Source organism: Pseudomonas sp. TH04 (genome assembly GCF_016651355.1).
Taxonomy (GTDB): domain Bacteria; phylum Pseudomonadota; class Gammaproteobacteria; order Pseudomonadales; family Pseudomonadaceae; genus Aquipseudomonas; species Aquipseudomonas fluorescens.
In genome coordinates, this window is sequence record NZ_JAEKEA010000001.1 from 4,688,846 (window position 1) to 4,802,821 (window position 113,976).

At 60.0% G+C, this 113,976-nt stretch carries 107 protein-coding genes and 3 tRNA genes (1 of these 110 running past the window's edge); 72 read left to right on the top strand and 38 right to left on the bottom strand.

The window, feature by feature from the left end; genetic code table 11:
* Both JFT85_RS21065 and JFT85_RS21070 read left to right on the top strand, forming a co-directional pair.
* Positions 1-81, top strand: partial view of a hypothetical protein gene (locus JFT85_RS21065; RefSeq protein WP_201230371.1) — the 3' portion only. It extends 600 nt beyond the left edge of the window; the window shows 81 of its 681 coding nt (coding positions 601-681); its start codon lies off the left edge, out of view; it ends in the stop codon at positions 79-81.
* A gap of 475 nt (positions 82-556) precedes the next feature.
* Entirely contained in the window at positions 557-862 is a 306-nt protein-coding gene (locus JFT85_RS21070; RefSeq protein WP_201230372.1) for a DUF3077 domain-containing protein, read from the top strand.
* Between the two features lie 137 nt (positions 863-999).
* On the opposite strand, the gene JFT85_RS21075 is transcribed toward JFT85_RS21070, so the two are convergent.
* The gene (locus JFT85_RS21075) at positions 1,000-1,371 is read right to left on the bottom strand and encodes a PH domain-containing protein (RefSeq protein WP_053257892.1); all 372 of its coding nucleotides are present in this window, start codon (positions 1,369-1,371) and stop codon (positions 1,000-1,002) included.
* A gap of 133 nt (positions 1,372-1,504) precedes the next feature.
* On the opposite strand from JFT85_RS21075, the gene JFT85_RS21080 reads away from it, so the two are divergent.
* Entirely contained in the window at positions 1,505-2,140 is a 636-nt protein-coding gene (locus JFT85_RS21080; RefSeq protein ID WP_069551709.1) for a LysE family translocator, read from the top strand.
* A gap of 6 nt (positions 2,141-2,146) precedes the next feature.
* Here JFT85_RS21080 and JFT85_RS21085 read toward each other — a convergent pair whose 3' ends face one another.
* On the bottom strand, positions 2,147-2,839 hold the full coding sequence (locus JFT85_RS21085) for an NBR1-Ig-like domain-containing protein (protein ID WP_053257890.1): 693 nt from the start codon (positions 2,837-2,839) through the stop codon (positions 2,147-2,149).
* A gap of 231 nt (positions 2,840-3,070) precedes the next feature.
* Between JFT85_RS21085 and JFT85_RS21090 the strand changes: the two genes are divergently transcribed.
* Entirely contained in the window at positions 3,071-3,877 is an 807-nt protein-coding gene (locus tag JFT85_RS21090; RefSeq protein WP_053257889.1) for a 2OG-Fe(II) oxygenase family protein, read from the top strand.
* Positions 3,878-3,901: 24 nt separating this feature from the next.
* Positions 3,902-4,561 (top strand): LysE/ArgO family amino acid transporter, encoded by a 660-nt coding sequence (locus JFT85_RS21095; protein WP_053257888.1) that lies wholly within the window; start codon positions 3,902-3,904, stop codon positions 4,559-4,561.
* Here the strand turns inward: JFT85_RS21095 and JFT85_RS21100 are convergent.
* Positions 4,511-4,840 carry a hypothetical protein gene (locus JFT85_RS21100; RefSeq protein WP_069551707.1) on the bottom strand — a complete coding sequence of 110 codons (330 nt, stop codon included), beginning with the start codon at positions 4,838-4,840 and terminating at the stop codon, positions 4,511-4,513. The genes JFT85_RS21095 and JFT85_RS21100 overlap by 51 nt on opposite strands.
* A gap of 94 nt (positions 4,841-4,934) precedes the next feature.
* Positions 4,935-5,019, bottom strand: a tRNA-Leu gene (locus JFT85_RS21105).
* A 108-nt stretch (positions 5,020-5,127) separates the two neighbouring features.
* Here JFT85_RS21105 and queA point away from each other — a divergent pair.
* The 6 genes from queA (at position 5,128) to JFT85_RS21135 (ending at position 11,219) form a co-directional block, all read left to right on the top strand.
* Positions 5,128-6,192, top strand: coding sequence for a tRNA preQ1(34) S-adenosylmethionine ribosyltransferase-isomerase QueA (gene queA / locus JFT85_RS21110; protein ID WP_069551706.1), 1,065 nt, complete (start codon positions 5,128-5,130; stop codon positions 6,190-6,192).
* A 5-nt stretch (positions 6,193-6,197) separates the two neighbouring features.
* Positions 6,198-7,313, top strand: a complete 1,116-nt coding sequence (tgt, locus tag JFT85_RS21115; protein ID WP_003175976.1) for a tRNA guanosine(34) transglycosylase Tgt — start codon at positions 6,198-6,200, stop codon at positions 7,311-7,313.
* A gap of 43 nt (positions 7,314-7,356) precedes the next feature.
* Entirely contained in the window at positions 7,357-7,695 is a 339-nt protein-coding gene (yajC, locus tag JFT85_RS21120; protein WP_003175975.1) for a preprotein translocase subunit YajC, read from the top strand.
* A gap of 62 nt (positions 7,696-7,757) precedes the next feature.
* Positions 7,758-9,629, top strand: coding sequence for a protein translocase subunit SecD (gene secD / locus JFT85_RS21125; protein WP_053257885.1), 1,872 nt, complete (start codon positions 7,758-7,760; stop codon positions 9,627-9,629).
* Between the two features lie 9 nt (positions 9,630-9,638).
* Positions 9,639-10,553 carry a protein translocase subunit SecF gene (gene secF / locus JFT85_RS21130; protein WP_053257884.1) on the top strand — a complete coding sequence of 305 codons (915 nt, stop codon included), beginning with the start codon at positions 9,639-9,641 and terminating at the stop codon, positions 10,551-10,553.
* Positions 10,554-10,676: 123 nt separating this feature from the next.
* Positions 10,677-11,219 carry a glycine zipper 2TM domain-containing protein gene (locus tag JFT85_RS21135; protein ID WP_053257883.1) on the top strand — a complete coding sequence of 181 codons (543 nt, stop codon included), beginning with the start codon at positions 10,677-10,679 and terminating at the stop codon, positions 11,217-11,219.
* A gap of 204 nt (positions 11,220-11,423) precedes the next feature.
* Here the strand turns inward: JFT85_RS21135 and suhB are convergent, their stop codons facing one another.
* Complete coding sequence (suhB, locus tag JFT85_RS21140) at positions 11,424-12,239, bottom strand: type III secretion system regulator SuhB (RefSeq protein ID WP_003175971.1); 816 nt, start codon at positions 12,237-12,239, stop codon at positions 11,424-11,426.
* 145 nt (positions 12,240-12,384) lie between these two features.
* Here suhB and trmJ point away from each other — a divergent pair, with 145 nt between their 5' ends.
* The 21 genes from trmJ to JFT85_RS21245 all read left to right on the top strand — a co-directional run bounded on the left by trmJ (position 12,385) and on the right by JFT85_RS21245 (position 31,214).
* Positions 12,385-13,155: a tRNA (cytosine(32)/uridine(32)-2'-O)-methyltransferase TrmJ gene (gene trmJ, locus JFT85_RS21145; protein WP_003210307.1), complete on the top strand. Its 771-nt coding sequence runs from the start codon at positions 12,385-12,387 to the stop codon at positions 13,153-13,155.
* Between the two features lie 2 nt (positions 13,156-13,157).
* A complete protein-coding gene (gene cysE / locus JFT85_RS21150; RefSeq protein ID WP_053257882.1) occupies positions 13,158-13,943 on the top strand; it encodes a serine O-acetyltransferase in 786 nt (261 codons plus the stop codon).
* Positions 13,944-14,242: 299 nt separating this feature from the next.
* Entirely contained in the window at positions 14,243-14,734 is a 492-nt protein-coding gene (iscR, locus tag JFT85_RS21155; protein ID WP_003194020.1) for a Fe-S cluster assembly transcriptional regulator IscR, read from the top strand.
* A gap of 50 nt (positions 14,735-14,784) precedes the next feature.
* Entirely contained in the window at positions 14,785-15,999 is a 1,215-nt protein-coding gene (locus JFT85_RS21160) for an IscS subfamily cysteine desulfurase (protein ID WP_053257881.1), read from the top strand.
* Between the two features lie 99 nt (positions 16,000-16,098).
* Entirely contained in the window at positions 16,099-16,485 is a 387-nt protein-coding gene (gene iscU / locus JFT85_RS21165) for a Fe-S cluster assembly scaffold IscU (protein WP_003175965.1), read from the top strand.
* A 28-nt stretch (positions 16,486-16,513) separates the two neighbouring features.
* Entirely contained in the window at positions 16,514-16,837 is a 324-nt protein-coding gene (iscA, locus tag JFT85_RS21170; RefSeq protein WP_003209680.1) for an iron-sulfur cluster assembly protein IscA, read from the top strand.
* A gap of 8 nt (positions 16,838-16,845) precedes the next feature.
* Positions 16,846-17,367 (top strand): co-chaperone HscB, encoded by a 522-nt coding sequence (gene hscB, locus JFT85_RS21175; protein WP_053257880.1) that lies wholly within the window; start codon positions 16,846-16,848, stop codon positions 17,365-17,367.
* 51 nt (positions 17,368-17,418) lie between these two features.
* Positions 17,419-19,281, top strand: a complete 1,863-nt coding sequence (gene hscA, locus JFT85_RS21180) for a Fe-S protein assembly chaperone HscA (RefSeq protein ID WP_053257879.1) — start codon at positions 17,419-17,421, stop codon at positions 19,279-19,281.
* 3 nt (positions 19,282-19,284) lie between these two features.
* A complete protein-coding gene (fdx, locus tag JFT85_RS21185; RefSeq protein WP_053257878.1) occupies positions 19,285-19,626 on the top strand; it encodes an ISC system 2Fe-2S type ferredoxin in 342 nt (113 codons plus the stop codon).
* A 14-nt stretch (positions 19,627-19,640) separates the two neighbouring features.
* The gene (gene iscX, locus JFT85_RS21190) at positions 19,641-19,841 is read left to right on the top strand and encodes a Fe-S cluster assembly protein IscX (protein ID WP_003238461.1); all 201 of its coding nucleotides are present in this window, start codon (positions 19,641-19,643) and stop codon (positions 19,839-19,841) included.
* Between the two features lie 92 nt (positions 19,842-19,933).
* Positions 19,934-20,359, top strand: a complete 426-nt coding sequence (gene ndk, locus JFT85_RS21195) for a nucleoside-diphosphate kinase (protein ID WP_003175956.1) — start codon at positions 19,934-19,936, stop codon at positions 20,357-20,359.
* A 29-nt stretch (positions 20,360-20,388) separates the two neighbouring features.
* On the top strand, positions 20,389-21,537 hold the full coding sequence (gene rlmN, locus JFT85_RS21200) for a 23S rRNA (adenine(2503)-C(2))-methyltransferase RlmN (RefSeq protein ID WP_201230373.1): 1,149 nt from the start codon (positions 20,389-20,391) through the stop codon (positions 21,535-21,537).
* Positions 21,538-21,549: 12 nt separating this feature from the next.
* The gene (pilW, locus tag JFT85_RS21205) at positions 21,550-22,308 is read left to right on the top strand and encodes a type IV pilus biogenesis/stability protein PilW (RefSeq protein WP_053257876.1); all 759 of its coding nucleotides are present in this window, start codon (positions 21,550-21,552) and stop codon (positions 22,306-22,308) included.
* Complete coding sequence (locus tag JFT85_RS21210) at positions 22,308-23,300, top strand: RodZ domain-containing protein (RefSeq protein WP_053257875.1); 993 nt, start codon at positions 22,308-22,310, stop codon at positions 23,298-23,300. Before pilW ends, JFT85_RS21210 begins: the two co-directional genes overlap by 1 nt.
* 2 nt (positions 23,301-23,302) lie before the next feature.
* The gene (gene ispG, locus JFT85_RS21215) at positions 23,303-24,412 is read left to right on the top strand and encodes a flavodoxin-dependent (E)-4-hydroxy-3-methylbut-2-enyl-diphosphate synthase (protein WP_053257874.1); all 1,110 of its coding nucleotides are present in this window, start codon (positions 23,303-23,305) and stop codon (positions 24,410-24,412) included.
* Positions 24,413-24,433: 21 nt separating this feature from the next.
* Complete coding sequence (gene hisS, locus JFT85_RS21220) at positions 24,434-25,723, top strand: histidine--tRNA ligase (protein WP_053257873.1); 1,290 nt, start codon at positions 24,434-24,436, stop codon at positions 25,721-25,723.
* 65 nt (positions 25,724-25,788) lie between these two features.
* The gene (locus JFT85_RS21225; protein WP_169875669.1) at positions 25,789-26,406 is read left to right on the top strand and encodes a tetratricopeptide repeat protein; all 618 of its coding nucleotides are present in this window, start codon (positions 25,789-25,791) and stop codon (positions 26,404-26,406) included.
* Entirely contained in the window at positions 26,399-27,550 is a 1,152-nt protein-coding gene (gene bamB, locus JFT85_RS21230) for an outer membrane protein assembly factor BamB (protein WP_053257871.1), read from the top strand. Before JFT85_RS21225 ends, bamB begins: the two co-directional genes overlap by 8 nt.
* Before the next feature lie 135 nt (positions 27,551-27,685).
* Positions 27,686-29,152, top strand: coding sequence for a ribosome biogenesis GTPase Der (der, locus tag JFT85_RS21235; protein WP_187601421.1), 1,467 nt, complete (start codon positions 27,686-27,688; stop codon positions 29,150-29,152).
* 134 nt (positions 29,153-29,286) lie between these two features.
* Complete coding sequence (locus tag JFT85_RS21240) at positions 29,287-30,435, top strand: pyridoxal phosphate-dependent aminotransferase (RefSeq protein ID WP_053257869.1); 1,149 nt, start codon at positions 29,287-29,289, stop codon at positions 30,433-30,435.
* A complete protein-coding gene (locus JFT85_RS21245; RefSeq protein ID WP_187601422.1) occupies positions 30,423-31,214 on the top strand; it encodes an amidohydrolase in 792 nt (263 codons plus the stop codon). Before JFT85_RS21240 ends, JFT85_RS21245 begins: the two co-directional genes overlap by 13 nt.
* A 170-nt stretch (positions 31,215-31,384) precedes the next feature.
* Here JFT85_RS21245 and leuA read toward each other — a convergent pair whose 3' ends face one another.
* The 4 genes from leuA to JFT85_RS21265 form a co-directional block, all read right to left on the bottom strand.
* The gene (gene leuA, locus JFT85_RS21250; RefSeq protein WP_053257867.1) at positions 31,385-33,064 is read right to left on the bottom strand and encodes a 2-isopropylmalate synthase; all 1,680 of its coding nucleotides are present in this window, start codon (positions 33,062-33,064) and stop codon (positions 31,385-31,387) included.
* Between the two features lie 427 nt (positions 33,065-33,491).
* A complete protein-coding gene (locus tag JFT85_RS21255) occupies positions 33,492-34,313 on the bottom strand; it encodes a peptidoglycan DD-metalloendopeptidase family protein (RefSeq protein ID WP_201230375.1) in 822 nt (273 codons plus the stop codon).
* A gap of 3 nt (positions 34,314-34,316) precedes the next feature.
* Positions 34,317-35,696, bottom strand: coding sequence for an exodeoxyribonuclease VII large subunit (gene xseA, locus JFT85_RS21260; RefSeq protein WP_069551702.1), 1,380 nt, complete (start codon positions 35,694-35,696; stop codon positions 34,317-34,319).
* A 10-nt stretch (positions 35,697-35,706) separates the two neighbouring features.
* Positions 35,707-36,597 carry a LysR family transcriptional regulator gene (locus tag JFT85_RS21265; RefSeq protein ID WP_069551701.1) on the bottom strand — a complete coding sequence of 297 codons (891 nt, stop codon included), beginning with the start codon at positions 36,595-36,597 and terminating at the stop codon, positions 35,707-35,709.
* Between the two features lie 100 nt (positions 36,598-36,697).
* Here JFT85_RS21265 and JFT85_RS21270 point away from each other — a divergent pair, with 100 nt between their 5' ends.
* From JFT85_RS21270 to guaA, 4 genes are all read left to right on the top strand, one after another.
* On the top strand, positions 36,698-37,465 hold the full coding sequence (locus tag JFT85_RS21270) for a sulfite exporter TauE/SafE family protein (RefSeq protein ID WP_053257862.1): 768 nt from the start codon (positions 36,698-36,700) through the stop codon (positions 37,463-37,465).
* A 145-nt stretch (positions 37,466-37,610) separates the two neighbouring features.
* Complete coding sequence (locus JFT85_RS21275) at positions 37,611-38,159, top strand: hypothetical protein (RefSeq protein WP_015885727.1); 549 nt, start codon at positions 37,611-37,613, stop codon at positions 38,157-38,159.
* A gap of 104 nt (positions 38,160-38,263) precedes the next feature.
* Positions 38,264-39,733 carry an IMP dehydrogenase gene (guaB, locus tag JFT85_RS21280; RefSeq protein ID WP_053257861.1) on the top strand — a complete coding sequence of 490 codons (1,470 nt, stop codon included), beginning with the start codon at positions 38,264-38,266 and terminating at the stop codon, positions 39,731-39,733.
* Between the two features lie 96 nt (positions 39,734-39,829).
* On the top strand, positions 39,830-41,407 hold the full coding sequence (gene guaA, locus JFT85_RS21285) for a glutamine-hydrolyzing GMP synthase (RefSeq protein ID WP_069551700.1): 1,578 nt from the start codon (positions 39,830-39,832) through the stop codon (positions 41,405-41,407).
* 182 nt (positions 41,408-41,589) lie between these two features.
* On the opposite strand, the gene JFT85_RS21290 is transcribed toward guaA, so the two are convergent.
* Genes JFT85_RS21290 through treR form a run of 3 tightly spaced genes read right to left on the bottom strand, consistent with a single transcriptional unit; the run spans position 41,590 to position 43,453 of the window.
* On the bottom strand, positions 41,590-41,901 hold the full coding sequence (locus tag JFT85_RS21290; protein ID WP_053258041.1) for a hypothetical protein: 312 nt from the start codon (positions 41,899-41,901) through the stop codon (positions 41,590-41,592).
* A 56-nt stretch (positions 41,902-41,957) separates the two neighbouring features.
* Positions 41,958-42,728, bottom strand: a complete 771-nt coding sequence (locus JFT85_RS21295; protein ID WP_053257859.1) for an APH(3')-II family aminoglycoside O-phosphotransferase — start codon at positions 42,726-42,728, stop codon at positions 41,958-41,960.
* A gap of 20 nt (positions 42,729-42,748) precedes the next feature.
* The gene (gene treR, locus JFT85_RS21300) at positions 42,749-43,453 is read right to left on the bottom strand and encodes a trehalose operon repressor (RefSeq protein WP_069551698.1); all 705 of its coding nucleotides are present in this window, start codon (positions 43,451-43,453) and stop codon (positions 42,749-42,751) included.
* Between the two features lie 251 nt (positions 43,454-43,704).
* Here treR and treP point away from each other — a divergent pair, with 251 nt between their 5' ends.
* The 5 genes from treP to JFT85_RS21325 all read left to right on the top strand — a co-directional run bounded on the left by treP (position 43,705) and on the right by JFT85_RS21325 (position 51,208).
* Positions 43,705-45,147 (top strand): PTS system trehalose-specific EIIBC component, encoded by a 1,443-nt coding sequence (treP, locus tag JFT85_RS21305; protein WP_069551697.1) that lies wholly within the window; start codon positions 43,705-43,707, stop codon positions 45,145-45,147.
* 124 nt (positions 45,148-45,271) lie between these two features.
* Entirely contained in the window at positions 45,272-46,918 is a 1,647-nt protein-coding gene (treC, locus tag JFT85_RS21310) for an alpha,alpha-phosphotrehalase (RefSeq protein ID WP_201230377.1), read from the top strand.
* A gap of 72 nt (positions 46,919-46,990) precedes the next feature.
* A complete protein-coding gene (locus JFT85_RS21315; protein ID WP_069551695.1) occupies positions 46,991-48,211 on the top strand; it encodes a maltoporin in 1,221 nt (406 codons plus the stop codon).
* Positions 48,212-48,395: 184 nt separating this feature from the next.
* A complete protein-coding gene (ptsP, locus tag JFT85_RS21320) occupies positions 48,396-50,927 on the top strand; it encodes a phosphoenolpyruvate--protein phosphotransferase (RefSeq protein WP_053257854.1) in 2,532 nt (843 codons plus the stop codon).
* 2 nt (positions 50,928-50,929) lie between these two features.
* Complete coding sequence (locus JFT85_RS21325) at positions 50,930-51,208, top strand: PTS transporter subunit EIIB (protein WP_053257853.1); 279 nt, start codon at positions 50,930-50,932, stop codon at positions 51,206-51,208.
* 137 nt (positions 51,209-51,345) lie between these two features.
* Here the strand turns inward: JFT85_RS21325 and mltF are convergent, their stop codons facing one another.
* Positions 51,346-52,806 carry a membrane-bound lytic murein transglycosylase MltF gene (gene mltF / locus JFT85_RS21330; RefSeq protein ID WP_053257852.1) on the bottom strand — a complete coding sequence of 487 codons (1,461 nt, stop codon included), beginning with the start codon at positions 52,804-52,806 and terminating at the stop codon, positions 51,346-51,348.
* A gap of 287 nt (positions 52,807-53,093) precedes the next feature.
* Between mltF and purL the strand changes: the two genes are divergently transcribed.
* The 5 genes from purL (at position 53,094) to JFT85_RS21355 (ending at position 59,179) form a co-directional block, all read left to right on the top strand.
* Positions 53,094-56,990 carry a phosphoribosylformylglycinamidine synthase gene (gene purL, locus JFT85_RS21335; RefSeq protein ID WP_053257851.1) on the top strand — a complete coding sequence of 1,299 codons (3,897 nt, stop codon included), beginning with the start codon at positions 53,094-53,096 and terminating at the stop codon, positions 56,988-56,990.
* A 4-nt stretch (positions 56,991-56,994) separates the two neighbouring features.
* Positions 56,995-57,306: an NGG1p interacting factor NIF3 gene (locus JFT85_RS21340; RefSeq protein ID WP_065908663.1), complete on the top strand. Its 312-nt coding sequence runs from the start codon at positions 56,995-56,997 to the stop codon at positions 57,304-57,306.
* Positions 57,307-57,606: 300 nt separating this feature from the next.
* Positions 57,607-58,245, top strand: coding sequence for a DUF6036 family nucleotidyltransferase (locus JFT85_RS21345; RefSeq protein ID WP_169875622.1), 639 nt, complete (start codon positions 57,607-57,609; stop codon positions 58,243-58,245).
* On the top strand, positions 58,229-58,681 hold the full coding sequence (locus JFT85_RS21350) for a hypothetical protein (protein WP_201230379.1): 453 nt from the start codon (positions 58,229-58,231) through the stop codon (positions 58,679-58,681). The genes JFT85_RS21345 and JFT85_RS21350 overlap by 17 nt, the downstream gene beginning before the upstream one ends.
* Before the next feature lie 237 nt (positions 58,682-58,918).
* On the top strand, positions 58,919-59,179 hold the full coding sequence (locus tag JFT85_RS21355; protein WP_169875668.1) for a DUF6124 family protein: 261 nt from the start codon (positions 58,919-58,921) through the stop codon (positions 59,177-59,179).
* Between the two features lie 127 nt (positions 59,180-59,306).
* Here the strand turns inward: JFT85_RS21355 and nagE are convergent, their stop codons facing one another.
* The 7 genes from nagE to JFT85_RS21390 all read right to left on the bottom strand — a co-directional run bounded on the left by nagE (position 59,307) and on the right by JFT85_RS21390 (position 67,814).
* Positions 59,307-61,013: an N-acetylglucosamine-specific PTS transporter subunit IIBC gene (gene nagE / locus JFT85_RS21360; protein ID WP_053257848.1), complete on the bottom strand. Its 1,707-nt coding sequence runs from the start codon at positions 61,011-61,013 to the stop codon at positions 59,307-59,309.
* 26 nt (positions 61,014-61,039) lie between these two features.
* Positions 61,040-63,550 carry a phosphoenolpyruvate--protein phosphotransferase gene (gene ptsP / locus JFT85_RS21365; RefSeq protein WP_201230381.1) on the bottom strand — a complete coding sequence of 837 codons (2,511 nt, stop codon included), beginning with the start codon at positions 63,548-63,550 and terminating at the stop codon, positions 61,040-61,042.
* A 29-nt stretch (positions 63,551-63,579) separates the two neighbouring features.
* On the bottom strand, positions 63,580-64,590 hold the full coding sequence (locus JFT85_RS21370) for an SIS domain-containing protein (RefSeq protein ID WP_420876050.1): 1,011 nt from the start codon (positions 64,588-64,590) through the stop codon (positions 63,580-63,582).
* Positions 64,583-65,689 (bottom strand): N-acetylglucosamine-6-phosphate deacetylase, encoded by a 1,107-nt coding sequence (gene nagA / locus JFT85_RS21375; protein ID WP_053257845.1) that lies wholly within the window; start codon positions 65,687-65,689, stop codon positions 64,583-64,585. The genes JFT85_RS21370 and nagA overlap by 8 nt, the downstream gene beginning before the upstream one ends.
* Positions 65,690-65,699: 10 nt before the next feature.
* Complete coding sequence (locus tag JFT85_RS21380) at positions 65,700-66,458, bottom strand: GntR family transcriptional regulator (RefSeq protein ID WP_069551687.1); 759 nt, start codon at positions 66,456-66,458, stop codon at positions 65,700-65,702.
* Positions 66,459-66,720: 262 nt separating this feature from the next.
* On the bottom strand, positions 66,721-67,224 hold the full coding sequence (locus tag JFT85_RS21385; protein ID WP_053257843.1) for a L,D-transpeptidase family protein: 504 nt from the start codon (positions 67,222-67,224) through the stop codon (positions 66,721-66,723).
* A 41-nt stretch (positions 67,225-67,265) separates the two neighbouring features.
* Positions 67,266-67,814 carry an NUDIX hydrolase gene (locus JFT85_RS21390; protein WP_053257842.1) on the bottom strand — a complete coding sequence of 183 codons (549 nt, stop codon included), beginning with the start codon at positions 67,812-67,814 and terminating at the stop codon, positions 67,266-67,268.
* 146 nt (positions 67,815-67,960) lie between these two features.
* Here JFT85_RS21390 and JFT85_RS21395 point away from each other — a divergent pair, with 146 nt between their 5' ends.
* From JFT85_RS21395 to purT, 5 genes are all read left to right on the top strand, one after another.
* Entirely contained in the window at positions 67,961-68,563 is a 603-nt protein-coding gene (locus JFT85_RS21395; protein ID WP_017736785.1) for a CoA pyrophosphatase, read from the top strand.
* A 35-nt stretch (positions 68,564-68,598) separates the two neighbouring features.
* Positions 68,599-69,123 (top strand): gamma carbonic anhydrase family protein, encoded by a 525-nt coding sequence (locus tag JFT85_RS21400; protein WP_053257841.1) that lies wholly within the window; start codon positions 68,599-68,601, stop codon positions 69,121-69,123.
* Positions 69,120-69,335 (top strand): DUF1289 domain-containing protein, encoded by a 216-nt coding sequence (locus tag JFT85_RS21405; RefSeq protein WP_201230384.1) that lies wholly within the window; start codon positions 69,120-69,122, stop codon positions 69,333-69,335. Before JFT85_RS21400 ends, JFT85_RS21405 begins: the two co-directional genes overlap by 4 nt.
* 164 nt (positions 69,336-69,499) lie before the next feature.
* A complete protein-coding gene (locus JFT85_RS21410; protein WP_053257839.1) occupies positions 69,500-69,967 on the top strand; it encodes a preQ0 transporter in 468 nt (155 codons plus the stop codon).
* Positions 69,968-70,036: 69 nt separating this feature from the next.
* Complete coding sequence (gene purT, locus JFT85_RS21415) at positions 70,037-71,218, top strand: formate-dependent phosphoribosylglycinamide formyltransferase (RefSeq protein ID WP_014719785.1); 1,182 nt, start codon at positions 70,037-70,039, stop codon at positions 71,216-71,218.
* A 120-nt stretch (positions 71,219-71,338) separates the two neighbouring features.
* Here purT and JFT85_RS21420 read toward each other — a convergent pair whose 3' ends face one another.
* The 3 genes from JFT85_RS21420 to JFT85_RS21430 form a co-directional block, all read right to left on the bottom strand.
* Positions 71,339-72,649 (bottom strand): MFS transporter, encoded by a 1,311-nt coding sequence (locus JFT85_RS21420; RefSeq protein ID WP_078827257.1) that lies wholly within the window; start codon positions 72,647-72,649, stop codon positions 71,339-71,341.
* Between the two features lie 266 nt (positions 72,650-72,915).
* On the bottom strand, positions 72,916-74,154 hold the full coding sequence (locus JFT85_RS21425; RefSeq protein ID WP_073638186.1) for a transporter associated domain-containing protein: 1,239 nt from the start codon (positions 74,152-74,154) through the stop codon (positions 72,916-72,918).
* Positions 74,155-74,166: 12 nt separating this feature from the next.
* Complete coding sequence (locus JFT85_RS21430) at positions 74,167-74,979, bottom strand: cytochrome C assembly family protein (RefSeq protein WP_053257836.1); 813 nt, start codon at positions 74,977-74,979, stop codon at positions 74,167-74,169.
* A gap of 233 nt (positions 74,980-75,212) precedes the next feature.
* Here JFT85_RS21430 and ffh point away from each other — a divergent pair, with 233 nt between their 5' ends.
* The 6 genes from ffh to JFT85_RS21460 all read left to right on the top strand — a co-directional run bounded on the left by ffh (position 75,213) and on the right by JFT85_RS21460 (position 79,280).
* Positions 75,213-76,589, top strand: coding sequence for a signal recognition particle protein (gene ffh / locus JFT85_RS21435; protein WP_010207982.1), 1,377 nt, complete (start codon positions 75,213-75,215; stop codon positions 76,587-76,589).
* A 250-nt stretch (positions 76,590-76,839) separates the two neighbouring features.
* Complete coding sequence (rpsP, locus tag JFT85_RS21440; RefSeq protein WP_003175899.1) at positions 76,840-77,091, top strand: 30S ribosomal protein S16; 252 nt, start codon at positions 76,840-76,842, stop codon at positions 77,089-77,091.
* Positions 77,092-77,096: 5 nt separating this feature from the next.
* Positions 77,097-77,633, top strand: coding sequence for a ribosome maturation factor RimM (gene rimM / locus JFT85_RS21445; protein WP_003175898.1), 537 nt, complete (start codon positions 77,097-77,099; stop codon positions 77,631-77,633).
* Positions 77,615-78,388 carry a tRNA (guanosine(37)-N1)-methyltransferase TrmD gene (gene trmD / locus JFT85_RS21450; RefSeq protein ID WP_201230386.1) on the top strand — a complete coding sequence of 258 codons (774 nt, stop codon included), beginning with the start codon at positions 77,615-77,617 and terminating at the stop codon, positions 78,386-78,388. The genes rimM and trmD overlap by 19 nt, the downstream gene beginning before the upstream one ends.
* Positions 78,389-78,433: 45 nt before the next feature.
* Positions 78,434-78,784, top strand: coding sequence for a 50S ribosomal protein L19 (rplS, locus tag JFT85_RS21455; protein WP_003175895.1), 351 nt, complete (start codon positions 78,434-78,436; stop codon positions 78,782-78,784).
* An 82-nt stretch (positions 78,785-78,866) separates the two neighbouring features.
* On the top strand, positions 78,867-79,280 hold the full coding sequence (locus JFT85_RS21460; protein ID WP_016977715.1) for an acyl-CoA thioesterase: 414 nt from the start codon (positions 78,867-78,869) through the stop codon (positions 79,278-79,280).
* Position 79,281: 1 nt separating this feature from the next.
* Here JFT85_RS21460 and JFT85_RS21465 read toward each other — a convergent pair whose 3' ends face one another.
* Positions 79,282-81,090, bottom strand: a complete 1,809-nt coding sequence (locus tag JFT85_RS21465; RefSeq protein ID WP_201230388.1) for a cation:proton antiporter — start codon at positions 81,088-81,090, stop codon at positions 79,282-79,284.
* A gap of 107 nt (positions 81,091-81,197) precedes the next feature.
* On the opposite strand from JFT85_RS21465, the gene xerD reads away from it, so the two are divergent.
* The 5 genes from xerD to JFT85_RS21490 all read left to right on the top strand — a co-directional run bounded on the left by xerD (position 81,198) and on the right by JFT85_RS21490 (position 86,599).
* Positions 81,198-82,094: a site-specific tyrosine recombinase XerD gene (gene xerD, locus JFT85_RS21470; protein ID WP_053257834.1), complete on the top strand. Its 897-nt coding sequence runs from the start codon at positions 81,198-81,200 to the stop codon at positions 82,092-82,094.
* A gap of 169 nt (positions 82,095-82,263) precedes the next feature.
* On the top strand, positions 82,264-82,995 hold the full coding sequence (locus tag JFT85_RS21475) for a thioredoxin fold domain-containing protein (protein ID WP_053257833.1): 732 nt from the start codon (positions 82,264-82,266) through the stop codon (positions 82,993-82,995).
* Positions 82,996-83,124: 129 nt separating this feature from the next.
* Positions 83,125-84,429, top strand: coding sequence for a homoserine dehydrogenase (locus JFT85_RS21480; protein ID WP_053257832.1), 1,305 nt, complete (start codon positions 83,125-83,127; stop codon positions 84,427-84,429).
* 67 nt (positions 84,430-84,496) lie between these two features.
* Positions 84,497-85,906 carry a threonine synthase gene (thrC, locus tag JFT85_RS21485; RefSeq protein ID WP_053257831.1) on the top strand — a complete coding sequence of 470 codons (1,410 nt, stop codon included), beginning with the start codon at positions 84,497-84,499 and terminating at the stop codon, positions 85,904-85,906.
* Positions 85,907-86,314: 408 nt separating this feature from the next.
* Positions 86,315-86,599: a DUF3509 domain-containing protein gene (locus JFT85_RS21490; protein WP_053257830.1), complete on the top strand. Its 285-nt coding sequence runs from the start codon at positions 86,315-86,317 to the stop codon at positions 86,597-86,599.
* Between the two features lie 169 nt (positions 86,600-86,768).
* On the opposite strand, the gene JFT85_RS21495 is transcribed toward JFT85_RS21490, so the two are convergent.
* Together JFT85_RS21495 and JFT85_RS21500 are read right to left on the bottom strand one after the other, a co-directional pair.
* Positions 86,769-87,653 carry a TIGR02285 family protein gene (locus JFT85_RS21495; protein ID WP_187601429.1) on the bottom strand — a complete coding sequence of 295 codons (885 nt, stop codon included), beginning with the start codon at positions 87,651-87,653 and terminating at the stop codon, positions 86,769-86,771.
* Entirely contained in the window at positions 87,653-88,852 is a 1,200-nt protein-coding gene (locus tag JFT85_RS21500) for a CaiB/BaiF CoA transferase family protein (protein WP_169875613.1), read from the bottom strand. Before JFT85_RS21500 ends, JFT85_RS21495 begins: the two co-directional genes overlap by 1 nt.
* Positions 88,853-89,001: 149 nt before the next feature.
* Here JFT85_RS21500 and JFT85_RS21505 point away from each other — a divergent pair, with 149 nt between their 5' ends.
* Together JFT85_RS21505 and recJ are read left to right on the top strand one after the other, a co-directional pair.
* Entirely contained in the window at positions 89,002-89,544 is a 543-nt protein-coding gene (locus tag JFT85_RS21505; protein ID WP_053257827.1) for a YaeQ family protein, read from the top strand.
* A 158-nt stretch (positions 89,545-89,702) separates the two neighbouring features.
* Entirely contained in the window at positions 89,703-91,412 is a 1,710-nt protein-coding gene (gene recJ, locus JFT85_RS21510; RefSeq protein ID WP_053257826.1) for a single-stranded-DNA-specific exonuclease RecJ, read from the top strand.
* 137 nt (positions 91,413-91,549) lie between these two features.
* On the opposite strand, the gene JFT85_RS21515 is transcribed toward recJ, so the two are convergent.
* The 4 genes from JFT85_RS21515 to JFT85_RS21530 form a co-directional block, all read right to left on the bottom strand.
* Positions 91,550-92,836, bottom strand: a complete 1,287-nt coding sequence (locus JFT85_RS21515; RefSeq protein ID WP_201230390.1) for a virulence factor family protein — start codon at positions 92,834-92,836, stop codon at positions 91,550-91,552.
* Entirely contained in the window at positions 92,836-95,478 is a 2,643-nt protein-coding gene (mprF, locus tag JFT85_RS21520) for a bifunctional lysylphosphatidylglycerol flippase/synthetase MprF (RefSeq protein WP_053257824.1), read from the bottom strand. The genes JFT85_RS21515 and mprF overlap by 1 nt, the downstream gene beginning before the upstream one ends.
* A gap of 280 nt (positions 95,479-95,758) precedes the next feature.
* A tRNA-Met gene (locus tag JFT85_RS21525) sits at positions 95,759-95,835 on the bottom strand.
* A gap of 207 nt (positions 95,836-96,042) precedes the next feature.
* A tRNA-Met gene (locus JFT85_RS21530) sits at positions 96,043-96,119 on the bottom strand.
* 280 nt (positions 96,120-96,399) lie between these two features.
* On the opposite strand from JFT85_RS21530, the gene dinB reads away from it, so the two are divergent.
* Complete coding sequence (gene dinB, locus JFT85_RS21535) at positions 96,400-97,458, top strand: DNA polymerase IV (protein WP_053257823.1); 1,059 nt, start codon at positions 96,400-96,402, stop codon at positions 97,456-97,458.
* A 130-nt stretch (positions 97,459-97,588) separates the two neighbouring features.
* Here the strand turns inward: dinB and JFT85_RS21540 are convergent, their stop codons facing one another.
* From JFT85_RS21540 to JFT85_RS21555, 4 genes are all read right to left on the bottom strand, one after another.
* Positions 97,589-98,542 carry a hypothetical protein gene (locus JFT85_RS21540; protein WP_053257822.1) on the bottom strand — a complete coding sequence of 318 codons (954 nt, stop codon included), beginning with the start codon at positions 98,540-98,542 and terminating at the stop codon, positions 97,589-97,591.
* Between the two features lie 20 nt (positions 98,543-98,562).
* Positions 98,563-100,278 (bottom strand): proline--tRNA ligase, encoded by a 1,716-nt coding sequence (locus JFT85_RS21545; RefSeq protein WP_008433579.1) that lies wholly within the window; start codon positions 100,276-100,278, stop codon positions 98,563-98,565.
* 130 nt (positions 100,279-100,408) lie between these two features.
* Positions 100,409-101,941 (bottom strand): AmpG family muropeptide MFS transporter, encoded by a 1,533-nt coding sequence (locus tag JFT85_RS21550; protein ID WP_053257821.1) that lies wholly within the window; start codon positions 101,939-101,941, stop codon positions 100,409-100,411.
* 43 nt (positions 101,942-101,984) lie between these two features.
* Complete coding sequence (locus JFT85_RS21555) at positions 101,985-102,347, bottom strand: MGMT family protein (RefSeq protein ID WP_053257820.1); 363 nt, start codon at positions 102,345-102,347, stop codon at positions 101,985-101,987.
* Between the two features lie 134 nt (positions 102,348-102,481).
* Here JFT85_RS21555 and JFT85_RS21560 point away from each other — a divergent pair, with 134 nt between their 5' ends.
* The 5 genes from JFT85_RS21560 (at position 102,482) to groL (ending at position 107,116) form a co-directional block, all read left to right on the top strand.
* Positions 102,482-103,489: a DUF481 domain-containing protein gene (locus JFT85_RS21560; protein WP_053257819.1), complete on the top strand. Its 1,008-nt coding sequence runs from the start codon at positions 102,482-102,484 to the stop codon at positions 103,487-103,489.
* Positions 103,490-103,601: 112 nt separating this feature from the next.
* Positions 103,602-104,333, top strand: coding sequence for a HugZ family pyridoxamine 5'-phosphate oxidase (locus tag JFT85_RS21565; RefSeq protein WP_053257818.1), 732 nt, complete (start codon positions 103,602-103,604; stop codon positions 104,331-104,333).
* Between the two features lie 66 nt (positions 104,334-104,399).
* A complete protein-coding gene (locus tag JFT85_RS21570; protein WP_053257817.1) occupies positions 104,400-104,876 on the top strand; it encodes an FxsA family protein in 477 nt (158 codons plus the stop codon).
* A gap of 247 nt (positions 104,877-105,123) precedes the next feature.
* Entirely contained in the window at positions 105,124-105,420 is a 297-nt protein-coding gene (locus JFT85_RS21575; RefSeq protein WP_017139748.1) for a co-chaperone GroES, read from the top strand.
* Positions 105,421-105,469: 49 nt separating this feature from the next.
* Positions 105,470-107,116 carry a chaperonin GroEL gene (groL, locus tag JFT85_RS21580; RefSeq protein ID WP_053257816.1) on the top strand — a complete coding sequence of 549 codons (1,647 nt, stop codon included), beginning with the start codon at positions 105,470-105,472 and terminating at the stop codon, positions 107,114-107,116.
* 77 nt (positions 107,117-107,193) lie between these two features.
* On the opposite strand, the gene JFT85_RS21585 is transcribed toward groL, so the two are convergent.
* From JFT85_RS21585 to JFT85_RS21600, 4 genes are all read right to left on the bottom strand, one after another.
* Positions 107,194-107,571: a hypothetical protein gene (locus JFT85_RS21585; RefSeq protein WP_141718215.1), complete on the bottom strand. Its 378-nt coding sequence runs from the start codon at positions 107,569-107,571 to the stop codon at positions 107,194-107,196.
* Positions 107,572-107,654: 83 nt separating this feature from the next.
* Positions 107,655-108,953, bottom strand: coding sequence for a sensor histidine kinase (locus JFT85_RS21590; protein ID WP_069551678.1), 1,299 nt, complete (start codon positions 108,951-108,953; stop codon positions 107,655-107,657).
* The gene (locus tag JFT85_RS21595; protein ID WP_053257814.1) at positions 108,943-109,641 is read right to left on the bottom strand and encodes a response regulator transcription factor; all 699 of its coding nucleotides are present in this window, start codon (positions 109,639-109,641) and stop codon (positions 108,943-108,945) included. The genes JFT85_RS21590 and JFT85_RS21595 overlap by 11 nt, the downstream gene beginning before the upstream one ends.
* A 75-nt stretch (positions 109,642-109,716) precedes the next feature.
* Complete coding sequence (locus tag JFT85_RS21600) at positions 109,717-111,666, bottom strand: LTA synthase family protein (RefSeq protein ID WP_069551676.1); 1,950 nt, start codon at positions 111,664-111,666, stop codon at positions 109,717-109,719.
* A gap of 201 nt (positions 111,667-111,867) precedes the next feature.
* On the opposite strand from JFT85_RS21600, the gene colR reads away from it, so the two are divergent.
* Positions 111,868-112,551, top strand: a complete 684-nt coding sequence (gene colR, locus JFT85_RS21605; RefSeq protein WP_016975511.1) for a two-component system response regulator ColR — start codon at positions 111,868-111,870, stop codon at positions 112,549-112,551.
* The gene (locus tag JFT85_RS21610) at positions 112,541-113,821 is read left to right on the top strand and encodes a sensor histidine kinase (RefSeq protein ID WP_053257812.1); all 1,281 of its coding nucleotides are present in this window, start codon (positions 112,541-112,543) and stop codon (positions 113,819-113,821) included. The genes colR and JFT85_RS21610 overlap by 11 nt, the downstream gene beginning before the upstream one ends.
* Positions 113,822-113,976: the final 155 nt, after the last annotated feature.

Consider the following 113,976-nt stretch of genomic DNA (forward strand, 5'->3'; position numbering starts at 1 on the left):
TATTCGGACGCATTGCTAGGAACTAATTTAACTCCGCAAAAGTTTACTGGCGGAAGAGTTTTGCCGGTTGTTACAGCTTAAAGCAAGGGTGCTAGTCAGGGCCTGTCTATAGACAGGCTTTTAAATCTCTGATGGGCATGGTTGCAACGTCTTTTCGTGTAACTAGGATGAACTCATCGCTTTTTTGAAGAAATAATCTGGCACATTTCCTTCCTTTTCCAATGTCGAAAGCTTAGCTACCTTCGTTCGGCCACTGCAAATTCAGTGACCGGGCCTGATAACCCGTGGAACAATAGGCGCTGAAGCGTCTCCAGCACCATGCCGGCGCTTTTTTTGCGTCCGCACATCCGTGTTATGGCGGCTGTGCGCGGGAGGCCTTCGGGCCTGCCGGGTTCCTATTGTCCCGGTTTATCAGCCTGCGCACAGCTGCCACCCTTTCGCCTGATAACGAATGTGGCAGCTTCTCGACATTAGGAGCCAAATCCATGAGCGTTTCTGACAGGTCATACCCTCGCAATACCGCAGTCCACACCACCGTCCAACCCGGAGGTGCCCAATGATCAACCCACCCCTCAACAAAACCCTCGGTGTCATCACCTTCTCCACCTGCGGCAAACAGCCCAACCTCCAGCGTCTATTCCGCGTCAATGCCGGCGTGCCGATCCGCGACGCCCTGGAGCATGCCTCCGAGCTGTTGCACTGTTCCAAAATGCTCGCGTTAGATGCCGCCATGGACAAGAGCGCCGACCGTTACGCTTGGGCGGCGCATTATTTGGGGGAGATGGCGAAGGCGGTGGTGGATGATTTGGCCAATGGGATGTTGCCGAATGGGGGGGAGGAGAGGGAGGCTGTTTCGGTGTAAACGGGTGGTTTGATGGTGTGGCGGCGGGCGCCTTCGCGAGCAAGCCCGCTCCCGCATTTGGATCTGTGTACATTCGTTGAATCAGTGTCTGCAGCAGAGAAGACCTTGGGACGCCAAGGTCTTTTTTTGCCTGCTGATCAGCTCAGCAGGTGCTTGGAGATGATCCGCGAGATTTCCACAATCGAAGTCTTCCCCGTGAATTCAAACTTCACTTTCCCCAGCGACGAAAAGTAAATCTCCAACTCCGAATCCAGGTCAAACGTGCCGGAGGTTTCCACCGAGTACGCAACGATATTTTTGTACGGCAGCGAGGTGAAGTCCTTCTTGCTGCCGGTAATTCCCTGCACGTTCACCGCGATGATGCGTTTGGTGGTGAAGACCACGCCGTCGCGCATGGCTTTGTAGGCGTCGATCACTTCTTCGCCGTCGAGCAGCAGGGCGGAGACGCGTTCGGCGTATTCGTTGTTTTGTTTGAGTTTGAAGAAACCTTTGTTGTTGAAGTCGATCATGTGCCTGTCCTGGGTGAGTGGTACGGCAAACGCCTGTGAGTGTGTATGACGTTTTGCTCGCGGATCTGTATCTAACGGCCTGCTATTCAACGCCCTACCATGGCGCCCAACCTCATAATTTTGGAGCGGCACCATGCCCGAACTGTCCAGCTGGCTTGCTTATGGCCTGATCTCACTCGGCATGGTGCTCACCCCCGGGCCGAATATGATTTACCTCATTTCCCGCTCGATTTGCCAGGGGCGTACGGCTGGGTTGATTTCGCTGGGCGGTGTGGCGTTGGGGTTTGTGGTTTACATGCTCTGCGCGGCATTAGGGATTACCGCGCTGGTGATGGCGGTGCCATTTGCCTACGACGCGCTGCGGCTCGGCGGGGCATTGTACCTGGTGTACCTGGCCTGGCAGGCGATCAAGCCGGGTGGCCGTTCGCCGTTTCACGTGCGGGATTTACCCCAGGACAGCCCGCGCAAGCTGTTCATGATGGGCTTTGTGACCAACCTGCTGAACCCTAAAGTCGCGGTGATGTATTTGTCGTTGCTGCCGCAGTTTATCGACCCGAATGGCCATGGCAGTGTGCTGACGCAGTCCCTGGTGCTGGGCTTTACGCAGATTGCCATCAGCGTGAGCGTTAACTCGGTGATTGCCATCATGGCGGGCTCCATCGCGGTGTTCTTTGTCACCCGCCCGGGTTGGCAGGTGGTGCAGCGCTGGGTGATGGGCTCGGTGTTGATGGGGTTGGCGGTGCGCATGGCGGTTGAAGGGCGGCGGTGAGGCCATTCAGCGTGCCATGACGTTGACGATGACATGCAGGATGAAGGCGGGGCCGTAGCAGGGCTGACCGTGTTCATCCTCGATCCGCCAGATGGACGTGACCGTGCAGGTTTCCTTGGGCGCGGCGAACTCTACAGTGATGTGCACCGGTTGGCCGGGCAGTGTTTCTGCAATAGCGATCTCGTTGTTCAGGCTGCGCAGGTGTGTGTCCATCACCACTTCCAGTGGCGCGCCCGTGGCGGTGCGTTGGGCGATAACGTATTCGCCGTCTACCCGTACCAGCCTGCGGCCACGCCAGGGGCGGGTGCCAAGGTTCTGGATTTCCCAGGTCTTCTGAAACGTCTCACCGGGTAACACGACGGTTTGGTCCGGCGTGGTGACGTCTGCGTTGAAGACGGCAACGTCACCAGGGTCTTGCAGGCCGATAGCGCGGTTAGTGGCAGCCATTGAGTGAGCGCCCACCGGAGCGCCTGCCAAATCGGCGAAGTAGCGGAACAGTAGCAGTGGTGAAACTTGAAGTGCCTTGGCCAACTTGATCAGTGTGCGCACCGAGGGATCTTGAGAGGCGCCACCGGCCAACCCGTAAAGGTAGGTTCTGGATATGCCGGCTTCCTTGGCCAGGGTGGTCATGGATTTACCCAGTTCCCGGCTGCGTCTTACGACTAGCGCTCGAAGAGTGTCGCGCGTCTTGATGCTCATAGTTGATTGCTCATCCCCAGTCCTTGGTGAAAGTCGTCACGTTGTTAGCTAAAAAGGACAACCTGCCCGCCGCAACGTGTAGCGGGCCATGCACACTCGCATCCTGCTGGCGACGTTGTGAAGGACATGGATAGTCCGCGTTTTGATTGGCTATATCCAGTGTCGCGGTGTCTCGCATGCTTGCGACCCCATTTTTGTTGCATTCATTTACAACTATCTCTGGATATCTCTATGAAACAGATAAAAGCGTGCTGTGAATCCATTGCTCGATCAGGCTTTGGGACCCTGCAGATCTCAGATGCGATGCAGCAGGACTACAAAAAGATCATTGATGGGTACGCGGCAATTTCCCAAACCACCAAACAATCATTTTCCTTCGCCGAAGACACTGACGGTTTTTTCCCTTTTGGCGCCGAGTATTCGAGCATCGAAGACCACCCGGACCTGTGTGAGCGTTTCTGTTACTGGCCTGCGCATGCGCCTAAGCGAACGGATCTGGAGTTCACCCGAAGCCCGTTCTTCACTGCTGTGGGTAGTTTTGAGCGCCAGATCAGCGAGCTCGCCCAAGCGTTAATGGACGGGATTTGTGCAGAGTTTGGCGTTGCCCCATTAGCGCCCTTGCGTTTGGCGTCTTACATCCAACTCTGTGTCTACGGTGCTCAGGCCACAAACGGCGTGCGTCAATTTGCTCAGGACCCTCATGAAGATGGGCACATGCTGTCGTTTATCAAGCCTACCCGCGAAGGGCTGGTGTTGGTGAAGGGCGCTTCATTAGAGCCGGTCCGGCTTCTGGAGGGCGAGATTGCAGTGCTGGCAGGTTCGTTGCTCACTGAGCTTTCCGACCAGTCCATTCCTGCTGCCTATCATGCTGTGCTGGCGCCGAAGCAGCCAGTCGCCAGAAGCTCGTTGATTTACTTTGCAAATCCGAGCCCGGAACAGCGGCCGACAAGCTTTTTCCGCCGCAAACCCATTGACCTGAACAGTGCTGTCAACGCTCGTCATACCGGTTTCGGCAATCAGCCTATTCAACTTCTTTAATCGCCTCGCGGACTCGAACATTCCATGTTTCCACATTTCAACGCCCTGTACCTTGAAGGCTTGCTCCTGGGCATCGGACTGTTCGCCGCCCCCGGCCCAAAAGACACCTTGGTCATCCGCCAAGGTGTCGGCCGTGGTCCCATCTGGTGGGTGGTCGCTATTTGTGTACTGGCCGATATTCTCCTGATCGCTATCGGCGTGACGGGGTTAGGGGCTGTGCTGAAAAGTTGGCCGGCGGTGATGGCGATATTGCTCGTAACCGGCGCGGCCTATCTGCTGTGGTTCGGTGGTCAGCGCTTGTTGGCCTGCATCCGCAACCTGTCCATGCCGGACACTCAAGGGGGTAACTCGCAAAGGGGGCTAGTACGTACGGCGATAGTGCTTGGCTTCGCCAACCCCTACGCCTGGCTTGATACGGTGGTGCTGATCGGCTCTATCGGTGCGGCCAAGCCCGCTGGCCAGCAAGCACTGTTCGCGACAGGCGCCATGACGGCATCGTTGGTGTGGTTTGTGCTGTTGGCGCTGGGGTGTCAGCGTTTGACATGGCTGTTTCGCGCGCCCGTGGTCTGGCGCTGCTTGGACGCTGGCGTTGCGGTGCTGATGGTTTACCTGGCGGGTATGTTGCTCATTGACTCACTGGATATCTTTCAGATAGTCCTTGAGGGTCATCAGCGGAGCGTTTAGCTCATCAAGGTGGCGGGCCTGTTGCACTTCGGCGGACAGCTTGTGCAGTTCACGCCCGAGTACGGTGTTGGCACCGCCTAACGTATCCAGTGCCTGGGCAATGCACTCATCAAGCTTGCGTTGAATCGTGGCCAAATCCCCCTGACGTACCAACAAGCCGAACACTTCCCGCTCATACCCGTCCATGACCAAATCATCGCGCAGAATCGGGCTCGCGCCTTCGGTCTCATGCACCAGCTTGAGAGCAAAAAGCGCAACAGCTTCCAGCGTCAATTCCATGGTCCCGGCTCCTTAGCGTCTGTGTTCGCCCGTGCATACGCACTTTTCGACAGGCGAAAAAAAAGACCTTGAATTTCAAGGTCTTTCTTTAAGATGGTGCCCCGAGGGAGACTCGAACTCCCACTCCTTTCGAAAACGGATTTTGAATCCGCCGCGTCTACCAATTCCGCCATCAGGGCTCAATGGCGGCGAAGTATAGAGATGAGATTACCGTTGGTCAATCACGTTTCATGGTCTATTTTCACTATTTCCGCTAGACTTCCCGGCCCTGCTAGACGAACCCCATCATGCGCGTTGCTGACTTTACTTTTGAGCTCCCTGATTCGCTGATCGCTCGCCACCCTTTGGCCGAGCGTCGCGCCAGTCGACTGCTGACCCTGGACGGGGTGAGCGGTGCCCTCGCACACCGTCAATTCACTGATTTGCTTGAGCATTTGCGCCCAGGCGATTTGATGGTGTTTAACAATACCCGGGTGATTCCGGCACGGCTGTTTGGCCAGAAAGCGTCCGGCGGCAAGCTGGAAATTCTGGTCGAACGGGTGCTGGACAGCCATCGCGTGCTGGCCCATGTGCGCTCCAGCAAGTCGCCGAAACCGGGGTCGAGCATCCTGATCGATGGCGGTGGCGAGGCCGAGATGGTCGCGCGCCATGACGCGTTGTTCGAACTCAAGTTCGCCGAAGAAGTGTTGCCGCTGCTGGAGCGCGTCGGCCATATGCCGTTGCCTCCTTATATAGACCGCCCCGACGAAGACGCGGATCGCGAGCGCTATCAGACGGTGTACTCCCAGCGTCTGGGTGCGGTGGCCGCGCCAACGGCCGGGCTGCATTTTGACCAGCCGTTGCTGGATGCGATTGCCGCCAAGGGCGTCGAGAGCGCTTATGTGACCCTGCACGTGGGGGCCGGTACGTTTCAGCCGGTGCGTGTGGATAACATCGAAGATCACCATATGCACAGCGAGTGGCTGGAAGTCAGCCAGGATGTCGTGGATGCCGTGGCGGCGTGCAAGGCGCGCGGCGGTCGCGTTGTGGCGGTGGGCACCACCAGCGTGCGTTCGCTGGAGAGTGCGGCGCGTGATGGCGTGCTCAAGCCGTTCAGTGGCGACACCGATATCTTTATTTTCCCGGGCCGGCCGTTCCATGTGGTCGATTGCCTGGTGACCAACTTCCATTTGCCGGAATCCACGCTGTTGATGCTGGTGTCGGCATTTGCCGGTTACCCGGAAACCATGGCCGCGTATCAAGCCGCCATCGCCAACGAGTACCGTTTTTTCAGCTACGGTGATGCGATGTTTATCACCCGTAACCCGGCGCCGACTGCTCCTAAAGAAGCGGGCCCTGAGGAACAACTATGAGTCGTATGTCGTTTGAATTATTGGCTACTGACGGCAAGGCTCGTCGGGGTCGCCTGACCTTTCCACGCGGCACCGTCGAAACCCCGGCTTTCATGCCTGTGGGCACCTATGGCACCGTCAAGGGCATGCTGCCGCGTGACATCGTCGCCACCGGCGCCGAAATCATCCTCGGCAACACGTTCCACCTGTGGCTGCGCCCGGGCACGGAAGTGATCAAGAAGCATGGCGACCTGCATGACTTCATGAAGTGGCAAGGCCCGATCCTCACCGACTCCGGTGGTTTCCAGGTGTTCAGCCTGGGCGCCATGCGCAAGATCAAGGAGGAGGGCGTGACCTTCGCCTCACCGGTCGACGGCTCCAAGGTGTTCATGGGCCCGGAAGAGTCGATGCAGGTGCAGCGCGACCTGGGCTCCGACATCGTGATGATTTTTGACGAGTGCACGCCGTACCCGGCGGATGAAGACGTGGCGCGCATTTCCATGGAGCTGTCGCTGCGTTGGGCTCAGCGTTCGAAGAATGCCCACGGCGATAACACTGCGGCGCTGTTCGGTATCGTCCAGGGCGGCATGCACGAAAGCCTGCGCAAGCGCTCGCTGGAAGGCTTGGACAAGATCGGCTTCGACGGCCTGGCCATCGGCGGTCTGTCGGTGGGCGAGCCCAAGCACGAGATGATCAAGGTGCTGGATTACCTGCCGGGCCTGATGCCGGCTGACAAACCTCGTTACCTTATGGGCGTTGGCAAACCGGAAGATCTCGTAGAGGGTGTGCGCCGCGGTGTGGACATGTTCGATTGCGTGATGCCAACCCGTAATGCCCGCAATGGGCATCTGTTCATCGATACAGGCGTGCTGAAGATCCGTAACGCGTTTCATCGCCATGATGATTCGCCGCTGGATCCCACCTGTGACTGCTACACCTGCCAGAACTTCTCGCGTGCTTATCTGCACCATCTGGACAAGTGCGGGGAAATGCTGGGTAGCATGTTGAATACCATCCACAATTTGCGTCACTACCAAGTCCTGATGGCTGGTTTGCGCGAGGCTATTCAACAGGGTACATTGGCCGCCTTCGTCGATGCCTTCTATGCCAAGCGCGGGCTCCCTGTGCCGCCCTTGGACTGAGTTTTCCGACCCTAAGATTCACTATTTGCAACTGGAGTGCTAAATGAGCTTTTTTATCTCTAATGCCATGGCTGACGCCGCTGCGCCTGCCGCTGCCGGCCCAATGGGCGGTGGTTTCGAGTGGATTTTCCTGGTCGGCTTCCTGGTCATCTTCTACCTGATGATCTGGCGTCCACAGGCCAAGCGCGCCAAAGAGCAGAAAAACCTGCTGGGCAGCCTGCAGAAAGGCGACGAAGTTGTGACCACTGGCGGCATCGCCGGCAAGATCACCAAGGTTTCCGATGCTTTCGTGGTTCTGGAAGTCTCCGACACCGTAGAAATGAAGTTCCAGAAGGGCGCCATCGCCGCCACGCTGCCTAAAGGCACGCTCAAAGCGATCTGAGTAACAACCTTTACCAATCGACGGGGCGCGCAAGGCGCCCCGCGTTATAAGCGGGCGGCGTGATGCTGAACAAATACCCTCTGTGGAAATACGTACTGATCCTGGCGGTGCTGGCGATCGGTTTTATTTATTCCGCTCCCAATCTTTATCCTGATGACCCTGCGATCCAGATCACGGGCGCCAGCACTTCGCTGCAGGTCAATCAGGCAGACCTGGAGCGCGCGAGCAAAGCGCTCACCGATGCGGGCATCCAGGTTAAAGCGGCAACATTGGCGGCTGATGCGAAGGGCGGCTTGTTGCGCCTGACCAAAGCAGAAGACCAACTGCCGGCCAAAGACGTTGTGCGCAAGGCCATGGGTGACGACTACGTTGTCGCGTTGAACCTGGCCCAGACCACGCCAAAATGGCTGCGCAGCATTGGCGCGCACCCGATGAAGCTGGGTCTGGACTTGTCCGGTGGTGTGCACTTCCTGCTGGAAGTCGACATGGACAAAGCCCTCGACGCACGCCTGAAAGTCTACGAAGGCGATGTGAAGAGCCTGCTGCGCAAAGAGAAACTGCGTTATCGCAGCCTGCCGCAGCTCAACGGTGCCATCCAGCTGGGCTTCTCTGACGAAGCTTCCCGCGAACAGGCCCGTGCGCTGATCCGCAAGAACTTCAATGATTTCGACATCGTACCGGCCGACCTGAATGGTCAACCTGTACTGCGTCTGGCGATGACCCCGGCCAAGCTGGCGGAAATCCGCGAATACTCCATCAAGCAGAACTTGACCACGGTACGTAACCGCGTCAACGAGCTGGGTGTGGCCGAGCCGATCGTTCAGCGTCAGGGCGCCAACCGCATCGTGGTTGAATTGCCGGGCGTACAGGACACCGCTGAAGCCAAGCGTATCCTGGGTAAAACGGCCAACCTGGAATTCCGTCTGGCCGCTGAGCCGGGTGCTTCTCGCGCAACTGCCGAAGAGTTCGAGTTCCGTGAAGGTAACCGTCCTCCCGCGTTGATCGAGCGTGGCTTGATCATCACCGGTGACCAGGTGACTGACGCCAAGGCGGGTTTTGACTCGCAGCACGGCACGCCTGAAGTGAATATCCGTCTGGATGGCCATGGCGGCGAGCTGATGAGCCGCGCCACGCGCAGCAACGTCGGTCGCAGCATGGCGGTGATCTTCATCGAGCAGCGCCCAGTCACCACCTACACCAAGCAAATGGTCAACGGCGTCGAGAAAGACGTGCCGGTGCAGACCTTCAAAGAAGAGAAGAAGATCATCAGCCTGGCGACCATCCAGTCGCCGCTGGGTGCTCAATTCCGCATCACTGGCCTGAACGGCCAGGGCGAATCGTCCGAACTGGCGCTGTTGTTGCGTGCCGGTGGCCTGGCGGCGCCGATGTACTTCGCTGAAGAACGCACCATTGGCCCGAGCCTGGGTGCCGACAACATCACCAAGGGTGTCGACGCAGCCTTGTGGGGCATGCTGTTTGTGTCGCTGTTCATCATCGCCATCTACCGCTTCTTCGGCGTCATCGCCACTGTAGCCCTGGCGGGCAACATGGTGATGCTGCTGGCCCTGATGTCGCTGCTGGGCGCTACGCTGACCCTGCCAGGCATCGCCGGTATCGTGCTCACCATGGGCATGGCGGTGGACGCCAACGTACTGATCTTCTCGCGGATTCGTGAAGAGATCGCGGCGGGCATGAGCGTACAACGTGCAATCAACGAAGGCTTCGGCCGGGCATTTACCGCGATTCTCGACTCCAACCTGACCACGTTGCTGGTCGGCGGGATTCTCTTTGCCATGGGCACCGGCCCGGTCAAAGGTTTTGCGGTGACCATGTCCCTCGGTATCTTTACCTCGATGTTCACGGCCATCATGGTGACCCGCGCAATGGTCAACCTGATCTTTGGCGGACGTGACTTCAAGAAGTTGTGGATTTAAGGGGCTGCCATGTTACGTACAATCAACTTCATGGGCGTTCGCAACGTTGCGTTCGGCTTCACCATGGTCCTCACCGTTCTGGCGTTGTTCAGCTGGTTCCATAAGGGGCTGAACTACGGTCTGGATTTCACCGGCGGTACGCTCATCGAGCTGACCTACGAGAAGCCGGCCGACGTGACCCTGGTGCGCAACGAGCTGGTCAAGGCCGGCTATCACGAAGCCATCGTGCAGAGCTTTGGTGCGACCACCGACCTGCTGGTGCGTATGCCCGGCGAAGATCCGCAACTGGGTCATCAGGTCGCCGAGGCCTTGCAGAAGGTCGGCGGCGACAACCCGGCGTCGGTCAAGCGCGTTGAGTTCGTGGGCCCGCAGGTCGGTGAAGAGCTGCGCGACCAGGGCGGCCTCGGCATGCTGATGGCGCTGGCCGGCATCATGATCTACCTGGCTTTCCGCTTTCAGTGGAAGTTCGGCGTCGGCGCCATTGTGTCGCTGATCCACGACGTGATCGTGACCGTGGGTATCCTGGCCTACTTCCAGATTACCTTCGACCTGACGGTATTGGCGGCGGTGCTGGCGATCATCGGTTACTCCCTCAATGACACCATCGTGGTATTCGACCGGGTTCGTGAGAACTTCCGCGTACTGCGCAAGGCGTCGTTGATCGAGAACATCAACGTTTCCACCACTCAGACCCTGCTGCGGACCATGGCGACGTCGATCTCCACCTTGCTGGCGATTGCTGCACTGATGATCTTCGGTGGTGACAACTTGTGGGGCTTCTCGCTGGCGCTGTTCATTGGCGTTCTGGCGGGCACCTACTCGTCGATCTACATCGCCAACGTGGTGCTGATCTGGCTGAACCTCAACAGCGAGGATTTGATCCCGCCTGCCACTACCGGCAAGGAGGTCGACGACCGCCCTTGATGGGCGCTTGTTGACACGCTGTTACAAAGAAGGCGCGAGTATTGAACTCGCGCCTTTTTTTTTGCTCCAAGGCTGGGTATAGCGCGGACGTTTCGGTCCGCTTGTGATGGTCAGGAGGTTCACGTGAACAAGTCGTTGCTGGTTGGTGCGGTATTGGGTGCTGTCGGTGTGACTGCCGGGGGTGCTGTTGCCACCTACAGCCTGGTAAAAAGCGGCCCTGAGTATGCGCAAGTGCTGGCGGTGCAGCCGGTGAAAACCCAGATTAAAACCCCGCGCGAAGTCTGTAAGGACGTCGCCGTGACCCGGCAGAAGCCTGTGCAGGATCAACATCAAATCGTCGGTACCGTGGTGGGTGCGCTGGCAGGTGGCCTATTGGGCAACCAGGTCGGTGGCGGTAATGGCAAGAAGCTGGCGACGGTAGCCGGTGCGGTGGGTGGTGGTTACGCGGGTAACAAGGTTCAGGAAGGTATGCAGAACCGCGATACCTACACCACTACGCAAACTCGCTGTAACACCGTCAACGACATCAGCGACAAGGTTGTCGGCTATGACGTGCGGTACACCCTGGATGGCAAGGAAGGTTCGGTGCGCATGGACCGTGATCCGGGTGGCCAGATTCCAGTCGATAAAGAAGGTCGCCTGATTCTGGGTCAAAACCAGCAGTAATTCCAAGCTGGGTGCGGTTCAACATGTGGGAGCGGGCTTGCTCGCGAAGGCATAGTGTCAATCAGCAGATGTATTGACTGGCCCACCGCTTTCGCGAGCAAGCCCGCTTCCACATCAGGTATCGGTTTAGCTGGAATTGCCGTATCGACCAACACCCAGGCATAAAAAAAGCACCCCTTGGGGTGCTTTTTTGTGCTCGCTCGCTTAGCGCTTCAGCGAAGCCGGCAGGTGCGGCTGGATCGCCGTCAGTACTGCCTTGAAGCATTTGGTGTTGCCGGCAACGACGTGGCCTTTCTCAAGGAAGTCGTGACCACCGGTGAAATCACTCACCAGGCCGCCAGCTTCCTGGATCAGCAGGGCGCCTGCTGCCATGTCCCATTCGGACAGGCCCGACTCCCAGAACGCATCAAAACGACCGGCGGCAACGTAAGCCAGGTCCAGGCTGGCAGCGCCGGCGCGACGGATGCCGGCAGTCTGGCCAACCAGGGCGCGGAACATGCCCAGGTAGTTTTCCAGGTTGTCCATCTGGTCGTCACGGAACGGGAAGCCAGTGCCGAGCAGGGCGCCGTCCAGGCTGGTACGACCGCTTACACGCAGGCGACGACCGTTCAACTGGGCGCCACGGCCACGGCTGGCGGTGAATTCTTCCTGGCGAACCGGGTCGAGCACGACAGCGTGTTCCAGGCGGCCACGGTATTTGCAGGCAATGCTCACCGCAAAGTGTGGGATGCCGCGCAGGAAGTTGGTGGTGCCATCCAGTGGGTCGATGATCCACAGGTAGTCTTCGCCTTCGCCGCTGCCTTTGTGCAAGCCGGTTTCTTCGCCGAGGATGCCGTGGGTAGGGTAGGCCTTGCGCAGCGCGTCGATGATTTTCTGTTCGGCGGCGCGATCCACCTCGGATACATAATCCTTGGCGTCTTTTTCGTCGACCTTGATGGTATCCAGGCGCTCGATGGAGCGGAAGATCAATTCACTGGCGCTGCGGGCGGCGCGCAGCGCGATATTCAGCATGGGCTGCATGGATGTGTCACCTAAGGTTGTTAAAGAAAGCCGGGCATTCTAGCAGAAACTTTCTTCAGGTGAAGGACGACGTTACCTTTCATGGCATAACCTTAGGCTGTTCTGTAAGATTTGCTCCCCTTTCCCGTGTCCGAGAGCGCCTCCCTTGCTGCAAAACATTCGTGTCGTCTTGGTCAATACCAGTCATCCCGGCAATATCGGCGGGGTGGCGCGAGCCATGAAAAACATGGGGCTGACGCGCCTGGTGCTGGTCGAACCGCGCGTGTTCCCGCACCACGAGGCCGATGCCCGTGCGTCCGGCGCCAATGACATTCTGGAAAAAGCCCAGGTTGTCGCCACCCTGGAAGACGCGTTGGTCGGCTGCAACCTGGTGCTCGGCACCAGCGCGCGGGACCGTCGTATCCCTTGGCCGCTGCTGGATCCGCGTGAATGTGGCACCAAAGTGGTGGAAGAGGCCGCCGGCGGCGCAGAAATCGCCTTGGTGTTCGGTCGTGAAGATTCCGGCCTGACCAATGAAGAGCTGCAGCGATGTCATTACCACGTGCACATTCCATCCGACCCTGAGTTCAGCTCGCTGAACCTCGGGGCAGCGGTGCAGGTGTTGAGTTATGAAGTGCGCATGGCCTGGCTGGCCGCTGAAGGTCAGCCGAGCAAGGTAGAGAAGGATGAAGTCGCCTCGACCAAAAGTGGCGAGTTGGCCACGATGGACGAGCTGGAGCGGTTTTATGAGCACCTGGAGCAAACCCTGGTGGCCATCGAGTTCCTCGATCCTGAAAAGCCACGGCACTTGATGGCGCGCCTGCGTCGCCTGTACGGGCGCAGCTCGGTCAGCCGAGCGGAAATGAATATATTGCGTGGCATCCTCACGGAAACCCAGAAAGCGGCCCGTGGCGAGCTTCTTAAGCGGAAGGATTAAAAATGTTCGAGCGTTTGCGAGAAGATATCCAGAGTGTTTTCCACCGTGACCCGGCGGCGCGCAACGCCTTTGAAGTGCTCACCTGCTACCCGGGCATGCACGCGATCTGGATTCACCGCCTGTCCGGCGCCCTGTGGGGTATGGGCTGGAAATGGCTGGCGCGGCTGGTGTCGAACTTCGGTCGCTGGCTGACCGGAATCGAGATTCACCCGGGGGCGAAAGTCGGGCGTCGCTTCTTTATCGACCATGGCATGGGCATCGTGATTGGCGAGACTGCCGAAATCGGTGACGACGTCACCCTTTATCAAGGGGTGACCCTGGGCGGCACTACCTGGAACAAAGGCAAGCGCCACCCGACACTGGGTGACGGTGTGGTGGTGGGGGCGGGCGCCAAGGTGCTTGGCCCGTTTACCGTAGGGGCGGGCGCCAAAGTCGGCTCCAATGCCGTGGTCACCAAGGCCGTGCCGCCTGGCGCAACCGTGGTGGGTATTCCCGGGCGCATCATCGTCAAGCCCGAAGTCGGCGACGAACAGGAAGCCAAGCGTAAGGCCATGGCGCAGAAGATCGGTTTCGATGCCTATGGCGTCAGCGAGGACATGCCTGACCCGGTGGCGCGCGCCATTGGCCAGTTGCTTGACCACTTGCAGGCGGTCGACGGCAAACTGGACGGTATGTGCGGCGCGCTGAAGGAGCTGGGCAGCAGCTACTGCGCCAAGGACCTGCCTGAGCTGCGTGAGGAAGACTTCGCCGAGATCAAGAACGAAGCGGCCACCACCAAGGCTGGCTGAGCGCTCGCAATCACCCAAGCCCCTTGTGGGGGCGGGCTTGCTCGCGAAAGCGGTGTGTCAGTCGCTGAATATACTGGCTGACCCAGCGCCTTCGCGAGCAAGCCCGCTCGCACATGTGGTCTTCGTTGTCTCTGGCAGTGCGGGTTGTCCGTTCGCGCTGTTCCATCCCACCCCACCCTGCTATGATTCGCGCGCCCTTTTTACGGGTAATCCCGACTAAAGCACTAGGTCTTATAGTTGACTTAAATACTCGGGAATCGCATACTTGCTCCCATTCTGAAACACCTTGGTACTTGTCCATGAGACTGACTACAAAAGGCCGATACGCGGTAACCGCCATGCTTGACCTGGCCTTGCACGCGCAAACTGGGCCGGTGTCCCTGGCCGATATCTCCGAGCGCCAAGGCATTTCCCTGTCCTACCTCGAACAGCTGTTCGCCAAATTGCGCCGTAGCAACTTGGTTTCCAGCGTACGTGGGCCAGGTGGCGGCTACCAACTGTCCCGCGACATGCAGGGCATCCAGGTAGCCCAGGTGATCGACGCGGTCAACGAATCCGTCGATGCCACCAAATGCCAGGGTTTGGGTGATTGCCACGCTGGCGACACCTGCCTGACCCACCACTTGTGGTGTGACTTGAGCCTGCAGATCCATGAGTTTTTGAGTGGTATCAGCTTGGCTGATCTTGTGACTCGCCGTGAGGTGCAAGAAGTAGCCCAGCGTCAGGACCAGCGCCGTTGCAATACCAAGGCGCCGCGTCTGGACAAGATCGAAGCGTCCGCCGTCGAGTGACAGCCGCAGAGCTAACGGCACGCCAGCCAGCCTGATTTAGGAGAAAGTCCATGAAATTGCCGATTTACCTTGATTACTCAGCGACCACCCCGGTTGATCCGCGTGTCGCGCAAAAGATGAGCGAATGCCTGCTGGTCGACGGAAACTTCGGCAACCCGGCCTCCCGTTCCCACGTATTCGGCTGGAAAGCCGAGGAAGCGGTCGAGAACGCTCGTCGCCAAGTCGCCGACCTGGTGGGTGCAGACCCGCGCGAAATCGTCTGGACCTCCGGTGCCACTGAATCCGACAACCTGGCAATCAAGGGCGCGGCGCATTTCTACGCGACCAAAGGCAAGCACCTGATCACCACCAAGATTGAGCACAAGGCTGTCCTCGACACCATGCGCCAACTGGAGCGTGAGGGTTTTGAGGTGACCTACCTCGAGCCAACCACCGACGGTATCGTCACCCCGGCCATGATCGAAGCCGCGCTGCGTGAAGACACCATCCTGGTTTCCGTGATCCACGTGAACAACGAAATCGGCACCATCAACGACATCGCAGCCATCGGCGAACTGACCCGCTCCAAGGGCATTCTGCTGCACGTCGACGCTGCTCAGTCCACCGGCAAGGTCGACATTGACCTGTCGAAGCTGAAAGTCGACCTGATGTCGTTCTCCGCCCACAAGACCTACGGCCCTAAAGGCATTGGCGCGCTGTACGTGAGCCGCAAGCCTCGCGTGCGTATCGAAGCCACCATGCACGGCGGCGGTCACGAGCGCGGCATGCGTTCGGGCACCCTGGCGACCCACCAGATCGTCGGCATGGGCGAAGCCTTCCGCGTAGCCAAGGAAGACATGGCTGCTGAAAACGTGCGCATCAAGGCGCTGAGCGATCGCTTCTACAAGCAGGTCGAGAACCTTGAAGAGCTGTACGTCAACGGCAGCATGACTGCCCGCGTACCGCACAACCTGAATTTGAGCTTCAACTACGTCGAAGGCGAGTCGCTGATCATGGCGCTCAAGGACCTGGCGGTTTCGTCCGGTTCGGCCTGCACCTCGGCTTCCCTTGAGCCTTCGTACGTATTGCGCGCCCTGGGCCGCAACGACGAACTGGCACACAGCTCGATCCGCTTTACGTTCGGCCGTTTCACCACCGAAGAGCAAGTCGACTACGCCGCGCAGAAAGTCTGCGAAGCCGTCAACAAGCTGCGCGTTCTGTCGCCGCTGTGGGACATGTACAAAGACGGTGTCGATATTTCCAAGATCGAGTGGGCGGCACACTAACTATAGAAGCCGCCACCCAAGCTCTGTAGGAACGTGGCGGAAAACGCAGACGTTTTTACAGGGTTCCAGAGCGGCCCTGATGAGTGAGGATTCAGTACCATGGCTTACAGCGAAAAGGTCATCGACCACTACGAAAACCCGCGCAACGTCGGCAAGATGAACGCGGAAGACCCTGATGTCGGCACTGGCATGGTCGGCGCTCCGGCGTGCGGCGACGTTATGCGCCTGCAGATCAAGGTCAACGACGCTGGCGTTATCGAAGACGCCAAGTTCAAGACTTACGGCTGCGGTTCCGCCATTGCCTCCAGCTCCCTCGCTACCGAGTGGATGAAAGGCAAGACCCTGGATGAGGCTGTAACCATCAGCAACACCCAGTTGGCCGAAGAACTGGCACTGCCGCCAGTGAAAATTCACTGCTCCGTACTCGCCGAAGACGCTATCAAAGCGGCCGTTCGCGACTACAAGCAGAAGAAAGGCTTGATCTAAGCATTTGGCGACGAGTAAGGAGTCAACGATGGCTATCAGCATGACAGAAGCGGCTGCGCAGCACATTCGCCGCTCCCTGAATGGGCGCGGTAAAGGTGAGGGGATTCGTCTGGGTGTTCGCACCACGGGCTGTTCCGGCCTTGCCTACGTGCTGGAGTTTGTCGACGAGGTAGTTGAAGAGGACCAGGTGTTCGAAAGTCACGGCGAGAAAGTGATCATCGACCCTAAAAGCCTGACCTACCTGGACGGCACCGAACTCGATTTCGTCAAGGAAGGGTTGAACGAGGGCTTCAAGTTCAACAACCCCAACGTACGCGGTGAATGTGGCTGCGGCGAAAGCTTCAACATCTGAGGCTATTTGTGGGTACTCCTTGTCATTTCGCTTTATTCGAGCTGCAGCCGAGCTTTCGGCTGGACCTCGAGCAGCTTGCCACGCGCTACCGAGAATTGGCGCGTGGGGTGCATCCGGACCGCTTCGCTGACGCTTCCGAGCGTGAGCAACGCCTGGCGCTGGAGAAATCCGCCAGCCTCAACGAAGCCTATCAGACGCTTAAAAGCCCCCCGAAGCGCGCGCGTTACCTGCTCGCGATGAACGGTGGCGAGTTGCCGATTGAAGTCACGGTGCACGACCCGGACTTCCTGATGCAGCAGATGCAATGGCGCGAAGAGCTCGAAGACTTGCAGGACGAGGCCGATGTGGCCGGTGTCGCGGTCTTCAAGCGTCGTCTGAAAGTGGCCCAGGATGAACTCAACGAAAGCTTCGCAGCCTGTTGGAATGATGCCGCGCAACGTGAGCAGGCCGAACGCCTGATGCGGCGCATGCAGTTCCTCGACAAGCTCACCTACGAAGTGCGCCAGCTAGAAGAGCGCCTCGACGATTAACCCAGTGCTGCCCGTGTTGCACGCCTGATAGACAGATAAGACCTGATTACCATGGCTCTACTGCAGATCGCCGAACCCGGCCAAAGCCCTCAACCGCACCAGCGTCGTCTGGCGGTCGGGATTGACCTGGGCACCACCAATTCCCTGGTCGCCGCCTTGCGCAGCGGCCTGTCCGAGCCGCTGCCCGACGTTGATGGCCAGGTTATTCTGCCGTCCGCCGTGCGCTATCACGCTGATCGCACCGAAGTCGGTGAGTCGGCGAAGCTGGCGGCGTCTTCCGATCCTTTGAACACCGTGCTGTCGGTCAAGCGCTTGATGGGTCGTGGTCTGTCCGACGTCAAGCAATTGGGCGACCAGCTGCCGTACCGCTTTGTCGGCGGCGAATCCCATATGCCGTTCATCGACACTGTCCAGGGGCCGAAAAGCCCGGTGGAAGTCTCGGCTGATATCCTCAAGGTGCTGCGCCAGCGTGCAGAAACCACCTTGGGCGGTGAATTGGTCGGCGCGGTGATCACCGTTCCTGCGTATTTCGACGACGCCCAGCGCCAAGCCACCAAGGACGCGGCGAAACTCGCCGGTCTGAACGTGCTGCGTTTGCTCAACGAGCCGACGGCGGCCGCTGTGGCCTACGGCCTGGATCAGCACGCCGAAGGCCTGGTCGCGATCTACGACTTGGGCGGCGGCACCTTTGATATTTCGATCCTGCGCCTGACCGGCGGTGTGTTCGAAGTGCTGGCCACCGGCGGCGATACCGCCCTGGGCGGCGATGACTTCGATCACGCGATTGCCGGCTGGATCATCACCAGTGCCGGCTTGTCCGCCGACCTGGACCCGGGCGCGCAGCGTAATTTGCTGCAAACTGCCTGTGCGGCCAAAGAAGCACTGACGGACGCCAACTCTGTAGAGGTTTGCTACGGCTCATGGTCGGCTCAACTGACCCGTGAAGCCTTCGATGCGCTGATCGAGCCGATGGTCGCTCGCAGCCTCAGGGCTTGCCGCCGTGCCGTACGTGACTCCGGTGTTGAGCTGGAAGATGTGGCGGCCGTGGTCATGGTTGGCGGTTCGACCCGTGTGCCGCGCGTGCGCGAAGCCGTCGCCGAAGCCTTTGGTCGCCAGCCGCTGACTGAAATCGACCCGGATCAAGTGGTCGCCATCGGTGCGGCGATCCAGGCCGACACCCTGGCCGGCAACAAGCGCGACGGTGGCGAATTGCTGCTGCTCGACGTGATCCCGCTGTCCCTGGGGCTGGAAACCATGGGCGGCCTGATGGAGAAGGTGATTCCACGCAACACCACCATCCCCGTCGCCCGTGCCCAGGACTTCACCACCTACAAAGACGGCCAGACGGCCATGATGATTCACGTGCTGCAAGGCGAGCGCGAGCTGATCAGCGACTGTCGCTCCCTGGCGCGCTTTGAACTGCGCGGCATCCCGGCGATGGTGGCCGGTGCAGCGAAGATTCGCGTCACCTATCAGGTCGACGCCGATGGCCTGCTCAGCGTGGCTGCGCGTGAGCTGGCCTCGGGCGTTGAAGCCAGCATCCAGGTCAAACCGTCCTACGGTCTGACCGACGGCGAAATCGCCAAGATGCTCAAGGACTCGTTCCAATACGCTGGTGACGACAAGGTCGCCCGCGTACTGCGTGAACAGCAAGTTGATGCCCAGCGCCTGCTTGAAGCGGTGCAGGGTGCCCTTGATGCTGACGGCGAGCGCCTGCTGGATGCCGAAGAGCGCATGGTCATCGACCTGCAGATGCAGGAGTTGACCGAATTGATGAAAGGCAACGATGGTTATGCCATCGAGCAACAGACCAAGCGTTTGTCGCAAGTGACCGATGCTTTTGCCGCCCGTCGTATGGACCAGTCGGTAAAAGCCGCCCTGGCGGGACGCAATCTGAATGAAATCGAGGAATAATTAATGCCGCAGGTCATTTTTCTGCCACACGCCGAGCATTGCCCGGAAGGTATGGTTGTGGAGGCTGAGACCGGCAAGTCCATCCTCGAAGTTGCCCATGACAACCACATCGAGATCGAGAGTGCCTGCGGCGGTGTCTGCGCCTGCACCACCTGCCACTGCGTGATTCGCGAGGGTTTCAACTCTCTGGAAGAAGCGGATGAGCTGGAGGAGGACTTTCTGGATCGCGCCTGGGGCCTGGAGGCGACTTCTCGCCTAAGCTGTCAGGCAAAGGTCGGGACCGAAGACATCACCGTCGAAATTCCGAAATATTCGCTCAACCATGCGGCCGAAGCGCCGCATTGATTCAAGGAAATGTCATGAGCCTGAAATGGGTTGATGTACAAGAAATCGCTATACAACTTGCTGAAGCCCACCCGGAGGTCAATCCTCTGACGGTCAACTTCGTCAAGCTGCGCAATCTGGTGATGGAGCTGCCGGACTTCGACGACATCCCCGACCGGGGTGGCGAAAAGGTTCTGGAGGCGATTCAAGGCCTGTGGATCGAAGAAGCAGACTGAGCCGCCTTTTTACGCAGTTAGGCAATACCCAATAACCCGCGTATAATTCGCGGGTTTAATTTTTCGTAAATTACCGTTTCTGGAGTTACACCATGGCTGTTCAACGTACTTTCTCCATCATCAAGCCTGACGCTGTTGCAAAAAACGTCATCGGCGAGATCACCACTCGTTTCGAAAAAGCCGGCCTGAAGGTTGTAGCTTCGAAACTCAAGCAACTGTCCAAAGCTGAAGCTGAAGGCTTCTACGCTGAGCACAGCGCTCGTGGTTTCTTCGGCGACCTGGTTGCGTTCATGATCTCCGGTCCTGTTGTTGTTCAGGTTCTGGAAGGCGAAAACGCTATCGCTCTGAACCGTGAGCTGATGGGCGCTACCAACCCTAAAGAAGCAGCTGCCGGCACTATCCGTGCTGACTTCGCTGAATCCATCGACGCCAACGCTGTTCACGGTTCGGACTCCGAAGCCGCCGCTGCACGCGAAATCTCGTACTTTTTCGCTGCTACTGAAGTAACCGCTCGCTAAGCATCGGCTTAAAGAGTGAGGGTGAATCCATGACGACATCGACTGTTAAAACCAACCTGCTGGGTCTGACTCAACAGGAAATGGAAAAATTCTTCGACTCAATCGGGGAGAAGCGTTTCCGTGCCGGTCAGGTAATGAAGTGGATTCACCACTTTGGCGTCGACGATTTCGACGCCATGACGAACGTCAGCAAGGCCCTGCGCGACAAGCTCAAGGCCATTGCTGAGGTCCGTGGTCCCGAAGTTGTCAGCGAGGACATCTCCAGCGACGGCACCCGTAAGTGGGTGGTGCGCGTGGCGTCCGGCAGCTGCGTCGAGACCGTGTACATTCCCCAGGGCAAGCGCGGTACTTTGTGCGTTTCGTCCCAGGCAGGCTGTGCCCTGGACTGCAGTTTCTGCTCCACCGGCAAGCAAGGCTTCAATAGCAACCTCACTGCCGCCGAAGTCATCGGCCAGGTGTGGATTGCCAACAAATCCTTTGGCAGCGTCCCGGCGACCGTCGACCGTGCCATCACCAACGTGGTGATGATGGGCATGGGTGAGCCGCTGCTGAACTTCGATAACGTCGTTGCCGCCATGCATTTGATGATGGACGACCTGGGTTACGGCATCTCCAAGCGCCGTGTAACCCTGTCGACCTCCGGCGTGGTGCCGATGATCGATGAGCTGGCCAAGCACATCGACGTCTCCCTGGCGTTGTCGTTGCACGCACCGAATGACGCATTGCGTAACCAATTGGTGCCGATCAACAAGAAGTATCCGCTTAAGATGCTGCTCGAATCTTGCCAGCGTTACATGGCGACCTTGGGCGAAAAGCGTGTGTTGACCATTGAGTACACCCTGCTCAAGGACATCAACGACAAGGTCGAGCACGCGGTCGAGATGATCGAGCTGCTCAAGAACACCCCGTGCAAGATCAACCTGATTCCGTTTAACCCGTTTCCACATTCTGGTTACGAGCGGCCGAGCAACAACGCCATCCGCCGTTTCCAGGATCAACTGCACCAGGCCGGCTACAACGTCACCGTCCGCACCACGCGTGGTGAAGACATTGACGCCGCCTGTGGCCAATTGGTCGGGCAGGTGCTGGATCGCACCCGTCGCAGCGAACGTTATATCGCCGTGCGCGAACTTAACGCCGCCGAAGATTTGCCGCAAATCGCTGTGAATCGAATCTGAGAGAGGATCTCTATGCCCTTGCGCCTTGCGCTGCTTTTACTTTTTACCGGCCTGGTGGCCGGTTGTGTTTCATCGGGCCATGACAGCCCTTTGCAAACCGATAAAGGCCGTGATGAAGCGCGAGTTGCCTATGTGCAATTGGGCTTGGGGTATCTGCGCCAAGGCATGAGCGAGCAGGCCAAGGTGCCGTTGAAAAAGGCTTTGGCGCTGGACAGCGCCGATGCCGACGCGAATGCCGCACTGGCCTTGGTATTCCAGGCTCAGGCCGAGCCCGAACTGGCCGATCAGTATTTCCACAAGGCCTTGGCCGCGCGTCCTGCCGACCCTCGGCTGCTGAACAATTACGGCAGCTTTCTGTTCGAGCAGCAACGTTATGACCAGGCCGCCCGTTATTTCCAACAAGCCAGCGCCGATACTCTCTATCCTGAGCGCTCGCGCGTCTTCGAGAACCTTGGGGTGACCTCGGTGCGTCTTGGCCAGCGCGATAGCGCCCGGCGGCAGCTGGAAAAAGCCCTGCACCTGAACGGTCGTCAGCCACGCGCGTTGCTCGAAATGGCTGAGTTGTCTTACGAAGACAGGCATTATGTGCCGGCACGTGACTATTACGAGCGTTTTAGCCTGCTCAGCGGGCAAAATGCACGTAGTCTATTGCTCGGTGTGCGCCTGGCGACGGTTCATGAAGAACGCGACACGGCCGCACGTTTTGGCCAGCAACTCGAACGACTCTATCCCGGTACGCCGGAATATCAGCAATACCTGTCGGAGCAATGATGAAAGCGGCGCACCCGGAAGTTGTAGCAGCTAATCGCGTAAACCCAGGCGAAACCTTGCGTCAGGCCCGCGAAAGCAATGGTTGGTCGCTGGCAGAAGTGGCCCTCAAGCTCAATTTGACCGCCACGTCCCTGGGCAACCTGGAAGCCGGCGCGTTCGACAAGCTGCCTGGGCATACCTTTGCCCGCGGCTATATCCGCGCCTATGCCAAGTTGCTGGGCATTGACCAAACCGTACTGGTTCAAGCGTTCGATCAATTCACCGGCACCGACTCCCAGGGCAGCAATGTGCATGGCCTCGGTCGCATCGAAGAGCCGGTGCGGGTTTCCCACACGATTTTGCGTATTGTCAGCCTCTTGCTGTTGATCGCGGTGATCGGCGGCGGCTTCGTCTGGTGGCAGGACCAAGCCTCCCAGCGCACCAAGGACCTGACCAGCAACGCCCTGGAGCACGTCGAAGTCGAAAGCGCCGACGGCACCACCCAGATTCATCCGCTGGATGAGCCGGAAGACCAGGCTGTTGCTCAAGGGCAGGCCGCGCCAGAAGCGCCGGCCACCGCCGAGCAACCTGCACCGGAAGCCACCACGGCACCTGCTGCGACTGCCGTCGTGCCCGCTCCGACGGTGCCTGCCACTGCGGCGGCCCCGGTGGCCCAGGCACATGCGCCAGCCGCGCCGGCACAGGCTCCAGCAGCCGTTGCACCGGCAGCGCCGGCAGTCTCGCCACCTACCACGCCGGTCTTGGCGGCCGGCGATGGGCATATCCAGATTACCTTCATCGCTGACTGCTGGACGCAAGTCACCGATGGCAATGGCAAAGTGCTGTTTAGCGGTTTGAAGCGTAAGGGAGATACGCTTGACCAAGGCGGCAAGCCTCCGTTGACGCTGCGTCTGGGTTATGCCCGTGGCGCGCAAGTGGCCTACAACGGCCAGCCTGTGGACGTGGCGCCGTTCACCAGTGGCGAGACCGCTCGCCTCAAGTTGGGACAATAGTCATGCACGGCGAATCTCCAATCAAACGTCGCGTATCGCGCAAGATCTGGGTCGGCTCGGTGCCGGTGGGTGGCGATGCCCCTATCGCGGTGCAGAGCATGACCAACAGCGACACCAATGATGTCGCCGCCACCGTCGCCCAGATCAACCGTCTGGAAGCGGCCGGTGTCGACATCGTGCGGGTTTCCGTACCGGACATGGACGCTGCCGAAGCATTTGGTCGCATCAAGCAACTGGTCAAGGTGCCGCTGGTTGCCGACATTCACTTCGACTACAAGATCGCATTGCGCGTGGCCGAACTGGGCGTCGACTGCCTGCGCATCAACCCGGGCAACATCGGTCGCGAAGACCGTGTGCGCGCGGTGGTGGATGCGGCGCGTGACCGCGGGATTCCGATCCGTATCGGCGTCAACGCCGGTTCCCTGGAAAAAGACCTGCAAAAAAAATACGGCGAGCCGACCCCGGCGGCGCTGGTTGAATCGGCGCTGCGCCACGTTGAACACCTTGAACGCCTGAATTTCCAGGACTTCAAGGTCAGCGTAAAGGCCTCCGACGTGTTCATGGCGGTAGAAGCCTACCGCCTGCTGGCCAAGGAAATCGTGCAGCCGCTGCACCTGGGTATCACTGAAGCGGGTGGTTTGCGCTCAGGCACAGTGAAATCTGCGGTGGGTCTCGGTATGCTGCTCGCCGAAGGGATTGGCGATACTATCCGCATCTCCCTGGCGGCAGACCCCGTAGAGGAAGTGAAAGTCGGCTACGACATTCTCAAATCCCTGCGTTTGCGTTCCCGTGGCATCAACTTCATTGCCTGCCCGAGTTGCTCGCGGCAGAACTTCGACGTGGTGAAAACCATGAACGACCTGGAGATGCGCCTCGAAGACCTGCTGGTTCCGCTCGATGTTGCGGTGATCGGGTGTGTGGTCAACGGCCCGGGTGAAGCCAAAGAGGCGCATGTAGGCCTGACCGGCGGCACCCCGAACCTGATTTACATCGACGGCAAGCCGTCACAGAAGTTAACGAATGACAATCTGGTGGATGAGTTGGAAAAGCTGATCCGCCAGAAAGCGGCCGAGAAGGTCGCGGCTGACGCAGCGCTGATCGCGCGCGGCTAAGAACGAATTTAAGGATTAGATGTGAGCAAGTCTCTGCAAGCCATTCGTGGCATGAACGACATCCTGCCGGAGCAGACGCCACTGTGGCGCTACTTCGAGAACACGGTCGCGCGCCTGCTGGATAACTACGGTTACAAGCAGATCCGCATGCCGATCGTCGAATTCACCGAGCTGTTCAAGCGCTCCATCGGCGAAGTGACCGACATCGTCGAAAAAGAGATGTACACCTTTGAAGACCGTAACGGCGACTCCCTGACCTTGCGTCCGGAAGGTACCGCCGCTTGCGTGCGTGCCGTGCTCGAGCATGGCCTCACCGGTGGTGGCCAGCCCCAGAAGTTGTGGTACATCGGCCCGATGTTCCGCCACGAGCGCCCGCAGAAAGGCCGTTATCGCCAGTTCCACCAGATCGGCCTCGAGGTGTTCAACCTCGATGGTCCGGACATCGACGCCGAGCTGATCGTGCTGACCTGGCGCCTGTGGGGCCTGCTCGGCATCCGCGACGCGGTCAAGCTTGAACTCAACAGCCTGGGCACCAGCGAATCCCGGGGTCGCTATCGCGTCGCCCTGGTCGAATACCTGTCTGCTCACTTGGACAAATTGGATGAAGACAGCCAGCGCCGTCTGAAAACCAACCCGTTGCGCGTCCTTGATACCAAGAACGCCGAGACCCAGGCCGTACTGGTCGACGCGCCGAAAATGGCCGACTACCTGGACGACGAATCCCGCGTGCACTTCGAGGGCCTCAAGGCTCGCCTGGATGCAGCCGGTATTCCCTACGTGATCAACCCTAAACTGGTTCGTGGCCTCGATTACTACAGCAAGACCGTATTCGAGTGGGTCACCGACAAGCTTGGCGCCCAAGGCACCGTATGTGCCGGTGGTCGCTACGACGGCCTGGTCGAGCAAATGGGCGGCAAGCCGACCACCGGCGTGGGTTTTGCGATGGGTATCGAGCGGCTGATCCTGCTGCTGGAAACCCTGGAGCAGGTCCCGGAAGAAATCTCCCGTCAGGTGGACGTGTACCTCTGCGCCTTTGGCGAGGCCGCCGAACTGGCAGCCCTGGCCCTGAGCGAAAAAGTGCGTGACCAGTTGCCGAACCTGCGCCTGCAGATCAATGCCGGCGCCGGCAGCTTCAAGAGCCAGTTCAAGAAGGCCGACAAGAGCGGTGCGCTGTATGCACTGATCCTGGGCGATGACGAACTGGCCCAGCAAGTGATAGGTTTCAAACCCCTGCGTGGTCAGGGCGAGCAACAGAACATTGCCTTTGATGCGCTCGCCGCGCACTTGGCCACCTGCGTCGTGCAGGGTTGAAGCTGTCGAACAGCCGAATTTAGCGATTAAGGAGTATTGGGGTGTCGAGTACTGATGATGAGCAGATGGCCGAGTTCAAGGACTGGTGGCAGCGTAACGGCAAGCCTCTGGTTACTGGCGGCCTGCTGGCTTTAGTGGTGGTGTTCGGCTGGCAAGCCTGGCACAAGTATCAGGCCAACCAGTCCCAAGGCGCCTCGGTCCTCTATCAGCAATTGCTGGAAACCACCCTGACGCCGAACGGCAAGCCCGATCCTGCCCAAGTGGCGGAGCTGGCCGGCAAGCTGAAAAGCGAGTTCGGCGGTAGCACTTACGCCCAGTACGGCAGCCTGTTCGTCGCGAAAGTCGCGGTCGACACCGGCAAGCTGGACGACGCAGCCACTGAGCTGAAGGCCATCGCCGACAAGCCGACGAACCCGACCCTGGGTGAAATCGCACGTCAGCGCCTGGCTCAGGTATTGGCGGCACAGAACAAGGCTGACGAAGCACTCAAACTGCTCGACGGCGATGCTGACAAGGCATTCGTGGCCACTCGCGAAGAGCTCAAGGGCGACCTTTTGGTCCAATTGGGTCGTACCGACGAAGCCCATGCTGCGTACCAAAAAGCCAAAGCGGCGCTGTCTGATGAAGCGGCGGTCGGTGGCTTACAAATCAAGCTGGACGACTTGGCCAAAGGGGATGCGTGACGTGATCCGTTGGAAACATGCAGCATTGCTGGCTCTGGCCGTTCTGGCCGCGGGTTGCAGCAGCAACAGTAAAAAAGAACTGCCTCCTGCCGAGCTGACCAGCTTCAAGGAAGAAGTGGTCCTGCAAAAGCAGTGGAGCCGCTCCGTGGGTGATGGTCAGGGCGACCTGTACAACCTGTTGCAGCCGGCAATCGACGGCGACAACATTGTGGCCACTGACTCCACCGGCGTGATCATTGCCATGGATCGCATGAATGGCGACGTCAAGTGGAAGAAAGACCTCGAGCTGCCGGTTTCCGGTGGTGTGGGCGTCGGCTACGGCATGGTGCTGGTGGGTACGCTCAAGGGCGACGTGGTTGCTCTGGACTCCGCATCGGGTGAAGAGAAATGGCGCGCTCGCGTGACCAGTGAAGTGCTCTCCGCGCCTGCCACCAACGGCGATATCGTCGTGGTGCAAACCCAGGACGACCGTGTGATTGGCCTGGATGCCGCCACCGGCAACCAGCGCTGGTTGTACGACAGCACCCCAGCGGTGTTGACCCTGCGCGGCACCAGTGGTCCGATTGTGACCAACAACCTGGCCATTGCAGGCCTGTCGACCGGTAAAGTGGTCGCCCTGGATACCCAGAACGGCGTGCCGGCCTGGGAAACCCGTGTGGCAATCCCTCAGGGTCGTTCCGAGCTGGATCGCGTGGTGGACATCGACGGCGGCTTGCTGCTGTCGGGCGAAACCATCTACGTCGCCACCTACCAGGGCCGCGTTGCGGCGCTGGACCTGCAAAGCGGCCGCATCAACTGGCAGCGTGATGCTTCCAGCTATGCGGGTGTCGCCCAAGGGTTTGGCAGCGTCTACGTAAGCCTGGCGTCCGGCACCGTTGAAAGTGTTGACGAGCGTTCCACCACTGCATTGTGGAGCAACGACTCCCTGGCCCGCCGTCAATTGTCGGCACCGGAAGTGTTCTCCAGCTACGTAGCGGTAGGTGACTTCGAAGGTTACCTGCATCTGCTGAGCCAGGTGGACGGTCGTTTTGTCGGCCGCGAGCGTATCGACAGCGACGGCTTGCGTGCCCGTCCGCTGGTTGTGGGTAACATGCTTTACGTGTTTGGCAACAGCGGCAAGCTGGAAGCCCTGACCATCAAGTAAAGAACCATGCTTGGGGTAAAACCCAGGCGGCCCCGCTTCGGCGGGGCATGCGGCATTTGAATATGCTGCCCCGAGCACCAGCCGCTGCCTTGCAGCGGCTTTTGTATTTTCTGAAATAACGAAGTGGAGAGCCGCATGGTTCCCGTAATCGCCCTGGTGGGCCGACCTAACGTCGGCAAGTCCACCTTGTTCAACCGCCTGACCAGGACTCGCGACGCCATTGTCGGCGACTTGTCCGGTCTGACCCGTGATCGCCAATACGGTGAGGCAAAGTGGCAAGGGCGCTCCTACATTATTGTCGACACCGGTGGTATCTCCGGTGACGAGCATGGCATGGACGAAAAGATGGCCGAGCAGTCGCTGCTGGCCATTGAAGAAGCCGATGTCGTGTTGTTCCTGGTGGACGCCCGTGCGGGCTACACCGCTGCCGACCAGATGATTGGCGAGCACCTGCGCAAGCGTAACAAGCGGTCCTATTTGGTCGCCAACAAGATCGATAACATCGATCCTGAGGCTGCCCGTGCCGAGTTCAGCCCGATGGGCCTGGGCGACGCGATTCCGGTCGCCGGTGCGCACGGTCGCGGCATCACCCAGATGCTGGAAATCGCCTTGCGCGACTTCCCCAAGGATGACGACGAAGAAGAGGGCGAAGCAGAGATCGTCGCCGAAGGTGAGGAAGCCAAGCGCATTCCTGGCCCGAGCGAAAAAGACGGTATCAAGATCGCCATCATTGGTCGCCCGAACGTCGGCAAGTCGACGCTGGTTAACCGCATGCTCGGTGAAGACCGGGTCATCGTGTATGACCAACCCGGCACCACCCGTGACAGTATCTACATCCCGTTCGAGCGTAACGACGAGAAGTACACGCTGATCGACACCGCCGGTGTGCGCAAGCGCGGCAAGATCCACGAGGAAGTTGAAAAGTTCTCGGTGGTCAAAACCCTGCAGGCGATCAAAGACGCCAACGTGGTGATCTTCGTGATGGACGCCCGCGAAGGCGTGGTGGACCACGACCTCAACTTGCTGGGCTTTGCCCTGGAAGCCGGTCGCGCCCTGGTGATCGCAATCAACAAGTGGGACGGCATGACGCCCAGCGAGCGCGATTTCGTCAAGATCGAGCTGCAGCGTCGCCTGTTCTTCGTTGAGTTCGCCGATATCCACTTTATCTCGGCACTGCACGGCACCGGCGTGGGCAACCTCTACGCTTCCGTACAGAACTCGTTCAAGTCCGCGGTTACCCGCTGGCCGACCAACCGTCTGACCCAGATCCTGGAAGACGCCGTCGGCGAGCACGCACCGCCGATGGTCAACAACCGCCGCATCAAACTGCGTTACGCCCACTTGGGTGGTGCCAACCCGCCGATTATCGTGATTCACGGTAACCAGATCGAGAAGGTGCCAAAGTCCTATGTGCGTTACCTGGAAAACACCTACCGCCGTGTCTTGAAACTGGTCGGTACGCCGATCCGTATCGAGTTCAAGGGTGGCGAGAACCCATACGAGGGCAACAAGAACACCTTGACTGACCGTCAGGTGAACAAGAAGCGTCGTTTGATGACTCACCACAAAAAGGCTGACAAGAAGCGCCGCGACAAGAAATAACCGCCGCTTCACGTTGTAGGCTGCACGCTGCAAGAGAGGGCTCCTATGGAGCCCTTTTTTGTGCCTGGCGGTTTGTGCCTTGACCCCACGCGGCCGGCAGCTTAAAACTTGGGGCTCACCTGCAGGGGCCTCCGATGATCACCAGCAAGCTGCCGAATGTCGGCACGACCATTTTCACCACCATGTCGCAACTCGCTGCCGAAACCGGCGCGCTCAACCTGTCCCAGGGCTTTCCTGATTTCAATGGCCCGAAGGCGTTGCTTGATGCGGTGGGCAAACACGTTGCCAGTGGGCATAACCAATATTCACCGATGACCGGCTTGCCGGCCCTGCGTCAGCAAGTGGCGGCCAAGATCGCCCGCAGCTATGGCGCCGCGGTCAACCCCGACAGTGAAGTGACCATCACGCCAGGCGCCACGGCAGCAATTTTCTGCGCAATTCAGGCGGTGATTCGCAGCGGCGATGAGGTCATTGTGTTCGACCCCAGCTATGACAGCTATGAGCCCTCGGTTGAGTTGGCCGGTGGTCGCTGCGTGCACGTGCAACTGAGCCTGCAAGGCTTCGCCCTGGACTTTGAGAAGCTCAAGGCTGCGCTCTCGCCGCGTACGCGCATGATCATCCTTAATTCCCCGCACAACCCCACCGGTGCGCTGATCAGCCGCGCCGAACTGGATCAATTGGCTGAACTGATCCGCGACCGTGATATCTACCTGGTCAGCGATGAAGTCTATGAACACCTGGTGTTCGACGGCCTGCACCATGTCAGCGTGCTGGCCCACCCAGAGCTTTATCAGCGGGCGTTTGTGGTCAGTTCCTTCGGCAAGACTTACCACGTCACCGGCTGGAAAACCGGTTATGTGGTTGCGCCTCCAGCACTTACCGCTGAACTGCGCAAGGTGCATCAATATGTCAACTTCTGCGGCGTGACGCCTTTGCAGTACGCTTTGGCTGACTTCATGGCCGAACACCCGGAACACGTCGAAGAGCTGCCGGCTTTTTACCAGGCCAAGCGTGATCTGTTCTGCGACTTGCTGGCGCCGTCGCGTTTCAGCTTTACCCGGGTTACCGGCACCTACTTCCAACTGGTGGATTACGCACAGATTCGCCCGGACCTGGATGACGTTGCCATGTCACTGTGGATGACCCGCGAGCACGGCGTGGCGACGATTCCGGTGTCGGTGTTTTATCAGCACCCACCCGAAGGCCAGCGCCTGGTGCGCCTGTGTTTCGCCAAACGCGAGGAGACGCTGCAGCACGCGGCGGAAAAACTATGCGTGATCTGAGTGCATTACCCGACCTGAATATCGCCTTGGTCCAGACCAGTCTGGTATGGCATGACCGTCAGGCCAACCTTGAACATTTTGAGTTGCTACTGGAACAGGCCAAGGGCGCCGATCTGATTGTGTTGCCGGAGATGTTTACCACCGGTTTCTCAATGGAGTCGCACACCCTTGCAGAACGGGAAAACGGCCCGACCCAGCACTGGCTCCAGGCGCAGGCGGCGAAATATAAGGCGGTGATCACGGGTAGCGTGATCATCCAGGCCGCCGACGGCAGCCACCGCAACCGCCTGTTATGGGCGCGGCCGGATGGCGAGGTGCTGCATTACGACAAGCGCCACCTGTTCCGCATGGCGGGCGAACACGACCATTACACGCCGGGCGAGCGTCAGGTGCTGTTTGAGTTGAAGGGCTGGCGTATTCGTCCGCTGATTTGCTACGACCTGCGTTTCCCGGTGTGGAGTCGAGATGCGCAGGACACGGATCTGCTGCTGTATACCGCCAACTGGCCGGGTGCGCGACGCCAGCATTGGAATCGGCTGTTACCGGCGCGAGCCATCGAGAACCTGTGCTACGTAGCGGCCGTGAATCGGGTGGGTACCGATGGCAAAGGTTTTGCCTACACAGGGGACAGTCAGGTGCTGGATTTCCAGGGTGAGACGCTGCTGAGCGCAGGGGAGGCGGACGGGGTGTTTCAGGTGTGCCTGAATGCTGCGGAGTTGGCGGCGTATCGCACCAAGTTTCCGGCGAATCTCGACGCTGATATTTTTGAGTTTGTCTGACAGACCGCTTTCGCGAGCAAGCCCGCTCCCACATTTTGATTTGTGAACACAGTCAAATGTGGGAGCCGGGCTTGCCCGCGATGAGGCCCTCACAGCTAGCGCATTTTCAAGGTTCAACAAAAAGGCCCCTGAGTTCTCACTCAGGGGCCTTTGCAGTTCAGCGGTAAGGCTTACGCCGCTTTCGCTTCCAACTGGCTCAACGAACGGTTCAGGGCGCTGAACACCGCTTTAAAGCTGGCTGTAGTGATGTTTTCATCAATCCCCACGCCGTGCACCGGGCGCTCGCCATTCACACGCAGTTCGATGTAGGCCGCGGCTTTGGCATTGGTGCCGGCGCCGATGGCGTGCTCGTTGTAGTCCATGATCTCGACCTTGATCGGCAGCGCGGCAACCAGCGCTTCGAGGGTGCCGTAGCCCTTGCCGTGCCAGCGCAGGTTGGTTTCGCCCTGGCCTTTGCCCGAGACTTCCACTTCCACCGTGCTGTTGCCGTTCTCTTCCTGCAGGCGATGGCTGACCAGCGCATACGGCGTGTTGGCTTGCAGGTATTCACGCTGCAACAAGGCGTAAATCTGTGGTGCGGTCATTTCCAGGCCGACGCGATCGGTCTCAGCCTGTACCACTTGGCTGAATTCGATCTGCATGCGGCGCGGCAAGCTGATGTCGTATTCCTGCTCCAGCAGGTAGGCGATGCCGCCTTTGCCGGACTGGCTGTTCACACGAATCACTGCTTCGTAGCTGCGACCGATATCGGCCGGGTCGATCGGCAAGTACGGTACTTCCCACAGTGCGTCGGCTTTCTGTTGGGTGAAACCCTTGCGGATCGCGTCCTGGTGGGAGCCGGAGAACGCGGTGTGTACCAGATCGCCCACGTACGGGTGGCGCGGGTGTACCTGGATCTGGTTGCACTCCTCGACGACTTTGCGCACGCCGTCGATGTCGGAGAAGTCCAGTTGCGGGTCGAGGCCCTGGGTGTACATGTTCAAGGCCACGGTGACCAGGTCGACGTTGCCGGTACGCTCGCCGTTGCCAAACAGGCAGCCTTCGACACGGTCGGCGCCGGCCATCAGGCCCAGCTCGGTGGCGGCCACGCCGGTGCCACGGTCGTTGTGGGTGTGCAGGCTGATGATCACGCTGTCACGGCGGTTGATATGGCGGCCGAACCACTCGATCTGGTCGGCATAGATGTTCGGCGTGGCGCATTCAACCGTGGCTGGCAGGTTGAGGATCATCTTGTGCTCTGGCGTCGGGTTCCATACCTCGATCACCGCGTCACACACTTCCTTGGCGAACTCCAGCTCGGTGGCGCTGAAGGTTTCCGGGGAGTATTCGAAGGTCCACTGGGTTTCCGGCTGCTGTGCGGCATATTTGACGAACAGCTTGGCCGCGTTGACCGCGATGGCCTTGATGCCGTCCTTGTCCTGGTTGAACACGATGCGGCGGAACGACGGCGAGGTCGCGTTGTACAAGTGCACGATGGCTTTCTTCGCGCCACGCAGCGATTCGAAGGTGCGTGCGATCAAGTCTTCACGGCCCTGGGTCAGCACCTGGATAGTGGTGTCCTCGGGGATGTGGTTGTCTTCGATCAGGGTGCGCACGAAGTCGAAGTCGGTTTGCGAAGCGGCCGGGAACGAGGCCTCGATTTCCTTCACGCCAACGGCGACCAGCGTCTTCCAGAAGCGCAGCTTTTTCACCGCGTCCATCGGCTCGATCAGCGACTGGTTGCCATCACGCAGGTCGGAACTGCACCAGATCGGCGCTTCGGTGATGGTTTTCGACGGCCAGGTGCGGTCGGGGATATCGATGGTCGGGAACGCACGGTACTTCGAAGACGGGTCTTTGAGCATGCTCATCGGAAAATCCTTTGTGGTAAGGGCCGAGAAAAGGCGGCCTGCCGTAAATCTGTTATTGGGGGCGAAGCTGGGGACGAGGCAGAACGATTCAGCCTGGCAGTCGTGCGCTGACGAGGCACAGGCTGCGGTGCTGGCGGAGCTGAATGAGGGTGTGAGAGGTTTTCATAAGCTCAACCCTAACCGCCGGGGTGAAAGATGGCAAGCAGTCGAGAAAAATTGAGAGAAGTTCTCTAATCTGGCGATAGGGCGAGATTTTATGGCGATTCTAGAGGTGAGTGTTGCTTTTAATTGCGTGGCTTCTATCGGGTGCGCAATTGTGCTGGCAGGCCTGGCGCCATCGCGGGCAAGCCCGGCTCCCACAGGTAAACGCGATTCTCGGTGGGAGCCGGGGTTGCCCGCGATGAGGCCGGTATGCGCACTATTTACATCAGGGCTGGAACGCGCCGATAAAGATCGCCGGGTCGACCCGTGCTTCGTTTAGGCTGATGTTCCAGTGCAGGTGAGGCCCGGTCGCTCGGCCGGTTGAGCCAACCTTGCCGACCACGTCACCCCGTGCCAGCGCTTGGCCGGTCTTCACATCGATCTTCGATAAATGGCAGAACATGCTGATAAAGCCCTGGCCGTGATCAACGAAGACGGTATTGCCATTAAAGAAGTAGTTGCCGGTGAGAATGACTTTGCCCGCAGCCGGTGACTTGATCGGCGTGCCGGTGGGCACTGCGAAGTCAAGCCCGGCGTGGGGATTGCGCTCTTCTCCATTGAAGAAACGGCGTACGCCGAACTTGCTGGAGAGTGGGCCATTGACGGGTTTGTCCAGCAGCAGGTTGCTCGGCGTGTTGGGGCTGAACGTGCGATAGGCGCCCAGCTGTAAAGGGATCTCGCTTTCGATGCGTTTGACGTCCGCAGGGTTCGGGTTGACTTGGCGTTTGTTCTTCAGGGTGATGCGTTGTTCGGGGTACTTCTTGTAGCCGACGACAAACGGCAAGGTTTGGCCGCCACTGCTGATGCGTTCGTTGCCCGGTTTGACGGTCAATGGAATGCCGACAATCGCCAGCCACGTGTCCTGTTCCTTCACCACCAATACCGGTTTGCCCTGATAGGTGGCTTTCGGGACCGCAAGCGAGGCGCCCAGGTCAACCACCGCGACGCCACCGGGCACCGGCTTGTTCAGCAGCCGGGTGATGTAGCTGTCGGCATGGGCGGTGAAGGTGAGGCACAACAGCATCAACAAGCTCAATAAACGTGGCATCAATCAATCCAGTAATGAAAGGGTGACGGGCGTCAGGTGGTTATCTTCCACCCGCACCTGCAGTTGGCCTTCACCGAGGCGTGCGGTCAGGCGCTGGCCGGTATGGGTTTGCGCGGCGTTGCGGATCGCCTGGCCACGCTCGTCGAGCAGGATGCTGTAACCCCGGCCGAGAGTCGCCAGCGGGCTGACCACTTGCAGCGTCTGCACCTGGCTTTGCAGTTGCAGACGGCGCGCCTTGAGGCCTTCGCGCATGGCGCGGGGCAGGCGTTCGGCGAGGCTGTCCAGGCGTTGGCGCAGCAGGGCCAACTGGCGGCCGGGGTGTTGGCCGGCGAGGCGGGTTTCCAGGCGGATCAAGCGTTCGCGACGGGTATTGAGGCTGCGCTCGAAGGCGCGACGCATGCGCATGTCCAGGTCGTCGAGGCGCTGGGCCTGTTGGCGCAGGCGTTCGCCCGGGTGGCGCAGGCGCCGAGCCATGCCCTCAAGGCGCAGGCGGTCGTGGCTCAGGCGATTGCGCATCAGCATCACCAGCCGGCGGTGCAGGTTTTCGACCTGGCGCACCAGGTGGCTGGCGTCGGGTGCGAGCAATTCGGCGGCAGCGGAAGGGGTCGGCGCGCGCACGTCGGCGACGAAGTCGCAGATCGACACATCGGTCTCATGGCCGACGGCACTGACGATCGGCGTCACGCAGGCATCCACGGCACGCGCCACGGCTTCTTCGTTGAAGCACCACAGGTCTTCCAGCGAACCACCGCCACGGGCCAGGATCAGCGCATCGAAGCCTCGCGCATCGGCCAGCTTGAGGGCGCGCACAATCTGCGACACGGCTTCGCGGCCTTGTACCGCCGTAGGGATCAGTGTCAGTTCAACGTTCGGCGCCCTGCGGCCAAACACGCTGATGATGTCGCGGATTACCGCGCCGGTCGGCGAACTGATAATGCCGATGCGCCGCGGGTGCGCCGGCAACGGCACCTTGCGTTCGGCGCTGAACAGGCCTTCGGCACTGAGTTTTTCCTTCAGCGCATCAAAGGCCAGGCGCAGCGCACCATCGCCGGCAGGCTCCACGGTGTCGAGGATCAACTGGTAGTCGCCACGGCCCTCGAACAGCGAGACCTTGCCGCGCACCTTGACCGCCAGGCCGTCCTTCAATGCCTGGCGCACCCTGGCGGCATTGTTGCGAAACAACGCGCAACGCACCTGGGCGCCGCTGTCCTTGAGGGTGAAATACACGTGGCCGGAGGCCGGGCGGGCGAGGTTGGAGATCTCGCCTTCGACCCAGATATTGGTGAACACGTCTTCCAGCAACACCCGCGCGCGGCCGTTGAGCTGGCTGACAGTCAGGACTTCGCGGTCCAGGCCCAGACGGGCAAAAGGATCTTTAATCATGGGCGGCAGTTTATAGGCATTCGTGCAAGGTTTGGCAGAATTGCTCGACCAGCGCGCTCGGCGTTTGCGCGCAGGCCAGCGCCACGGTACTGAGGCAGTCCGGGTCGGCCAGGGGCAAAAAGTGCACGTTGGCGGGGGCGATGGCCTGCATGGATTTTGGTAACAAGGCAATGCCGAAGCCGGCCTGGATCAATTGCAGCTGGGTGGTCTTGCGCGACATCACCCGCGCAGCCTTGGGGAAAAAGCCGGCACGCATACACAATTCGGCTGACAGATAACTCAGGCCGCCGCGTTGGGGGTGAGGGACAGAGATAAACGCTTCGTCCCTGAGCTGCACCAATTCCACCGGCGTGTCGCGGTGCGCCAACGGGTGATCCGGCGGCACCGCGAGCAACAGCTGTTCGCTATATAAAGGCGTCACACGCACACCTTCGCGCTGGCGCAACACCGGCAAGCGCAATAGCCCGACGTCCAGGCGACCGTCGGCAATGTCCTCCAGCTGTGCTTCAGAGGACAGTTTGACGATATCCATCGACACGCCGGGGCAGCGCGCCAGCCAGGTGCTGATGCCTTGCAGCAATGGCCCGCTCATCGGCACGGTACTCGAATGGCTCAGGCGTAACGTGCCAAGTTTACCCTTACCCACCTGCGTCGCCATTTCACCGGCTTTGAGCAACTCGCTCAGCAGGTTGCGCGCCCGAGGGTAGAAGGCTTCACCGGCCGCCGTCAGCCGAGGGTGGCGCGCGGTGCGTTCGAACAAGGGGGTTTGCAGCTGGGCTTCCAGCTCCTTGATCTGTCGGCTCAGGGCTGATTGCGCCACGAACAGGCGCTCGGCCGCAGCGCTGAAGCTGCCGCTGTCGGCGATTTCGACGAAGTAGCGCAGTTGGCGAGTGGAGATCACACGTCATGCCTTTTCGAGATGGGTGGAGGGCTTTGAAGATATTAGTCGCAACACTCGACGATGGCTAAAGTGGTGGCCTTCTCTTTACAAGGACGTGCCCATGAGCCCGGTTGAGCTGATGAGTGAGTGGTCGTTTGGCGGTGTTGATTGGCTGGTGATCGGCCTCGGCGTGGTGGTGGCCTACGTCGTGTTTGGTATCGCCGGGTTTGGCACGGCGCTGGTGGCGGGGCCGATCCTGATCGTGTTTATGCCACTGTCGAAGATCATTCCGCTGCTGGTGCTGCTGGATTTTGTCGCCGCCTTTGGCAACCTGCTGCAATCGCGGCGAGATGTAAACAAGCCCGAGCTGCTGCGGTTGCTGCCGTGCATGGCAATCGGTTGCACGCTAGGCGTGATCTTTTTGCTCAACCTGCATTCGGATCTGTTGCTGCTGCTGATGGGCATGTTTATCAGCGTCTATGCGATCTACAGCTTGTCGGTGAAGGCGCGGCCCACACAACTTTCCAAAGGTTGGTCGATTCCCATGGGCACCGTCGGCGGGCTGTTTGGTGCGTTGTTTGGCAGTGGCGGCTTTTTATATGCGATCTACCTGAACAGCCGTTTACCCAAGGACGCGGCGCGCGCCACGCAAAGTGCGCTGATCAGTTGCAGCACGGTGGTGCGCCTGAGCCTGTTTCTGATTGCCGGGGTGTATGCTGACGTGCCGCTGTTGATATTGGCGCTGTGCCTGTTGCCGGCGATGGCGCTGGGGCTGTGGTGCGGGCGCCGGCTGACGATGCGCATGTCCCGTGAAGCCTTTGTAAGGCTGGTGACGTGGCTGGTGTTGGCCAGTGGCATTGCGTTGATCGGGCGGTACTTGAGCACTTGACCTGTGTGGGGCAGGGATTAAGCTGCCAGCCTTCAGGGCCTCATCGCGGGCAAGCCCGGCGCCCACATTTTTGATTTGTGAACGCAGTCAAATGTGGGAGCGGGCTTGCCCGCGATGAGGCCAGTAGCCACACCGCAGGACTCTCATGAACTCGCAAAGTATCCTTGTCCCGAAAATCTCCACCTTGCCCGTCCACGAACCCCGCGCGCGGGCGATTGTGCGCTGGTTGGTGCGCAAGAACATCATCAAGGAAGAACTGACCACCTGTGGCCGCACCGGTAACCGCATGGCTTACGCCCTGGCCGATGGCGCCCGCGCCGTGGTGCTGCACCCCGAAGCGCTGCCGTTCAACGAGCCGATCAACGGCCTCGAGATCATCTACAAGCGCTGCATCTATACCCCGGCCAAAGGCTTTCTCGAAGAGGCCGGCTGCCCGGAATGCCTCAAGGAAGTCGGCGAGGCGCTGTTCGAAAGCCTGGAAGACTGGATGCCCGGTCACACCGACAATTTCACCTGCCCGCTGTGTGGGCATGAAGATGACATCAACGGGTTTCTGTTCCTGCAGGAATGCGGGTTTTCCAACCTGGGATTCATTTTCAACAACTGGGCGGAGGCGGGGTTCAAGCAGAGCTTTATCGACGAATTTGCCGATTGGTTGGACCAGAAGATGAGTTGGGTCAAAGTCGAGCTTTAATCCATCTATCAGTATTACCAAGTTTGTCAGAGTTTTACATTGAGCCTGACGGGGTGCATGTATATAATGGCGCGCTTCCATTTTCCCGCTCGGGAGCCCCCGCGATGCTGCGTATCAGCCAAGAAGCTCTGACATTCGACGACATTCTCCTAGTGCCCGGTTATTCCGAGGTACTTCCTAACGAAGTCAGTCTCAAGACCCGCCTAACCCGTGGCATCGAGCTGAATATTCCCCTGGTTTCTGCTGCCATGGACACCGTCACCGAAGCCCGTTTGGCAATTGCCATGGCTCAGGAAGGCGGCATCGGCATCATCCACAAGAACATGACCATCGAGCAGCAAGCTGCCGAAGTGCGCAAGGTCAAGCGTTACGAAGCCGGTGTGGTGAAAGATCCGATCACCATCGAAGCCGACGCCACCGTCCGTGACCTGTTCGACCTGACCCGCCTGCACAACATCTCCGGCGTTCCGGTGCTGCACGATGGCGACCTGGTCGGCATCGTCACTTCCCGTGACGTGCGTTTCGAGAACCGCCTTGAAGTCACCGTCCGCGAAGTGATGACGCCTAAAGAGCGTCTCGTCACGGTCAAGGAAGGCGCCGACAAGAACGATGTGCGCGAGCTGCTGCACAAGCACCGTATCGAACGCGTGCTGATCGTCGATGACAAATTTGCCCTCAAAGGCATGATGACCGTCAACGACATCGAAAAAGCCAAGGCCTACCCGCTGGCCAGCAAGGATGACCAAGGTCGTCTGCGTGTTGGCGCGGCAGTCGGCACCGGTAAAGACACCGGTGACCGCGTTGCGGCCCTGGTCGCTGCCGGTGTTGACGTGGTGGTGGTCGACACTGCCCACGGTCACTCCAAAGGCGTGATCGACCGCGTTCGCTGGGTCAAACAGAATTTCCCTGACGTGCAGGTGATCGGCGGCAACATCGCCACCGGCGCAGCCGCCAAGGCCCTGGCCGAAGCCGGCGCCGATGCGGTCAAGGTCGGTATCGGCCCTGGTTCGATCTGCACCACGCGTATCGTCGCCGGTGTGGGCGTGCCGCAAATCAGCGCTATCGCCAACGTCGCCGCTGCCCTTGAAGGCACTGGCGTTCCGTTGATCGCGGACGGCGGCATCCGTTTCTCCGGTGACCTGTCCAAGGCCATCGTTGCCGGTGCCTCCTGCGTGATGATGGGCTCGATGTTCGCCGGTACTGAAGAAGCGCCGGGCGAGATCGAACTGTTCCAGGGCCGTTCGTACAAGGCTTACCGCGGCATGGGTTCGCTGGGCGCCATGTCCCAGGCGCAAGGCTCTTCCGACCGCTATTTCCAGGACTCCTCGGCAGGCGCCGAGAAGCTCGTTCCGGAAGGCATCGAAGGCCGTGTGCCTTACAAGGGCACCCTCAGCGCGATCATCCATCAACTGATGGGCGGCCTGCGTTCCTCGATGGGCTACACCGGCAGCGCCAACATCGAAGAAATGCGCACCAAGCCAGAGTTCGTGCGGATTACCGGCGCCGGCATGGCTGAATCCCATGTCCACGACGTGCAGATCACCAAGGAAGCGCCAAACTACCGTGTAGGTTGATGCTTTCAGCAAAATGTTAAGTAACCGGGGCTGTTTTATTCAGCCCCGAGTTGTTTCTGATTTTCTTCACCGAATTGCATAGACGAGACTGACCCTATGGCCCTCGACATTCACGCCCACCGCATCCTGATCCTCGACTTCGGTTCCCAGTACACCCAGCTGATCGCCCGCCGCGTGCGTGAAATCGGTGTGTACTGCGAACTGCACCCGTTCGACATGGACGACGAAGCGATCCGCGAATTCGCACCTAAAGGCGTCATCCTCGCCGGTGGCCCCGAGTCCGTGCACGAAGCCAACAGCCCGCGCTGCCCGCAAGCCGTATTTGAACTGGGCGTGCCCGTCTTCGGTATCTGCTACGGCATGCAGACCATGGCCGAGCAACTGGGCGGCAAGGTTGAAGGTTCCGAGCTGCGTGAATTCGGTTATGCCCGTGTCGACGTGGTCGGCAAAAGCCGCCTGCTGGACGGCATCGAAGACCACATCGACGCCGACGGCCTGTTTGGCCTCGACGTATGGATGAGCCACGGTGACAAGGTCACCAAGATGCCGGAAGACTTCCACATCCTGGCCAGCACCCCGAGCTGCCCGATCGCCGGCATGTTCAACGACGAGCGCGGCTACTACGGCGTGCAGTTCCACCCGGAAGTGACCCACACCAAGCAAGGCGGTCGCATCCTGTCGCGCTTCATCCTCGACATCTGCGAGTGTGAAGCCCTGTGGACCCCGTCGAAAATCGCTGAAGACGCGATCGCCAACGTGCGTGCCCAGGTCGGCACCGACAACGTGCTGCTCGGCCTGTCCGGCGGCGTTGACTCCTCCGTGGTTGCCGCGCTGCTGCACAAAGCCATCGGCGACCAGCTGACGTGCGTGTTCGTCGACAACGGCCTGCTGCGCCTGCACGAAGGCGAGCAAGTGATGGCCATGTTCGCTGAGAACATGGGCGTCAAAGTGATCCGCGCCAACGCTGAAGAGCAGTTCCTGAATAACCTGGCCGGCGAGTCCGACCCAGAGAAGAAGCGCAAGATCATCGGCCGCACCTTCATCGACGTCTTCGATGCCCAGTCCAACAAACTGGACAACATCAAGTACCTCGCCCAGGGCACCATCTACCCCGACGTGATCGAGTCGGCTGGCGCCAAAAGCGGCAAGGCCCACGTGATCAAGTCCCACCACAACGTGGGTGGCCTGCCTGAGGAAATGAACCTCAAGCTGGTAGAGCCGCTGCGCGAACTGTTCAAGGACGAAGTCCGCCGTCTGGGCCTGGAACTCGGCCTGCCGTACGACATGGTCTACCGTCACCCATTCCCAGGCCCGGGCCTGGGTGTGCGCATCCTGGGTGAAGTGAAGAAGGAATACGCCGACCTGCTGCGTCGCGCCGACCACATCTTCATCGAAGAACTGCGCAAAGCCGACTGGTACCACAAAGTCAGCCAAGCGTTCGTGGTGTTCCAGCCGGTGAAATCGGTTGGGGTTGTAGGCGATGGCCGTCGTTACGCTTGGGTTGTGGCCCTGCGTGCCGTAGAAACCATCGACTTCATGACCGCACGTTGGGCACACCTGCCGTACGAACTGCTGGAAACTGTCAGCGGTCGTATCATCAATGAGATCGAAGGCATTTCGCGCGTGACGTACGACGTGTCGAGCAAGCCGCCGGCGACGATTGAGTGGGAATAATGGTACGCCCGGCATTACCCGGGACCCACTAGCAAAAAATAACCTGAAGCCCGCTTAATTGCGGGCTTTTGGCTTTTTGGGGCCCCCTGGCTCGCTGATGTTGGCGGTCAACAACGCGCCACTGCCCAGCGCTGCTAGCGCCGACATCCCAGCGATGCTGTACAGCCCGCGTAGATCGTGGATTACCGGCGGCCTTCGCACACCGGTGATTCGCCGATGCGGCCTTCCTTGCACAGGTCAATGTTATCGGTGCGCTTGAAACCTGCGTCTTTCATGCAATAAAACTGCGTGAGTACCTGGTCAATCGGCGTCGTGTCCCCCGTCCCTGTGAGGTTGATATAGCCGCAGGCGGTCATCGCGCTCTTGACGTCCTTTTCAGACATCCCGGCCTTCTTCCAATTGGTAAATTCCGGCGGCGGCGGTTGAAAGCCTCTGCCTGTGCAGCCAACCAGTAACACAGCGCAAAAACTCAGCAGCAAGCTTCTCGTGCACATGGCGTTATTCTTCATGTTTTGACTCCGATAAGTATGAGATGCCGTGGGGTGAGTTTTCAGAAAAACTCATCCAACAAGCAGTAGAACCTCACGCGCTGCTCATCAGGCTCAACCCCATAACGCTCAAAAAATGGCTTTACCCATTCCAGCCCAAGGTTACGCTCGATGCTACGTGCCGCCAGCGCCAGGTCTTGATAACGGTCGCTGACGCCCAGGCGCCCGCAGTCGATGAAACCGCTGAAGCGGCCGTCTTGCGCCATGAAGTTCGGCAGGCAGGCGTCACCGTGGGCCACCACTGGATCATAGGTGTTTGGCTGGGTGGACATGAGTTCGGCGAGTACATCCTCGGCGCTGCGCCCGAGTCGTTCGTCGTCGAAGTCGGTCTCATCGACCAGCCCGGCACTGACGTGCTGCTGTGCGCGTGCGATGCGCGACTTGAGGGCGTGATCGAAGGGGCATTGCGCGATGGGGACTTGGTGCAATCTAAGCAGGGCGGTGGCCAGGATGTCGATGGTCTGGGCGGCGGACAGCGTGGTGGCGCTGGCCAGATCCCGCCCCGGTACGGCGGTCATCAATAGCCAGTGGTGGTGGTTGTCTGTCAGCGCATCCAGCACAACGGGTGCAGGCAAATTAACCTGTTGTAACCAGCGAAGGCGTTTGATTTCGTCCGCAAGTTCACCCTGTTCTTCCACGGGCTCGGCCTTCAGGAACAGGTCCGCACTACCGCTCTGGCGCAGGCGAAACACGTCAGCCCGTGATTCACCAATGGCTTGTTGCTCAATCAGTGCTTGCGGGAACTGTTCACGCCATTTGTTTGGAATATTCACGGCACTCACCCTTTCTTGCTTCAACGTCGGGCGATATCCGAAAAGTAAAACTTATCCAACGTATGCCGTGACTCGGTGTACTCGAACTGCCGCCCATCCTGCAAAAACGTCTGGTTGCTCACCACAATCACATGGCTTTGCCCATCCAGATCCAGATGCGCCTGGTCGTCTTTGCTGCGCGGCAGCGCTTCGATGGTGCGCTGGGCGTAGCTGATTTGCAGCTCCAGCGTCTGCTCGATAAACGCGTAGATCGACTGCTCGGCGATGTCACGGTCCAGGCCTGGGATCAGGTCAGCGACGAAATGGTTGATGTCGAGAATCACCCGTTTGCCGCCGATACGCCGTATCCGTTTGATACGCGTGATCAACGTGCCGGGCTCGGCTTCGATGTGTTGCAGCAGTGAGCCTTCCAGCGGGAACTGGCTGAAGTCGACGACTTCGGTGCGTACGTCATCGCCCAGGTCAGCGTGGGTTTCGTGGAAGCTGACGATGCCGCCCAGTTGGAACTCGATGGGGTTGGGCGACAACACAAAGGTGCCCTTGCCGTGGATTTTTTGCGCAAACCCGCGTTCCTGCAACTGCTCGATAGCGCGGCGCACGGTGCCACGGCTGGCTTGATAGGCGTCCATCAGTTCGGTTTCGGAGGGCAGGCGCGTGCCGCGTTGCAGGCGTTCAGTGGTGATGTTGGCAAGCAGATCGGTATAGATCTGGTTGTATTTGCTCATAGCGATGGCTCTGTGCCCGACGTGATGAAGGGTGAACGGTGTTCGAGGCAGGAACCTTAGTGGCAGAGGTGGGCTTTGTCCATTGGACCCACGTGGAATAAGAGAAATGTCTGACTTCAAACTCAGAAAAATAAACATTTCCTAACTCGTACAGACGAGTTATTGCTTTAACTCGTACAGACGAGTATTTTTGCCCTCGGCGTGCTGCCAATGACTGCCCCCAAATAAAAAAATCAAAGTGGATACCAAGCATGAGCCACGATTATTCGAATATCGCCCGCGAGATTCTCGAGAACCTCGGAGGCAGCGACAACCTTGAGCAAGCTGCCCACTGCGTGACGCGCCTGCGCCTCGCGCTCAAGGACCCGAGCCTGGTCAAGAGCAGTGCGTTGAACCAGGTCGATCTGGTCAAAGGCTCGTTCTTCACCGGTGGTTTGTTCCAAGTGGTGATCGGCCCGGGTGAAGTGGAAAAGGTCTACGCCGCCCTGCGCGAACAGACCGGCCTCGCCGCCGCCACCATTGCCGACGTGAAGAAGAAGGGCGCCGACAAGACCAACGCGATGCAGCGTCTGGTGCGCGTATTTTCTGACGTGTTCATGCCGATCCTGCCCGCACTGATCATTGCCGGCCTGCTGATGGGCGTGAACAACCTGATGGGCGCCAAAGGCATGTTCATCGAGGGCAAGACGCTGCTGGAGGCCTATCCAAACCTGGATGGCTTGTGGAGCCTGATCAACCTGATGGCCAACACCTCGTTCGTGTTCCTGCCGGCGCTGGTCGGTTGGTCGGCGGCCAAGCGGTTTGGCGGCAGTGAAATCCTCGGCATCGTGCTCGGCCTGATGCTGGTGCACCCGGATCTGCTCAACGCGTGGAACTACGGCAAGGCAGTCGCCGGGCTCGACGGCCAGAGCCTGCCTTACTTCGATATTTTCGGCTGGTTCAAGATCGAAAAGGTCGGCTACCAGGGGCAGATCCTGCCAATCCTGATGGCGGCCTACGTGATGAGCGTGATTGAAAAATGGCTGCGCGCACGGGTGCCGAATGCGATTCAACTGCTCGTTGTGCCCATCACCACCATCGTCGTCACCGGCGTGTTGGCCCTGGCAGTCATCGGCCCGGTCACCCGCCACCTCGGCATCCTGATCACCGAGGGTGTAGTCACCCTGTTTGACCTGGCGCCGATGGTCGGCGGAGCGATTTTCGGCCTGTTGTATGCGCCGCTGGTGATCACCGGCATGCACCACATGTTCCTTGCCGTGGACCTGCAGCTTATCTCGACCCAGGGCGGCACCTTTATCTGGCCGATGATCGTGATGTCCAACCTGGCCCAGGGCAGCGCTGCGCTCGGCGTGTTCTACATGACCCGCAACGCGCGGGACAAAAGCATGGCTTCCACCTCGGCGATTTCCGCTTACTTCGGTATCACTGAACCGGCGATGTTCGGGGTGAACCTGCGCTTTAAGTTTCCATTCTATGCCGCGCTGCTGGGCTCGGCGCTGGGCAGCATTTTCCTGTCGTTGAACAAGGTGACCGCCTCGGCCATCGGCGTCGGTGGTTTGCCGGCGTTTATCTCGATTCTTCCGCAGTACATCCCGGTTTTTGTCATCGGCATGGTCATCGCGATGGTGGTGCCATTTGTTCTGACCTGTGCGTTGAGCCTGAAGATTGTGCGGCCGGGGTATCGCGTCGCTTGATCGATCGCTATCGCAGGCAAGCCAGCTGCCACATTTGAATGTGTTCACACATCAAAGTGGGAGCCGGGCTGGCCCGCGATGAGGCCCTCAAAGCCAACACACAACTTAATTGAAGGAGTCCACCATGCAAGACTGGCAACACTCGGTGATCTACCAGATCTACCCGAAAAGCTTTCACAGCCACGCGGGTAATCCCACCGGTGACCTGCTGGGCATCGTGGACAAACTCGATTACCTCAAGTGGTTGGGCGTGGATTGCCTGTGGATCACGCCGTTCCTGCGCTCGCCGCAACGCGACAACGGCTACGACATCAGCGACTACTACGCCATCGACCCCAGCTACGGGACCATGGCCGACTGCGACCTGTTGATCAGCGAAGCGGCCAAGCGCGGCATCAAGCTGATGCTCGACATTGTGGTCAACCACACCTCCATCGAGCATGAGTGGTTCCAGCAGGCGCGCAGCAGCCTCGACAACCCGTACCGCGACTTCTATATCTGGCGCGACCAGCCGAATAACTGGGAGTCCAAGTTCGGCGGTTCGGCCTGGGAATACGAGGCTCAAACCGGCCAGTACTTCCTGCACCTGTTCGACCACACCCAGGCTGACCTGAATTGGGACAACCCCAAAGTGCGTGCCGAAGTGTTCAAGCTGATGCGCTTCTGGCGTGACAAAGGCGTGGGCGGTTTTCGCCTGGATGTGATCAACCTGATCTCCAAGCCCGCCGATTTCCCCGAAGACAACACCGACGGCCGGCGCTTCTACACCGATGGCCCGCACGTGCACGAATACCTGCAGGAGATGCACCGCGAAGTCTTCGAAGGCCATGACCTGATCAACGTCGGCGAGATGTCGTCCACCAGCCTGGAACACTGCATCCGCTATTCGAATCCTGCGTCGAAAGAGCTGTCGATGACCTTCAACTTTCATCACCTGAAAGTGGATTACCCGAACCTGCAAAAGTGGGTAAAGGCCGACTTCGATTTCCTGCAACTCAAGCAGATTTTTTCCGACTGGCAGTTGGGCATGCAGGCCGGTGGCGGCTGGAACGCGCTGTTCTGGTGTAACCACGACCAGCCGCGGGTGGTCTCGCGGTTTGGTGACGACGGTGAGTTCCGCGTGGTCTCGGCCAAGATGCTCGCCACTGCGCTGCACTTTCTCCAGGGCACGCCGTATGTGTACCAGGGTGAAGAACTGGGCATGACCAATCCGGGGTTCGACACGATTGATCAGTACCGTGATGTCGAGACGCTGAACATCTTCCGGCTCAAGCGCGATGCCGGTGAGTCCGAAGCGTCGAGCATGGCGGCGATCATGCAGAAATCGCGCGACAACGGCCGCACGCCGATGCAGTGGAGCACCCAGGCCAATGCCGGTTTCAGCCGTGGTGAACCGTGGATCGGGATTCCGGCCAACGCGGCGCAGATCAACGTCGAGCGCCAGCTGGATGACCCTGATTCGGTGTTGCATCACTACCGCGCGCTGATTGCGTTGCGTCGCCACGAGCCGCTGATCCAGAAGGGCGTTTATCGCCAACTGCTGCAAGACCATCTCCAGGTCTGGGCGTACCTGCGCGAAGGCGATAGCGAGCGCTTGCTGGTCCTCAACAACTTCTACGCCAAGCCCTGCGAAATCCAACTGCCGGAAGGCGTTATCAGCGCGGCGAACGAGCAACGCCTGCTGATCAGCAATTACCCCGACCGCGCGTTGCGTTCAAGCACGGTGGTGTTGCGACCTTATGAATCGTTTGTGCTGCACCTCAAGGACTGAGACCCGCTTGAACCCCTGTATGGGAGTGCAGGGGCGCTTCACCAAAACATAATAAAAATATCGGAGTGCTTCATGAAAACAACAATAAAGCTGGGCCTTATTGCGTCGTGTCTCACCGCCCCTTTTGCCGCTCAGGCCCTCGAATTTGCCGGTTACTTGCGCAGTGGCGCGGGCACGTCGACGGGCAGTGGCAAGCAACAGTGTTTCCAACTGCCGGGCGCGCAATCCAAATACCGCCTGGGTAACGAATGCGAGCAGTACGCTGAATTTGAATTGCGCCAGGACCTGCTGACCCTCGATGACGGCTCGGTGCTCAGCGTCGATGCCATGGCGTCCCTGTACAACAAATACGATCGCGCCCTGAAGTTCCAGGGTGAAGACAACGGCTCGGCGCGCATGCCGCAGATGTATGCGCAGTGGTCCAACCTGCCCAGCCTCAATGGCGGTTCGTTGTGGGCCGGCCGGCGTTACTACAAACGTAACGACATCCATATCTCCGACTTCTACTACTGGAACCAGAGCGCCACCGGCGGCGGTATCGAGGACGTGTTGATCGGTGACCTCAAGTACAGCTACGCCCTCTCGCGCAAGGACAACCTGTACCAGAAGGAATACGCGACCCGTCACGACTTCAACGTCGCCGGCTTCAAGACCAACCCCGGCGGTGAACTGGAGTTCGGCTTGAGCTACATCGAAAAAGCCGGCGGGCGTGAGGCCAACAGCGGTTGGGCAATCACCGCGCAGCACGTGCAAAAACCTTTCCTTGGCGGTAAGAACAAATTCGCCTTGCAGTATGGCGAAGGGCCCGGCACGGGCTTGGGTTATACCGGCGACACCGCGCTGGACAAGAGCAGCAAAAGCTACCGCGCCGTGGAGTTTTTTGACTGGCAGGTGACCCCGCGTTTCGGCGGGCAGATCGAGGCGGTGTACCAGAAAGACATTCGCCCTGGCAGCCAGGACCAGACCTGGATGTCCATCGGCGTGCGCCCGGCGTACGCCATCAGCGAGCAGTTCAAACTGGTCACCGAACTTGGGCACGATCAGGTTGAGGCCGCCGGTGGTACGCGCAAGTTGAGCAAATTTACCTTCGCCCCGACCTGGTCGCCCAACGGCCCGGATTTCTGGGCGCGACCAGAGGTGCGTTTGTACTACACCTATGCAACCTGGAACGAAGCGGCCAAGCGCGCGGCGAATGAACTGGCGGCAGGTTCGGCGTTGTCCGACACCGGCGCGTACGGTACGGCGCGGCATGGGTCGAATGTGGGTGTGCAGGTCGAATACTGGTGGAAGTAAATCTGTAAATGTACGCGGACTAAATGTGGAAGCGGGCTTGCTCGCGAAAGCGGTGGGTCATCCAATACATGTGTCGCCTGATACACCGCATTCGCGAGCAAGCCCGCTCCCACATTTGATCTTCGTCATCCCAGGACTCACATCCACCCTATGATTTTTACAGAACCAAACAGCAGGTGAAGTCATGACCACAACTCAACCCCTGGAACTGCTGGCGCCCCTGTCCGGGGTGCTGCTGGCGCTGGATCAGGTGCCCGACCCGGTGTTCTCCAGTCGCGTGATCGGTGACGGCCTGTGCATCGATCCCACCTCGCAAACCCTGTGCGCACCGTTGGCTGGGGTAATCAGCAATATCCAGGACAGTGGGCATGCGGTCAGCGTTACCGACGACAACGGCGTCCAGGTGCTGATGCATATCGGCCTGGACACCGTGAACCTGGCGGGTCAGGGCTTTCGCCGACTGGTGCAGGAGGGCCAGCGGGTGGAGGCCGGGCAGCCGCTGATTGAGTTCGATGCCGACTACGTGGCGCTCAATGCGCGCAGTTTGCTGACCTTGATGCTGGTGGTCAGTGGCGAACCGTTTACGCTGCTGGCCGAGGACGGCGTTGGGGTGGACGCCGGCCAGCCGCTGTTGCGGTTATCGCCGGGGGAGCGCGCTCAAGAAGTCATTGAGGAGGAGGGCGATGCTCGGTTTTCCAAGCCGCTGACCTTGCCCAATACCAACGGCTTGCACGCCCGCCCTGCGGCGGTCTTTGCCCAGGCGGCGAAAGGCTTCAGTTCCAGCATTTACCTGCACAAGCAAACCCAGAGCGCTAACGCCAAGTCGCTGGTGGCGATCATGGCGCTGCAAACCGTACAGGGCGATACCTTGCAGGTGAGTGCGGCGGGTGACGATGCCGAGGCCGCGATTGCCGCATTGGTCGCGCTGCTGGCGCAAGGGTGTGGCGAGGCGATCGCGGCACCGGCCGAGGAGGTCGAGGCTGTTGAGCCAGTGTCGTCGGCGACCTTGCTGCGGGGCGTATGTGCGTCCCCCGGGTCGGCGTTTGGCCAGGTGGTGCAAGTGGCCGAGCCTGAGCTGCAGATTGCTGAAGAGGGCGCAGGCGAGGCGACCGAACAAGCCGTGTTGGCGCGTGGCCTGCTGGCGGCAAGCGAGGCGCTGCAAGCCTTGCAGGCCAAGGCCGCCGGCAGCGCCCAAGCGGAGATCTTCCGCGCCCATCAGGAGTTGCTTGAGGATCCAACCCTGCTGGAGCAAGCCCATGCCCTGCTGGCCAATGGCAAAAGCGCTGCCTTTGCATGGAACCGCGCCACGGTAAACACCGCCACGTTATTCCACGGTCTGGGCAACGCGCTGCTCGCCGAGCGTGCGGCAGACTTGGCGGATGTCGGCCAGCGCGTGCTTAAACTGATCCTTGGTGTCGAGGAGCGTGCCTGGGACTTGCCTGAGCAAGCCATCCTGATCGCCGAGCAACTGACCCCGTCACAGACCGCCAGCCTGGACACGCGCAAGGTCCTGGGGTTTGTCACGGTCGGCGGCGGCGCGACCAGCCATGTTGCAATCCTCGCCCGGGCACTGGGTCTTCCGGCTATTTGCGGTGTGCCAGTGCAAGTGCTGACGCTGGCCAACGGCAAACAGGTACTGCTCGACGCCGACAAGGGCGAGCTGCACCTGGACCCGGACCTGGCTGAAATTGAACAACTGCAGGCGGCGCGCCATCAGCAGGTGCTGCGCCGTCAACGCGAAGTGGCACAGGCGGCCTTGCCGGCCACCACACGCGATGGTCATCACGTTGAGGTCACGGCTAACGTCGCGTCGTTGCAGGAGGTGGAGCAAGCGCTGAGCCTGGGCGGTGAGGGCGTCGGCCTGCTGCGCTCGGAGTTTCTCTACCTGGACCGCAATCGCGCACCGAGCCCCGAAGAGCAAGCCGGTACATATAGCGCCATCGCCCGCGCCCTGGGCACCGAGCGCAATCTGGTGGTGCGCACGCTGGATGTCGGTGGCGACAAACCATTGGCCTACGTGCCAATGGAGAGCGAAACCAACCCCTTCCTCGGTTTGCGCGGTATTCGCCTGTGCCTGGAACGCCCCGCGTTATTGCGCGAGCAGTTCCGTGCGATCCTGGCGAGTGCCGGGTTGGCGCGGCTGCATATCATGCTGCCGATGGTCAGCCTGCTGTCGGAGCTGCACCTGGCACGCAAGATTCTTCAAGAAGAAGCGCTGGCAATGGGGCTCAGCGAGCTACCGAAGCTGGGGATCATGATCGAAGTGCCTGCTGCCGCGTTGATGGCGGACGTTTTCGCGCCGCATGTGGATTTCTTCTCTATCGGCACCAATGACCTGACCCAATACACACTGGCGATGGACCGCGACCACCCCCGGCTGGCCAGTCAGGCCGACAGTTTTCATCCGTCGGTGCTGCGCTTGATCGCCACCACGGTCAAGGCCGCCCATGCGCATGGCAAGTGGGTTGGCGTGTGCGGCGCGTTGGCGTCGGAAGCGCTGGCGGTGCCGGTGTTGCTGGGACTTGGCGTGGATGAATTGTCGGTGAGCGTACCGCTGATCCCGACCATCAAGGCCACCGTGCGCGAGCTGGACCTGGCCGACTGCCAGATCATCGCCCGCCAGGTGCTGGGCCTGGAAGAAGCGGCCCAAGTGCGCGAGGCCCTGCGCCTCTATCACGCAGCCACCGTTGAAACCTCACCTGTCGTGGAGCACTGAGCATGTTCGAGAAATTGCAGCGGGCGTTCTGGAAAGCGCTGACCCCGGATCTGATTGCCGAGACGGTGGTGGCGCCGACACCGAGTCTGTTGTCGGCCGCTATGCTGAATGCGTTGGGTGGCGCGGATAATCTCAAGTCGCAGCAGCGCGTGGCGCTGACGCGGGTGCGCGTGCAACTGCTGGATGCCGGGCGCTTGGATACGCAGGCGCTGAAGGCCGCGGGTGTTCCGGGGGTGATGGTGTTGACCGGCGGCGTGGTGCATCTGCTCACCGGCCTCTGAAGCCAGGCGCAGATCAAAAATGTGGGAGCGGGCTTGCTCGCGAATGCGGTGTATCAGCTACAGATATATAGCCTGACACACCGCCTTCGCGAGCAAGCCCGCTCCCACATTAGGTTTGTGGTGTTTATAGAGATTATTTACAGCTGCGGGGTGTCTTCCGGCGGCTTGGTCTTGTCGATACCCGGCACGTGCAAGTTGCCATCGACCACCTGGTTGCCTTCCAGCTGCGGTTGGGTCACCCACGTGAGGATGTCGTAGTAGCGCCGGATGTTCGCCACAAAGTGCACCGGCTCACCGCCGCGCGCATAGCCGTAGCGGGTCTTGCTGTACCACTGCTTTTGCGCCAGGCGCGGCAGCATCTTCTTCACATCCAGCCACTTGTTCGGGTTCAGGCCTTCTCGCTTGGCCAGTGTACGCGCATCTTCCAGATGGCCGGTGCCGACGTTGTAGGCGGCGAGGGCGAACCAGGTGCGGTCCGGCTCGGCGATGCTGTCGTCCAGCTCATCCTTGATCTTGGCCAGGTACTTGGCGCCGCCCATGATGCTTTGCTTGGCGTCCAGACGGTTGGACACGCCCATCGCCTGGGCGGTGTTCTGGGTCAGCATCATCAGGCCGCGCACGCCGGTCTTGGAGGTGACAGCCGGCTGCCACAGCGATTCCTGATAGCCGATGGCTGCCAGTAAGCGCCAATCGACTTTCTCTTCCTTGGCGTAGGCTTTGAAGTGCTTTTCGTACTTGGGCAGGCGCTGCTGCAAATGCTGCGCGAAGGTGTAGGCACCGACATAGCCGAGTACATCGACATGCCCGTAATAGCGGTCTTTAAGGCGCTGCAGTGTGCCGTTCTTCTCGACCTTGTCGAGGTAGCTGTTGATTTCGTTGAGCAGGCTGTTGTCGTCTCCCGCCGCCACGGCCCAGCTCTGGTTGCTGGCATTGCCCAGGTCGAACGCCACGCGAACGTTGGGGAAGTACACCTGGTTCATCGCGACTTCGTTGGAGTCCACCAGGGTCAGGTCGATTTGCCCCTCGTCCACCATGCGCAGCAGGTCGACCACTTCAACAGCGTCGGACTCTTCGTACTCAATCGCAGGGTTCTGCTTTTTAAGCTCGGCCAATTGCTCGGCGTGGGTGCTGCCCTTGAGCACCATGATCTTCTTGCCCACCAGGTCCGCCGGGGTGGTCGGGCGAGACTGGCCGTTGCGGTAGATGATCTGCGGCGTCACTTCCAGGTACGGATGGGAGAAGCGCACCTGTTGCGCACGCTGCTCGCTGCTGACCAGGCCGGCGGCGGCCAGGACCGGGCCCTTGGGTTTACCCAATTGGCCGAACAGGTCATCGAGGTTGTCAGCGGTCTCGATTTCCAGCTTTACCCCCAGGTCATCGGCAAAACGCTTGACCAGTTCGTACTCGAAACCGGTTTCACCGTTGCGGTCCTGGAAATACGTCGCCGGGCTGTTCCGGGTAATCACCCGCAATACGCCATCCTCCTTGATTCGCTCGAGCGTGCTGGGCTTATCAACACAGGCGCTGAGCATCAGGAAGAGTCCGGTTGCGATGAGCCATTTGGCGTATCGCGGGCGTAAAGCAGTTGGGGAGAACATCTGCGCAGTATACGCAAACGACCCTCGGCGCCATATCTCGACAGCAGGGGACTTGTCTGCTAGCGCCCGCAAAACCGGGCTGAAGCCCTCAGAAACGTGGGTTGGCGAGGGTTTGTGACGGTTAAAATAACTGCGCGCAAAGCCTTGGAAAACGCCCCGATAGCGTGCAATCCGTGCCAACTGACGTTCGGCAGCCGCCAGCCGTGCCGTTTCGGGTGCCGTTGGCGGCGGTTTACGCTAGAATGCACGGCCTCAAAGCACACCCCCTTCCCGAGGCTGTCCCGAAGATGTTGATCCTGCGCGGCGCTCCTGCCCTTTCTGCCTTTCGCCACAGCAAACTCCTTGAGCAACTGAGCCAAAAGGTTCCAGCTGTTACAGGCTTGTATGCTGAATTTGCTCACTTCGCCGACGTTACCGGCGTCTTGACCGCCGACGAACAGCAAGTGCTCGCACGCCTTCTGAAGTACGGCCCCAGCGTTCCCGTTCAAGAGCCAAACGGCCGCTTGTTCCTGGTTCTGCCGCGGTTCGGCACCATCTCGCCCTGGTCGAGCAAGGCCAGTGATATCGCGCGTAACTGCGGCCTGGAAAAAATCCAGCGCCTGGAACGTGGTATCGCTTTCTACGTCGCCGGCCAGTTCAGCGATGCCGAGGCCGAGCTGATCGCCAGCAGCTTGCACGATCGCATGACCCAGATCATCGTTAGCCAGCTGGAACAGGCTGGCGGTCTGTTCAGCCACGCCGAGCCCAAGCCGCTGACCGCGATTGACGTGCTGGGCGGTGGCCGCGCCGCCCTCGAGAAAGCCAACACCGAACTGGGCCTGGCCCTGGCCGAGGACGAGATCGACTACCTGGTCAACGCCTTCAACGGCTTGAAGCGCAACCCGCACGACATCGAACTGATGATGTTCGCCCAGGCCAACTCCGAGCATTGCCGTCACAAGATCTTCAACGCCAGTTGGGACATTGACGGCGAAAGCCAGGAAAAAAGCCTGTTCGGCATGATCAAGAACACCTACGTGATGCACAGCGAAGGCGTTCTGTCGGCTTATAAGGACAACGCTTCGGTCATCGTCGGCTCCGTCGCCGGGCGTTTCTTCCCGGACCCTGAAACCCGCCAGTACGGCGCGGTGCAGGAGCCGGTGCACATCCTGATGAAGGTTGAAACCCACAACCACCCGACCGCGATTGCCCCGTTCCCGGGCGCCGCCACCGGCTCCGGTGGCGAAATCCGTGACGAAGGGGCTACCGGCCGTGGCGCCAAGCCAAAGGCGGGCCTGACCGGTTTCACCGTGTCCAACCTGCAGATCCCGGGCTTCGAACAGCCGTGGGAAGTGCCGTACGGCAAGCCTGAGCGCATCGTTACCGCACTCGACATCATGATCGAAGGCCCGCTCGGCGGCGCCGCGTTCAACAACGAATTCGGGCGCCCGGCGCTGACCGGCTATTTCCGTACCTTCGAGCAGTCCATCACCACCCCGCGTGGCGACGAAGTGCGCGGCTACCACAAGCCGATCATGTTGGCCGGCGGCATGGGCAACATCCGTGAAGAACACGTCAAGAAAGGCGAGATTCTGGTCGGCTCCAAGCTGATCGTACTCGGCGGCCCGGCGATGTTGATCGGCCTGGGCGGCGGCGCCGCTTCCTCCATGGCCACCGGCACCAGCTCGGCGGACCTGGACTTCGCTTCCGTACAGCGTGAAAACCCTGAAATGGAACGCCGTTGCCAGGAAGTCATCGACCGTTGCTGGCAGTTGGGTGACAAGAACCCGATCAGCTTCATCCACGACGTCGGCGCTGGCGGTTTGTCCAACGCCTTCCCGGAACTGGTCAACGATGGTGACCGTGGTGGCCGTTTCGAACTGCGCAACATTCCAAACGACGAGCCGGGCATGGCCCCGCACGAAATCTGGAGCAACGAATCCCAGGAACGCTACGTGCTGGCCGTCGGCCCTGAAGACTTCGCGCGCTTCCAGGCCATCTGCGAACGCGAGCGTTGCCCGTTCGCGGTGGTCGGCGAAGCCACTGCCGAGCCGCAACTGACGGTCACCGACAGCCACTTCGGCAACAGCCCGGTGGACATGCCACTCGAAGTGCTGCTGGGCAAAGCCCCGCGCATGCACCGTTCGGCGGTACGTGAAGCCGAACTGGGCGATGACTTCGACCCAAGCACGCTGGAACTGGCCGACAGCATCGAACGCGTGCTGCACCACCCGGCCGTGGCGAGCAAAAGCTTCCTGATCACCATCGGCGACCGCACCATCACCGGCCTGGTTGCCCGTGACCAAATGGTTGGCCCATGGCAGGTGCCGGTGGCCGACGTGGCCGTCACCGCCACCAGCTTCGACGTCTACACCGGTGAAGCCATGGCCATGGGCGAGCGCACGCCGCTGGCCTTGCTGGACGCTCCGGCGTCGGGCCGCATGGCCATTGGTGAAACCCTCACCAACATCGCCGCGTCCCGCATCGGCAAGCTGTCCGACATCAAACTGTCGGCCAACTGGATGTCCGCTGCCGGCCACCCGGGTGAAGACGCGCGCCTGTACGACACCGTCAAGGCCGTCGGCATGGAGCTGTGCCCCGAGCTGGGTATCACCATTCCGGTGGGCAAGGACTCCATGTCCATGGCCACCCGTTGGAACGAAGACGGCACCGACAAGAGCGTGACCTCGCCGCTGTCGCTGATCGTTACCGGTTTTGCACCGGTGACCGACATCCGTCAGACCCTGACCCCGCAGCTGCGCATGGACAAGGGCACCACCGACCTGATCCTGATCGACCTGGGCCGTGGCCAGAACCGCATGGGCGCCTCGATCCTCGCGCAAACCCACGGCAAGCTCGGCAAGCACGCGCCGGACGTGGATGACGCTGAAGACCTCAAAGCGTTCTTCGCGGTGATCCAGGGCCTGAACGCCGACGGCCACCTGCTGGCGTACCACGACCGTTCCGACGGTGGTTTACTGACCAGCGTGGTGGAAATGGCCTTCGCCGGTCACTGCGGCCTGAACATCGTGCTCGACAGCGTTGCCGAGGATGCCGCCGAGATCAACGGCATCCTGTTCAACGAAGAGTTGGGCGCCGTGATCCAGGTTCGCCAGGACGCTACCCCGGACGTACTCGCACAATTCAGCGCCGCTGGCCTGGACGACTGCGTGGCGGTGATTGGCCAGCCGATCAACAACGGCGAAATCAACATCTCCTTCAACGGCGATACCGTGTTTGCCGGCCAGCGCCGTCTGCTGCAACGCCAGTGGGCCGAGACCAGCTACCAGATCCAACGCCTGCGCGATAACGCCGACTGCGCCGAGCAGGAATTCGACGTGATCCTGGAAGAAGACAACCCGGGCCTGAGCACCAAGCTCAGCTTCGACGTTAACCAGGACATCGCCGCGCCTTACATCAAGAAAGGCATCCGCCCACAAGTGGCCGTACTGCGTGAGCAGGGCGTCAACGGCCAGGTGGAAATGGCGGCCGCGTTCGACCGCGCCGGCTTCAATGCGATCGACGTGCACATGAGCGACATCCTCGCCGGTCGTGTTGACCTCAATGAGTTCAAAGGCCTGGTGGCCTGCGGCGGTTTCTCCTACGGCGACGTGCTGGGTGCCGGTGAAGGCTGGGCCAAGTCGGCGCTGTTCAACAGCCGTGCGCGCGATGCGTTCCAGGGCTTCTTCGAGCGCAACGACAGCTTCACCCTGGGTGTGTGCAACGGTTGCCAGATGATGTCCAACCTCCACGAGCTGATCCCGGGCAGCGAGTTCTGGCCGCACTTTGTGCGTAACCGTTCCGAGCAGTTCGAAGCCCGTGTCGCCATGGTGCAGGTGCAAGAGTCCAACTCGATCTTCCTGCAAGGCATGGCCGGCTCGCGTATGCCGATCGCCATCGCCCACGGTGAAGGTCACGCTGAATTCTCCAGCGAAGAAGCCTTGCTGGAAGCCGACCTGTCCGGCTGCGTGGCCATGCGTTTCGTCGATAACCACGGCAAGGTCACTGAAAGCTACCCGGCCAACCCGAACGGCTCGCCGCGCGGGATCACCGGCCTTACCAGCCGCGACGGTCGCGTGACCATCATGATGCCGCACCCGGAGCGGGTGTTCCGCGCCGTGCAGAACTCGTGGCGCCCGGAAGAGTGGAACGAAGACGGCGCCTGGATGCGCATGTTCCGCAACGCTCGCGTGTGGGTGAACTAAGGCGGTGTACAAGCTCAGCTTCTTTGTGCCCGACAGCCATGTGGAGACGGTGAAAACCGCCGTCTTCGCCGCTGGCGGCGGGCGCATCGGCGACTACGACAGCTGCGCCTGGCAAGTGCTGGGCCAGGGCCAATTTCGCGCGTTGGACGGCAGCCAGCCGTTTATCGGGCAAGTCGGCCAGGTTGAAGTGGTTGAAGAATGGAAAGTTGAGCTGGTGGTGGCGGATGAGTTGATCGTGGCGGTTGTAGCCGCGTTGAAACTGAGCCATCCCTATGAGACACCGGCGTATGAGGTGTGGCAGTTGGCGGATTTTTGATTCGCAGATTGCAGAAACAAGAAACCCGCTGGGCCAGTTTGGTCAGCGGGTTTTTTGTTGTTTGCAAGGGCCAATCGCCGGCAAGCCAGCTCCCACAGTTTGATCTGTGAATACGTTCAAAATGTGGGAGCTGGCTTGCCTGCGATGGCGCCGGGACAGGCGCCCCAGATCTTTCCCACAGGCTTTTCAGGTTGTCCCTAGGAACTCGCCTCAATAGCCTTCCTCGGTCACTGACCAATCAGTGATCGGGATTTGAACTCAAGACCCGTTCGGCAATGCTGCACCGGCTTGAGATTAATAATGGATTTTCCAGATACCGTCGCTCCTCGCCTCAATACGAGTACCCCACTGGGCCAGGCTTTGATTTCAATGTTCAAGTCCATCGAGGTGGAGTTGATGGTTGAGGGCGCCAAGCCCGGCGCGGTGAAGGTTATTGTCTTTGGTGGCTGTGCTGTCCATTTGTATACGCACCATCGAGTTTCCACTGATGTGGATGCAGAGATTTACTGCGCGAATACTCGAGACACATTGCGTCTACGGACATTGCTGGCGGAGTTTCCAGAAGCATTTTTCGATGAGCAATCCGGCCGCGTCATGGAGCTGAACTACGATCTTCAATACAACACTGCATTTGGCCCGCTTCACGAAGACTACTGGGAACGAAGTATTCCCCTTGAGGAATTTCCTCACGAGTCTGCACTGCATCTGCACATAGCTGCGCCTATCGATATTGCGATCTCCAAATTGGGTAGAGCTACGGATCAGAACGTAAGCGACATCATGGTGTTGCTCAGGGCAGGCTTCATCCTTGCCACTGAGTTCCGTCGATTGGCATTGCAGGCGATTGATATGTCTGTTGGCAACAAAGAATCACCTAGATCCATTCTGACCAATATTCTGCACGACTACCTGGAGACTGAAGTTGACGAAGCCTTTTAACGCGCCCGTCCTCTCATCCGCCTTGGATACGCTGGTCAAAAGCCCTTTGAATCAGGCTGATGACGCGGCGCTTGTCTGTGCAGCAAAAGCGGTTTGGTACTCGGACGCGAACCTTGTGGGTGAGGTGAGGGCTTTTCTGAAGGCGCATTCCAGTGAGGTGGAGCTTCGTCGCGCAGGTTACTTGCTTGAGCGCTTCACGCGCTTTTCATGTGCGACGGATTCCCGGGTAATGGAAGCGTTGAAGGCGCTTGAATTGTTTTCGGCTTCTGCTGCCAAGCACAACGTGCAACCACAAGGCGCTGTTGCGCTGCGCAGCCGTCGTGATGAATTGGCGGTGTGTTGGGGGTTGAGTGAGGGGCTGGGGTTGAAGGCTCAAGCGCTGATGCCTTTCCAGACTCGCCATTACGAAGCCGAACAGCGTGCGGCATCTGCTTAGGCGTAGATTACAAACAAAGAACCCGGCTTGGACCGGGTTTTTTATTGCCTGCGATATCTTCCAGTCTCGGAGACTTCCTACAGGGCTTTCAGGTTGTCCCTAGGAACTGGCGGCACTAGTCTTCTCGGGTCGCTGCCAATGTGGCGACCGGGACTGCAAGCCTGAAAATTTCACCAGGAGCCTATTTCTGTATGGAGTTTTACGATGATCAGCGACAACTTACGACTTGATATAACCATGCCTAAAGCTGCGTCCCACCTAGCAGGCGATCAACAAACCGACCAAATCTTCTCCGTACTCCCCAACCTGAACAGCGAAACCCTGCTCGCCAATGCCTCCCAAGACCTGGCAGCACTTCAAGCACTTGCAGGCAACTTGGCTTTTGACATCGACGGTCCACAGCGTGATGCGGTGCTGGGGATTCATCGGATGCTGGAGGGTATCCAGTTGATGGTGGATCGGGTGTTGGATTTAGTTGAGGTGCCTGAACAGAAGTGATCGGGTGCCTATGAGGCCCATTCGCGAGCAAGCCCGCTCCCACATTTGACCGCATTGCCACGTCGGGCACCGATCAAAATGTGGGAGCGGGCTTGCTCGCGAAGAGGCCAGAGCCGCCGCTACATTTCTAAACCCTGGCACCGACCTTGCGGCCACCGACCAACCGCTCCAAAGCCTCACCCAACCCCAAGGCCTTGTCACCAATCAACAGGTGCCAAACCCCGCTGTCCAGCTGGCTCACACCCTGGCAACCCAGCGCAGTCAGGTCCGCTTCAGACAGCACCGAATCATCCCCCAGTTCCACCCGCAATCGGGTCATCGCCACCGCTTCCAGCTGGCGCACATTCGTGCGGCCGCCTAAAGCATTCAGCCACTTCTCGGCCTCCTGCACATTCACCGCAACCGGTTTATCCACAGGCTGGGCGGCCACCGGCGCACTGGCAACAAACGACGGCATCGCCAGGCGGATCTCATCGGCGATGCTGTCGGCCATTGGCCCTACGACCACCTGCAAACTCCCGCCGTTACCCGGCCGAACCACAGCCATGGCGCCCAGTGCTTTCAACTGCGCATCCACCGCCTTGTTGCGATCCACCATGTCCAGGCGCAGACGTGTAGTGCACGCGCCGACACTCAGCAAATTCTCTGCACCGCCGAGTGCGCGGATGTAGGCACTGGCCCGCTGGTTATCGGTCATCACCTCAGCCTGCACCACCTGGATGTCTTCACGCCCCGGTGTCTTCAGGTTGAACCGACGAATGCAATAGTTGAACACGCTGTAGTAGATCACCGCGTAAGCCAACCCGACCGGGAATACCAGCCAGCCGTTGGTGGATTTGCCCCAACCGAGCACCATGTCGATAAAGCCACCGGAGAAGGTAAAGCCCAGGTGGATATTCAGCATGTTGGTCACGGCCATCGACAGGCCGGTGAGCACCGCGTGGATCAGGTACAAAAATGGTGCGAGGAACATAAACGCGAATTCGATCGGCTCAGTCACGCCGGTCAAAAACGAGGTCAGCGCCATCGACAGGAAAATCCCGCCCATCACCTTGCGGCGTTCCGGCAGTGCATTGCGGTACATCGCCAGGCACGCGGCGGGCAGGCCGAACAGCATCACCGGGAACATGCCGGTCATGAACTGGCCGCCTTTCGGGTCGCCGGCAAAATACCGGGTCAGGTCGCCGGTGACGATGGCGCCGGTGGTTGGGTCGGTAAAGCTGCCAAACACAAACCACGCCATGTTGTTGAGGATATGGTGCAGGCCGGTGACGATCAGCAGGCGGTTGAACACGCCAAACACGAAGGCGCCAAAGCTACCGCTTTCCATCAGCAACACGCCAAAACTGTTGATGCCGTGCTGGATCGGCGGCCAGATCAGGCCAAAGATCACCCCCAGGGCGACCGCCGAAAACCCGGTGACAATCGGCACAAACCGTCGCCCACCAAAGAAGGCCAGGTACTCCGGCAGCTTGATGTCCTTGAAGCGGTTATACAGCCCACCGGCCATCAAGCCGCTGGCGATACCGGCGAGCATGCCCATGTTGATGGTGGTGTCCATCACCTTGAGCGTGGAGATCATCACCAGGTAACCAATCGCCCCGGCCAAACCTGCCGTGCCGTTATTGTCGCGGGCAAAACCCACCGCAATACCGATGGCGAAGATCAGCGCCAGGTTGGCGAAAATTGCTTGCCCAGCATCGTGCATCACCGCGATGTTCAAAAGATCGGTGTCGCCCAGGCGCAGCAAGAGGCCGGCGATCGGCAGAATCGCGATCGGCAGCATCAGCGCGCGGCCGAGGCGTTGCAAGCCTTCGATAAAGTGTTGGTACATGGCGTGTCTCCCTATTCTTGTTGTTTTCAGCTCAGCGGCCAGTGGTGTTGACAGGCTTGGCGAACGGCTTTGGCGCTGCTCAGGTCGAGCAGGCCCTGGCTCAATTGCCGGCATTGCGCCGCGTCCAGGTGGCGGACACGGTCCTTGATTTCTCCGATTTGCGGCGGGCTGACGGACAGTTCACTCACACCCAGGCCAACCAGCACCGGCGTGGCCAGCGGGTCGGACGCCAGGGCGCCGCACACACCGACCCAACGCCCGTGTTTGGCCGCCCCCGCGCAAGTCTGGGCGATCAGCCGCAGCAAGGCCGGGTGCAGCGCATCGACCCGGGCGGCGAGGCCGGCGTGGTCGCGGTCCATGGCCAGGGTGTACTGGGACAGGTCATTGGTGCCAATGGACAGGAAGTCCGCGTGCTGGGCCAGTTGGTCGGCCATCAGCGCGGCGGCGGGCACTTCGATCATCACGCCCAGTTCCGGGCGCTGGGTCAGTTCCAGCTCCGCGCAGAGTTCATCCAGACGCTGGCGGATCTGCAGCAGTTCATCCACCTCGCTGACCATCGGCAACAGGATGCGGCAACGTTCCAGCGGGCTGACTTGCAGCAGGGCGCGCAGTTGTTGGTCGAGCACGTCCGGGCGCACCTGCGCCAGGCGAATGCCGCGCAGGCCCAGCACCGGGTTGGCCTCAACCGGCAGCGGCAGGTAGTCGAGCTGTTTGTCGCCGCCCACGTCGATGGTGCGGATGATCACCGACTTGTCGCCCATGGCGTCCAGCACGGCCTGGTAGGCCTGGCGTTGCTCCTGCTCATCCGGCGCGGTGCGGCGGTCGACAAACAGGAATTCGGTGCGCAACAGGCCAACACCATCGGCGCCGTTTTCAAAGGCCGCTTGGGCTTCGGCGCTGGAGGCGACATTGGCAGCGACTTCAATGCTCACGCCATCGGTGGTGCGCGCCGGCTCCTGTGCGAAGGCCTGTTGCTGTTGGCGGCGCAGGGTTTGCGCATCGCGAATCTGGTGCACTTCGGCGTGGCGCGCCTCGCTGGGTGCCAGTTCCAGGCGACCGTTGGCCGCGTCCAGCACCACGCGTTGGCCTTGGGGCACGTCGAGCACTTCGGCGCCCAGCGCGACCACACACGGCAAGCCTTTGCCGCGGGCCAAAATCGCGACGTGGGACGTGGCGCCGCCTTCGGCCATGCAAATGCCTACGGCGTTTTGCGCGCTCAATTGCAGCAGGTCGGAGGGGGTCAGTTCATGGGCGCTGACAATCGCACCGGCCGGCAATTCGAAGTGCCAGGCTTGCCCCAACAGTGCACGCAGTACGCGTTGTTGCAGGTCGCGCAGGTCGTTGGCGCGCTCGGCAAACAGCGGTTTGCCTAGGGCCAGCAACACGGCGCATTGCGCCTGGATTGCATCGCGCCAGGCGTGGGTGGCGGCGCTGCCGTGTTCGATGGCGCCGGTTGCGGCGTCCAGCAGCGTGGGGTCTTCCAATAGCGCAAGGTGGGCGGCGAAGATGTCTTCTTCTTCGACATTCTTGCGTTGCCGTGCATGCTCCAGGGTAATGCGGATTTCGCCGCGCACGTGCTCCAGCGCGGTGTCCAGGCGCTGCAGTTGTTCGTCGGCGACATGGTTGCCCGTGTCTTGCGGCAGTTCGATACAGGTGAGGCGAAACAGCGGCCCGCAGACCAGACCGGGCGCGGCGCACACGCCTTGCAACACACCGGCTTCGGTGCTCACTCGACGCGGTGCCACGGCTACCGGCGCGTGGTGTTCTTCACTCACAGCAACCGAGAGTGCGGCCACCAACGCCTGCAACGCCGCCTCGCAATCCTTGCCGCGACAGGTGATCCGCACTTCATCACCTTCACCAATGCCCAACCCCATCAAACCAATCAGGCTGTCGCACGGCGCCGACTTACCGGCGAAGTGCAACTCTGCATAGCTGCTGAACCCTTGCGCGGTCTTGCGCACCAGGGCGGCGGGGCGGGCATGCAAACCGCCCCGGTGGGTAATGCGCACGCTGGCGCGCACTTCGGTGACCGAGTTATCCACAGCCGCCGGCGACAGCGCTGCCGAGCGCGCAACAATGTGCAGCAACGGCTCACCCACCTTGACGGTTTTTCCCGCTACCGGCCGCAGCTCAAAGCGCTCGCCATTGGTCAGAATGATCAGGCTGATCAGGCTTTTGCACTGGCGTGCGATACGGTCCAGATCAAACTGCACCAGCGCCTGGCCCTGACTCACCCGTGCGCCTTCCTTCACGAGCAGCGCAAACCCTTCGCCATTCAGCTCCACGGTGTCGATGCCCACATGCATCAGCACCTCGGCACCATTTTCGGCGCGAATCGTCAGCGCATGCCCGGTGCGGGCGACATGGATAATCACCCCGTCACAGGGCGCGTGCAGGCAGTCATTCAGCGGGTCGATGGCAATACCGTCGCCCATGGCGCCGCTGGCGAACACTTCGTCGGGAACGTTGCCCAGGGTCAGCACCGGGCCACTGAGTGGGGCGCTTAGGGTCAATTCATTATTGTTGTAAGACATGGGCACGGTACTCATCAGGAAAACGCTACTCAGTGAGTGCGGGTAACTTTGCTCAGGTGACGCGGCTGGTCCGGGTCCATCCCCCGCGCTTCAGCCAGGCCCGCAGCCATTACGTAAAAGCTTTGGATCGCCAGGATCGGGTCAAGGCTTGGGTGTTCGGCGCGGGTCAGGGTCAGGTCGCGCTCGCTGATATCGTCCGGCGCGGCCAGCAGCACGCGGGCGCCGCGTTGGCGCATGTCAGCGGCCAGGCTCAACAAGCCGGCCTGCTCTGCACCGCGTGGGGCGAACACCAGCAACGGGTAGCCTTGGTCGATCAAAGCCATCGGCCCGTGACGCACTTCGGCGCTGCTGAAGGCTTCGGCCTGGATCGCCGACGTTTCCTTGAGCTTGAGTGCGGCTTCCTGGGCGATGGCAAAACCGGCGCCGCGGCCGATGACAATCAGCCGCTGACTGGCGCGCAGGGCCTCGACCGCTGCGCGCCAGTCCTGGGTGGCGGCCTCACGCAGGCCGGCGGGCAATGCCTGGCAGGCTTGCAGCAGCAACAGGTCCTGGTTCCAGTGGCCGATCAGCTGCGCGCTGGCGCTGAGGGTGGCGATAAAGCTTTTGGTGGCGGCCACGCTGTGTTCCGGCCCGGCGCACAACGGCACATGGAATTCGCAGGCGGCTTCCAGCGGCGACTCTTCGGCGTTGACCAGCGAAATGCTCAAGGCGCCGCGTTTGCGCAGCAGGCGCAGGCTGTTGACCAGGTCCGGGCTTTGCCCCGATTGGGAGAAACCGAACGCGACCTGGCCACTGACTTTCAGCGGCGCCTGCAACAAGGTCACCACCGACATCGGCAACGACGCCACCGGAATGCCCACATGCTGCATGGCCAGGTAGGCGAAGTAACTGGCGGCATGGTCTGAACTGCCACGGGCGATGGTCATCGCCACTTGCGGCGGCTGGCGGCGCAGGCGCCCGGCGACTTCTTCCAGCATCGGGTGCAGGCGTTGCAGTTGCGCCGCGACGGCGTCACAGGAGGCCAGGGCCTCTTCAAGCATTTTTGAAGTCAATGGTTTCTCCTTCGACCATTACGTCGGTGAGGTGCAGGGAGCGGTCCATGCGCACGCAGTCGGCAAAGCTGCCCGGTTGCAGGCGCCCGCGTTCTTCCAGGCCCAGGTAATCCGCAGGAAATTGCGACAGGCGTTGTGAGGCTTCGCTGATGGGCAGGCCGATTTTCACCAGGTTGCGCAGCGCCTGGTCCATCGTCAGGGTGCTGCCCGCCAGCGTGCCGTCCGCCAGGCGTACGCCGCCCAGGCATTTGGTGACGGTGTGGCTGCCCAGCTTGTATTCGCCATCGGGCATGCCGGCGGCGGCGGTGGAATCGGTGACGCAGTACAGGCACGGGATCGAGCGCAAGGCCACGCGGATGGCGCCGGGGTGTACGTGGAGCAAATCCGGGATCAATTCCGCGTATTTGGCGTGGGCCAGGGCGGCGCCGACGATGCCCGGTTCGCGGTGATGCAGCGGGCTCATGGCGTTATACAAATGCGTGAAGCTGGTAGCGCCGGCCGCGAGGGCGGCGACGCCTTCTTCATAACTGCCCAGGGTGTGGCCGATCTGCATGCGCACACCGCGTTGGCTGAGCGCGCGGATCAGGGTGTCGTGGCCGGCGATCTCCGGCGCAATGGTGATCACCCGGATGGGCGCCAGGCGCAGGTAGGCTTCAACTTCGGCCATCAGCGCAGTGTGGGCGAAGTTGGGTTGTGCACCAAGTTTGCCGGGGTTGATGTAGGGCCCTTCCAGGTGCACGCCGAGTACACGGGCGCTGCCGGTGGGGCGCTGCTCGCAGAAGGTGCCGAGCTGGCCGAGCACACGAGAGATTTCGTCCACCGGCGCGGTCATGGTGGTGGCCAGCAGCGAGGTCGTGCCAAACCGCACGTGGGTGCGGGTGATGGTCTCGAAGGCGGCGACGCCTTCCATGATGTCTTTGCCGCCACCACCGTGTACGTGCAGGTCGATAAAGCCCGGCAGCAGGTACGGCAAATCGTTTTCAGCCGGGTCGCACGGCGTGCCTTCGATGGCGACGACCTTGCCGTGTGCGTGCACCAGGCGGCCGCGAATCCAGCCACCGGGTGTGAGGATGTTGTCTTCGGACATGGGCAGTTCTCTAGAGGCGCAGTTCAGCGCTATAGTCGTGGCGGCGCAGCTCTGCGACAAAGTCGTAGTAGTCGTTGCGGCAGTAGGTGTCGGTGATTTCAATCGGCGTGTTGTCGGCGGTGTAGCCGACCCGGGTCATCAGCAGCATGGCGGTGCCGGGGGCAATGCCCACCAACTTGGCGAACTCGTCCGAGGCGTTGATCGCCTGGATATGTTGCAGGGCGCGCACGATCGGCTTGCCGATGCTTTCCAGGTATTCGTAGAGCGAATTGCCGATGGCTTGCGGGTGCGGCAAGACAGCGGCGGGCATGGCGGTCATTTCAATCGCCATGACCGTGTCATCGGCCTTACGCAGACGCTTGAGGCGCGCCACTTTGTCGCTGGGCGACAGGCCCAGGCGGATCAGCTCTTCGTGGGTTGGCGGGGTGATATCGCGCTCCAGCCACTGGGAGCTGGGCACAAAGCCCTTGAGTCGGAGCATTTCGCTGAAGCCCGACAGGCGTGACAGCGGCTGCTCCAGGCGCGGCGTGATAAAGGTGCCAGAGCCTTGGCTGCGGCGGATCAGGCCTTGGGCAAACAACACTTCCAGCGCCTTACGGGCAGTGACTCGCGAAATGCTCAACTGCTCGCTGAGGGCGCGTTCCGACGGCAATGCCTGCTCGGATTTCCACTGGCCGGCATGGATCGCCGCTTCAAGGTTGCGGGCCAGTTGCAGGTACAGCGGCGTGGATTGCTTGTCGTCGGGGCGCAGCGTCAGGATAGGGTTCATCTGTGAAGTTTCCGATGCGGTTATTGGAGTGTTGTCGCCCGGTAATGGCCGGAAATTAATACCACTTAAATACCATGTCAATGCAGCCAAAACGGTGCGCGTGCCGGTTTAAAGGCGCTTTGATGGTGCCTGGCATCAAGTGGTATTAGAGAGGTCTTTAAGGCACGCACAAGTGCACAGCCCGCGCGGTGAACTGGTATTCACCGGCAGGCGCTGCCGAGGGCAGGAATTATTTTCGAATTATTTTACGAACGGTCGCGGATTACGGCCGAATCTCGATCATGGTGCCGTCTTTGACCAGGTTCCAGACTTCACGCATATCGACGTTGCGCATGCCGATGCAGCCGTCGGTCCAGTCCAGGGTGTGGAACCACTGCTCCGGGTATTCCTCGGTGTCGGGCGTCCCGTGGATCATGATCATGCTGCCCGGTTTCACGCCTTCGCGGCGCGCGCGGGCGGAGTCACTGATGTTCGGGTAAGAGATGTGCATGGCCAGGTTGAAGCGGTCGCTGGTCTTGCGCCAGTCGATCCAATAAAAGCCTTCCGGCGTGCGGCGGTCACCTTCGAACTGCTTGGTGCCTTTCGGGTTTTTGCCCAAGGAGATCCGATAGCTCTTGAGCGGCTTGCCGTCGTTGATCAGTTGCAACTGATGGGCGGACTTGAGCACCAGGACTTTTTCGACAGGTTTACCGCCAAGGGTTTCCACCGAAGAGGCCAAAGACAGGCTAGCGAACGACAGGCAGATAAGAGCGAGCAACCAACGCATTAAAACGGATTCCCTGGGAAAAGGTGCTGCCTGGAGTGTTGTTATTTGGCCGGCCGCGTCATTGGCGGCACTGACTCGCTGCGCACCGGAAACAGTTGCTGCCGACGGTCAGCGAAGAAGCATTCTAAGGTACGCCCGACCGTGCGGAAAGCCAGCTCTGACCAAGGGATGTCGGCTTCATCGAACAGCTTCACTTCAAGGCTTTCGGGGCCTGCCGCATAGTCCAGGTCGACCAGTTCGGCGCGGTAGAAAATATGCACCTGGCTGATGTGCGGTACATCGATCAGGGTGTAGAGGCTCAGGTTGTGCACGCGGGCGCAGGCCTCTTCCAGGGTTTCGCGCATGGCGGCCTGTTCCACGGTCTCGCCGTTCTCCATGAAGCCGGCTGGAAGGGTCCAGTAACCCAGGCGCGGCTCGATGGCGCGGCGGCACAGCAGCACTTTATCGCCCCACACCGGCACGGTGCCGGCAACGATATTGGGGTTCTGGTAGTGAATGGTCGAGCAGTGATCACACACAAAGCGCAGGCGTGCGTCGCCTTCGGGAATGCGCTGGGTAACCGGTTTACCGCACTGGCTGCAGAAGTTCATGCTGGGGTTCCTGGAGAGTCGGCCTATCTTGGCTTGACGGGCAGGGCCCTGCAAGTTGTCGTTTCGCGACATGCACCGGGTTTTGGGGTTGGGCACCCGCACGCTTTGGTGCATGATGCAAGGTAGCCAACAGACCGAGATGACTCATGCTGGACGAGCTACTTCGCCGGGTAAGCAATCACACCCCTCATACGCTGGAGACTGACGGGCGTTTCCCCGAGGCTGCGGTGTTGGTGCCGATTACCCGCAGTGACGAACCTGAGCTGATCCTGACCTTGCGCGCCAGCGGCCTGTCGACCCACGGGGGCGAAGTGGCGTTTCCGGGCGGGCGGCGTGACCCCGAGGACCCGGACCTGATCTTTACCGCACTGCGCGAAGCCGAAGAAGAAATCGGCTTGCCCCCCGGCCTGGTGGAGGTCATCGGCCCGTTGAGTCCCTTGATCTCCTTGCACGGCATCCGTGTAACGCCCTATGTCGGGGTCATCCCCGATTACGTCGAATACCTGGCCAATGATGCCGAGATCGCCGCCGTCTTCAGCGTGCCCCTGGAGTTTTTCCGCCAGGACCCGCGCGAACATACCCACCGCATCGATTACCAGGGCCGCAGTTGGTATGTGCCCAGCTATCGGTTTGGCGAGTACAAGATCTGGGGGCTGACGGCGATCATGATTGTCGAGCTGATCAACCTGCTCTATGACGACGCCAAGATCAGCCTGCATCAGCCGCCCAAGAGCTTTATCAATATATAAGCCATCGCTTGAATGGCCAGCCGTGAGGACAAACCATGAAATACCGCCTGGGCGACGCCCGCGTCGAGACGCATCCACAAAGCTGGGTGGCACCGAATGCCACGCTGGTTGGCAAGGTCAAGCTGGAGGAGGGCGCCAACGTCTGGTTCAACGCGGTGTTGCGTGGCGACAATGAACTGATCCTGATCGGCAAGAACAGCAACGTGCAGGATGGCAGCGTGATGCACACCGACATGGGCTATCCGCTGACCCTGGGCACTGGTGTGACCATCGGTCATAACGCCATGTTGCACGGCTGCACCGTCGACGACTACAGCTTGATCGGCATTAATGCGGTCATCCTCAACGGCGCCAAAATCGGCAAACATTGCATCATCGGCGCCAATTCGTTGATCGGTGAAGGCAAGGAAATCCCCGATGGCTCGTTGGTGATGGGCTCGCCGGGCAAGGTGGTGCGCGAGCTGACCGAGGCGCAGAAGCGCATGCTCGAAGCCAGCGCCGCGCACTATGTGCATAACGCGCAGCGGTATGCGCGTGATTTGGCTGAGCAAGCAGAATGAACCCGCTGGAACGACCTGTCGGCTCGCCGTGCGTGAGCATCTGCGCGTTAGACGATGACGATATTTGCACCGGCTGCCAGCGCACCGTGGATGAGATTACGCGCTGGAGCCTTATGGACAACGCCGAGCGCCGTGTGGTGCTGGGGTTGTGCCATGAGCGGGCGAAGGCGAGTGGGTTGGTGTGGATGATGCCCGGTAAGTCGGGTGCCTGATAGACCGCTTTCGCGAGCAGGGCCGCTCCCACATTTGATCGTGTTTATCCTGTAGGAATACGGTCAAAGTGTGGGCGCGGGCTTGCTCGCGAAGAGGCCCTTCCAGACGACATATTTCAAAATGTGAAGTACCCTGTGGCCCCTGCCCACAGGTCTCCCGCGCTATGTTCTTCCTGATCGCCTACATCAGCAGTGTCGTGCTGATTAACTTCGCTTTCTCCACCGCCCCGCACCTTGACGTCATCTGGTCCGCCTGGGGTGGCCTGGTGTTTATCCTGCGCGACATGGTGCAAACCCGCTTCGGCCACGGTGCGATCATCGCCATGCTGGCGGCGCTGGTGCTGTCGTATATCACCTCCGACCCGTCCATCGCCCTGGCCAGCGCCACGGCGTTTGCGGTGTCCGAGTGCATTGACTGGCTGGTGTTCAGCATCACCAAGCGCCCGCTGCATGATCGCCTGTGGATAAGTTCGGCGCTGAGCATTCCCATTGATACCTTTATCTTCTTTGGCCTGATCGGCGCGCTGACGCCAGCGGTGGCCGGCACGGCGTTGGTGTCGAAATTCGCCGGGGTCACAGTGGTGTGGCTGATCATGGCGTGGCGTCTGCGCAAACGGGCCGTCGCCAACTGAGGCCAATTTTTGCAGTTCATGTAAAATGCCGGCCTTTCTCCCCATGATCCGCTCCCCTGAGGACCTGAGATGACCCGAATCGGAACTCCATTGTCGCCAACCGCGACCCGCGTTTTGCTGTGTGGCTGCGGTGAGCTGGGCAAGGAAGTGGTAATCGAACTGCAACGCCTGGGCGTTGAAGTGATTGCCGTGGATCGCTACGCCAACGCGCCGGCCATGCAGGTTGCGCACCGTAGCCACGTGATCAACATGCTCGACGGCGCCGCCCTGCGTGCCGTGATCGAAGCGGAAAAACCGCACTTCATCGTGCCGGAAATCGAAGCCATTGCTACCGCCACCCTGGTGGAGCTGGAAGCCGAAGGCTTCACCGTGATCCCGACTGCGCGTGCCACCTCGCTGACCATGAACCGTGAGGGCATCCGTCGCCTGGCCGCTGAAGAGCTGGACCTGCCGACTTCGCCGTACCACTTCGCCGACACCTTCGAAGACTACAGCAAGGCCGTGCAAGACCTGGGCTTCCCGTGCGTGGTCAAGCCGGTGATGAGTTCGTCGGGCAAGGGCCAGAGCCTGCTGCGCAGCACAGACGATGTGCAGAAAGCCTGGGATTACGCCCAGGAAGGCGGGCGGGCGGGTAAAGGTCGGGTGATCATCGAAGGCTTCATCGACTTCGACTACGAAATCACCCTGCTGACCGTGCGCCACATCGGCGGCACCACTTTCTGCGCGCCGGTCGGCCACCGTCAGGAGAAGGGCGACTACCAGGAATCCTGGCAGCCGCAAGCCATGAGCCCGATTGCCCTGGCGGAATCCGAGCGCGTCGCCAAAGCGGTCACCGAGGCGCTGGGCGGTCGTGGCCTGTTCGGCGTGGAATTGTTCATCAAGGGCGATCAGGTGTGGTTCAGCGAAGTGTCGCCGCGCCCGCATGACACCGGCCTGGTGACCCTGATTTCTCAGGACTTGTCGCAATTTGCCCTGCACGCGCGCGCGATTCTGGGCCTGCCGATTCCATTGATCCGTCAGTTCGGGCCTTCGGCGTCGGCGGTGATCCTGGTGGAAGGGCAGTCCACCCAGACGGCATTCGCCAACCTCGGCGCCGCCTTGAGCGAGCCGGACACGGCCTTGCGTCTGTTTGGTAAGCCAGAAGTGAATGGTCAGCGTCGGATGGGTGTGGCGTTGGCGCGGGATGAGTCGATTGAGGCTGCCCGAGCTAAAGCGACCCGTGCTTCGAAGGCTGTTGTTGTAGAGCTGTAAACCCAACCCGATCGTTCCCACGCTCTGCGTGGGAATGCAGCCCGGGACGCTCTGCGTCCCCAAGCGGGACGCGGAGCGTCACAAGAGGCATTCCCACGCGGAGCGTGGGAACGATCGGCTTCAGGCGACCTTGGTCAAATCATTATCCCGCGTCTCTTTCAGGCACAGCACAGCGATCAAGCTGAGCAACGCTGCCGCCGACACATACCCGCCGACATAACTCAGCCCGCCCATCGCCACCAGCTTGGTCGCGAAAAATGGTGCCGCCGACGCACCGACAATTCCCCCCAGGTTATACGCCGCCGAAGCGCCGGTATAACGCACGCGCGTCGGGAACAGTTCCGGCAGCAAGGCGCCCATCGGCGCGAAGGTCACGCCCATCAGGAACAGCTCCAGCGCCAGGAACAACGCCACCGCCCAGGTCGAACCGTGGGTCAGCAGTGGTTCCATGGTGAAGCCCGACAGAATCGCCAGCACGGCACCGACAATCAGCACCGGCTTGCGCCCGTAGCGGTCACTGGCCAAGGCTGCCAAGGGCGTGGCCAGGCCCATGAACAGCACGGCGAAGCACAGCAAGCCCAGGAACGTTTCGCGGCTGTAGCCCAGGGTGGAAACGCCGTAGCTCAGGGAAAACGCAGTGGTGATGTAGAACAGTGCATAACACACCACCATCGACGCCGCGCCCAGCAGTACCGGCAACCAATGCTGGCTGAACAGTTCCACCAACGGCACTTTTACCGGTGCTTCCTTGGCCACGGCGTTGGCGAACACCGGGGTTTCATGCAGTTTCAACCGCGCATACAGGCCGACCATCACCAACGCTGCGCTGAGGATGAACGGAATGCGCCAGCCCCAGCTGCGGAATTGCTCGTCGTTCAGGCTCATGGCCAGGATCAGGAACAAGCCGTTGGCGGCCAGAAAACCAATCGACGGGCCGAGTTGCGGGAACATGCCGAACCAGGCGCGCTTGCCCTTTGGGGCGTTCTCGGTCGCCAGCAATGCCGCGCCACCCCATTCCCCGCCAAGCCCGAGGCCCTGGCCGAAACGCAGCACACATAACAGAATCGGGGCCCAGGCGCCGATGCTGTCGTAGCCCGGCAGCAAGCCGATCAGTGTGGTGCACACACCCATCAGCAGCAACGAGGCGACCAGGGTTGACTTGCGCCCGATACGGTCACCGAAATGGCCGAACAGCGCGGAGCCCAATGGACGGGCGATGAAGGCGATGCCGAAGGTCAGGAACGACGCCAGCATCTGCGCGGTGCCGGACGTCTGCGGGAAGAACACCGGGCCGATCACCAGCGCGGCCGCAGTGGCGTAGATGTAGAAATCGTAGAACTCGATGGCGGTGCCGACGATGCTCGCGGTCGCGACCCGTGCGGTCGAGTTGAGCGGGGCGGCGGTTGCCGCCTCGTTGTAGGTGGTGCTCATGGCAGTATCCCTGACGGTCATTGCGCGTTTGGACGCGGATTATTATTGGTCGAACACCCAAGGATCAGGGGTGTAGGCGGGGCGGCTCGGGATGGGAGCAAACACCGGTCAGACACGGTAAAGCGGTGCCTGGACGCGCTGAGTGCGGGTAGCACGCGGTCGGGCGGGGCTTGGGTAAGCCGCCCGATTATAGGAAGGGGTTTGAACAGACAACAAGGGGCTCGATCACGATCTATCAAACGCTGCAAATCAACGGTGCCAAGCGCTTATGCGGCGACCGGCACCCGGCTGGTGTGCCAGATCAGCACCTTGCTGACGCGGTTGTCCTCGGTTTCGAGGATTTCCAGGCGATAGCGGCCGATTTTCAGGCACACCGCGCAATCTGGAATGGTCTCCAGCGCTTCGGTGACCAGGCCGTTGAGGGTCTTGGGGCCGTCGCTGGGCAGGTGCCAGCCCAGGCTCTTGTTCAGTTCGCGGATCGAGGCAGCGCCGTCGATGATGAAACGGCCATCGGGTTGCGCGTCGACATGCGGGTTATCCACCGCCTGATCGCTTTCGAATTCGCCGACGATTTCTTCAAGAATGTCTTCCAGGGTGACAATACCCAGCACTTCGCCGTATTCGTCCACCACCATGCCCAGGCGTCGTTGCTGCTTGTGGAAGTTCAGCAACTGCAGTTGCAGCGGGGTGCTTTCCGGGACGAAGTAGGGTTCGTGGCACGCGGCGAGCAAGGCATCTTTGGTCAGGCTGGCATCAGGCAGCAGGTGTTGGATCTGCCGGGTGTTGAGCACCGCTTCGACTTGGTTGATGTCACTGTGGAAGACCGGCAGGCGCGTGCGCTGGGAGGTACGCAATTGCTCGATGATTTCTTCAACCGGATCGTCCAGGTTGATGCCGTCCACTTCGCTGCGCGGTACCAGGATGTCGTTGACCGTGATGTTGTCCAGAGCGTGAATGCCGGGCATGCCGTGGCTGCGGCTTTGATCGGCCTCGGGCTCCGGTTCATCATCGTGGTCGGGCAGCGGCTCGTCGCTTTTTTTCACCACGCCGGTTTTGCGTGCGAAAGGGCGCAGTAGCAGCAGGCTGATGCCATTGAGCAGCCACGCCAGCGGATAAAGCAATTTCAGCGGCACGCCCAGCAATGTGTTGCCAAAGCCCAGTACGGCCTGGGGATGGCGAACTGCGAGGGCGCGGGGCAGGTAGTCGGCGAGCACCAGCAGAATCGCACAAGAGATCAGCCAGCCGAGCCACGGGCCGTTCTGCGCCCAGGCATAGATCGCCAGCAAGGTGCAGAGGATAACCACCGCAGCGCGACACAAGCTGTTGCACAGGATCAGGCTGTTACGCGGGAAGTTCAGGCGGGCGGCCGCCTTGTCACCCTGGCGTGTACCAGGGCGCAGTGCCAGCAGGTGTTGTTGTGCGGCTTCGATGGCGGTAAACAGCGCCGCCCATAACACCAGCAAGGTGATTACCGCGAGCATCGGCCCAAGGGGCAAGTTGTCCATGATCGCTGCCCGTCAGATATGCAGGATGTATTCGCGAACCAGCTTGCTGCCGAAATAGGCCAGCATCAGCAGGCAGAAACCGGCCAGGGTCCAGCGGATCGCTTTGTGCCCACGCCAGCCGAGACGGTTGCGACCCCACAGCAAGACGCTGAACACGACCCAGGCCAGGCACGCCAGCAGGGTTTTGTGCACCAGGTGCTGGGCGAACAGGTTTTCGACGAACAGCCAGCCGGAAATCAGCGACAGCGACAGCAGTGTCCAGCCGGCCCACAGGAAACCGAACAGCAGGCTTTCCATGGTTTGCAGTGGCGGGAAGTTCTTGATCAGCCCGGACGGGTGCTTGTTTTTGAGCTGGTGGTCCTGCAGCAGCACGAGCAACGCCTGGAACACGGCGATGGTGAACATGCCGTAGGCGAGAATCGACAACAGAATGTGGGCGAGGATGCCCGGTTCCTCGTCAATGACCTGCACGGTGCCGGTCGGGGCAAATTGCGCCAGCAGCACCGTCAGTATGCCGAGGGGGAATAGCAGTACCAGCAGGTTCTCGACGGGGATTCGATAGCAGGCCATCAACGTCAGCGCGATGACGGCGGCGGCGATCAGGCTGGCAGCGCTGAAAAAGTCCAGGCCCAGGCCGACCGGCGTCATCAGATGCGTGAACAGGCTCGCGGCATGGGCCAGCAGGGCGATGACGCCAACGCCCACCAGCAGGCGTTTGTCCGCTTTTGTGCCCTGGGCCAGACGAGTGCCCTGATAGAGAGTCGCAGCGGCATACAAAAGGGCGGCGGCGAGGCTGGGTAGCAAACTGGGTGACAAGGGGACCATAAATCCTGATAGACAAGCCCGAAAGGCGCTGAGTTTGGCACACACCTGCGCTGCACGAAAGACTCCCGGGCCAGACAGCGGGTGTGCACAGGCGCAGTCTTCGCTATAATCCGCGACCTGCCCACGCCGCAGGCTCGCTGAGCGCTGTTTTTAATAGCGATTTACCACAGCCTGGGCCGCCATTACCTCGGTCACCACTGCATTTCGATGAATAGGGCCTGAAAGGATCGCGCATGTTTGAAAACTTGACTGACCGTCTCTCGCAGACGCTGCGCCATGTCACCGGCAAGGCCAAGCTGACCGAGGACAATATTAAAGACACCCTGCGTGAAGTACGCATGGCGTTGCTGGAAGCCGACGTGGCCTTGCCTGTGGTCAAGGACTTCGTCAACTCGGTCAAAGAGCGCGCCGTGGGCACCGAAGTGTCCCGCAGCCTGACGCCGGGCCAGGCTTTTGTGAAGATCGTCCAGGCCGAACTCGAAAGCCTGATGGGCGCGGCCAACGAAGATTTGAACCTCAGCGCCGTACCGCCAGCCGTTGTGCTGATGGCCGGTCTGCAAGGTGCGGGTAAAACCACCACCGCCGGCAAGCTGGCGCGCTTCCTTAAAGAGCGCAAGAAGAAGTCGGTGATGGTGGTGTCGGCCGACGTGTACCGTCCGGCGGCCATCAAGCAGCTCGAAATGCTTGCCGGTGAAGTGGGGGTGACCTTCTTCCCGTCCGACCTGAGCCAGAAGCCGGTCGACATTGCCAACGCGGCTATTAAAGAAGCCAAGCTCAAATTCATCGACGTGGTTATCGTCGATACCGCCGGTCGCCTGCACATCGACGAAGAGATGATGGGCGAGATCAAGGCGCTGCATGCCGCGATCAACCCGGTCGAAACGCTGTTCGTGGTCGACGCCATGACCGGCCAGGATGCGGCCAACACCGCCAAGGCCTTCGGCGACGCACTGCCGCTGACCGGCGTGATCCTGACCAAGGTCGACGGTGACGCCCGTGGCGGTGCCGCGCTGTCGGTACGTGCCATCACCGGCAAGCCGATCAAGTTCATCGGTATGGGCGAGAAGAGCGACGCGCTCGAGCCGTTCCACCCAGAGCGGATCGCCTCGCGTATCCTCGGCATGGGTGACGTGCTCAGCCTGATCGAACAGGCCGAAGCCACCCTTGACAAAGACAAGGCCGACAAGCTGGCCAAAAAGCTGAAGAAGGGCAAGGGCTTCGACCTCGAAGACTTCCGCGATCAGCTGCAACAGATGAAAAACATGGGCGGCCTCGGCGGCCTGATGGACAAGCTGCCGAACATCGGCGGTGTGAACCTGGCGCAAATGGGCAATGCCCAGGGCGCGGCAGAGAAGCAATTCAAGCAGATGGAAGCCATCATCAACTCCATGACCCCGGCCGAGCGCCGCGACCCTGAACTGATCAGTGGTTCGCGCAAACGTCGGATCGCCATGGGTTCCGGCACCCAGGTGCAGGACATCGGTCGCTTGATCAAGCAGCACAAGCAGATGCAGAAGATGATGAAGAAATTCTCCGCCAAAGGCGGAATGGCCAAGATGATGCGCGGCATGGGCGGTATGTTGCCCGGCGGTGGCATGCCCAAAATGTAAAGTATTCGAGCGCAAGCATGCTTGCGCTCCGACCCACAGGGATGTGGGATCTCCAGCAAACCCGCGGTTAGCGGGAGCTGACTCGCCGTTTTAACCGACGGCTCTATAGCAGATCTGAGTGGCACGCTGATAGGCGCCAGAAAAAGACATTTGCAAAAGTCCGGATATTCCTTAGAATATGCGGCCTTTCGGGCACCTATGCCCGCTGTGCATTTAGATTTGCAGCACCGACTACAGGAACGATGTTCACATGCTAACAATCCGTCTTGCCCTTGGCGGCTCCAAAAAGCGCCCGTTTTACCACTTGACCGTAACCGACAGCCGCAACCCGCGTGACGGTTCGCACAAGGAACAGGTTGGTTTCTTCAACCCTGTTGCTCGTGGTCAAGAAGTTCGTCTGTCCGTGAACCAAGAGCGCGTAGCCTACTGGCTGAGCGTTGGCGCACAGCCATCCGAGCGCGTTGCAAAACTGTTGAAGGACTCGGCTAAGGCCGCAGCCTGAGCAATATGAACGCGACGCCAGCTGTTGCTGATGATTTGATCGTTATCGGCAAGATTTACTCTGTTCATGGCGTTCGCGGCGAAGTGAAGGTGTATTCCTTTACTGATCCGACTGAAAACCTGTTGCAGTACAAAACCTGGACGCTCAAGCGCGAAGGGAGTGTGAAACAGGTCGAGCTGGTCAGTGGACGCGGGAGCGATAAGTTCCTGGTCGCAAAGCTCAAGGGTCTTGATGATCGTGAAGAAGCTCGTCTTCTGGCCGGTTATGAGATCTGCGTGCCGCGTAACCTGTTCCCTGAATTGACCGACGGCGAGTACTACTGGTACCAGCTGGAAGGTCTGAAGGTTATTGATCAACTGGGGCAATTGCTCGGGAAAATCGATCATCTTCTGGAAACCGGCGCCAATGATGTAATGGTGGTCAAGCCTTGCGCTGGCAGCCTGGATGATCGCGAACGCCTGTTGCCGTATACCGAGCAATGTGTGTTGGCCGTCGACCTGGCAGCGGGCGAGATGAAGGTGGAATGGGACGCGGACTTCTAAGCGTGGCTAATTTGCGCATTGAAGTGATCAGTTTGTTTCCCGAGATGTTTTCCGCCATCAGCGAGTACGGCATCACCAGTCGGGCGGTGAAACAGGGGCTCTTGCAGCTTACCTGTTGGAACCCGCGAGACTACACGACGGATCGACATCACACTGTGGACGATCGCCCATTTGGCGGTGGCCCGGGCATGGTGATGAAGATCAAGCCCCTGGAAGACGCGTTGGCTCAGGCCAAGGCCGCTGCCGGGGAGAGGGCGAAGGTGATTTACCTGTCTCCTCAAGGCCGTCAGCTGAAACAGGCTGGGGTTCGCGAACTGGCGAATGAGGAAGCATTAATCCTGATTGCCGGTCGCTATGAAGGCATTGACGAGCGGTTTATTGACGCTTATGTCGATGAAGAGTGGTCGATTGGGGACTATGTCCTGTCTGGCGGCGAGCTGCCGGCGATGGTCCTGATAGATGCGGTTACACGACTGCTGCCTGGAGCTTTAGGGCATGCGGACTCCGCGGAGGAAGATTCCTTCACGGATGGTTTGCTGGATTGCCCGCACTACACCCGACCGGAGGTGTATGCGGATCAGCGTGTTCCCGACGTATTGCTAAGTGGCAATCACGCACACATCCGGCGTTGGCGTTTACAGCAGTCCCTTGGTCGGACCTATGAACGACGCGCCGATCTTCTGGAAAGCCGCTCGCTTTCTGGAGAAGAGAAGAAGCTGCTCGAGGAATACATCCTCGCGCGGGACGATAGTTAACAACGTATCGATGGTAGGTCCGACGACTTACCTTAGGAGCACAGCATGACTAACAAAATCATCCTTGCACTCGAAGCAGAGCAGATGACCAAAGAGATCCCTACCTTTGCCCCGGGCGACACCATTGTCGTTCAGGTGAAAGTGAAGGAAGGCGACCGTTCGCGTCTGCAAGCGTTCGAAGGCGTGGTAATCGCCAAGCGTAACCGTGGTGTGAACAGTGCTTTCACTGTTCGTAAAATCTCCAACGGTGTTGGCGTAGAGCGTACTTTCCAGACCTACAGCCCGCAAATCGACAGCATGGCCGTTAAGCGTCGCGGTGACGTACGTAAAGCCAAGCTGTACTACCTGCGTGACCTGTCCGGTAAAGCAGCTCGCATCAAGGAAAAACTGGCTTAAGTCCAGCTTCCCGATGCAGAAAAAAGCAGCCTACGGGCTGCTTTTTTGTGCCTGAAATTTGTCAATTTGCCGGTATTTCCCCATGACCACCCGCCTCGAAGAAATCCAGCGTCGCACCGACCTGTCCGTGACCCACGTGACCAAGGCCGTGTTCCCGCCGACCACCAACCACCACAACACCCTGTTCGGCGGCACAGCGCTGGCGTGGATGGATGAAGTGTCGTTCATCACCGCCACGCGTTTTTGCCGCTTGCCGCTGGTGACGGTTTCCACTGATCGAATCGATTTCAATCATGCGATTCCAGCCGGCTCCATCGTTGAACTGATCGGTCGCGTAATCAAAGTGGGTAACACCAGCCTCAAGGTCGAAGTCGAAGTGTTCGTCGAGAGCATGAGTGCCGATGGCCGCGAAAAGGCGATCCAGGGCGTGTTCAGTTTCGTGGCAATTGATGCTGACAAACGCCCTGTGCCGGTCTTACCGGGTTTTGCCGACTGACTTATTCGGCTGTGTTGTTTTCTGGTTGAATCATGGCCAGCAAGGTCCAGCCAGCGACGGGCTTCAAGCTGCTGTCCGGGGTCACCACGTGTACCCAGCCGCCGGTATCGCGGGCAAACAGCAGCGTCGCGCGGTCGCCATGGAGCGCCTGGTACTGTTCCCAGCTGAAGCCTTCTGTCAGGTTGGTGCTATACAGCTCTGCGCCTTGGCCCAGCAGGCTGGCAAGTTTGGTGTAACTCAGGGGTTGGCTGCCCAGCAAATGGCCACGGTGCTCGTGGCTGGCCCGGTGTTTATCGGTGCGACGGCTTTCCTGGCTGCTGGCCAGGGCGAACAGACGATGCCCAAAATCGTGGCGAAAACGCATGGCGGCCAGGGTGTTCAGTTCGCCTGAAGGTGAGAGCGCCAGCAAATGCCCGAGGCCGACCAGATCCAGATGCGATTCGGCATGTTGTGATGCCGGGTTGCCGAAGTAGGTGGGTAGCCCTTCCATTCGGCTGGCGCGGATGTTTTCCCAGCTGGAGTCGGTCAGCAGCACACGGCTGCCCAGTTGTTGCAAGGCTTTGCCCAGGATCCGCGCCGGGCCGTTCGCGCCGACGATCAGGAAGCCGCTGGGCGCAGGCTCGGCGACTTTCAGCAGGCGTGCCAACGGGCGGGCAGTGGCGCTTTGCAGGACGACGGTGCCGATAATCACGGCGAATGTCAGCGGCACCAGTAACAGTGCGCCTTCATGACCGGCCTCATCCAGGCGAATGGCGAAAATCGCCGACACGGCTGCCGCCACGATCCCGCGTGGTGCAATCCAAGACAGCAGGGCACGTTCACGCCAGTTCAGGCCGGACCCGAAGGTCGAAAGGGCGACGTTCAAAGGTCGCGCAATAAACTGAATGATCAGTAACAGGATCAGTACGAACGGCCCCAAGGCAATCAGGGCGTTCAGGTCCAGGCGCGCGGCCAGCAGAATGAATAACCCGGAAATCAGCAGTACGCTGAGATTTTCCTTGAAGTGCAGGATGTGACGTACGTCAACGCCCTTCATATTGGCCATCCACATGCCCATCAGCGTCACGGCCAGCAGGCCGGACTCATGCATCACCTCGTTGGAGGCGATAAAGATTCCCAGAACGCCAGCCAGCGTAGCCAGGTTATGCAGGTATTCCGGCAGCCATTGCTGGCGCATGATCTGCCCCAACACCCAACCACCCGCGACTCCGAACAGGCTGCCGCACAGGATCACGCCGCCAAAGGTCAGCAGGCTGTGACTCAAACCGTCGCCTGACGCGCGAGCGATGATAAAGCTGTAAACCACCACGGCGAGCAGCGCACCAATCGGGTCAATGACAATGCCTTCCCAGCGTAAGATATTGGCGATCGAGGCTTTTGGCCGCACGACACGTAACATGGGCACAATCACGGTAGGCCCGGTCACCAGAGTCAAGGTGCCGAAAAGCAGCGCGAGCATCCAGTCAAAACCCAGCAGCCAGTGGGTAGCCAGGGTAATGACGGCCCATGTCGACAGGGCGCCGACCGTGACAAGGCGATGCACGACGCTGCCGATCTCCTTCCATTCCGACAGGTGCAGCGTGAGGCTGCCTTCAAACAGGATCAGTGCCACGGCCAGGGATACCAATGGCATCAGCAACGGACCGAACATTTCCTGAGGGTTCAGCCAGCCCAGCACCGGCCCTGCCAGGATTCCGCTGACCAACAGAAAAAGAATGGCGGGAAGTTTCAGGCGCCATGCGAGCCATTGGCAGGCCAACGCGGCCACGCCAATGCCACCAAACGCCAGCAGAATCTGTTGTTCGCTCATTGAAGCTCCCTGTTCCTTGAAATAGCGGGCTATGAAAGACTAGTGGCCGTTGTCACAGTTCACTAAATAATTTGCGCAAAGCCCTGTGCTGCGCTGCTTGAGTGCCCATGCCCGCCATTGACCATCCCCTGATCGACCGTTTCCTCGACGCCCTGTGGCTGGAAAAAGGCCTGTCGGACAACACCCGCCAGGCTTATCGCAGTGATTTGGCCCTGTTCAACGGCTGGTTGCAGGAGAAAAACCTCGAGCTGATCAATGCTGGACGTGAGTTGATCCTCGATCACCTGGCCTGGCGGTTGGAGCAGAACTACAAACCCCGTTCCACTGCGCGATTTCTATCGGGCGTGCGTGGCTTTTATCGCCACCTGCTGCGGGAAAAGCTGATTGCGGTCGACCCGACCCTGCAAATCGATATGCCGCAACTCGGCAGGCCATTGCCCAAATCCCTGTCGGAAGCTGACGTCGATGCCTTGCTTGCTGCGCCCGACCTGAGTGAAGCCATCGGCCAGCGTGACCGCGCCATGCTCGAAGTGCTCTACGCCTGTGGCCTGCGAGTGACTGAGCTGATCAGCCTGACCCTGGAGCAAGTCAATTTGCGTCAGGGCGTGCTGCGCGTCATGGGCAAAGGCAGCAAGGAGCGACTGGTGCCGATGGGCGAGGAGGCGATTGTGTGGGTTGAGCGCTATATGCGTGATGCCCGTGGCGAATTGCTCGGCGGGCGGCCCAGCGACGTGCTGTTTCCCAGCCTGCGCGGCGAGCAGATGACCCGTCAGACCTTCTGGCACCGTATCAAGCACCAGGCCAAAGTGGCCGGAATCGGCAAGACACTTTCGCCACATACGTTGCGCCATGCGTTTGCCACCCATTTGCTCAACCACGGTGCGGATTTGCGCGTGGTGCAAATGCTGCTGGGGCACAGTGATTTATCCACCACCCAGATTTACACCCACGTCGCGCGCGCACGTCTGCAGGAGATGCACGCCAAGCATCACCCTCGCGGATAAAATTACGTCGGAAAAGGCCCAATTTACCTGCCGCAGTCTGCCCCCCGGCCCAACTGTGGTAGGCTTTGCCGGTTCGCAAAGGGGACGGCGCCCAGGCTCGTATTGACAGCCCCGTGTTTCCAGATCGGTGTTCATGCGCCCGTCCCTGCATCTGCCTTCAGGAGTTCCCATGCGCTTGACCCAGATTATTGCCGCCGCAGCCATTGCGTTGGTTTCCACCTTTGTTGTCGCCGATGACGCTGCCGAGCAGACTATTCGCAAGAGCTTGGCCAACCTGCAACTCGATACGCCGATTGAAAGCATCAGTGCCAGCCCGATGGCCGGGCTGTATGAGGTCAAGCTCAAAGGCAGCCGTGTGCTGTACGCCAGTGCCGATGGCCAGTACATCGTCCAGGGCTACCTGTTCCAGTTGAAAGACGGCAAGCCGGTCAACCTGACCGAGAAAGCCGAACGCCTGGGCGTGTCCAAGTTGATCAACGGTATTCCAGTGGCTGAAACCGTGGTTTACCCAGCCATCGGCGAGACCAAGACTCATATCACGGTGTTCACCGATACCACCTGCCCGTACTGCCACAAGCTGCACGCCGAAGTGCCTGCGCTGAACAAAATGGGGATCGAAGTGCGCTACGTCGCGTTCCCGCGCCAGGGCCTGGGCTCGCCGGGTGACGAACAGCTGCAAGCCGTATGGTGCTCGGCCGACAAGAAAGCGGCCATGGACAAAATGGTCGATGGCAAGGAAATCAAATCGGCCAAATGCGCCAACCCGGTTTCCAAGCAGTTCGCCCTGGGCCAGTCGATTGGTGTGAACGGTACACCGGCCATCGTTTTGGCTGATGGCCAGGTCATTCCGGGCTACCAGCCTGCGCCACAAGTTGCCAAACTGGCACTGGGTGCGAAGTAAGCAGTCATCGTCGAGCCTTTGACGATCATGCCCCGTCGAACAGTCGACGGGGCATTAATTGAGAGCCGCAGTTGTGCGGCTGTTTACCACGGCCGACCTTGAGTCGGCCGTTTCATGGGGAGTTCTTCAGTGAAACCGGTCAAAGTAGGCATCTGTGGGTTAGGGACCGTCGGTGGCGGCACCTTGAACGTACTTCAGCGTAATGCTGAAGAAATTTCCCGCCGTGCAGGGCGTGGAATTGAAGTGGCGCAAATTGCCACGCGTACGCCAAAGCCTCAGTTCCAAACGACCGGTATTGCGATTACCAACGATGTCTTCGCTGTGGCCACCAACCCTGAAATCGATATCGTCATCGAGCTGGTTGGCGGTTACACCGTAGCCCGCGAGCTGGTGCTCAAGGCCATCGAGAACGGCAAGCACGTGGTCACCGCCAACAAGGCGCTGATCGCCGTGCACGGTAACGAGATCTTCGCCAAGGCGCGTGAGAAGGGCGTGATTGTTGCGTTCGAAGCGGCTGTGGCCGGTGGCATCCCGGTGATCAAGGCGATCCGTGAAGGCCTGTCCGCCAACCGTATCAACTGGGTGGCCGGCATCATCAACGGCACCGGCAACTTCATCCTCACCGAAATGCGCGAGAAGGGCCGTACCTTCGAAGACGTGTTGGCCGAAGCCCAGGCGCTGGGTTACGCCGAAGCCGACCCGACGTTTGACGTGGAAGGCATCGACGCGGCGCACAAGCTGACCATCCTGGCCTCCATCGCCTTTGGTATTCCGCTGCAGTTCGACAAGGCCTACACCGAAGGCATCACCCAGCTGACCACTGCCGACGTGAACTACGCCGAAGCCCTCGGCTACCGCATCAAGCACCTCGGTGTGGCGCGTAGCACTCCGGCCGGTATCGAGTTGCGTGTGCACCCGACGTTGATCCCGGCCGACCGCCTGATCGCCAACGTCAACGGCGTGATGAACGCCGTGATGGTCAACGGTGATGCTGCCGGCTCCACGCTGTTCTACGGCGCCGGGGCCGGTATGGAGCCAACCGCTTCGTCGGTGATCGCCGACCTGGTGGACGTGGTTCGCGCCATGACCAGCGACCCGGAAAACCGTGTGCCGCACCTGGCCTTCCAGCCGGACTCGCTGTCGGCCCACCCGATCCTGCCGATTGAAGCCTGCGAGAGCGCCTACTACCTGCGCATCCAGGCTCAGGATCATCCAGGCGTGTTGGCCCAGGTTGCCAGCATCCTGTCGGAGCGCGGCATCAATATCGAGTCGATTATGCAGAAGGAAGTCGAGGAGCAAAACGGCCAGGTGCCGATGATCCTGTTGACCCACCGTGTGCTCGAACAACGCATGAACGATGCCATCGCCGCCCTCGAAGCCCTGCAAGGCGTGGTGGGCCCGGTGGTGCGGATTCGCGTCGAACACTTGAACTAACCGATTTGATCCAGGGGCCCCGTGTGTTCGGCGGCCTCTGTTCGAGAATGTTTTAGAGGAGCCAGTCATGCGTTATATCAGCACCCGCGGCCAGGCACCGGCCCTGAATTTCGAAGACGTTTTGCTGGCAGGCCTTGCCACTGACGGCGGCCTGTACGTGCCGGAAAACCTGCCACGTTTTACTCAGGAAGAAATCGCCTCCTGGGCGGGCCTGCCGTACCACGAGCTGGCGTTCCGGGTGATGCGCCCGTTCGTCACCGGCAGCATTCCGGATGCGGATTTCAAAAAGATTCTGGAAGAGACGTACGGGGTGTTTTCCCACAGCGCCATTGCGCCTCTGCGTCAGTTGAACGGCAACGAATGGGTGCTGGAGCTGTTCCACGGCCCGACCCTGGCGTTCAAGGACTTCGCCCTGCAATTGCTGGGTCGCCTGCTCGATTACGTGCTGGAAAAACGTGGCGAGCGTGTGGTGATCATCGGTGCTACGTCCGGTGATACCGGTTCGGCCGCCATCGAAGGTTGCAAGCACTGCGAAAACGTCGACATCTTCATCCTGCACCCGCACAAGCGCGTGTCGGAAGTGCAGCGTCGCCAGATGACGACCATTTTCGGTGAAAACATCCACAACATCGCCATCGAAGGCAACTTCGATGACTGCCAGGAAATGGTCAAGAACAGCTTCGCTGACCAGAGCTTCCTCAAAGGTACGCGCCTGGTGGCGGTGAACTCGATCAACTGGGCACGGATCATGGCCCAGATCGTTTACTACTTCCACGCGTCCCTGCAGTTGGGCGGCCCGGCGCGCTCGGTGTCGTTCTCGGTGCCGACCGGCAACTTCGGCGACATCTTTGCCGGTTACCTGGCGCGCAACATGGGCCTGCCGATCAACCAGTTGATCGTCGCCACCAACCGCAACGACATCCTGCACCGCTTCATGAGCGGCAACCAGTACGTCAAGGAAACCCTGCACGCGACACTGTCGCCGTCCATGGACATCATGGTGTCGTCGAACTTCGAACGCCTGCTGTTCGACATGCACGGTCGCAATGGCGCAGCCCTTGCCGAGCTGATGAACAGCTTCAAGCAAGGTGGCGGTTTCAGCGTCGAGCAAGAACGCTGGACCGAAACCCGCAAGCTGTTCGACTCCCTGGCCGTGGACGATGCACAGACCTGTGAAACCATCGCTGAGGTCTACGCCCAGACCGGCGAACTGCTCGACCCACACACCGCCATCGGTGTGAAGGCCGCACGCGAATGCCGTCGCAGCCTGGACATCCCAATGGTGATTCTGGGCACTGCTCACCCGGTCAAATTCCCGGAAGCGGTGGAGAAGGCCGGTGTTGGCAAAGCGCTGGAGTTGCCAGAGCATCTGGCTGACCTGTTCGAGCGTGAAGAGCGCTGCACGGTGTTGCCGAACGATCTGAAAGCCATGCAGGCGTTTGTCAGCCAGCACGGCAACCGCGGTAAGCCGCTCTGATCCACAGGGTGCTGCGCGGTAGGTCAAGCCCGTCTTCGTGACGGGCTTTTTCATTCTGGCGAGCCCACGTGCGCGGGCGCTCAACCGACACATTCAAGGGCATTCAATCGCTGCGCTACCTAGGCACCAGTGCCGATGACCTGAGCCTGGTTGGCGCACGACCAGCACGGCGCGCCGTGGCTGTTCAAACCGGGCCTGCAAGGCAGGCTCCGAGGATATTCCAGAGGGGCCAGCCTGTGGGTGGGTGTTTTCTCTCTGTCATCTTTGCCGTGCATGCTCGCTTGACTCGTGCAGGAGGCGACACAAAAGGTCGAACTTTCTGCTTTGAGCACGGGTCACTTGAATGTCAGCACCTTAATGACATTTTTGTTTTTCGAACCTTATTCGAATGATTGAGTGGTGATCGAGATGGAAAGTATCAGCCTATTGCTCGAAGAAGCACTGAGCCCTTATCAGGTTACATTGACCACCTCGGGCCTTCAGGGCGAGTGTCTGGTGACCGTGAAGAACCCTGCTGGCGCTATTGTCGTCGAGCGTGAAGTTGATCGGGCGCAATTGACTGATAAGCGTGCACTGGTGGATGTGGTGGATTGTTTACTACGCGATCTGAAAATCGCTGAAGGGCGGTTGGAACCCTCGGTTATTGCAGCATTGCGCAATGCAGCCCAAACCCGTGGCGGCGCCCTCGCATGAAGAATTGTTTAATGATGGAAACTTCCTACGGCATGCCCGGTCAGATTTCATAACAGCAAGAGCAAACATTGTGCTCCGGTGTTTGTGGCTTGCTGTACTGGTCTTTGTAGGCCACGTTTAACCCCGAGTTGTCTCCCCACTGCTCGGGGTTTCTTTTGCCTGCGATTTGTCAGGGCTCAGGGGTGTCGTGGAAAAAACTCGGGTTGTCCAACAAATACTGCGCGCGCATCACCGGGTCCAGCCATGATGCGTAGGATTGCTGCAGCTGCTCCTGTGGGATATCCCGTATCGCCTGATTGATTAGCTGTATGGCCTGACGGCCTTGTGGCGTATCCGAACAACCAATGTGCGTGCGCTGATAACGCGCTGAACCCTTGATGGGATAGAACATCAGGTCGTGGGCAGCAATCCCCTGTTGCCGGGCGTGATAGCGGATTTCCGGCGGGTAACCCAGCACCGCCTCCAGCCGCCCAAGGCGCTGCATTTGCAACAGGCTGCCAAGGGCGTCGTTGCCATAATGCAATGCCAGGGTGTGGGGCGCGGCGTGCTTGAGCTGTTCGTCGATGGTCGGGCCGTAGCTGCGTTCGGCGGTAGCGCCAATGCGCGCTTTAGGGGATTCGAGAAAGGCTTGCAGATCAAATTGGCCCTCGGCAATGAAGGGTGCCATGGCTTCCTGCTGGCTGCGTTGGATCGTCACCCCGTTGCTGACCGAGACGAAAGCCTGGGCCGAAAATACCACGTACTTCGCGCGTTCCGGCGTCCACAGCAGTGCGGGATCGCAGGTCAGGGACGGCGAGCGCAGCATTTGAATGCCGCGAGCGCGGTTCACGTGCATCACCGTGTGGCGATACTGCGGCAGTTTTTTGGCGAGTACCGGCAACAACTCATCCAGTATTCCCTGACCTTTCTGAGGCCCTTCAAAGATGGTGATGGGCGGCAGGTCGCGCAACAGCCAGATCAGCGTGTCCTCGGCATGCGCCGCGAGCGGCCACACGCCGAGCCACACGCTCATCAGGCACAGACGAATAAACCGGCACGGGTACGGGCGAGCCATCAGATCGCGCCAACCTCACGCAAACGGGTGATGGCTGCGGCGTCGTAACCCAGTTCATTGAGGACGGTACTGTTGTGTTCGCCCAACTGCGGCCCGACCCACTCACAGCTCCCCGGTGTGTGCGACAGCTTGGGCACGATCCCCGGCATCTTGAAGCCCTTGCCGCCGGGCAACTGAGCGTCGAGAAACATTTCCCGCGCCAGAAACTGCGGGTCGCCCAGCATGTCTTCGGCGCTGTAGATACGGCTGGCGGGCACCTCGGCCTTGTTCAATTGCTCAACCACGTGGTCCAACGGCAGCGAATTGACCCAGCGATCAATCACGCCGTATAGCTCATCACGACGGTTATCGCGTCCGTCATTGCTCGCCAGCTGTGGGTCATTGGCCAGATCGTCGCGGCCGATGGCGCTCATGAAGCGCTTGAAGATTGCATCGCCATTGGCGCCAATCTGCACATGCTTGCCGTCGGCGGTGGTATGAATCGATGACGGCGTAATGCCAGGCATGATGTTGCCGGTGCGCTCGCGAATAAACCCGAACACGTCAAATTCCGGAATCATGCTTTCCATCATCGCGAAGATGGCTTCGTACAGCGCCACATCCACGACTTGGCCGAGCCCACCGTTGACTTCGCGATGACGCAGCGCCATCAGCGCACCGATGACGGCCCACAAAGCCGCAATCGAGTCGCCGATGGAGATCCCCGTGCGTACCGGCGGGCGGTCTTCGAAACCGGTGATATAGCGCAAGCCGCCCATGGATTCGCCCACCGCGCCGAACCCCGGCTGGTCTTTCATCGGGCCGGTCTGGCCAAAACCCGAGAGCCGCACCATCACCAATTTCGGGTTCAGCGCGTGCAGGGTTTCCCAGCTCAGGCCGAGTTTTTCCAGGACCCCGGGGCGGAAATTCTCAATCAGGATGTCGGCATCCGCCAGCAACTGTTTAAGGATGGCCAAACCTTCCGGGTGCTTGAGGTTCAGGGTCAGCGACTGCTTGTTGCGCGCCTGCACGAACCACCACAGTGAGGTGCCTTCATACAGCTTGCGCCATTTGCGCAGCGGGTCGCCGCCGTCCGGGGATTCGACCTTGATCACCTCGGCACCGAATTCGGCGCAGATGCGAGACGCAAACGGGCCGGCAATCAAGGTGCCCAGTTCGATGACTTTCAGACCGGCCAGCGGTTTGGCATTAAACGTCATGAGGATCCTTATCCAGCGTTAAACGGTGGTGTGATGCCTTTTAACATAGGCGAGCGGCCCAGGGATAAGGATGATGCACCGCAGTATTCGTTGAATGGCTGCACCATCGGTTAGACTGGCCGCCTTTCCCTGTCTTTAGAAGCCCGTTCATGGCCCAGCCGTCCACGACCTACAAATTCGAACTCAACCTCACCGACCTTGATCGTTCGGTGTATGAGAGCGTCAAACAGACCATCGCCCGCCATCCTTCGGAAACCGAAGAACGCATGACCGTGCGCCTGCTGGCCTACGCCCTTTGGTACAACGAGCAATTGTCGTTCGGCCGTGGTCTGTCAGATGTAGACGAGCCAGCCCTGTGGGAAAAAAGCCTGGATGACCGTGTTCTTCACTGGATTGAGGTCGGCCAGCCTGACGCCGACCGTCTCACCTGGTGTTCGCGCCGTACCGAACGCACCAGCTTGCTGGCCTATGGCAGCCTGCGTGTGTGGGAAGGCAAAGTGGTGCCGGTGGCCAAAAACCTGAAGAACGTACACATCGCTGCGGTGCCTCAGGAAGTCCTCGAGACCCTGGCCAAGGACATGCCGCGCGTTATCAAGTGGGACGTGATGATCAGCGAAGGCACGATCTTCGTGACCGATGATCGTGGCCAGCATGAAGTGCAGTTGGAATGGTTGGTCGGTGAGCGCGGTTAAAACGTCTGGGTGCTGGCTTGCTCGCGAAAGCATCCGCGCTGCGTAACTGATTTGGCAAGGTGGCGGCATCGCCGGTAAACCAGCGCTCACCGTTGATCGCTCTCGTTGTTAATACCTGTGTTTAACCGTTGTACCAGAAGAGAAGCTTCCGTCACCCCATGCGTATTGATCCTCGCCCGTTGCCTGCTGTCCTGCCGTTTCTCGGTGAATTGCCACCGCTGTTGACCCGTCTCTACGCCGCGCGCGGGGTGCAGTCGGAAGCCGAACTGGACAAGAGCCTGGCGCGGTTGATTCCCTACCAGCAGCTCAAGGGCATCGACGCGGCGGTGGACCTGCTGGTGACCGCCCTGGAGCAGCGCCAGCGCATCCTGATCGTCGGTGACTTCGACGCCGACGGCGCGACGGCCAGCACCGTGGGCACCCTGGGCCTGCGTTTGCTCGGTGCGGCGCATGTCGACTACCTGGTCCCCAACCGCTTTGAATACGGTTATGGCCTGACCCCGGAAATCGTCGCGGTGGCGCTGCAGCGCACGCCCCAGTTGCTGATTACCGTGGATAACGGCATCTCCAGTGTCGAAGGCGTGGCGGCGGCCAAGGCGGCGGGGTTGAAGGTGTTGGTGACTGACCACCACTTGCCCGGCGATGAATTGCCGGCGGCGGATGCGATCGTCAACCCGAACCAGCCCGGCTGTGAGTTCCCGAGCAAGGCGCTGGCAGGCGTCGGCGTAATATTTTATGTGTTGATGGCCTTGCGCGCGCGTTTACGCAGCCTGGGCTGGTACGACAACACGCCGCAGCCGAACATCGGTGAGTTGCTCGACCTGGTCGCCCTGGGCAGCGTCGCCGACGTGGTGCCGCTGGACGCCAACAACCGCATCCTGGTCCATCAGGGGCTGGAGCGGATTCGCGCCGGTCGCGCCCGGCCGGGGATCAAGGCGATCCTTGAGGTCGCCAAGCGCGACCATGCCCGCATCACCTCGACTGACCTTGGTTTTATCCTCGGGCCACGGCTGAATGCCGCCGGGCGCCTGGATGATATGAGCCTGGGCATCGAATGCCTGCTCACCCGCGACTTCGCCGCGGCACGGGAAATGGCGGCGCAACTGGATGGCATGAACCAGGACCGCAAATCCATCGAGCAGGGCATGCAGCGTGAGGCGCTCGCCCAGCTCAAGGACTTGCCGGTGGAATCGATGCCCTACGGTTTGTGCCTGTTCGACCCGGAATGGCACCAGGGCGTCATCGGCATTTTGGCGTCGCGCATGAAAGAGCGGTATTTCCGCCCGACCATCGCCTTCGCCGACGCCGGTGATGGCCTGCTCAAGGGCTCAGGGCGCTCTGTGCAGGGTTTTCACATCCGCGATGCGCTGGCGGTCGTCGCGAGCCAGCATCCCAACCTCATCACCAAATACGGCGGCCATGCGATGGCGGCCGGCTTGACGTTGCCCGAGGCGAATTTCCCGCTGTTTGCCGAAGCGTTTGACGCAGAAGTGCGTCGGCAACTGCGCGAAGAAGACCTCACCGGGCGGCTGTTGTCCGACGGTACTTTGGCGGTTGAAGAGTTTCACCTCGAACTGGCGCGTGCATTGCGGCATGCCGGGCCATGGGGCCAGCACTTTCCTGAGCCGCTGTTTCATGGCGTGTTTCAGCTGGTAGAACAGCGCGTGGTAGGCGAGCGGCACCTCAAAGTGGTGCTCAAGAGCGAGTGCGGGTCAGTGAAGCTCGATGGCATTGCGTTTGGCGTGGACCGAGACGTCTGGCCTAACCCGACGGTGCGGTGGGTGGAATTGGCCTACAAACTGGACGTGAACGAATTCCGTGGTCAGGAAACCGTGCAACTGATGATTGCGCATATCGAGCCGCGCTAGTTTTTACCAACGCCATAAACCAATGTGGGAGCGGGCTTGCTCGCGAATAGGGCGTGTCAGTCACAGGTGTTGTGACTGATCCACCGCTTTCGCGAGCAAGCCCGCTCCCACAGGGTTGATCCGCGTACAGCGCGGGATTACTCGGCTTTATCCTTGGCCTGGTGCTTGACGATGATGTCCACCAAACGCTGGGCCAGTGCCGGGTAGTTCTCATCAAAGTGATGACCGCCCGGCAGTTTCACCGCTTCGCCCACCGCGGTCTTGTCGGTGCAGCCACTTTCGTTGACTTCTTCGGCACCGTAGATGCACACCACTTTGTCAGCCGGCAGCTTGGCCATTTCCGGGCCGGTAGCGGCCTCTTTGCCGGCGTTGCCCAACCAGCCCTCCACTTCGATTTCAAAGCTGCCGGTGCGTGCGAAGGCGAGCAGGATGATTGCGTCGACACGCTGCTGTTCGTTCTCCGGCATGCGGTTGTAGATGGCGGGCAGTACGTCGGCGCCGAACGAGTAGCCGGTCAGTACGAAACGCTTGGTGCCCCACTTCTGCCGGTAATGCTGCATCAGCTCGGTGAGGTCCTTGGCGCTTTGTTCCGGGGTCTTGTGCTGCCAGTAGTAGCGCAGTGTGTCGATGCCGACCACCGGGTAGCCGATCTTGGCCATTTCACCCGCCACGTCGCGGTCCAGGTCACGCCAGCCACCGTCACCGGAGAGGAACAGGGTGACGGTGTCCTTGGCTTGGCCAGCCGGGACTTCGACCACGGGAATCGCCAGGCCGCCGTTGTCCGAACCGACCAACTGCTTGCGCAGTTCGTTGTTCAGCACTTGCGGGTAGTGAATGTCGTAGTCGCTGATGCTGGTGATTGCGCGCGGGGTGTCGCGCACGAAACTGGCGCTTTCATCGTCGGGGTTGTCGTTCCAGGCCACCAGCCAGTTGCCATGGGCGGAGGTCTTCGGCAGCGGGTCCTTGCAAGTTTCCTGTACCAGGGTGAAGCCGACGGAGATGGCGTTGGCTTTGTCATCGTTCTGTGCGGCCAACCAACGCCAGGCGAGCGCAGCGCCAGGGCCGATGCCGCTGACCAGGGTCGCCGGGCCTTTAAGCTGGCTCAGGGCGCTCTGCAGGGCTTGTTCCTGCAACTTGCAGTCATCCTTGGGCAGGATCACTTGAACGATTTGTGCAGCACCGCCTTGGCTCAGGGCAATCAGCTGGCTGTCGGTCAGGGTTTCATCGGCCATCACCGCGACCGCCACACGGGCTTTTGCCGAGCCGTGGGGGGTCACGCGGGTCATGACCGTGCCATCAGCCTGTGGCAGTTGTTCCAGGGTCGGTTGCGGAGCAGGGCGGTTCCAGAACCAAAAGCCGCCGCCTGCGATCAGGGCGAGCAGCACTACAAAGGCCAATACATACCGCCAGGAGCGTCGAATCATCAGCGTTTCACCAATCCAGTCAAGCCGCCCGCAATCAGGGCGGCGGTATCGGCCAGTGCCACCAGCGGATCAAGTCCTGCGGGCACGGCCATGTAACGGGGTTCCCAGTCAGGCTGGAACTTGTCTTTGAAGCGGCGCAAACCTTGGAAGTTATACAGTTGCTCGCCACGGCGGAACACCATCGAGCCCAGGCGTTGGGTCAGCGGGGCGCCACGGCGTGGTTGCAGGCCCGACAACGGCACCATGCCGAGGCTGAAGCGGGCGTAGTCGTGGTTCTTATAATGTTGAATCAGGCCGACCATCATAAACTCCATGGTCAGCTTCGGCGCGTCCGGGTGCGCACGCATCAGGTCGAGACTGGCCAGGTCATGGTTGTAGGTCTCGAGCAGGTTGGCGAAGGCCACCGGGCGCCCTTCGAAGCGAATGATCGCGATGCGAAAGTGCTTGAGGTAGTCGTCGCTGAAACGGCCCAGGGAAAAGCCTTTTTCCCGGACGTTCTTGCCGGTCAGCCAGGCATCCGAGATGACTTTGAGTTCATCCATCGGCGCCTGGCCCGGTTCGCAGATCTCCAGGGACAAGCCGTCCCGGGTGCCGCGGTTCCAGGTGTAGCGCAAATCCTTCATCTCTTTGCCCTTGGCTTCCAGGTCAAAGCGTTTCAGGTCGACGCGGGCTTCTTCACCCAGCTTGATCGCGGTGAGGCCGATGTCCATGTAGTACGGCAGGTTCTCGGCGCGGACCTGGTAGAACACCGGGCGGGCGTGATGGATGTCGCACAGGTCGCGGAACTGCCAGATCATCTCGGCGCGGGGTTGCGTCGGGCCGATCGGGTCATACAAGGCCACCAGGCTGCGCCCACGGCGGGCGTACATCAGGAAGGCTTCGTCGTTAGGGTGGAACAGCAGCGCCTTGTCGCCGGTCAGCGCCAGGCCGCCGTCGGGTTGGGACGAGGCCATCAGAATCTTGCTGGCGCGCGCCAGTTCGTCGGGTGTCGGCAGGTGGATCACTGGTCGCGCAGTGCGCAGCAGCCAGGTCAACGAGACGATCACCAGCAACACTGCCGCACCGAGCAATGAGCGCAGGCCGCGAGGGGCGTTGGCATCCAGGGTGAACTGCCACCACAGTTGATGGCTGTACGGCACGTCTTGATAGGCAAACAGCAGCAGCCAGATCGAGGCGCCCAGCACGCAAACGCTGGCCACCAGGTACAACGGCGAGAACGGCAACTCGGTGAGGCGGCTCGCGCGGTAGAACGAGCGACGGAAGATCGCCAGCAGCACCGCCGTCATGATCATCAGGCTGGCTTCTTCCCAGTCAAAGCCTTTGAGCAGCGAGAGCAGGGCGCCGGTCAGCAGCAGCACCATGGTCAGCATCCACGCAGCCGACAAACGCCGACGCAGGCCCTGGGCGAGCAACAGGCACAGCACGCCGATCAGGCTGGCGCCAAAGTGCGAGGCATCAATCAGGCGGTGGGGAATCAGAAAGCCGATGTTTTCCAGGCGTGTGTCGATTTCCGGCGTTGCGCCGGAAAACAGCAGGACCACGCCTGACAAAAAAACCAGTACGGCCAGCACGGGCGCGGCCAGGCCGGATGCAACCCGCAGGCTCTGCTGGGTCTGGAACAGGCGCTGAGCTTCGTTGACCAGCAGGAACACGCAGGCGATCAGCAGCGGCAGGACCACGTAGATCATCCGGTACAGCAACAGGGCGGCGGCCAATGGCGCGGCACCGAGCTTGTCGGCGAAGGCGGCGAGCAGAATCGCTTCGAATACACCCACACCGCCCGGCACATGGCTGAGTACGCCGGCGGCCAGGGCCAACAGATACACCAGCAGGAAGGGACCGAACGGCGGTGCTTCCGGCAGCAACATATAGAGGACCGTGGCGGCAGCTGCCACGTCGAGTGCGGTGATGATCAACTGCAGGAAGGTCAGGCGCCGGCCCGGCAGGCGCAGCGTGCGGCGCCCCGCCTTGACCAGCAGGTTGTCCGGGTAAGGTTGTTCCGGCAGGCGGCGACGATAAATGCCGATGCACAGTGCGACCGACAACAGCAGGACCGCGCCAGCAATGCTGCCGAGCAAACCTTGCGACAAATGCAGGTAGGTGGACGCCGCCGGCAAGTTACTCAGCGTGGCCAGTGCGGCCAGCGGCGGCAGGGCAGTGCCCAGGGCCAGACTGGCGAATACGGTCATGTGGGCAACTTCCGATGCCCCGATGCCATGGCGTGCATATAAGCGGTAACGCACCGAGCCGCCGGAAAGCATCGACAGGCCTATGGCATTGCCAATCGCAAAGGCGGTGAAACCACCCAGGGCCAAGGTCTTGGCAGGCAGTTGCACCCCGGCATAACGGGCGCCGGAAAACTCATAACCCAGCAGAATGATGAAACCGGCGACCGCCGCCGCAAACGCGCCCAGCAGTGCCGGCTTGGGCACCTCCAGGATCGAGTCGTGGAGTGCGTACAGGTCCAGTTCCAACAGCAGGTGTCGGCAGGCGATCAGGGCAATTGCGAACAGCAATAGAGTGACGGCCAGCCCGATGGGTTGACGGTATTTGCTCAACAGATCCAGCCAACGCAAACGGGTGGGAGTAATCGGTTGTTCCGCTGTGACGGTGTCTTGTGGTTCAGACGAGTTGGCGCGCATCAATCACCTCGTGGATTGTGCGCGACAGGATGGGGGTATCCAGCCAAGTTACCAATCCCTATGGACAAAATAATTACAAATATTAACGCTTATCGCCGGGTGGGGCGAATGCGGCCATTGGTCGTAGAGGGTCGTGCTTGAGTACTGAGCATAGCTTGCAGTGACATGGACTCTGCAAACCGTATCCGGTTTCATGAAAGATGCCATGCCATTGTTTCAGAAGAACTTTTTTAACCGGATACAAAAAAGGCCACTCTTTCGAGTGGCCTTTCTTGATGTTTGGTTGCGGGAGCCGGATTTGAACCGACGACCTTCGGGTTATGAGCCCGACGAGCTACCAGACTGCTCCATCCCGCGTCTGTGGCCGGCATTCTACAGCCCAGCGGCGGGGTGTCAACCGTTAATCGGCCGATGGGTCAAATAAGTGTGAAATAACCGCAGCGTGTTGCCCATGCGCGGTAAGTGCGCGATGGAGAAAGAGTTTTTTGTCTTACAATTTTCATACATGGGTAAAACAGAGGCGCACAAAAAAGGCCACTCTTTCGAGTAGCCTTTTTTGATGTTTGGTTGCGGGAGCCGGATTTGAACCGACGACCTTCGGGTTATGAGCCCGACGAGCTACCAGACTGCTCCATCCCGCGTCTGTGTGTCGGCATTCTACAGAGGAACGCAGGTGTGTCAACCCGTGAATTGAAGAAAAGCGCTTGTGGTTCAATCGGTTAGCTCTCCAAAGCAGGGGTGGAAATGCCTCCGGGCCAGTGTGGCCAAGGGTTTCGGCTCTATCGGTAGCCTGATTTCGATTGAAAAAATAAATTCATCTGTACGTTTTCCTACCGCTCGCGCGGAAGATTCAAACTACTGGTGCTATATACAGGGGTGAGTGCGATACTGGCCATCCGTTGGATTACACCTTCTGTTTATATGACGCAGCGCAAAATCATCCACGTCGACTGTGATTGCTTCTACGCCGCCATCGAGATGCGCGACGACCCGAGCCTGGCACAAAAGCCTCTGGCGGTCGGCGGCTCGGCGGATAGACGAGGGGTGATCGCAACCTGCAACTACGAGGCGCGGGCGTATGGCGTTCGCTCGGCCATGTCGTCGCGCCACGCCTTGAAGCTGTGCCCGGACCTGACCATCGTCAAGCCGCGCATGGACGCTTATAAAGAAGCGTCCAAGGAAATCCAGACGATCTTTCGTGATTACACCGACCTGATCGAGCCACTGTCGCTGGACGAAGCCTATCTTGATGTCTCCGACAGCCCGCATTTTGGCGGCAGCGCCACACGTATCGCTCAGGATATTCGCCGTCGTGTCTCCAACCAGTTGCACATCACCGTGTCTGCGGGCGTTGCGCCCAACAAGTTTTTAGCAAAGATCGCCAGCGACTGGAAAAAGCCCAACGGCCTGTTTGTGATTACGCCGGATCAGATCGAAGACTTTGTCTCCCAGTTGCCGGTGAACAAATTGCACGGCGTCGGCAAGGTCACGGCCGATAAGCTGGCGCGCCTGGGCATTGAAGACTGCCTGCAATTACGCGAGTGGAACAAGCTGTCACTGGTGCGCGAATTCGGCAGCTTTGGCGAGCGGCTTTGGAGCCTGGCCCGTGGGATTGATGACCGCGTGGTGCAGAACGACAGCCGCCGGCAATCCATCAGTGTGGAAAATACCTACGATGTAGATCTGCCGGATCTCTCAAGTTGTTTGGCGAAACTTCCTGAGCTGATGGAAACCCTGGCCGGGCGCATGGCGCGCATCGACAGCAGTTACCGCGCGGGCAAGCCGTTCGTCAAAGTGAAGTTTCATGACTTTACCCAGACCACGCTGGAGCAGGCCGGGGCAGGGCGGGACCTGGAAAGTTATCAACAGCTGTTGAGCCAGGCGTTCAATCGCGGCGGCAAGCCGGTGCGGTTGTTGGGGATTGGGGTGCGGTTGCTGGACCTGAGCAGCGGCAACGAGCAGCTTCAATTTCCCTGGTAGAAACCGGAAACCAAATGTGGGAGCGGGCTTGCTCGCGAATACGGTGTATCAGTGATGAATGTATCAACTGACACTGCGCATTCGCGAGCAAGCCCGCTCCCACATTTAGATCTATAGCGTTTTCAGAATCTCAGCGTGCCCCAGGATCTGCGACAAGCCGCCCCGCATCCTTGGTCAGCGCCTGCAGAAACTCCTGCTGCAACTCGGGATCGTTGCGGGTCAGTTCGATCAGGCTTTGTTCCAGTTCGCTGGCTTCTTCTTCCAGGCCCAGTTCCGACAGGCGCTTGACCCGGTGCACCCACTGGTTGACTTCATCGTCTTCCAGATCGTCGTAGATCAGGCCATGAGCTTCCAGCAACTTGCCACGCAAGGTATTGCTGATCGCCAGGGTGGAGTCCGAATGCGCGTCGTCCTGGCCATCCTCCACGCTGATTTTCAAGGTGGTGATGCGGTTCAGGTCCTGCTCGGCAAAGGGGCTGTCCAAGAGGTTCAGGCGCAATACGCCGTCGCGGTCGGTGGTCAGCTCATGGGTTTGCTTGCCGGCGGTGACCTGTACCGGACGCTCGCTCCAGGGCAGGCTCGAATACTCCGTGCGCTTGTCGCGCTGGACCTCATCGATACCGGCCAGGTTCTGTTGCGCACGGCCATGGGATTGCACGTTCATGAACGGGTTGATGCCGTCCACGCCATACGTCAGCCAATCGCGCGTCATGCTGGTAGGCAAGTTGCCAAGGGCGAAGATATTCGCCACGTTGGCGCCCGCGCCCGCCACCAGGGCGACCGCGCCCAGGGGCATCTCATAGAGTTTGCGCCAGGGTTGGTAGGGGGTGTAGCGATCGTAACGGCGGGTGACTTCGAATTCGGTGACCTCGAAGGTCTTTTGCTCGTGAATGCGAACCCGGCGTTGTGGAAGTTCCAATACTTTGGGTTCGCCTACATCGATTTGCAGGCTGTGATCGAGCAACTTACGCTCGACCCGCTCCTCGTGCTCACTGCGTTGCGACATCTGGTTGGCGCAGCCGCTGACCAGCAGGGCGCCGCACAAGGCGGCGCCCCCCAGGGCTCTGGTGTTTCGCTTGAACATGACTTCTCTTGATCTGGTTTTCAGCGACGAATACGCGCCTGAAGGAAAGACAGCACGTCAGCCACCGGCAACGGTTGGGCTTCGGCTTCGGTCCGGCTCTTGTATTCCAGATTGCCATCGGCCAGGCCGCGGTCACTGACCACGATCCGGTGCGGGATGCCAATCAGTTCCATGTCGGCGAACTTGATGCCCGGGCTGGTTTTCTTGTCCCGGTCATCGAGCAACACTTCAAAACCGGCGGCCGTCAGTTCGGCATACAGTTTGTCGGTGGCTTCGCGTACTTGCTCGGTTTCATAGCGCAGCGGTACCAGGGCAACCTGGAACGGTGCCAGGGCGTCGCTCCAGATGATGCCTTTCTCGTCGTTGTTCTGCTCGATCGCAGCGGCAACCACACGGGACACGCCAATGCCGTAGCACCCCATTTCCAGGGTGATCGGCTTGCCGTTCTCGCCCAGCACTTCGCACTTCATCGCCTTACTGTACTTGTTGCCCAGCTGGAAGATGTGCCCGACTTCAATGCCGCGCTTGATTTCCAGGGTGCCCTTGCCATCCGGGCTTGGGTCACCGGCTACCACGTTACGCAGGTCGGCCACGGTCGGCACCGGCAGGTCACGCTCCCAGTTCACGCCGAAGTAGTGCTTGTCGTCGATGTTCGCGCCGATACCGAAGTCGCTCATCAGCTCGACCGAGCGGTCGATGATGATCGGCAGCGGCAGGTTCAGCGGGCCCAGGGAGCCGGCACCGGCGCCGATGGCGTCACGCAGCTCAGCGTCGGTGGCCATCACCAGCGGGCTGGCAACGCCTGGCTGCTGGGCTGCCTTGATTTCGTTGAGCTCGTGGTCGCCACGAATGACCAGGGCGATCAGCTTGCCTTCTTCTTCGGCGCGCACGATCAGGGTCTTGATGGTCTTTTCAATCGGCAGATTGAATTTTTCCACCAGGGCCGCGATGGTCTTGGTTTCTGGCGTATCGACCAGGCGCAGCTCTTCGCTTGGCGCAGGGCGGGACGTTTCGCGCGGTACGGCTTCGGCTTTTTCGATGTTCGCCGCGTAGTCGGAGCCGTTGCTGAACACGATGTCGTCTTCGCCGGACTCGGCCAGTACATGGAACTCGTGGGAGCCGGCGCCACCGATGGAGCCGTTGTCTGCTTCAACCGGGCGGAATTTCAGGCCCAGGCGGGTAAACACGTTGCAGTAGGCGGTGTGCATGCGGTCGTAGGTGACCTGCAGCGACGCTTGGTCTGCGTGGAACGAATAGGCGTCCTTCATGATGAATTCGCGGCCACGCATCAAGCCGAAGCGTGGGCGGATTTCGTCACGGAATTTGGTCTGGATCTGATACAGGTTCAGCGGCAGCTGTTTGTAGCTGCTCAGCTCGTTGCGCATCAGGTCGGTGATGACTTCTTCGTGGGTCGGGCCGGCGCAGAAATCACGGCCATGACGGTCCTTGAAGCGCAACAACTCAGGGCCGTACTCTTCCCAGCGCCCGGATTCCTGCCACAACTCAGCCGGTTGGGTACTTGGCATCAACACTTCCAGAGAGCCGGCGGCGTTCATTTCTTCGCGAACGATCGCTTCGACCTTGCGCATCACCTTCAAGCCCATGGGCAGCCAGGTGTACAGGCCGGAGGCCAGTTTGCGGATCATGCCCGCGCGCAGCATCAGCTGATGGCTGATCACGACCGCGTCGGAAGGCGTTTCTTTCTGTGTGGCGAGCAAATATTGACTGGTACGCATGGTAGGCCGTTGTCGGTTGCTTGGACTTGAAATGACTTGGGATTGTACGGGCGCAAACTGCTGGAGTACAGGTATCAGAATGCAGAGGGGGATGTGGGAGCGCGCTCGCTCCCGCAGTGACCGAGCGGTGTCAGTCTTCCTGTGAAGGGCTCAAACGAGCCCGCCGACTTTCCTGAAACCAGTGCAAGGCAATCAGGAACAGCGTCGGCACACCCAGCAGGCAGGTGATGATGAAGAAGTTGTGGTAACCGAACTTCTCGACCATCACGCCCGAATAGCCACCAATCAGACGCGGCAGCAGCAGCATGATGGAGCTGAGCAACGCATATTGGGTGGCAGAGAACTTGAGGTTGGTCAGGCTCGACAGGTAGGCGACAAACGCCGAAGTGGCCAGGCCCGAGCTGAAGTTATCCAGGGAAATCGTGAAAATCAGCATCTGCAGGTCCGGGCCCATGTCGGCGAGCATCACGAACAACAGGTTGGTCGCCGCCGAGCATACGCCGCCGATGAACAGGATCGGCAGGATACCGAACCGCACAATCAGCAGGCCGCCCATACCGGCGCCGAGCAGGGTCATGATCAGGCCGAAGATCTTGCTGACCCCCGCAATCTGGTCCTTGGTAAAGCCCTGGTCGATGTAGAACACGTTGGCCATCACGCCCATCACCGTATCGGACATGCGATAGGTCGCAATCAGCCCGAGCAGCAGCAGCGCCTGCCAGCGGTAGCGCAGGATAAAATCATTGATCGGCGTCAGCACCGGCGCCAAGCCACGCCGGCCCATGGCTGAGAGGCACAGGGTCGTGAGGATGATGTACAGGATGGCGCGCAGGAAGGCGCGGTCTTCCATCAGCAGCTCCCACAGGCTCACGCCGTGGAACAGCACACTGGCGAAATCCGTGTTGTACAGCTGGGTGAACATCGCGGGGACCGACACCAGCAGTACGATCAGCACGAACACCGAGATCAATTGGTGCGCGAAGCTGTAGCGGCCGGCCTGCAACTGGGTGCGCAGTGGCACATCGGGTTCACGCATGAAGAAGGTGGTCAGCAGTGCCGGGATCATCAGCACGCCGAACAGCACATAAGTGCCGGTCCAAGCCGAGTGCTTATAGTTGAAGCCGGTCGAACCGAAGCCTTCGGCAAAGAACAACGCACCGGCCGTGGCCAGCAGGGCGGCGATGCGATAACCGGACATGTAGCTGGCGGCCAGAGCGGCCTGGCGGCTGTCATCGGCAATTTCCAGGCGATAAGCGTCTACCGCGATGTCTTGGGTGGCCGAAGCGAAAGCAACAATGACGGCAATAGCGATCAGCCAGGACAGGTGTTTCTGTGGGTCGCAGAAACCCATGCCGATCAACCCGAGGATCACCAGCGTTTGGGCAAGTACCAGCCAGGAGCGACGACGTCCGAGTTTGCCGAGCAGCGGCAGGCGCCATTGGTCGAGCAGCGGCGACCAGACCCATTTAAAGGCATAGGCCAGGCCGATCAGGCTCGCATAGCCGATGGTCTCGCGGGCCACGCCGGCCTCGCGCAACCACACAGAAAGCGTCGAAAACACCAACATGTAAGGCAAGCCGGCGGCAAAGCCGAGCAACAACAGCACTAACGTCGAGGGGCTGGCATAGGCGGCGAGCGCGGCGCGCCAGGTTTTACGGGGCATGGGCTGGAGTCTGCCTCAGATTTGCGGAAACAAAGCGCGCACTCTAACCGCTGTGCTCTACCGGGCGCCAGCCATGACGCTGAATATCAACGCGATTGTTCAGGATACTGACGCCTTCGCTGCGTAAACGCGCACGTTGTTCATCGCCTGATGCACTGCCCACCGGCAGACTTATCCGACCACCGGCACCCAAAACCCGGTGCCAGGGTAACCGGGTGTCCTCGGGCAGTTGGCTGAGCGTACGCCCGACCCAGCGCGCGGCGCGGCCCAGGCCGGCCAGGTGCGCCAACTCGCCATAACTCACCACGCAACCTTCGGGCACTTGCGCCAAGGTCAGGTACAACGCCGTGCGCCGCATGTCGGCCGGGCTTTGGGGGGGATCGGCAGGTAAATTCGCTGTGGGCATCGTCGGGGTCTTTGTCAGAAACATCTCAAAACAGGGCTGTGAGCATTGAACTCATCATAAATCCTTGAGTCAGTCGTACCTATCTAACACGATAGCGCCTCTTTTTTCGCCAACCCTGAGCTCCGAATCCGCTTATGTTGTCCAGAACCCTGCTGTGCCTTGCTGTTTTCAGCGCCTCCACGCCCTTGCTCGCCGACACTGTCTGGTTGAAAAACGGTGACCGCCTGACCGGCAAGATCAAAGTCTTCGACGGTGGCAAGCTGCTGATTCAGACCAGCTACGCGGGGGCGATTCCGGTGGATTGGAAACAAGTCAAAACCCTGGAAAGTGATCAGGAGCTGCTGGTCAAGCAGGACGCCTACAGCGGTGAGAAAGCCAAGTCTCTGAAAGCGGCGGAGGACGGCAAGGTCGTTCTCGCCAATGGTGAGGCGCCCAAGACCGTGGACTTGGCCAGCATCCAGCAAATCATCAAGCCCAAGCCGGTCATCGAAGACCTGGTGTGGAAGGGCAACGTCGACCTGGCGCTGGACTACAAACGCGCCGACAAAGACACCAACGACTACGACGTCGACTTCAAGACCTCGGCCCGTCACGGCCAGTGGCGCCATACCGCGAAGGGTGAATACAACCGCGAATTCCAGGATGACGTGACCACCACCGATAACTGGGCGCTGGAATATGACTTGGACCGCTTTATTACCGAGCATTGGTTCTGGCAGGGCCGACTGACTTACAAACGCGACGAAGTGGAAGACTTGTCCCGCCAACGCACCGTCGGTACCGGCCCTGGCTACCAGTTCTGGGACGATGAGCTGGGCGCGTTCTCCCTCGGTTCGCTGGTTAACCGCACGGATTATCAATATGCCGACGGCGGCAAGACCAACTTCTATTCCCTGGCCATGAAGTGGAGCTACAACCGCTACCTGGTGGGCAAGACCGTGGAGTTCTTCACCAATGGTGAGTTGGGCAAACCACTTGCCGGGCCGTCCGAATACTCCCTGGATGCAGAAATGGGGCTGCGTTACAAAGTCACTGAATGGGCTTCGCTCAACCTCAAGGCTGAGCGCGACATCATCAATGGCGAATCCCAGAGCAGCCTGGACAAGACCCGCTACACCGCCGGGTTCGGCGTGGCCTGGTAAAAGCTGCATCGGTCACTCTGGCAACCTGCGCGGATATTGATTACCTTGTGTTGAGATTCATTCCCATAGACGTCATGCGCTGTGGGCGGCTGAACACCCGAGGAGTCATACAGTGAGCGCGCAGGTTGCCAAGAACGCCCGAGAGCTGTTGCTCAAGGAATACCGTGGGGCTCTCTCCACATTATCCAAAGCCATGCCCGGGTTTCCCTTCGGCTCGGTCGTGCCCTATTGCCTCGACGAGCAGGGCCGCCCGATTATCCTGATCAGCCGTATCGCCCAGCACACCCACAACCTGCAGAAAGATCCCAAGTGTTCGCTGCTGGTGGGTGAGCGCGAGGCCGATGATATACAAGCAGTAGGGCGCCTGACCTACCTGGCCGAAGCTGAAAAGCTTGAGGATGAGGTTGCGATTGAAGCGGCTGCCGAGCGCTATTACCGCTATTTCCCGGATTCGGCCAACTATCACAAGGCCCACGATTTCGACTTCTGGGTGCTCAAGCCCGTGCGTCACCGTTACATCGGCGGGTTTGGCGCGATTCACTGGGTCGATCAGTTGACCCTGGCCAACCCGTTCGCCGGCAAGACCGAGCGCAGCATGATCGAGCACATGAACAGCGACCACACCAAGGCCATTGCGCATTACGTCGAACTCGCCGGCTTGCCTGCGCATGAACCTGCACAGTTGGCCGGTATCGACAGCGAAGGCATGCACCTGCGCATCGGTCAGTCTCTGCATTGGCTGCCTTTCGCAGCGTCTTGCAACACTCCGACACAAGTACGCGAAGCCTTGGTTTCATTGGCTCACGCCGAGGTTTGGCCGAAAAAAGAACCCGCCGACGCTTGAATTCACGAAACGGCGACGTCATCTAAGGTGAACTGGCAAGGCATTCTTGCGTTGAGGAACCATTTGATGCGCCCTTTTTTATTGCTCTTTCTGCTGTTTCCGGTGTTGGAGCTGTTCGTATTCGTTCAAGTCAGCAGTGCGATCGGGTTCTTCCCGGCACTGTTGCTGATAATTGCAGGCTCGATGCTCGGCGTCCTGGTGCTGCGCGTTGCCGGCCTGGCGACCGCGTTACGTGCCCGTGAAAGCCTGAACCGTGGCGAATTGCCCGCTCAGACCATGCTCGAAGGCCTGATGATGGCTTTGGCCGGTGGCTTGTTGATCCTGCCGGGTTTCATCAGCGATGTGGTGGGCCTGGTCATGCTGCTGCCGTTCACCCGCAAGCTGCTGGCCGGCAAGATGCGCCAGCGTGCCGAAGAGGCTGCGATTCGTCAGCGTGCGTTCGCCGACGACCTGCAACCGCGTGGCGGCCCGGCTCCGCGCCAACCGTTGGGGCGTGAAGGTGATGTGATCGAGGGTGAGTTCGAGCACCGCGACAGCAAATAACGGCTTAATCGGCACGGCACCTTCGGGTGCCGTGTTGCGTTTACCGCCCGGCACACGCAAAAAATTTCCGCGGCGGCCCCTTGTAATAAGCTTATGCGCCCTTATGTAACGGTCACCGCAAGGTTTCTGGTGGCGACACCAGACAGACTTCCGCGTCTTGCTTGGCGAGGCGCGACCGGCACAGCCGGAATACAACCCGCCGGTACCGATACCGGCCGATGAAAAACACAATTAGGAGAGATCGACAATGAGCAAGCTTCGTCCTCTGCACGACCGCGTCGTAATCCGTCGCAGCGAAGAAGAAAAGAAAACCGCCGGCGGTATCGTTCTGCCAGGTTCGGCTGCTGAAAAAGCCAACCACGGTGTGATTCTCGCTGCTGGCCCGGGCAAGACGCTGGAAAACGGTCAAGTACGTGAGCTGGCCGTAAAAGTGGGTGACAAGGTTGTTTTCGGCCCTTACTCCGGCAGCAACACTGTGAAAGTCGACGGCGAAGACCTGCTGGTCATGGCTGAGAACGAGATTCTCGCCGTTCTGGAAGACTGATTCCCCGCTCATTTTCCCGTTACTACAAAGTATTTAAGGAATATCGATCATGGCTGCTAAAGAAGTTAAATTCGGCGATTCCGCCCGTAAGAAAATGCTCACCGGTGTCAACGTCCTGGCTGACGCAGTAAAAGCGACCCTGGGCCCTAAAGGCCGTAACGTGATCATCGAGAAGAGCTTCGGCGCTCCGACCATCACCAAGGACGGCGTTTCGGTAGCAAAAGAAATCGAACTGGAAGACCGTTTCGAAAACATGGGCGCGCAGCTGGTCAAAGACGTTGCCTCCCGTGCCAACGATGACGCAGGCGACGGCACCACCACCGCTACCGTTCTGGCTCAGGCAATCGTCAACGAAGGCTACAAAGCCGTCGCTGCCGGCATGAACCCGATGGACCTCAAGCGCGGCATCGACAAAGCGACCATCGCTGTTGTTGCCGAGCTGAAAAACCTGTCCAAGCCATGCGCTGACACCAAGGCTATCGCTCAGGTAGGCACCATCTCCGCCAACTCCGACAGCTCCATCGGCGACATCATTGCCGAAGCCATGGAAAAAGTCGGTAAAGAAGGCGTGATCACCGTTGAAGAAGGCACTGGCCTGGAAAACGAACTGTCGGTTGTAGAAGGCATGCAGTTCGACCGTGGCTACCTGTCCCCGTACTTCGTCAACAAGCCAGAAACCATGGTTGCCGAGCTGGACAGCCCGCTGATCCTGCTGGTCGACAAAAAGATCTCCAACATCCGCGAAATGCTGCCAGTACTGGAAGCCGTTGCCAAAGCCGGCCGTCCGCTGCTGATCGTTTCCGAAGACGTTGAAGGCGAAGCCCTGGCGACGCTGGTTGTGAACAACATGCGTGGCATCGTTAAAGTCGCAGCCGTCAAGGCGCCTGGCTTCGGCGACCGTCGCAAGGCCATGCTGCAGGACATCGCTGTTCTGACTGGCGGTACCGTTATCTCCGAAGAGATCGGCCTGAGCCTGGAAAGCGCCACCCTGGAAAACCTGGGCAGCGCCAAGCGTGTGACCATCTCCAAGGAAAACACCATCATCGTTGACGGTGCTGGCGTAGAGCAGGACATCCAGGCGCGCATCACTCAGATCCGTGCCCAGGTTGTCGAAACTTCCTCGGACTACGACCGTGAAAAACTGCAAGAGCGTCTGGCCAAGCTGTCCGGCGGCGTTGCAGTGATCAAGGTTGGCGCCGGTTCCGAAGTTGAAATGAAAGAGAAGAAAGCCCGCGTTGAAGACGCCCTGCACGCAACCCGTGCAGCCGTTGAAGAAGGCGTGGTACCTGGCGGTGGCGTTGCGCTGATCCGTGCTCTGGAAGCTTTGGTTGACCTTAAGGGCGACAACGCTGACCAGAACGTCGGTATCGCTGTACTGCGTCGCGCTGTTGAAGCACCGCTGCGTCAGATCGCTGCCAACTCCGGCGACGAGCCAAGCGTTGTGGTCAACGAAGTCAAGAACGGCAAAGGTAACTACGGTTACAACGCTGCAACGGGCGTCTACGGCGACATGATCGAAATGGGCATCCTGGACCCTACCAAGGTGACTCGTTCGGCGTTGCAAGCAGCAGCCTCCATCGGCGGTCTGATCCTGACCACTGAAGCGGCCATCGCTGATGCACCGAAGAAAGAAGGCTCGACTGGCGGCGGTATGCCAGACATGGGCGGCATGGGTGGCATGGGCGGCATGATGTAAGCCAGCCTTACCCGGCTAATAAAAAACCCCGCCTGCAGCGATGCAGGCGGGGTTTTTTTATGGGGCTTGAGGATGGATCAGCCGAGGGTGCGTCGTCGCAACAGCTTTCTGAAGGTCATTCCCCGCGCCAGGGTCAGTTGGGCAGTCGGCATAAGTGCCAGGGGTTGCGGTGCAGCAACTTCGTCGAGTGGGCGAGGGACAGGCAGGTGCGCGAGTTTTTCAGCGGCGGTGGGCCTGGGCCGCCTCCCAGGCCGAGGCGTGACGACCAACCCCTGCGGTGTTGGCGGACGTGCCGTCGTTGCGGGGTGATCGCCTGCGTGTTTGTCTTCGAACCGGGACGATGGCGAGTCGGTAACCGCCAGGCGCGAGGCCGACGCATGGTCGGGCAAGAGTGTGCCGGTAACGATGCACAGCGACAGCACCAACGTGGACAAATGCTTCTTACGGGGATGCATGAAAGAGCTCTCCAACCTGGGATTCAGGTGGCGAGGTTACGAGCAATCCGAAGGCTTCACTGTCACAGGCTGTAACACGCAGGTTACAGCGGCCTCAGCGGCAGAATAAGGCTCAGGCGTGCGCCGCCCAAAGGGCTGCGCGATACCGACAATTCACCGTGGTGCCACTGGGTCGCGCGTTTGGCCAGTGCCAGGCCAAGGCCGGAGCCCGTGGGCTCATCGCCCCCCAAGGCAAGGCGCACGAAGGGCTCGAAGATCTTGTCGCGGTTCTCCGCCAATACCCCGGGGCCATCATCATCCACATGCAGCACCAGGTGCTGTTGACCGTGGTAAGTGGCACTGACGCACACTTGATCGCGTGCGTAGGTGATGGCATTGCTTAACAGGTTGCGCACGATAAGGTGCAACAGGGCACGGTCGCCGATCAGCTCAAGGTGGGCGGGCTCGGTTTCCAGGCTCAACCGGCGATGGTGCCCGTCGAGCAAGGCAAACTCCTGGTGCAGCCAGTCACGCAGGTTGATTGGCTCATGTTGCAGGTCGGTCGGTGCACCTGCCAGGCGCGCAAAGGCGAGGCTGGCGCGAACCAGGGCTTCGAGCTCTTCGACATCGGTGAGCAAGCGTTCCTGAAGGCGTGTACGGGTGAGCGGGTCTTCGCTTTTACCCAGAAGCGTCAAGGCAAAACGCATGCGCGCCAATGGCGTACGCAGTTCGTGGGACACGGCCTGGGAGACTTCACGGTGGCGCTCGTTCATGGCGCTGATGTCCCGCGCGTGCTGTTGCAAGGTCATCAGCAACGGCGTCCATTCCTTGCCCATGGCAGGCAACATCACATTCGGGGTACGTGCCAGCGTGCCAAGGCAGGTCTTGAGGGTGTTCAGGTCGGTGCGGCGACGGCGGTGCAGGCGTAAACCGATCCCGAGTAGCAGTAGCACCGGCAGGCCTGCTACAGCGGCGGTGATCCAGTAAACCGGGAATTTGAGCAGATCCTTGACCTCGGCACTGCCCCACATTGGGCCGAATTGAATGATGGTGTCGTCATCCAGCGGGAAGTAGCTGATGTCTTCGTCGCTGCTCAGTGCCGGTTGTTGATGCTCCAGCATGACCAACGCTTCCGGCGGCAATTCGACCTCGTCCAGCGAGATCAGATTCACCGGGTACTGGAAGTGCGCGCGCAGGATGTCCATGCGCGCTTCACGTTGGTCGGCCGGCACGGCTTTGAGCTGTTCGGCCACCAGGTAGGCCGGCCCGGCCATCAGGCGCAAAAAGCTGTCTTCGCCGACAAACACCGAGGCGTTGGCGCACAGCCACAACAGATAAAACGTCAAACTCGCCCAGCCCGTGCCCGCCACGGCCACCATCCAGGGCCGCACCTTAGTCAACATGTCGGGCCTCCTGGGCACTTTCGACGAACAGATAGCCCTGGGCCGTGATGGTCTGGATAGTCACCGGGCATTCCAGGCTCATCAGCTTTTTACGCAAGCGCGACACACGCATGTCGATGGAACGGTTGAGCCCGTCGTATTCCAGGCCGCGCAGGCTCTGCAGGAGTTTTTCCCGCGTCAGCAATACCCCGCAATGGCGCGCGAAAATCGCCAGCAATTCGAACTCGGCAACCGAGAACTGCAAAGGGGTCTCATCGAGCCAGGCGAAATGGCTGTTGAGGTCCAGCCGAAAGGTGCCCCACTGGTAATGAGCACGTGGGGCTTGAGGGTGGCGACGCAGCAACGAGCGGATTCTGGCCAGCAACAGCAGCGGGTCGACCGGCTTGACCACATAGTCATCCGCGCCGACGTTGAAGCCGGTCAGTTGCTCGGCGTTTTCATCCAGCGCGGTCATCATCAGGATTAGCCCCGGGTACTGATCGCGAATCTGTCGGCACAAGGTGAACCCGTCGATGCCCGGCAACATCACATCGAGGATCAGCAGCGCCGGTTGTTCGTCAAGAATGCGCTGTGCAGCGCGATCGCCACGGTGCTCAACCGTTACGGTAAAGCCTTCGGCACGCAGGAATTCGGCCGTCAGTGCAGCCAGGGGGCGGTCGTCTTCAATCAGCAGCAGGGTGTCGGACATGAAAGGGCGCCATCGCCGGAGAATGGACGCAAGTGTTACGCCCTTGCCATGGGGAGGCAAGGGCTCACGAGGGGGTCAGCGCACGCTGATGGCAGGCGCTGCGTCCTTGGGCGCTTTCCAGCTCAATAGTTGTTGTGTGAAACCATAACTGGCGGCCTGGTAGTAAGTAATTGCGCGCTGGATCAATGGATCATCCGTGCCCACACGTAACTCCTGGCTCTCGCCCAAGGCCTGATCGTGGCGACGCAGGCCTTGGCGCGGGCTGAGGATTGCCAGGTCCTTGCCATCAAACAACCCCAGGTGCTGATAGTTGCCGACCACCACGCGCGGTGGCAGCGGGCTGTCTTGCAACAGGTTGCGGCCGAAGAAGGTGGATTCGTAGCTCAGGTTGATCAACCCCAGCAACGTGGGGGCCAAGTCGATCTGGCTGGCCAGTTGCGCGGTTTCCCGAGCCTCGATCAGCTTCGGTGCGTAGATGAACAGCGGGATCTGGTAGTTGGCGATAGGCAAGTCTTCCTTGCCTGCGCTGCCGGCGGTGTGATCGGCGACGAACACGAAAATCGTGTTATCAAACCACGGCTTCTGGCGGGCCGCGTCGAGGAACTCACCGATGGCGTGGTCGGTGTATTTCACCGCGCCGTCACGGCCGTTGCCGGACTTGATATCGATGCGGCCTTCCGGATAGGTATAAGGGCGATGGTTGGACGTGGTCATCAGTTGCAGCAGGAAGGGCTGCTGCCTGGCATAGTCGGCATCGGCCAGTTTCAGGGTTTGCCGGTAGAGGTCTTCATCGGCCATGCCCCAGGCATTTTTGAACGAGATTTCCGATTCCGCCACGCTGCTCTGGTCCACGACCCGATAACCGTTGCCGCTGAAAAACGCGTTCATATTGTCGAAGTAACCGCGTCCGCCGTAGACAAAGACACTGTCGTAACCGATGGCCCCGAGTTGTTGGCCAAGGCTGGCGAAACCGCTCTCACGGCCGATGCGCTTAACGATTGAACGGCCGGGCGTCGGTGGAATGGCCAGGGTGATCGCCTCCAGGCCACGGTCCGTGCGGGTGCCGGTGGCATAGAAGTTATTGAAGTACAGGCTGTGTCTACGCAACATATCGAGGTTGGGGGTGAGGTTACGGTCGTCGCCATTGCTGCCCATGTATTTGGCGCTGAAGCTTTCGATGGTCACCAGCACGATGTTGGGTTTGCGCAACGTGCCGGGGTTGGTGATTGCGCGGCGGATGTCCAGCGGGTCGGTGCCGACGAAGCGCGCATTCGGCTCGCTGAGTTCAGCCCGCAATTGCTTGGCGACCACCTCGGTGGGCAGGCTTTTATAGAACTGGGTGTAATCCAGCTCGTTGTTACGGAACGCGGCAAAAAACTGATACGGGCCGTTGCTCGCCAGTTCATTCTTGTAAGCATTGCCACCCGAGGCGCGTGGGCTGTCCTGACTGATCAATTGCACGCAGAGACCGGCAACCACCAGCAGGCCCAGGGCATTCAACACGCGCCCACGCAGGGGCGGCAGAGGCGCGCTCATTGCGCTGTTGAACGGCTTGCGCAAGGCCAGGCTCAGTACAATCGCGAGCATCGCCAACAGGCTGAGCAGCTTGCCGATCGGGTAAGACTCCAGCAGGTTGTTCATCACCTCATTGGAATACACCAGGTAATCGACGGCGATAAAGTTGAAGCGTACGCCGAACTCATCCCAGAACAGCCACTCGGCCACTGACGTAAACAGCATGGCGAACAGGCTGACGGTCAGCACCGCCTGCAGGAACCAGCGATGGCCACGGCGGCGCCACAGCGCGGGCGGGCAGAGCAGCAGATACAGGCCCAGCGGCAAAGCGGCATAGGCCAGGAACGCGAGGTCATACAGCAAGCCGACGCCAAACACCGGTAGCAGGTTGCCACCGACTTCATCCAAATGCGTGATCAGCAGCACACTGCGCGTCAGTAGGAAAATCACCAGCCATGCGCCGGTTACGAGCAGCAGAAAGCGCATCGGCGCGGTGTTTAAAAACCCCATGTCCATATTCCTTATATCAATGGACGCCGATATTCGACCTGCCACTGTAGCCGGTGTGTGAAGCTATAGTGAAAAACTTGTTGGTTTGTACAATTGGTTGAAAACCTATATCGACGTAGCGTCCAGGTCTATCCCTGAGCCGCGCTTGGCCTTAAGCTGCGCGAGCCAACACGGCCGTTACCGCGTACGGAGACACTGCCCATGCGAATTTTATTGGTTGAAGACAACCGCGATATTCTGGCCAATCTGGCCGATTACCTGGGGCTAAAAGGCTATACCGTAGACTGTGCGCAGGATGGTTTGTCGGGCCTGCATCTGGCCGCCACCGAACATTACGACCTCATCGTGCTCGACATCATGCTGCCTGGCATCGATGGCTACACCTTGTGCAAACGCCTGCGAGAAGACGCTCGCCGCGATACGCCGGTGATTATGCTCACCGCGCGCGACCAGTTGGATGACCGGCTGCAGGGCTTTAAATCCGGCGCCGATGATTACCTGCTCAAACCGTTTGCCCTGTCGGAATTGGCCGCGCGCATCGAAGCGGTTCTGCGCCGTGCCCAAGGCGGCGGGCGTCGCGCGCTGCAAGTGGCCGACCTGCATTACGATCTTGATACCCTGGAAGTGACCCGCGAAGGGCGCCTGCTCAAGCTCAACCCGGTGGGCCTGAAACTGCTCGCGGTGCTGATGCAAAAGAGCCCGCACGTGTTGCGTCGAGAAATTCTCGAAGAAGCCCTGTGGGGCGACGACTGCCCGGACAGCGACAGCCTGCGCAGCCACGTTCACCAATTGCGCCAAGTGATCGATAAACCCTTCGCAAAGCCGTTGCTGCAAACCGTGCACGGTGTGGGTTATCGCCTGGCCGAGGGGCGTGATGGAGTTTAAGCAAAGCCTCGCCCAACGGATCATCATCGCCTTTGCCTTGATGAGCGCACTGGTGGCGGGGGCGTTCGCCATGGGCATCGTTGCAACCGTGCACCTGGTGGAAGAAAAACTGATTTCGGCCGGCCTGGGCGGTGACCTGCAGCGCCTGTTGCTGATGGACAGTGTCGAGGACTGGAGCCATCGCCCAGAGCCGGATCAACTGTTCTATTTCAGCGGCGGGCCCGGGGATTTCGAACTGCCCAAGGATCTGCGCCATCTGGAACCCGGCTTTCATGAGGTGTTTCGCGAGTCGCTGTCGTACCACGCCATGGTCGAAGTGGTCGATGGTCGGCGCTATGTGCTGCTGCAAGACCAGAGCGATTTCGAAGAGCGCGAGCGCGTCCTGTTCGCCGTCGTGCTGGTGGGTTTTGTACTCAGCCTGGCGCTGGCGGTATTCCTCGGTTGGGTGCTGGCCCGCAAGGTGATGGCGCCCGTGGTGCGTTTGGCGCGCCAGGTTCGTCATCGTGACCAGTTGCTGGGGCTGGCACCGCCCCTGGCGCCGGATTACGCCGCCGATGAAGTCGGTGAGCTGGCGGTGGCCTTCGACGCGACGCTGGGGCGGTTGCGGCAGGCATTGTCCCGTGAGCAACTGTTTACCAGCGATGTCAGCCACGAATTGCGCACCCCGCTGATGGTGTTGGCCAGTTCGTGTGAACTGCTGTTGGAAAACCCCGCCATTGATCAGCGCGGCCGCAATCAGGTGCTGCGCATTGCCCGAGCCTGCGAAGAAATGCGCGAGCTGGTGCAAACCTTCCTGATGCTGGCCCGTGCCAAACACGATGATGCGGCCATGTCGCCCCAGGTCAACCTGACCCAGGTCGCCGAAGATTTGCTCGGCATCTGGCGCGAGCCCATCGAGCACAAAGGCCTCGAATTGATCTACCTGCCGGGCAATCCGCTGGATACCCGCTACAACACCACCTTCTTGCATGCGGTGATGGGCAACCTGCTGCGCAACGCGTTGCACTACACCGAACGGGGCTTTATCCGCCTCACACTCGAACCCAGTGGCTTTGTGGTGGAAGACTCCGGCGTGGGCATTCCTGAAGACAAGCGTGAAGCGATGTTCGAGCCTTTTGTGCGCGGCAGTGAAAAGCGCGGTGAAGGCCTGGGGTTAGGCTTGTCGCTGGTGCAACGCATCTGCGAGAGCCAGGGCTGGAGCGTCAGCCTGAGCACCATGGAGCCCCATGGCTGCCGCTTTCAGGTCCAATTGAGCCCGGTCAAACCCTGAGCACCCCGCCTGCCGCTATCCTGCGGCAGCTACCCCGCTTTTCGGCGAAGATGGCCCCATGCCACTGATTGTGTCTGTAAAGTCTTGAAATGTATGGGGCTGGACAGGACAAGTTTTTCACAACGGGTTGACCTGATAGTCACACTTCGCTGCTT

Coding starts and splice junctions, on each gene's coding strand:
- JFT85_RS21275 (WP_015885727.1), top strand. CDS start 37,611: ATGAACTCGCAAAGTATCCTTGTCCCGAAAATCTCCACCTTGCCCGTC.
- JFT85_RS21080 (WP_069551709.1), top strand. CDS start 1,505: ATGCCCGAACTGTCCAGCTGGCTTGCTTATGGCCTGATCTCACTCGGC.
- JFT85_RS21595 (WP_053257814.1), bottom strand. CDS start 109,641: ATGTCCGACACCCTGCTGCTGATTGAAGACGACCGCCCCCTGGCTGCA.
- JFT85_RS21255 (WP_201230375.1), bottom strand. CDS start 34,313: ATGCCACGTTTATTGAGCTTGTTGATGCTGTTGTGCCTCACCTTCACC.
- JFT85_RS21495 (WP_187601429.1), bottom strand. CDS start 87,653: ATGGCTCGCCCGTACCCGTGCCGGTTTATTCGTCTGTGCCTGATGAGC.
- nagE (WP_053257848.1), bottom strand. CDS start 61,013: ATGTACCAACACTTTATCGAAGGCTTGCAACGCCTCGGCCGCGCGCTG.
- trmD (WP_201230386.1), top strand. CDS start 77,615: ATGGGACGCGGACTTCTAAGCGTGGCTAATTTGCGCATTGAAGTGATC.
- xseA (WP_069551702.1), bottom strand. CDS start 35,696: ATGATTAAAGATCCTTTTGCCCGTCTGGGCCTGGACCGCGAAGTCCTG.
- JFT85_RS21090 (WP_053257889.1), top strand. CDS start 3,071: ATGAAACAGATAAAAGCGTGCTGTGAATCCATTGCTCGATCAGGCTTT.
- JFT85_RS21405 (WP_201230384.1), top strand. CDS start 69,120: ATGAACCCGCTGGAACGACCTGTCGGCTCGCCGTGCGTGAGCATCTGC.
- mprF (WP_053257824.1), bottom strand. CDS start 95,478: ATGCGCGCCAACTCGTCTGAACCACAAGACACCGTCACAGCGGAACAA.
- rimM (WP_003175898.1), top strand. CDS start 77,097: ATGAACGCGACGCCAGCTGTTGCTGATGATTTGATCGTTATCGGCAAG.
- mltF (WP_053257852.1), bottom strand. CDS start 52,806: ATGTTCTCCCCAACTGCTTTACGCCCGCGATACGCCAAATGGCTCATC.
- JFT85_RS21505 (WP_053257827.1), top strand. CDS start 89,002: ATGGCCCAGCCGTCCACGACCTACAAATTCGAACTCAACCTCACCGAC.
- xerD (WP_053257834.1), top strand. CDS start 81,198: ATGCCCGCCATTGACCATCCCCTGATCGACCGTTTCCTCGACGCCCTG.
- JFT85_RS21515 (WP_201230390.1), bottom strand. CDS start 92,836: ATGATTCGACGCTCCTGGCGGTATGTATTGGCCTTTGTAGTGCTGCTC.
- JFT85_RS21325 (WP_053257853.1), top strand. CDS start 50,930: ATGTTCGAGAAATTGCAGCGGGCGTTCTGGAAAGCGCTGACCCCGGAT.
- thrC (WP_053257831.1), top strand. CDS start 84,497: ATGCGTTATATCAGCACCCGCGGCCAGGCACCGGCCCTGAATTTCGAA.
- ndk (WP_003175956.1), top strand. CDS start 19,934: ATGGCTGTTCAACGTACTTTCTCCATCATCAAGCCTGACGCTGTTGCA.
- purL (WP_053257851.1), top strand. CDS start 53,094: ATGTTGATCCTGCGCGGCGCTCCTGCCCTTTCTGCCTTTCGCCACAGC.
- JFT85_RS21550 (WP_053257821.1), bottom strand. CDS start 101,941: ATGCCCCGTAAAACCTGGCGCGCCGCGCTCGCCGCCTATGCCAGCCCC.
- secD (WP_053257885.1), top strand. CDS start 7,758: ATGCTGAACAAATACCCTCTGTGGAAATACGTACTGATCCTGGCGGTG.
- JFT85_RS21290 (WP_053258041.1), bottom strand. CDS start 41,901: ATGTGCACGAGAAGCTTGCTGCTGAGTTTTTGCGCTGTGTTACTGGTT.
- tgt (WP_003175976.1), top strand. CDS start 6,198: ATGTCGTTTGAATTATTGGCTACTGACGGCAAGGCTCGTCGGGGTCGC.
- JFT85_RS21410 (WP_053257839.1), top strand. CDS start 69,500: ATGTTCTTCCTGATCGCCTACATCAGCAGTGTCGTGCTGATTAACTTC.
- JFT85_RS21420 (WP_078827257.1), bottom strand. CDS start 72,649: ATGAGCACCACCTACAACGAGGCGGCAACCGCCGCCCCGCTCAACTCG.
- bamB (WP_053257871.1), top strand. CDS start 26,399: ATGCGTGACGTGATCCGTTGGAAACATGCAGCATTGCTGGCTCTGGCC.
- iscU (WP_003175965.1), top strand. CDS start 16,099: ATGGCTTACAGCGAAAAGGTCATCGACCACTACGAAAACCCGCGCAAC.
- JFT85_RS21460 (WP_016977715.1), top strand. CDS start 78,867: ATGACCACCCGCCTCGAAGAAATCCAGCGTCGCACCGACCTGTCCGTG.
- recJ (WP_053257826.1), top strand. CDS start 89,703: ATGCGTATTGATCCTCGCCCGTTGCCTGCTGTCCTGCCGTTTCTCGGT.
- yajC (WP_003175975.1), top strand. CDS start 7,357: ATGAGCTTTTTTATCTCTAATGCCATGGCTGACGCCGCTGCGCCTGCC.
- JFT85_RS21555 (WP_053257820.1), bottom strand. CDS start 102,347: ATGCCCACAGCGAATTTACCTGCCGATCCCCCCCAAAGCCCGGCCGAC.
- JFT85_RS21075 (WP_053257892.1), bottom strand. CDS start 1,371: ATGATCGACTTCAACAACAAAGGTTTCTTCAAACTCAAACAAAACAAC.
- JFT85_RS21095 (WP_053257888.1), top strand. CDS start 3,902: ATGTTTCCACATTTCAACGCCCTGTACCTTGAAGGCTTGCTCCTGGGC.
- JFT85_RS21540 (WP_053257822.1), bottom strand. CDS start 98,542: ATGTTCAAGCGAAACACCAGAGCCCTGGGGGGCGCCGCCTTGTGCGGC.
- ffh (WP_010207982.1), top strand. CDS start 75,213: ATGTTTGAAAACTTGACTGACCGTCTCTCGCAGACGCTGCGCCATGTC.
- JFT85_RS21225 (WP_169875669.1), top strand. CDS start 25,789: ATGGCCGAGTTCAAGGACTGGTGGCAGCGTAACGGCAAGCCTCTGGTT.
- JFT85_RS21560 (WP_053257819.1), top strand. CDS start 102,482: ATGTTGTCCAGAACCCTGCTGTGCCTTGCTGTTTTCAGCGCCTCCACG.
- JFT85_RS21465 (WP_201230388.1), bottom strand. CDS start 81,090: ATGAGCGAACAACAGATTCTGCTGGCGTTTGGTGGCATTGGCGTGGCC.
- ptsP (WP_201230381.1), bottom strand. CDS start 63,550: ATGTCTTACAACAATAATGAATTGACCCTAAGCGCCCCACTCAGTGGC.
- JFT85_RS21085 (WP_053257890.1), bottom strand. CDS start 2,839: ATGAGCATCAAGACGCGCGACACTCTTCGAGCGCTAGTCGTAAGACGC.
- ptsP (WP_053257854.1), top strand. CDS start 48,396: ATGACCACAACTCAACCCCTGGAACTGCTGGCGCCCCTGTCCGGGGTG.
- JFT85_RS21430 (WP_053257836.1), bottom strand. CDS start 74,979: ATGGTCCCCTTGTCACCCAGTTTGCTACCCAGCCTCGCCGCCGCCCTT.
- pilW (WP_053257876.1), top strand. CDS start 21,550: ATGCCCTTGCGCCTTGCGCTGCTTTTACTTTTTACCGGCCTGGTGGCC.
- JFT85_RS21160 (WP_053257881.1), top strand. CDS start 14,785: ATGAAATTGCCGATTTACCTTGATTACTCAGCGACCACCCCGGTTGAT.
- JFT85_RS21585 (WP_141718215.1), bottom strand. CDS start 107,571: ATGCATCCCCGTAAGAAGCATTTGTCCACGTTGGTGCTGTCGCTGTGC.
- JFT85_RS21500 (WP_169875613.1), bottom strand. CDS start 88,852: ATGACGTTTAATGCCAAACCGCTGGCCGGTCTGAAAGTCATCGAACTG.
- rplS (WP_003175895.1), top strand. CDS start 78,434: ATGACTAACAAAATCATCCTTGCACTCGAAGCAGAGCAGATGACCAAA.
- JFT85_RS21490 (WP_053257830.1), top strand. CDS start 86,315: ATGGAAAGTATCAGCCTATTGCTCGAAGAAGCACTGAGCCCTTATCAG.
- JFT85_RS21270 (WP_053257862.1), top strand. CDS start 36,698: ATGAGCCCGGTTGAGCTGATGAGTGAGTGGTCGTTTGGCGGTGTTGAT.
- rpsP (WP_003175899.1), top strand. CDS start 76,840: ATGCTAACAATCCGTCTTGCCCTTGGCGGCTCCAAAAAGCGCCCGTTT.
- secF (WP_053257884.1), top strand. CDS start 9,639: ATGTTACGTACAATCAACTTCATGGGCGTTCGCAACGTTGCGTTCGGC.
- dinB (WP_053257823.1), top strand. CDS start 96,400: ATGACGCAGCGCAAAATCATCCACGTCGACTGTGATTGCTTCTACGCC.
- guaA (WP_069551700.1), top strand. CDS start 39,830: ATGGCCCTCGACATTCACGCCCACCGCATCCTGATCCTCGACTTCGGT.
- JFT85_RS21345 (WP_169875622.1), top strand. CDS start 57,607: ATGGATTTTCCAGATACCGTCGCTCCTCGCCTCAATACGAGTACCCCA.
- JFT85_RS21545 (WP_008433579.1), bottom strand. CDS start 100,278: ATGCGTACCAGTCAATATTTGCTCGCCACACAGAAAGAAACGCCTTCC.
- JFT85_RS21315 (WP_069551695.1), top strand. CDS start 46,991: ATGAAAACAACAATAAAGCTGGGCCTTATTGCGTCGTGTCTCACCGCC.
- purT (WP_014719785.1), top strand. CDS start 70,037: ATGACCCGAATCGGAACTCCATTGTCGCCAACCGCGACCCGCGTTTTG.
- guaB (WP_053257861.1), top strand. CDS start 38,264: ATGCTGCGTATCAGCCAAGAAGCTCTGACATTCGACGACATTCTCCTA.
- treP (WP_069551697.1), top strand. CDS start 43,705: ATGAGCCACGATTATTCGAATATCGCCCGCGAGATTCTCGAGAACCTC.
- JFT85_RS21380 (WP_069551687.1), bottom strand. CDS start 66,458: ATGAACCCTATCCTGACGCTGCGCCCCGACGACAAGCAATCCACGCCG.
- JFT85_RS21385 (WP_053257843.1), bottom strand. CDS start 67,224: ATGCGTTGGTTGCTCGCTCTTATCTGCCTGTCGTTCGCTAGCCTGTCT.
- JFT85_RS21395 (WP_017736785.1), top strand. CDS start 67,961: ATGCTGGACGAGCTACTTCGCCGGGTAAGCAATCACACCCCTCATACG.
- suhB (WP_003175971.1), bottom strand. CDS start 12,239: ATGCAGCCCATGCTGAATATCGCGCTGCGCGCCGCCCGCAGCGCCAGT.
- der (WP_187601421.1), top strand. CDS start 27,686: ATGGTTCCCGTAATCGCCCTGGTGGGCCGACCTAACGTCGGCAAGTCC.
- JFT85_RS21400 (WP_053257841.1), top strand. CDS start 68,599: ATGAAATACCGCCTGGGCGACGCCCGCGTCGAGACGCATCCACAAAGC.
- JFT85_RS21070 (WP_201230372.1), top strand. CDS start 557: ATGATCAACCCACCCCTCAACAAAACCCTCGGTGTCATCACCTTCTCC.
- iscA (WP_003209680.1), top strand. CDS start 16,514: ATGGCTATCAGCATGACAGAAGCGGCTGCGCAGCACATTCGCCGCTCC.
- colR (WP_016975511.1), top strand. CDS start 111,868: ATGCGAATTTTATTGGTTGAAGACAACCGCGATATTCTGGCCAATCTG.
- JFT85_RS21600 (WP_069551676.1), bottom strand. CDS start 111,666: ATGGGGTTTTTAAACACCGCGCCGATGCGCTTTCTGCTGCTCGTAACC.
- nagA (WP_053257845.1), bottom strand. CDS start 65,689: ATGTCCGAAGACAACATCCTCACACCCGGTGGCTGGATTCGCGGCCGC.
- groL (WP_053257816.1), top strand. CDS start 105,470: ATGGCTGCTAAAGAAGTTAAATTCGGCGATTCCGCCCGTAAGAAAATG.
- JFT85_RS21240 (WP_053257869.1), top strand. CDS start 29,287: ATGATCACCAGCAAGCTGCCGAATGTCGGCACGACCATTTTCACCACC.
- ispG (WP_053257874.1), top strand. CDS start 23,303: ATGCACGGCGAATCTCCAATCAAACGTCGCGTATCGCGCAAGATCTGG.
- JFT85_RS21100 (WP_069551707.1), bottom strand. CDS start 4,840: ATGGAATTGACGCTGGAAGCTGTTGCGCTTTTTGCTCTCAAGCTGGTG.
- cysE (WP_053257882.1), top strand. CDS start 13,158: ATGTTCGAGCGTTTGCGAGAAGATATCCAGAGTGTTTTCCACCGTGAC.
- JFT85_RS21245 (WP_187601422.1), top strand. CDS start 30,423: ATGCGTGATCTGAGTGCATTACCCGACCTGAATATCGCCTTGGTCCAG.
- treR (WP_069551698.1), bottom strand. CDS start 43,453: ATGAGCAAATACAACCAGATCTATACCGATCTGCTTGCCAACATCACC.
- treC (WP_201230377.1), top strand. CDS start 45,272: ATGCAAGACTGGCAACACTCGGTGATCTACCAGATCTACCCGAAAAGC.
- JFT85_RS21590 (WP_069551678.1), bottom strand. CDS start 108,953: ATGTTGACTAAGGTGCGGCCCTGGATGGTGGCCGTGGCGGGCACGGGC.
- JFT85_RS21425 (WP_073638186.1), bottom strand. CDS start 74,154: ATGGACAACTTGCCCCTTGGGCCGATGCTCGCGGTAATCACCTTGCTG.
- JFT85_RS21575 (WP_017139748.1), top strand. CDS start 105,124: ATGAGCAAGCTTCGTCCTCTGCACGACCGCGTCGTAATCCGTCGCAGC.
- iscR (WP_003194020.1), top strand. CDS start 14,243: ATGAGACTGACTACAAAAGGCCGATACGCGGTAACCGCCATGCTTGAC.
- JFT85_RS21475 (WP_053257833.1), top strand. CDS start 82,264: ATGCGCTTGACCCAGATTATTGCCGCCGCAGCCATTGCGTTGGTTTCC.
- rlmN (WP_201230373.1), top strand. CDS start 20,389: ATGACGACATCGACTGTTAAAACCAACCTGCTGGGTCTGACTCAACAG.
- iscX (WP_003238461.1), top strand. CDS start 19,641: ATGAGCCTGAAATGGGTTGATGTACAAGAAATCGCTATACAACTTGCT.
- fdx (WP_053257878.1), top strand. CDS start 19,285: ATGCCGCAGGTCATTTTTCTGCCACACGCCGAGCATTGCCCGGAAGGT.
- JFT85_RS21355 (WP_169875668.1), top strand. CDS start 58,919: ATGCCTAAAGCTGCGTCCCACCTAGCAGGCGATCAACAAACCGACCAA.
- hscA (WP_053257879.1), top strand. CDS start 17,419: ATGGCTCTACTGCAGATCGCCGAACCCGGCCAAAGCCCTCAACCGCAC.
- JFT85_RS21610 (WP_053257812.1), top strand. CDS start 112,541: ATGGAGTTTAAGCAAAGCCTCGCCCAACGGATCATCATCGCCTTTGCC.
- JFT85_RS21390 (WP_053257842.1), bottom strand. CDS start 67,814: ATGAACTTCTGCAGCCAGTGCGGTAAACCGGTTACCCAGCGCATTCCC.
- JFT85_RS21210 (WP_053257875.1), top strand. CDS start 22,308: ATGAAAGCGGCGCACCCGGAAGTTGTAGCAGCTAATCGCGTAAACCCA.
- queA (WP_069551706.1), top strand. CDS start 5,128: ATGCGCGTTGCTGACTTTACTTTTGAGCTCCCTGATTCGCTGATCGCT.
- JFT85_RS21570 (WP_053257817.1), top strand. CDS start 104,400: ATGCGCCCTTTTTTATTGCTCTTTCTGCTGTTTCCGGTGTTGGAGCTG.
- leuA (WP_053257867.1), bottom strand. CDS start 33,064: ATGAGCATGCTCAAAGACCCGTCTTCGAAGTACCGTGCGTTCCCGACC.
- JFT85_RS21370 (WP_420876050.1), bottom strand. CDS start 64,590: ATGCTTGAAGAGGCCCTGGCCTCCTGTGACGCCGTCGCGGCGCAACTG.